This is a genomic window from Pseudomonas sp. Marseille-Q5299 (assembly GCF_943737035.1).
Classification (GTDB): Bacteria; Pseudomonadota; Gammaproteobacteria; order Pseudomonadales; family Pseudomonadaceae; genus Aquipseudomonas; species Aquipseudomonas putida_E.
Genome location: NZ_CALSFR010000002.1, coordinates 171,025 through 284,031, shown reverse-complemented (window position 1 = coordinate 284,031; position 113,007 = coordinate 171,025). Strand labels below are relative to the sequence as shown.

Here is a 113,007-nt window from a genome sequence, read left to right as displayed (position 1 = left end):
CAGCCCACCCTTTCCAACCCCAAAATCCCCCAGCCTAACGCCATCCCTTGTAGAACCCGGCTCGCCCACGATCCCCCACAAAGCTCCCCCAGCCTTATTTCCCAACACTCCATTCTTGAATTTTTTTATTAAGTCAAGAACCACCCTGTTCAAATCCCTCCGAGCGTGCTACAAACTGATTAAGCAATGATCTAGCTGCTTGATAACGAAGGGAAAAATATGACGAAGTCGGAGCTGATCGAACGTATTGTCACCCATCAAGGGCTGCTCTCGTCCAAGGATGTGGAGCTGGCCATCAAGACCATGCTTGAACAGATGTCCCAATGCCTGGCCACCGGAGATCGCATCGAGATCCGCGGTTTTGGCAGCTTCTCTTTGCACTATCGCGCTCCACGCGTAGGTCGCAACCCCAAGACCGGCCAGTCGGTGGAGCTTGAAGGCAAGTTCGTTCCGCACTTCAAGCCCGGCAAAGAGCTGCGTGATCGCGTCAATGAAGAAGAGCACGAGCACCCCTGACCGATGAAGGAGCCAGTCTGATGCGTAACCTCAAGCGCGCCCTGGCGGCGTTGTTCGTGCTGCTGCTGGCAGCGGTGGTGCTGTTCTTCGTGCTGGAGAACCAGCAGGCCGTGGCACTCGTGCTGTTTGGCTGGTCGGCGCCCGAGTTGCCTGTTGCGGTACCGGTGCTGGCGGCCCTGGTAGTAGGCCTGGCGATTGGCCCGCTGTTGGGCGCCTATGGTGTACAGCGCAGCAAACGCAAGATTCGCGCCTCGGCCAGGCAGGCAGCGCTGGAAGGTAAGTAAGGAAAATTCCCGCCTTTTTTAGGAAAGGCTCGCCTGTGCACGCGACGGTGTAAGTGAAGTAATACCCGCTTCATTATTCCGGCCCAAACGAGCGTGCAGCAGTATGGAATTTCCCACCCTTTCCCATCACGGTGGCACCCGCGGTGTAACCGGTTCTTGTCACCAGCTTCACATCGACTCAGCCACCAGCCTGCTCGTGGATTGCGGCCTGGAGCAGGGCGCCGACGCCGCCCCGGGTTCAGCCAGCGCATCACTCGGTTTTGATATCCAGGGTATACAAGCCCTGGTGATCACCCACGTACACCTCGACCATGTCGGCCGCATCCCCGCGCTGCTGGCGGCCGGCTTTCGCGGTCCGATCCTCTGCAGCGAACCCTCGGCGAAGCTGTTGCCACTGGTACTGGAAGATGCCTACAGGCTGACCATCAGCAGCGAGCCCGCACAAGTGGCGCGTTACCTCGAGCTACTCGGTAACCTGGTCGTGGCGATGTCCTTCGGCCAGTGGCACTCGGTGGTAAACAAGCCCGGCCTCAGGTGCCAGCTGCGCCTGCAACGCGCCGGGCACCTCCTTGGCTCCGCCTATGTAGAGTGCGATGTAGACGTGGCCGAGCAAAACCACCGCATCGTTTTCTCCGGCGACCTCGGCCCCGAAGGCAACCCGCTGCTACGCCCACTGCAGCCACCCGAGCGTGCAGACTTGCTGGTGCTGGAAAGTACCTACGGCGACCGCCTGCACCCCGACCGCAGCATGCGCGAGCAGCAGCTGGAGCAGGTTATTGACCGCGCACTGCAGGACCGCGGCACCATCCTGATTCCCGCGTTCAGCCTGGGCCGCACGCAAGAGTTGCTGTGCGAGCTCGAGGCCATTCTCCACCGCAAGGCGCTGCTCGGTGACCCGGCCGTGGTGCCTGGCGATGGCACGTTCGCCTGGTCGCAGCTACCGATCATTCTCGACTCACCCTTGGCTCAGCGCATTACCACCGTCTACCGCCAGTTGCATGACTACTGGAATGTCGAAGCCAAGGCGCGGATGAGCGAGGGGCGTGACCCGCTTGGGTTCAACCAGCTGGTGTGCGTCGACACCCATGCCCGCCACCAGCAGGTGGTCAATTACCTGAAAAGCACCGGGCGCCCGGCGATTGTGATTGCCGGTAATGGCATGTGCTCGGGTGGGCGGATCGTCAACTACCTCAAGGCGATGCTTGGTGATCCACGGCATGAGGTGATGTTTGTCGGGTATCAGGCCAGGGGGACACCAGGGGCTGCCATTCAGCGCGAAGCGGGGGCGGAAGGGGCTGTCCAGGTTGAGTTGGATGGGGCTGTATATGAGGTGCGGGCTAAGGTGGCGACGTTGGGCGGGTATTCAGGCCATGCGGACCAGGCCGGGTTGGTGAGGTTTGCTATGGCGTGCGCGGCGCGGAGGGTGGTGCTGGTGCATGGGGAGAGGCGGGCGAAGCAGGTGCTGGCTCAGGCCATGCGGGAAAGGTTTGCTGAGGCTGGAAATGAGGTGAGCGTCACAGTTGCGGGGTAACCATTGGGCGGTGCGCGTGATGTCTGTCGAAAAGTGAGGAACTTCTGTGGGAAGGTTCCCTCTATTACTGATTAATGCTAAGTAGGTGAGCGTGGCGGGCATGTGGGCAAAATGCCGCTACGCTTGATGCGAGGGGAGCGCCGCTTTCGCGAGCAGGGAGCGCCCCAAAGAGATGAAGCAATCAGACGGACCCAAGGAAAAAGAGACTAAATGCGCAATGAACGCGAGCGCCTGAGCGGTAGTGATGAGATTGACCTGATTGAGCTTGTGCAGGGGGTTTGGCGGCAAAAGCTTTGGGTGGGGCTGGTCGCGGTACCGATTATTGCCATAGGTTTCGCCTACATAAAGCTGGTTTTGCCAGTATACGAGGCGAAGCTCTACATTCAGCCACCCTCTCAGAATGAGATTGCTCAGCTCAACTACGGTCGTGGTGAGGGCACAGGCCTTGCTCCGCTCAGCGCCAAAGATGTGTACAGCATCTACCTCAAGGCGCTGCAGTCAGAAGCGGTACGAGATAAGTTCTTTCGCAGTGCATTTCTCCCTACGCTGACAGAGGAGGAGCGGGGCGGGTCGCGAGACGCCCTTTACGCTCAGTTCAATGGCATGCTCAAGGTGTCGCAGGCCGGCAAGGACATGCCAGATCGTTATGTGCTCACTGCTAACCTCGAGGACCCACGGCTTGCTGCGACTTGGGTGTCGAACTACGCCGAAATGGCGGCAGAGCGAGCAAAGAACGAACTGTTGAGCGGTACTCGTAGTGACATTTCTATCATGGCTGACAACCTCGAGCAGCAGATCCGTGCTTCCCGTGCCAGTGCCGGGAATCAGCGTACTGACCAGATTGCCCAGCTCAAGGAGGCTCTGCGGGTTGCACGCTCCATTGGCCTAGAAAAGCCGCCGATCATTTCCGACACGTTATCCAGTGAAGTGTCTGCCGCAATGAACGGGTCTCTCACCTACATGCGCGGAGCCAAGGCATTGGAGGCTGAAATTGCCAATCTGGAGTCGCGCTCCTCGGATGACCCATTCATACCGAGCCTGCGCGTGAAGCAAGAGAAACTCAATTTCCTTCGTAACCTGAAAATCGACCCTTCGCTGGTTGCGATGTATCAGCAGGACGGCGCGGTTGCGCAGCCCGATAAGCCGATCAAGCCGCGAAAGGCAATCATCATGCTGCTTTCGGTGGTTGCGGGCGTCGGCTTGGGCGTGCTCGTCGCTATCGGTCGTGACCTTTGGGTGAGGCGGCGTGAGGTGGCGTAAGGAACTTATCACCCCTGGGGGTGTCCGCAAGCGTTGTTGTCCGATGCTGAAGGTGCAACAATGCACCTTCGTCGCCTATGACATGGATAGCTGGAAGAGCGAGCATTAAGCGCTGATCTACCTTGCCTGTCTTGGTTAACTCCCGTTGGCAATGCAGGCAAGTAATGAACAATGTGGCACGCGTACCTTCCATGGCCGCTTCTGGCGAGATCGATATTTTCAGAGTTTTCCGTACCATTTGGCGCCGGCGCTTCTTTATTATCTCCGTTGGTGGCGCCTGTGCGTTCTTCGGTGCCGCTATTGCGTACTCAATTACACCAGTCTACGAGACGTCCACAACTTTAAAGCCTGTAGCTCTGAACCAGTTGGATGAGTTGAATCGTTCAAAGATCTACTCATTACCGCCAAGAGAAGCACTCAAGCGCGTAGGTGCGACGCTAGACTCTTATAATGCACGACTAGACTTTTTCCGTTCAAGGCCAGACCTAGTTGATGCTTTTCAGGTTGAAGGCCAAAGTGTTGAGCAGGCATTTGAAGACTTTAACAGTAGCGCACTTAGCGTAGTTCAGGCTGACCCGAAGAGAACCGATTTGCTGAGCGACTTTATTGGTTTGAAAATGCGCTATGACAAGGGCATTGACGGTGCGGGGATTCTTAACGACTTCGTTGATTTTGCGGTCGAGCGGGAGCGTGCTCAGCTGTCCAGGGATATGCAGATCATTGTGGCTAATCGGCTGAATGAAGTGAATGCTGAATTGAGCTCTGCGATGATGGAGTATCAAGCTGGAAACGAAGGTCGCATCGCACGGCTTGAAGAAGCTGATGCTATCAAGCGTGCGCAGTTGAATGATGAATTGAAGGCACTACGTGTCCAGCTTAAGCTAAGACGCGAGGCACGAGTTGCAGAGCTTGACGAGGCAATCGGTGTCGCTCGAAGCCTGGGTTTGAAGAAGCCCTCTACCCCCTCGTTGATGGCTGATGAAGCTATGGCAGGGGGCAATGTCATTCGAACTGAGGTTAACGGCAGGCCGGTGCCACTTTACTTTATGGGTACCGAGGTGCTCGAGGCGGAACGCCTTGCCTTGAGCAAGCGTACCTCCGACGACTTCGTCGAGCCGAGAATCGGGCAAATCCGCAAAGAACTGATCCTACTCACGACCAACCGCAATGTTCAGGCGATTAGGAGCCGGGATAACGAACAGGCCTTTCTGGAAGGCATTGAAGCCCTGCGTGTGGAACGTGCGCGCTTGCAGTCCGTTGATACCGAGTTGCAAGGCTTGCGCTTAGTCAGTATTGATCAGCGTGCAGTAGCATCAGGTCAGCCAGTCAAGCCTCGTAGATCTATAATTATTCTGTTAGCACTAATCGGTGGCACACTGATTGGTGCAGTTATTGCCCTGTTGCGTAGTGCTTTCAAAGATCACTTACGACAACTACGAGTGCTTGAAGGTTCTGTCCAGCGGGTTTCCGAAACTCGGTTATCCTCAATGAGTACGCTTGAAGATAAAGGTTTAAAGCAGATTTGTGATAGTTGCCAAGCTTGTTTGTCTGGTGTTGCGCAGAGTTAATGGATGGTGCTAGGTGTTATATGTGGTAAATACATAATGTCAGCAGCTGCAGATTATAAAATGACAGTGATAAAATTCGAAGGAGAGCTTGCCTTGAGTATGCCTGAGTTGTCTGGAGGTTCTATATCGATATTGTTTCGTGAGGCTGCCATTAATTTCGATAGTCAAGATATTGTGAGTGGCGCGTGTTAAGGTTTTTTGCGAGGGTCAAAGGGAAGCAGGGGCAGTTTGCCCGAAATGTGTTGACTTTGATGACCGGCACAACAATTGCGCAGGCCATACCTCTTGCGGCTATGCCGATCTTAACGCGCCTATATGAGCCGGAAGATTTCGGGGTTTTGGCCCTTTATATGTCGGTAGCAGCTATGATATCTGTTGTGGCAACAGCACGCTACGAATTAGCAGTGATGCTTCCAGAGAAGAATGATGATGCTGCCAGTCTTGTTGTATTGGCGATTAGTATCGCAGCAGTGATAAGTTTTGTATTGTTTATATTGGTTTTGGCCTTTAACGAGCCTATTCAAGGTTTTTTTGGGGTCCCAGCGATTGGCCCCTGGTTGTACTTATTGCCGGTTAGTGTATTTGTCGCAGGTCTATGGCAATCGTTGAATTACTGGAATAATCGCGCCGCTAATTTTAGACGGTTGGCGGTTAGTCGAATGGTGCAAGGGGGGGGGATGACGTCTGCTCAACTTGGATTGAGCAGTATGGCTGGCGGAGGGTTAATCCTAGGTTATATTGTCGGGCAGGCGGTAGCTGCGTCTGTATTTCTTAGCAAAAAATGGGGAGAAGATCGAGCCATCTTGCATGCTGTAACTTTAGATAAAATCAGAAAAAATGCTAAAGAATATATAAAATTTCCAAAGTATTCATGCGCTGGGGCGTTGCTCGATAATGCGGCGATTCAGATGCCTGTTCTGATCTTGAGTAAATTTAATACGGCTCACGTTGTAGGTGTTTTTAGTCTGATGTTTAGAGCGCTAAATTTACCTATGAGTTTGATTTCGGCTGCCTTGTCACAGGTTTTGTTTCAGAAGTTGGTCGGCCTGCATCGCGAAGCGCCCGAGCGACTATTTGGTTTCGTATTAAAGGTATTCATAGTACTGCTGATGCTCATGGTGCCTCTGGTGCTGGTTGTCTGGTTCTTAGGGCCGGAACTCTTCAGTTTCGTCTTTGGCGAGGCATGGCGCGATGCCGGCGGTTATGCCGCAATATTAATTTTTGCAGTAGCGATACGTTTTGCGGTAAGTCCACTAAGCATGGTGCTCGCAATGGAGCACAATGTAAGAATGGGTACCCTGTGGCAATGTATCTATTTTGTGACAATTATTTCGACTTTGTATATTTTTAAAGGGGCAGAACTTGGTACATTTATCCTTGCTTTCACTGTTCATGAAATAAGCTTATATTTTCTGTATTTTTGTTTTATTCTTTTGGGTACAAAACAACATAGTTTTAGGTAGGGTTTATGTGCGGAATTCTAGGTGGGGTTTGGAAGCAAGTAGACTCATCGCTTGAGTCACGGGTTAAATCGGCGCTAGCTACAATTCGGCACCGCGGGCCAAATGACTCAGGGTACGAAGTTGAAACTATAAATGATAGTTGCGTTGTGCTTGGTCATACGCGTCTATCTGTTATAGATCTCTCAGAGGCAGGGCATCAGCCCATGTACTCACAAGATCGTCGTTACTCCATGGTTTTCAATGGGGAAATTTATAATTACAAAGAGTTGCGTAGCGAATTGGAGTCCTTCGGGTACTTGTTTGTTTCCGACTCTGATACTGAGGTTCTTCTAGTTGCGTGGCAACACTGGCAGGAGGCGAGTTTAAAGCGATTTGTCGGGATGTTTGCGTTTGCAATATATGACCATTGGAACTCGACTATACACTGTGCGCGAGATGCATTTGGTATAAAGCCATTCTTTTATTCAATTGAAAAAAGTGGTTTGTGTTTTGCATCCGAGTTATCTGCTGTTAAAGAGCTGAAAGGTGGTCGTGCCGAGTTAAATTGGCAGCGCGCTTATGATTATCTGACTCATGGCGATTACGATACTAATGATCAGACTTTCTTCAAGGATGTTTTTCATCTTCCCCCAGGGCATATCGCATCCTTTGATATTAATAACTGTAAACTATTGCAGCTTAGGCGCTGGTACACCCCCACCTTGCAAGAGCGCAATGACTTAAGCTTTGCAGCTGCGGCAGACGAATTGCGTGAGCGCTTTTTGGACAGTATTCGGCTACACCTTCGCAGCGATGTACCGTTAGGTGCTGCCTTGTCGGGGGGGCTTGATTCCTCCGCTGTTGTTTGCGCAATGCGTTATATCGACCCTAAAATGCCTATCCATACCTTTAGCTATATCGCTCAGGGTAGTACTGTTTCTGAAGAGTATTGGGCAGACCAGATAAATGAGTATGTTGGGGCTCATGCAAACAAAGTAATTGTTTCTCCGACAGACTTGATTCGAGACTTAGATGATCTGATAAAGGTTCAAGGTGAGCCTTTTGGTAGTACTAGTATTTATGCGCAATACCGAGTCTACCAGTTAGCGAGGGACTGTGGCGTCACCGTCACTCTAGATGGCCAAGGCGCGGATGAGATGCTAGCCGGCTATACAGGTTACCCAGGTCAGCGAATTCGGAGCATGGTGGAACGAGGGGAATACGCGCGTGCAGTAAACTTCCTTAACAAATGGACCAAATGGCCGGGGCGTAGTCTTACATGGGCCGTTGGTTCGGCACTAGGGCAGTTTACCTCGGGACGAGTTAACGACTTTTTGAGGGCGCTTGATGGTAGACAAAATGTCCCGTCCTGGATTGATGGAGGAGTTTTAGCGGATGGCGGTGTTCGCTGCGAGAATACACGCCGGCACTGTGATATTCAGTTGCAGGGGCGCCGATTGACCTCTGAGTTGGCGACTTCTCTTCATTATCGAGGATTGCAGCATCTACTTAGGCATGGTGATCGAAACTCAATGCGTTTCTCTATTGAAAGCCGAGTCCCTTTCCTTACCACTGGATTAACAGAGTTTCTTTTATCGCTGCCTGAACATTATCTAATTTCTGATAGTGGTGAAACCAAACACATATTCCGTGCCGCAATGCGCGGTATTGTACCCGACCAATCGCTTGATCGGCGTGACAAAATCGGTTTTCAAACTCCTGAAAAAGATCTGTTGCTCAGTAACGCTCCAGTAATTCGTAAGTGGCTGGAGGTGGATCTAGAACTACCATTTATTAGAGGTGATCAAATCCTGAGTAGTTTTGACAGAGCTATTAATGGTAAGGCAAAATTTAGTGCGGAAGTCTGGAGATGGATTAACTTTTATCGATGGTATCAAGCTGTTCTAGCGTAGGTTTTGGGATGGTCTGCCATTGGGCTTATGCAGTGGCTCGGTTTTGGTTGGTGGCATATGCGATCGGTGGGTTTAAAGTTGAGCGCGAATAAAACTATATTTTATACGGCGCTTATTGCATTTAGGGCGGTGCTTGACTTGTCCTATGCTAATATCATATCTGAGTTTTTTGTTTCTGAGGGGTTTAGTTCAAGCATAGATTTCTCTCAATATGTTATTTCATGGGTTGTATATTTAATTAGTTTTGCTTGTGCGGTAGATCGCGTAAGGAAAGTCAGCCATTATTTTTTTGCTATGGCGATTTTATCTATTGTTGCGCCATTGACATCTCTTTACGGATTGGATTCTAGCAAGCCATTGTTTCCGGTATTAGTAACTATCGCAGCATTGTATGTAATCTATTTTATGTCCCGGGTCAATGTGTTGAGTGTTAAGAACTTGCCAGTATTAACTGGTGGTAGGGCATTGGCAATTGTAGTTTCGCTCGCTTTTGTTCTGTTCTTAATTGTTTGGTTTGCGATGTCGGGCGCTCGGCCGAATTTGGATTTGGCGGAGGTGTATCAATACCGAGAAGCGAATAGTGAATTAACTGGGGGTGGGATTTTAGCATACACCAATAACTGGACCTATCAAGTTTTTTCTATTTACCTCATAAGTTTCGCTTTGCTGTATAAGCGTTATTTCCTTGTGGTACTGTTATTGCTCGCGCAGGTTTATTTTTTTTCAATCGCTTCTCATAAGTCAATACTGTTTATCCCGCTATTGGTGTTTGGCTCGTGGATGTATTTCCGATATTCCAATTCGTTGATATTGCTGCCAGTAGCTTATATAGTCGTGATAGGTTGTACACTCCTTAGTTTTTATCTCTTCGGGGATATAGTTTTGAGTTCAATGTTTTCGCGACGAGTTTTTTTTGTGCCTGCAAATTTGTGCTTTGTTTACTTCGATTTTTTTAGTAGTCATCCACAGGTTTACTGGTCGAATTCTGTGCTTTCAAGTTTATCGGCTTATCCCTATGGGGAGCTTGGTGTTCCATACGTGGTAGGGGAGTATTTAAATCGCCCTGGCCTGGGTGCTAATAATGGATTCGTTTCTAGCGGGTTTGCCCATGCCGGCTTACTTGGTGTGTTTTTTTATGCAGTGATTATTGGGTTTATTTTGAGACTAATCAACGATATGGCAAGTGAAAGTATGCCGATTTGGATTGCGGTAGCCATATCCGTAGTTCCGTTACGGAGTGTTTTGGTCTCGTCAGATTTATTTACTGTCATGCTGACTCATGGTTTTGGTATGGCAATAATTCTTATCTATCTCTCTCGTGTGTCCCGTTCCAAAACAATCCAGATTAGCGTTGCACATGATAAGCAATGAGGAAGTCATGAAGATTGCACATTTGACATCTGTCCATCCTAGGTATGATGTTCGTATATTTTACAAAGAATGTCGTTCGTTGGTCCGTGTCGGTCATGAAGTTCATCTAGTTGTTGCTGACGGGAAGGGAAGTGAAATTAAAGAAGGTGTGTGCTTTCATGACGTAGGTTGCAGCCGAGGGCGTTTGGCTCGGATGTTAAGGACGCCTAGTAAGATTTACAAGGAAGCAGTAAAAGTTAATGCTGATATTTATCACATTCATGACCCTGAGCTTCTTCCCGTAGGATACAAGCTAAAAAGGAATGGTAAAAAGGTGGTCTTCGATTCGCACGAGGACGTACCAATGCAAATTCTGGGTAAACCCTATTTAAATAAACCTAGTAAGTGGTTAATTTCAAAGTTGTTTTCTGCGTACGAGTCCTGGGTTTGCTCTCGGTTGGATGCGGTTGTTGCTGCTACCCCGCACATACGTGATAAATTTATCTCGATTAATCCAGCAAGTGTTGCAGTTAACAATTTTCCTATGCTGGACGAACTGGCGATTATCGACGCTTCGTGGCCTGAAAAAAAAGACCAGGTTTGCTACATCGGCAGCGTTGATAAAATTCGCGGTGTCGTGGAGGTTGTCGAAGCGATCCAGTACGTCAGTGGTACAACAACATTGGCATTTGCGGGGGCATTAAAAAATGATGTTTTGGCACAAACACTAGAGAATTCTAAGGGGTGGGTGCGTACTAAGCCTTTAGGGTATTTGGATCGTGATGGGGTTAAAGCGACGCTTAAAGAGTCTAGGGGTGGGTTGGTCACTTTGCATCCTGCTCCTAACTACCTTGAGGCTCTACCAGTAAAGATGTTTGAATATATGGCTGCAGGGTTGCCGGTTGTAGCCTCAGACTTTCCACTCTGGCGAAACATCGTAGAGGAAAGTAAGTGTGGGATTTGTGTGAATCCGCTTAATCCCGAAGATATCGCACGGGCTATAGATTATCTAATCCAAAACCCTTCTGTGGCCGAAGAAATGGGGCGTAATGGTCGTCAAGCTGTAGAGGAGAAATATAACTGGCTGAATGAAGAGCGTACGCTAGTTGAGCTATACCAAAAGATGGTTTAAAAATCTCTTAAGGCGTATATAGTATGCTTAATCTATTTCGAGTTGTCTGTAATGCTTGCTCGTCGTTTGCGCTTGTCTAAAAAACAGAGTTCGGCTAGTATTAAGCAGAGGACCTGCTTTGGTGGTTTATGATTAAGCAGGCACGAATGTAACAAGATGTGTTGCTGGCCAATTTTATATGATAAGCATTTATATTATTGGCTGTTGGCTATGGTAGCGGCGGTGGTGAGCGGGGTGTTATGAAAGTTACAGTATTTGGTACTGGTTATGTAGGGTTGGTTCAGGGGGCGGTTTTGGCCGATGTTGGCCATGAAGTTGTGTGTCTTGATATTGATAAAGCTAAGGTAGAAATGCTTTCTCAAGGCCGGATACCTATTTATGAGCCTGGGTTGGAGACTATAGTTAAAACTAATCTGGAAAGCGGTAACATCCAGTTCACTACTGATTATAAAACAGCAATTAGTCACGGTGATGTCTTGTTCATTGCCGTAGGTACACCTCCGGATGAAAATGGCTCCGCAGATCTGAAATATGTTTTAGATGTTGCGACTTCCATTGCTCAGCAGATCGAAAGCTATAAAGTCGTAATTAATAAATCAACGGTACCTGTTGGTACTGCAGATAAAGTTAAAGCAAGAATTGATGAGGTTTTGGCCCAGCGGTCAAAATCCGTTCCGTATGATGTCGTATCGAATCCGGAATTTTTAAAGGAAGGATCTGCTGTCAATGACTGTTTGAGGCCTGACCGAATTATCGTTGGCACAGACAGTGAGCGAGCCGAACATATAATGCGGGAGCTTTACGCACCGTTTAACAGAAATCATGAAAAAATTATTGTAATGGATGCGCGCAGTGCAGAGCTTACTAAGTACGCTGCTAACTGTATACTCGCGACGAAAATCAGCTTTATCAATGAAATTGCTAGCCTGGCAGACAAGCTTGGTGCTGATGTGGAAAAGGTTCGTAATGGTATAGGTAGCGATCCGCGCATCGGCTATGAGTTCATCTATCCAGGCGTGGGCTATGGCGGATCCTGTTTCCCTAAAGATGTGCAAGCGTTGATCAAAACGGCTGACGACATTGGGTTCGATGCGATGGTGTTGAAGGCTGTTGAAGCGCGTAATCAGATCCAAAAAACAGTTATTTTTGATAAAATCTCAGACTATTTTTCCGGGGATTTGAAGGGGCGGGTCTTTGCGCTTTGGGGGCTGAGCTTTAAGCCAAACACCGATGACATGCGTGAAGCTCCGAGTCGTGTTCTTATGGAGGCTTTGTGGGAGGCAGGCGCTATTGTTCAGGCCTATGATCCGGCGGAAATGGATGGACCCGGTCGATTTACCCAGATGCGGATTCGCTAAAACTCTGCACAACAAAGGAATTAGCGCTCGAAGGTGCCGAGGCCCTCGTTGTTATCACTGAGTGGAAAAGTTTCCGCGCACCGAATTTTGATCTAATTAAGGCTAGTCTTCGGAATCCGTTAATTTTTGATGGTCGTAATATTTATGATCCAGCTTCCGTTGTTAGGGAAGGGTTTGAATATTTCTCCATTGGGCGCCCATAAGTATTTCGATTTAAGGTGAAACAACATGGTTAAGTTTGCATTAGTTGGATGTGGTCGTATCGCGAAGCGTCATGCTGAACTGCTTGGTGGGGGAGTCATTGGGCAGGGGGAGTTAGTAGCTGTTTGTGATAGTGATCTGCAGAAAGCGAAAGTATATGGGGAAAAATACGAGGTTCCCTATTTCGCAGATATGCATGAGATGATGAGGTCGGTTGAGATTGATGTTGTTTCTGTCTTGACGGAAAGTGGAAATCACGCAAAAAATGTTATTGCTCTCAGTGAGTATGGTAAGCATATAGTAGTGGAAAAGCCAATGGCTTTGACGCTTGCAGATGCAGATGCAATGATTTCTGCCTGTGAAGAGGCGGGTGTAAAGCTGTTTGTCGTGAAACAAAATCGCTTCAACGTTCCAGTTGTAAAACTCCGTGAAGCACTAGAGCAAGGACGTTTTGGTAAGTTAGTACTAGGAACTGTGCGTGTGCGTTGGTGCCGACCTCAAGCTTACTATAACCAGGATAGTTGGCGTGGAACTTGGGCAATGGATGGTGGAGTTCTTACTAACCAAGCTAGCCATCATGTCGACTTACTTGAGTGGATGATGGGTGAAGTCGAATCTGTCTATGCGATGGCGAATACAGCATTAGTCGATATTGAGGCAGAGGATACGGCTGTTGTAACACTGCGCTTTAAGAGTGGCGCACTTGGCGTTATTGAGGCTACTACCGCTACTCGTCCCAGGGATCTTGAGGGGTCGCTGTCTATTGTGGGTGAGCACGGTGCAGTTGAGGTAGGCGGGATTGCTGTTAATGAGATGAAAGCATGGCGCTTCGCTGAAGAAACAGAAGATGATCAGCAAGTCATGGACCGTTATTCTGTAAACCCGCCCAATGTTTACGGGTTTGGTCATCAGGCATACTATGAGCATGTTGTCGATGTTATTAAAAACGACAAGCCTCAGTTGGTAGACGGTAACGGAGCACGCAAGAGTCTTGCGCTCATCGTTGCGATTTACGAGTCAATCGAAACTGGCAAAGAAGTATTCCTGAGCAAGTCGACAGGCAAGTGTCGGTTGGGTGCATAAATGAACAATCCGATAGAGAAGTTTTCTGCCGTTCGTGACGTAGAATTCGGTCATGATGTTACTGTAGTACAGCCTGTGAATATCTATGGCTGCAGCATTGGTAGCAACACTTTTGTAGGGCCTTTTGTTGAAATCCAGAAAAGTGTCGTGATAGGCCAGCGCTGCAAAATTCAGTCACATAGCTTTATCTGCGAGTTGGTCAGTATCGGCGATGATTGTTTTATCGGCCATGGAGTAATGTTTGTTAACGATCTATTTTCCGCGGGCGGTCCGGCTCGAGGGGATAAAACGCTCTGGAAAGAAACGCTGATCGGTGACAATGTATCTATAGGAAGTAATGCAACTATATTGCCAGTCAGTATCTGTTCCAATGTCGTGATCGGCGCGGGTGCAGTAGTAACAAAAAATATCGAAAAGCCAGGTGTCTATGCTGGCAACCCTGCTAAGAAAATTAGGTGAGATCAATGGTAAAGTTTTTGGATCTGCACTCGCAATACCTTTCTATTCGCGAAGATATTGATGCTGCAATCGCTGGAGTACTTGCTAACTCAAGTTTCATTGGCGGGCAAGGAGTGGCCGCTTTCGAGCAGGAGTTTGCGAGTTATTGTGATGCAAAGTTCTGCCTCGGTGTAGGTAACGGGACCGATGCACTTGAAATTGCTTTAGAGGCTCTTGCATTACCTGCTGGTAGCGAAGTGCTCGTGCCTGGTAATAGCTTCATCGCGAGTTCTGAAGCCGTGACTCGTTGTGGACATAAAGTAGTGTTTGTAGATAATCACGAAGCGAGCTATGTTCTTGATATTGAGGACGTCCTTCGGAAAATTACGCCGAACACAAAGGCTATCATTGCTGTACACCTCTACGGTCACCCTTGTGACATGAAACGTCTTAAGGAAATAACGGCGGAAAAGGGCATCTTCATCATAGAGGATTGTGCTCAGGCACATGGCGCTGAATTTGAGGGTAAGCGAGTCGGTGGACTTGGTGATATTGCCGCTTTCAGTTTTTATCCAGGTAAAAACCTCGGAGCCTACGGTGATGGCGGTGCTATTGTAACTAACAATGAAGCGCTAGCCATTAAGTGTCGTCAGATTGCAAATCATGGCCGTATTGCTAAGTACGATCACGCTTTCGAAGGGCGTAACTCACGCTTAGACGGACTTCAAGCCGCAATTTTGAGTGTTAAGCTTAAGCATCTCAATGCTTGGACCTCTAAGCGTATAGATATCGCTGATCGTTATATGCAAGCGCTTTCGGGTATAGCAGGATTAACGCTTCCTGTCCGTCAAGACTGGGCTAAGCAGGTATATCATCTCTTTGTAGTCCGCACGCAGCAGCGTGACGAACTGAAGGCGTTCTTGGAAAGGGCTGGGATTGAAACAGGTGTTCATTACCCTAAAGCTTTGCCCAAACTTCAGGCGTATAGTTATTTGGAACAGGTAGATAGCACAGCAAACTATTATGCTCAAGATAGCACCCTGCTGAGTCTTCCGATTGGCGAGCATCTATCTTTCGAGCAGGTAGATGTGGTCATCAGAGCGGTTAGAAGTTTCTTTGATGGCGGAGATGCAGGGAGCGGCATCAACGGTTGAACACTTTTTTTATTGAGTGTTCATGCTGCTCAGTAGTTTTATGACCGACGCTTATGGGGGGAGCCCCATAGGCGTTGTTTGCTTCGTAATGGTTCTTTTTTTATTCTTCTTTGCGTTAAATAATATCGTTTCCTTTCGAAGTCGGGTTTTACAGAGGTTTTTGAGGTTGTTCGTCTTTACTGTCGACGAGTAATTTGATGAAATTGCAATATGTGCGTGACTTTATTGATGCGTTGATTGAGATTATAAAGATAATTCCAGGGTGGCATGATGAATATTTGGTTGATCAAGCTCGAGGAGCCGGTACCGCAAGACGCTGATTACAGGCCTTACCGCATGGGTATGCTCGAGCGCGAATTGGTGGCCAATGGGCATAGCGTTGTAAGATGGTGCTCAGATCTAAATCACTTGACTGGTCTCCATCGTTATGGGGTTACCTGCTCCGTAAAATATTCCGATAGGCAACAGTACGAATTCATAAATAGCGGAGTTAAGTATAAGTCTGCTATTTCAGTAGGTCGTATAATCGACAATTTTTTAATCAAGCTCAAAATTCGAAAGCGAGCGAAAGAGCTTAGGGCTCCCGACCTAATTGTTTGTAGTATGCCGACTCCCGCGCTTTGCAAGTTGGCTGCGGTATTGGCGCGTGAGTATGGCATTCCTCTCGTTTTGGATTGTCGTGATTATTGGCCTGAAGTAATATTGGCTGAAGCAAAAGGTTGGAAAACCCTCGCCGCTAGGTTGCTGGCTTTCAAAATGCGTCGCGATCTTATATTTGCTTGCAAGCAGTCGCATTCCTTTATTGGAATTACTGATTTTTTTACTCGTCATTTATTAAAACATGCCGGTCGTCATCCTACACGCTTTGATGTGGTGTTTCCTTTGGGTTTCGATTCTACGGCGATAATTTGTTCGGAACAAAATCGTCAAGCAGCACTCGGTTTTTGGGCTGCCCATGGGATTGCTTTGGGTAAGGGTCAAAGGGTCGTGTACTTTGCCGGGCGGTTGAATCGTACAGTCTATGACGCCATTGATCCTGTTGTTCAGGCAGCGCAGCAGCTTGCAGAAGTTAATCCAGATATTGTTTTTGTTTTATGCGGGTCTGGAAGCTACCAAGAAGCTATTAAGGAAAGGTTTTCGTGCTTGTCTAATGTTATTCTTCCAGGTGAGGTAGATGCGACGTTTCTCAAGGTGTTGAGGGACTATTCGGTCGCTGCACTGCAACCAATAGATCGGCGGATTGATTATCAGAATTCTTATTCAAATAAATTTTTCGAATACCAGAGCTCAGGGTTGCCAATCTTTTCTTGGCTGGACGGGATTTCAGGTCAAAAGTTGGTGGCCGAAAAGTGTGGCTATATCTATAACAGCTCTGCTGAGTTGATTGAGAAGATGTCTATGTTTTTTGATGATGATGATCTTCAAGTCGAAATGTCTAGTCGCGCTAAGAAGTTGTTTGCTCGAGAGTTTGAAGCCAAGACTGTGTACAGTGGTTATGCCCGTCATTTGGATGCGGTGGTTGAAGAAAGTTTATCCAGAACTTCTAATTGATGTTGTTAGGAAGCATAATGATTAAGCGTATTTTTGATATAGTGGCTTCTTTTTTTGGTATCTTGTTTTTATTGCCAGTATTACTGGTCGTGGCTTGGGCGGTAAAAAGAAAGTTAGGATCTCCAATCTTATTTCGTCAAGTGCGCCCAGGTGCGCGTGGTGTACCTTTCGAAATGATAAAATTCAGAACTATGCTGGACGCTCACGATTCAAAAGGTGAGCCACTTGCAGACGCAGATAGAATGACTGTCTTTGGCAAGTTTCTTCGTTCTACCAGTTTAGATGAACTACCCGAGCTATGGAACGTATTAAAGGGCGAAATGAGTGTTGTTGGGCCGCGTCCTTTGTTGATGGAATATCTTCCTCTTTACAATGAGAGGCAAAATCTACGGCATAAAGTTCGTCCAGGGATAACTGGATGGGCGCAAATTAACGGTCGTAACGCTCTGAGTTGGCAAGAAAAATTTGAACTCGATGCTTGGTATGTTGAAAATCGTACTTTTTTGTTGGACCTTAAAATAATTGCACTGACGATAGTTAAGGTATTTAAAAGAGATGGTGTTTCCGCGAATGGAGAGGTTACCATGCCTAAATTTCAAGGTAACAAAAAATGAGTCGGCTGGCTATACTAGGTGCCAGTGGGCATGGGAAAGTAGTCGCTGATACCGCTGAGCTTTGTGGGTGGTCCGATATTTCATTCTTCGATGACATTTGGCCTAAACGGTTGTCGACCGGTAGTTGGGAAGTTGTCGGTACCGGAGACGATCTTCTCAAGCGATTGAGTGAGTTTGATGGTGTGGTCGTTGCTATCGGGAATAACAAAATACGCGAGCGCAAGATATCTGAACTTTTTAGTCATAATGCCGCATTGGCCACTCTTATCCATCCATCTGCTAGTGTTAGTCGCTACGCCGATGTTGGAGTGGGTACTGTCATATTTGCTGGTGCGGTATTGCATGCGGGCGCTACAGTGGGGGTCGGCTGTATACTAAATACGGGCTGCAGTGTTGATCACGACTGCTGTCTTGCTAACGCAGTTCATATCAGCCCTGGTGCTCGACTTGCTGGCGATGTGAGAGTTGGAGCTCGCTCATGGGTGGGCATAGGTTCTAGCGTCAGGCAAATGATTACTTTGGGCGAGGACGTCGTTGTCGGCGTCGGTGCGGCCGTTGTCGCTGATGTTATGGCGGGGATTACAGTCATCGGCGTACCCGCTCGTCCACTAAATTAGTCCCACAAATCTCTGCGTGTGGTTGTAGACTGTGTCATAACCCCTTCGCGCTCTTGCGAATTTGATGAATCAGGACCTGTTCATGCTGAATACCCCTTTCTCTCCTTGGCCATCTTTTTCTGAAGAAGAGGCGGACCGCGTACGGGATATTATCTTGTCTAACAAGGTGAATTACTGGACTGGGCAGGAATGCCGTCAGTTTGAGCATGAATTTGCAGACTGGGCTGGAGCGAAGCATGCCGTGGCCGTCGCAAATGGTACGGTAGCGCTCGATCTGGCGTTGCATGCGTTGGGCATTGGTAAGGGTGACGAAGTGATCGTCACCTCTCGTACATTTCTCGCTTCGGTATCAAGTATCGTCAACGCTGGCGCTTGTCCAGTGTTCGCGGATGTGAATGTCGATTCCCAGAATATCGACGCTTACACCATCAAGGCGGTGATTACTCCTCGCACAAAAGCCATTGTATGTGTTCACCTCGCAGGATGGCCTTGTGATATGGATCCGATCATGGCGTTGGCGCAAGAGCACGGTATACGTATTATCGAAGATTGTGCACAAGCGCACGGTGCCCGCTACAAAGGTAGGCCTGTCGGTTCTATTGGCGATATCGGGGCTTGGTCGTTCTGTCAGGATAAGATTATGACCACCGGCGGCGAGGGTGGCATGGTCACCACCAATGATAAAGAATTATGGTCAACAATGTGGTCGTTCAAAGATCATGGTAAGAGCTGGGAAGCGGTCTACGAACGTCAGCATGCCCCCGGATTCCGCTGGCTGCATGAAAGTTTTGGTACCAATTGGAGGATGCTTGAGGTCCAAGGTGGGATCGGTCGGATTCAATTGAAGCGAATGCCAGAGTGGCATCAGTCGCGATTAGAAAATGCTCAGCGCATCTGGGAGTGCGCCAAAGGCCTACCCGGACTTCGGGTTCCTGTTATCCCGGAAGATAATGTACATGCGGCCTATAAATGCTACGTGTTTGTTGAGCCAGGACAGCTTGCTTCAGGTTGGGATAGAGATCGACTACTAAATGAAATAAATTCCCTTGGCGTGCCTTGTTTCTCGGGTTCCTGTTCAGAGGTATATCTTGAGAAAGCATTCGATGGCACAGGCTTTAGGCCAGAGAAAAGTCTGCCTGTTGCAAGTCAACTGGGAGAAACTAGCCTCATGTTCTTGGTCCATCCAACGCTGACAGATGCTGAAATCGCGAAGACGTGTGAGGTGTTGACAAGAGTCATGCGCCAAGCAGCAGGCAAATGAAATGCATTACGACTCGTACGCTGGCGCGCGAGTCGTACTCTTTTATGCCTGGTGTTGGTGTGTCAAGTTGCCTTAAGCGGGCACGTATGAAAATGAAACAGGAAGGGATCTGGTTTGGTTCGGAATCAGGAGTGTAAACGGATGACGGATAAGCTGCGCGCGGGAATGCTACTTTTGCCGCGACGCTACAAACGCGCGCTCCAAGTCGTAACCGACGTGTTGTTGGTATGGTTCGCCCTTTGGTTGGCGTTTTTGGTACGTCTTGGCATTGATGAGATTTATCAGCCACTGCGCACACACTATTGGCTTTTTTTAGCCGCGCCAGTCGTCGCCATACCTATCTTTATCCGTTTTGGCATGTACCGTGCTGTCATGCGGTATTTCGGTAATGACGCATTAATTGCTATTGTTAAAGCTGTTTCTTTATCTTCACTGATACTTTCGCTAATCGTTTATTGGCATAGCAATCATACTGCAGTAGTTCCGCGCTCTATCGTTTTCAATTACTGGTGGCTAAGCCTGGTGCTGATCGGTGGTCTTAGATTGATCATGCGGCAGTATTTTTTGGGTGATTGGTTTGCAGCCCGGCAGCATGTACCTTTCACCAATCGCGATAATGGTTTACCGAAAGTTGCGATCTATGGCGCTGGTGCTGCAGGAAATCAGTTAATCGCTGCATTGAGAATTGGTCGCGTTATGCGACCGGTTGCTTTCATTGATGATGATGAAAGTGTTGCGGATCGCGTCATTTCTGGGCTTCAAGTATTTCGTGGAAAAGATATTCAGCGAATGATTGATGTTACCGGTGCTGAAGAGATCTTGCTGGCTATTCCTTCTGCCAGTCGTGCGCGTCGAAGAGAAATACTTGGGCTATTAGAGCACTTCCCACTCCACGTCCGTAGTATCCCTGGGTTCATGGATTTGGCCAGTGGCCGGGTAAAAGTCGATGATATTCAAGAGGTTGATATTGCCGACCTATTGGGCCGTGATGCCGTACCCGCGCAGACTGACTTGCTTGCTCGTTGCGTATCTGGCCAAGTCGTAATGGTAACAGGCGCCGGTGGCTCCATTGGTTCGGAACTATGCCGGCAGATACTCATGCTCGAGCCTAAAACCCTCCTTTTATTCGAGCATAGTGAATTTAATCTTTATAGCATTCATGGGGAACTAGAGCAGCGTATTCGGCGCGAGTCCTTGCCAGTCACGCTGGTCCCATTCCTAGGCTCCATTCGTAATCAGAAGCATTTGGCAGACACCATGAAGATGTGGGGGTAGACACCGTTTACCACGCTGCCGCCTACAAACATGTCCCAATGGTTGAGCACAACATTGCCGAAGGTGTCCTGAATAACGTGATTGGTACGCTGAATACAGCGCAGGCAGCTCTGCAATCCAATGTGGCCAATTTCGTACTTATTTCGACCGACAAAGCTGTGCGACCAACCAATGTCATGGGTAGCACAAAAAGGTTGGCTGAACTAGTTCTTCAGGCGTTGAGTAGAGAAGCTGCGCCTGTTTTGTTTGGGGACAGTAGCAAAGTTGCGAGAGTTAATAAAACTCGCTTTACGATGGTACGCTTTGGCAATGTTCTTGGATCTTCAGGGTCGGTGATCCCATTGTTTCACAAGCAGATCAAGATGGGCGGGCCATTGACGGTAACTCATCCCAAGATTACCAGATACTTCATGACCATTCCTGAGGCTGCTCAGCTTGTTATTCAGGCTGGCTCGATGGGGCAGGGCGGAGACGTATTCGTATTGGACATGGGCGAGCCTGTAAAAATTGCTTCATTGGCTGAGAAGATGATTCACCTTTCGGGGTTGAGCGTAAGATCTGAAAAAAATCCTCATGGTGACATTGCAATTGAATTTACAGGACTACGACCTGGCGAAAAGCTTTACGAAGAACTTTTGATTGGTGATAACGTTCTGCCAACCCAGCACCCGATGATCATGACAGCCAGCGAGGATTTCTTAGCGTGGGATGCGCTTAGAGATAGCTTGTCTTTGTTGGTTAAAGCAGTTGAAACTGAGGACTTTTCGCGCGTCCGCCAGCTACTTAGAGAGTTGGTCAGTGGTTACACACCCGAAGGGGAGATTGTGGACTGGGTGTATCAGCAGCGGATGAAAGAAATTTAGTTTCTTTCACAGTTCGTCGGCAGTTTTCGAACTGCCGACTGCTTGCCGGTAGAGTAGTATTTTCAATTCGATAGGCTAAGAGTTATAGGCTAGAGTTTTTAGTTGCTGGGGATGTTTGATTTTGGCCTACTTCAGTTCCAATGCTCGAACTTGAGAAAGTTACTGAATAACGGCCTAGATCTCCGGGGTCTCGTGCGAAATTAATAGCGCCGCCCTCTGTATTCCACTTATAGGCGTCAGCCTCATACGAAGCACCTGACTGTAGTTTTACCCATTGGGTTGCACTAGTGGCAGGATTGCCGAGCTTGTCCGTGAGCATCTCTTTAACTAGATACAAGTTACTAGCATTACCGGTCAACACTAGCTGAATGACAGTGCCATCATTCACCGTAGCGAACAATTTATAGCCCGGTGAAATTGGCAAATATGGCAGCCCTCGCACCTCAAACTCACCCGCTTTGTTGGTAGCGACACGGCAAGGCTCGTCGGGGCGTTCATCTTCCGCTGAACATTCTGGCACCTCAGCCATGAAATTGCCCTGCAGGTCAACACCCAAGAACGCGCTCGGCGCGATCACTTGGTCAGCCACCTGCGTGGATTGCGCCCAGACAGGCGCGGAAGCAAACGCGGCCGCAAGAACGACCGACTGAGAAATTTTAGGCATGGACGATCCCTGTGAGCCAAGATGGCTTTTCCTGAGAGGAATTCGTATTTTGCCCCGCCGGCGATGACAGAACAACTGCCAAAAGCGTGAACGGCGTCTTACCGGCACACTCCTGCATCATTCCCGTCTAGAATTGCGCCATCAATCGTCAACCATCAGCCACGAGAAGCGTTCAACCCTATGACAATCCTGGTAACCGGCGGCGCCGGCTTCATTGGTGCGAATTTTGTGCTGGATTGGGTAAGCCAGTGCGGCGAAACCATCGTCAACCTGGACAAGCTGACCTACGCCGGCAACCTGCAGAGCCTGGCCAGCCTGGAGGGCAACCCGCAGCATGTTTTTGTGCACGGTGATATCGGTGACGGCCCGCTTGTGCAGCGCCTGCTGGCAGAGCACCGCCCGCGTGCAGTGCTCAACTTCGCCGCCGAGTCGCACGTCGACCGCTCCATTCATGGCCCCCAGGCGTTCGTTGAAACCAACGTTGTAGGCACGTTCCAGCTGCTGGAGGCGGTGCGTGCTTACTGGCAGGGTATGGACGAGGAAGCACGCGCGGCCTTCCGCTTCCTTCATGTTTCAACCGATGAGGTCTATGGCTCGCTGAAAGCCGGTGAGCCTGCCTTTACCGAAACCCATCAGTACCAGCCAAACAGCCCGTACTCCGCAAGCAAGGCCGCCAGCGACCACCTGGTGCGCTCCTATCACCACACCTACGGGCTGCCGGTGCTGACCACCAATTGCTCGAACAATTACGGCCCACTGCATTTCCCCGAGAAGCTGATCCCGCTGATCATCGTCAACGCCCTGGCCGGGAAGGCGCTGCCTGTATACGGCGATGGGCAGCAGATTCGCGACTGGCTTTACGTCAAGGACCACTGCAGCGCTATCCGCCGTGTGCTGGCAGCAGGGCAGGTGGGTGAGGTGTACAACGTCGGTGGCTGGAACGAGATGCCCAACCTGGACATCGTCCATCGCGTTTGTGCGCTACTCGATGAGCTGCGCCCGCGTACCGATGGGCAGCCGTATGCCAGCCAGATCAGCTTTGTCACCGACCGCCCTGGCCACGACCGCCGCTACGCTATCGATGCCCGCAAGCTGGAGCGTGAGCTGGGTTGGAAGCCGGCCGAAACCTTCGAAACGGGCATTCGTAAAACCGTGCAGTGGTACCTGGATAACCAGGCCTGGGTCGAAGGTGTGCAATCGGGCAGCTATCGCGAATGGGTCGAGAAGAATTACACCGGGCGTTCGGTGTAAAGGCGCTGAAACTGGGTGGCTACCCTATAATGGCAAAAAGATGGCTGGCAACTAGCCATGGACGCCTGACAGAGATTTACAACCTATGAGCACTATCAACCGCAAAGGCATCATTCTGGCTGGTGGCTCGGGCACGCGCCTGCACCCTGCAACGCTGGCGATTTCCAAGCAGTTGCTGCCGGTTTACGACAAGCCGATGATCTATTACCCGCTGACCACGCTGATGCTGGCGGGCATTCGCGACATCCTGATCATCTCTACCCCGCAAGACACGCCGCGTTTCGAGCAGTTGCTGGGGGATGGTCACCAGTGGGGCATCAACATTACCTATGCGGTGCAGCCTTCGCCGGACGGGCTGGCACAGGCCTTCATCATTGGCGAAGGCTTCATTGGCAACGACCTTTCGGCGCTGGTACTGGGAGATAACATCTTCTACGGCCACGACTTCCAGGCCTTGTTGCTCGAAGCCATGGGCCGCCGCGAAGGCGCCAGCGTATTCGCCTACCACGTAACCGACCCCGAACGGTATGGCGTGGTGGAGTTCGACAGCCAGGGCAAGGCCCTGAGCCTAGAAGAAAAGCCGACCCAGCCGAAGTCCAACTACGCCGTGACGGGCCTGTACTTCTACGATCAGGATGTGATCGAGATGGCCAAAGGGCTCAAGCCCTCACCGCGAGGCGAGCTGGAGATTACCGACCTCAACCGCTTGTACCTTGAGCGTGAGCAGTTGTCGGTGGAAGTGATGGGGCGTGGGTATGCATGGCTCGATACCGGCACCCATGATTCCCTGCTTGAAGCCAGCGGTTACATTGCCACCATCGAGCGCCGCCAGGGCTTGAAGGTCGCCTGCCCAGAAGAAGTGGCTTACCGCCAGCGCTGGATTGATGCAGAGCAGCTGGCCAGGCTGGCCGCGCCGCTTACCAAGAACGGCTACGGGCAGTACCTGCAACGGGTGCTGCGCGACACGATCTTCTGACAGTGAAAGTTCTGTGCACGCCTGCTGTGGGAGCTTTTACCCGGCAGGTGTGCAACATGCTGTGACGTCTAATCTGGTAACCATTCCCTGGCGGCAACCGCTGGGCGAATGGCCTGCGAGCCGCTAGTTTGAGGGGGCAGCCAAGGAGCTTGCTGCATTCAAACTCAACTCACAGGAGTGACCTTCATGCGCAATACCGTTCTCAATTATCTGCTGCTGCCACTGTTTGCCGGCCTGTCGTTTTCGATCAGCGCGGCGCCTGCTACGGCCACTGTACCGAAGGAACCGGTACCGATGGTAAGCCAGTTGCCGGCCACCCCAGCCAAGCTCAATCTCAATACCGCCGATGCATTGACCTTGCAGAAGGAGCTGAATGGGATAGGCAAGGCCAAGGCCGAGGCCATCGTGGCTTACCGGGAGGCCCACGGTGCGTTCGCTTCAGTGGATGAACTGCTGGAGATCAAAGGGATTGGCAGCGCGCTTATGGAGCGCAATCGGGACAAGTTGGCGGTCGAGTAGGGGAGTAGGCCGGGGCGGCGTGTTGCCTGCCCCCGGCGTCATCGGCTGCAACCTAGCGGTCCTGCGCATCCTTGGCATCTGCCTCGGCATTGCGCTCATGTACCTTCTTCAATTGCTCATCGGTCAAGGGCAGTTTCTTCGCCGTATCGCGCAACATCATCAACCCGCCCACGATCGAGCCAAGGGCTAAGATGAGTATCAGCCAGGCATACCAGGGCATTGTCGTTCTCCTATGGGCTGTGAGGCTTCGCTTGTACTCATTTTGAGCGACCGCGTTGCCCGTTGGTTCAATTATAGGAGGGGTGCCCCGCCGGGCCAATTCTAATGGCCTCTGGCCCCCAAGGCGTGGCGACTTCGTTTACAATGCGCGCCGTTTATGAATTACCAAGAGACCCCGACCATGTCCGCCTGCCAGACGCCCCTGATCGTCGCCCTGGATTTCCCCACCCGTGACGCCGCCCTGAAGCTGGCTGACCAGCTCGACCCAGCACTGTGCCGGGTGAAGGTTGGCAAGGAGCTGTTCACCAGCAGCGCTTCGGGCATTGTCGAAACCCTCTGCGCGAAAGGCTTCGAGGTGTTCCTCGACCTTAAATTCCATGACATCCCCAACACCACCGCCATGGCTGTGAAGGCTGCGGCCGAAATGGGCGTTTGGATGGTCAACGTGCACTGTTCCGGTGGCCTGCGCATGATGTCGGCCTGCCGCGAAGTGCTGGCCAAGCGCAGCGGCCCTCAGCCATTGCTGATTGGCGTGACCGTGCTGACCAGCATGGAGCGTGAAGACCTGGCCGGTATCGGCCTGGATGTAGACCCGCAAGAGCAGGTGCTGCGCCTGGCTGCGCTGGCCGAGAAGGCTGGCATGGACGGTTTGGTGTGCTCGGCCTTGGAAGCGCCGGCGTTGAAAACCGCGCACCCATCGCTGCAACTGGTGACACCAGGCATTCGCCCAGCAGGCAGTGCTCAGGATGACCAGCGTCGCATTCTTACCCCGCGCCAGGCACTGGATGCAGGTTCGGACTACCTCGTGATCGGGCGGCCCATCAGCCAGGCGGCAGACCCGGCAGCAGCATTGGCTGCGGTCGTCGCCGAAATTCGCGGCTGAGATATGAACGAGGGCAGCAATGCTGCTCTCGCTCAAATAACGGCGATTTGTCACGGTTGCAGTCATTAAGCAACTGAAATCGCGTAGGACATAGGGAATGAGCCCTCCGCATGAGTATGTTAGATGTCAGTTGATGTTTCGGATCAGAGCCCGGTTCAGCGCTTTGGAAGCCTGATTGGTACTTACCTGCTGCCCGTAGGCTGGTTCATCATTCTTACGGGGATGTTCTGGGTCTGGGACCGCTCTGCTTACCACAAGCTCTTTTATATTTTTCTTGCGGCGCCCACGCTTGTGATGCTGATCAAGCACCGGCATCTGCTGAAACCTCTGGTTTGCAATCCGCTGTTCTTGGCGTTCCTGGTTTTCAGTGGCTACACCCTTCTGAGCATCGCGTGGTCCGACACTGAAAACTCCACCAGCAGCTTGCTGAAACGCCCGCTTTATATTGCGATGTTGCTACTGGCCGCAGGTATCATCAGCCTGCGCACACCCGGGCAACTGGATCAATGGACGCGCCTGGCCGCTATAGTGGTTGCGGTGGCGGCTGGTTTGTCATTGGCGGTTTTTCTCTACCAGAACCCCGTATTGGCAGGCAGGCGCCTGAATGGTTACGGTGCGTTGTATAACCCGTTGCTGACTGCGCATGTATTTGGCGCCTTCGCTGCATTCTGGCTCGCATCCTGGTTCCAGGCTCGTAGTGCGCTCAGCCCATTGCCTTTGGTTTGCCTCGCTGTTCTGGGAATGGCAATCCTGGCGACGGGTTCCCGCACGCCGTTGATCGGCCTGGCAGCAGCCTTGGGTTGGTTGTTGATCGTCGGTGATCGCCGACGCACCGGGCTGGCATTGACTGTCATCGGTCTTGCAGCGGTCAGTGTGGTACTGCTCTACCCTGAAGCCATTACCCAGCGTGGCGTCTCGCACCGCCCGGCCATCTGGCTGGACTCACTGCGCCAGATCAGCGAACACCCATGGCTGGGCCGCGGCTTCGATTCGCCGATGACAATCATTATCCCAGGCTTGGGCAAGACGCTTGCCGACCCTCATAACATTGAGCTTGGAGTGCTTTATGCGGGTGGAGTCGTGGGCTTGGTGATGTGGATGGCGCTTTACGGCTTGGCCATGTACTTCTGCTGGGTGTACCGCAAGCACCCAGGCGTGATGATAGCGGCAACCTGGCTGATCTTCGGCTTCGCTTCGGGCCTGACCGAAGGCAGTGCCTTCATGTCGCGCCCGAAGGAGCATTGGTTCCTGATATGGATCCCGATGGCCCTGGTGTACGGCCAATCACTGATCCACTGGAAGCGCAGCCGGTCTGCTTAAGAGCAGACCATCCGCCATATACCGCGCAAGGTCTTGCGGTTCCAGTACTTGAGCGGGATTTGCGAAAGTATTTCCCGGCTCAATGCCTTGTCGCGGTTGGCGTACTTCAGCACCATAGAGTTACGGAACCGCATGCACACCTGCTCATATTGCGGGTGGTCGCTGAACACCGCAAAGGTGCGCAGCACGTTGTCCACCATGAAGCGGCCGTTCTTGAAGGTGTTGGTCGGGTGGTCACGGTACTGCGCCAGTACCTCGCCCAGTACGTCGATGAAATAACCGGCCCGTGCGATCGACAGTTCGATATAAACGTCTTCCAGGCGGATATCGGCATTGAACCCCCCCACTTTTTCCAGCGCCTCACGGCGCAGCATCAGTGTGGCGGCCATTGGGCCTGGCTTGCGGTCGAGGAACAGGTCGTCGAAGTCCAGGCGGCGGAAGGGCAGGTTGCGGTTGCGTTGCTCGCGTGCGCCCATCACGTTGCCATCCTGGTCGATGGTTTCGATGTTGGCCGAGCAGATGCCCACTTCAGGCTTGCCGTTCATGTACTCCACCTGGGTGGCAATACGGTGGGGCATCATGATGTCATCAGACCCGAAAGGCACGATCAGGTCGCCCCTGGCGCGTGCTATCGCGTCGTTGAGGGTGCGTGCCAGGCCCTGGTTGGCCTGGAAGCGCAGATCGAAGCCATGCTGTTCCTGAAGCCGCTTGAGCACTGCTGGGCTTTCGTCCTTGGAGCCGTCGTCCACCACCAGAAGCTCGATGTTCTTGTAGGTCTGGTTGATGACGCTGTTGATGCTAGCCTCGATGTAGCGCGCGTGGTTGTAAGACGCGATGATCACTGTCACCAACGGTGTGTCAGCAACGCCGTGATTCTGAGAACACATGTGAAACCCCTAGCTTTGACCCGTTTCTTTTGAAGCCTCTAAGCAGGCTACCCGCTGGTTTTTCTAAAGTGATGGCAATTCAGCATCTTATGCAGGTATAGGCCATTCTAAAGGAAGGGCCACATTAGGGATATGGTAGGCATGTTGCGGGCTAATACGTAGTGAGGATCCCGCAATGAGTTCAGAAATTTCCTACGACTCAGGACTGGTGATGCCTAGCTTGAGGAAATACCCTACATGTTCTGTCGACACGCGTCTGATTGTTCCTGGAAACACTGCCCTTTAGGCTTCCTGGGTCGCTGATGTTCAGCGATGCGGGTGTGGAAACCCGGACAATCTTCAAGTGCCTGTCGTAATGGCAGCTGTATACGGGAGGCCGTCAGGCCTACCGGGGTTCCTTGAAGACTCGGTTTTCCACCCCGTGTACAGTTGCCGCCCTTCGTGTGGAAACGGCGGTGGCAACTCCTTTAATCTTCAAGGAATTGCTATGAAAAAAATCGTCCCCGATCCACCCCATAATTTCGACCTTCCCTCCGACAAGACCCTCTCCAGCGCCATCAGCGAGCGCATCGTGCCGATCGATCACGTGGTCATGAACGTCACCCATTACCTGATGCTGGCCTACAACCACTGCCACATGGCCCTCTACGCAATCGAGGATGAGGCCACCCGTGAGTTGATGGTAAACGGGCTGCGGGCCATGCAGATTGCCTGGGGGCAGTCGGATGCGCTGTCGCTGGCCTTGGAACGTACTAACGGCCTGCATTGAGGGGAATACGGCAATGACTACAGACGTTACCCATGTCACAGCAGGTGTGACCACGTTTTTTCAGGGTGAGCACCAGAGCCATCCCTTGTTCCGCATCGAGCCGGGTATACCTTGCCAGGATGCCCGTGAGCAGGCTTCGGAGTTGATGGGGTATGTGCGCGAGCTGACCATCGTTGGGCTGATGGATGAGAAGCCGATGATGATCTGGGCTTCGCATTACCTGAGCGCGATGGCCAAGGCGCTGATGGATGATGCTGAGTTGGGGATGAGGGGCTGAGGCTGCCTGTCACAGAATCTTCGGGCACTCGGTTTCCGTTACGCCGCAATACCCCAGCCAAACCCTGAATGCCAACAAAAAGGGCCGGTACACTCGCGCGTACCGGCCCATTCAAATCACGCAAAAACGACTCAACCAATCACCAGCGGCGGGAACGATTTCACCAGGTCATCCAGCGCCTTGATCTGCGCCAGGAACGGCTCCAGCTTGTCCAGCGGCAGGGCGCTTGGGCCGTCGCACTTGGCCTGGTCCGGGTTCGGGTGAGCTTCCAGGAACAGGCCAGCCAGGCCAACGCCCATGCCGGCACGGGCCAGGTCAACCACTTGCTCACGGCGGCCACCAGAAGCAGCACCCGAAGGGTCACGGTTCTGCAGAGCGTGGGTCACGTCGAAAATGATCGGCAGGTCATCGCAGGTGCGCTTCATCACACCAAAGCCCAGCATGTCCACAACCAGGTTGTCGTAGCCCATGCAGGTACCGCGGTCGCACAGGATCAACTGGTCGTTACCTGCTTCCTTGAACTTCTGCACGATGTTCTGCATCTGCGAAGGGCTCAGGAACTGCGGCTTCTTGATGTTGACCGGTTTGCCAGTCTTGGCCAGTGCCACCACCAGGTCGGTCTGGCGGGCCAGGAAGGCAGGCAGCTGCAGCACGTCGACCACTTCGGCCACCGGGGCGCACTGGTAGATCTCGTGCACGTCGGTGATGATCGGTACACCGAACTCGGCTTTTACTTTCTCGAAGATGCGCAGGCCTTCTTCCATGCCCGGGCCACGGTAGGAGTGGATCGAGGAACGGTTGGCCTTGTCGAAGCTTGCCTTGAACACATAAGGAATGCCCAGCTTCTCGGTTACCCGCACGTATTCGGCGCAGGCAGTCAGGGCCAGGTCCTCGGACTCAAGGACGTTGATGCCGCCAAACAGCACGAACGGGGCGGCATTGGAACATTCGATGTTCTGGGTGATCTTGATCATTTTCTACTCTATGAAGTCTGGGGTAGCCATGGCGCTCTACCAACGACTTTCGAGTACACCGCTGGTGAAGATTTCGCGGCGCTCCAGGCGCCCGATTTCCTCATGTTTGGCAAGCGCGTACACCCGGTTGAAGGCTGCGCGTTGCACATCAGGGAAGTACTCGGCCAGTGCGTATTCTACCGCAGCATCATAGTCCGCTTCGGTTATATAGCGGTAAATTTCTCGGTAGTAGAAAAAGCCGAACTGAAAACCCAAGGTTTCGCTCATGTAGGCCGTGGGCCCGGAGAAGCTGTTCTCCAGGTCGATGGCCTGCGCTTGTCCTTCTTCCGGGAGCATGACGTTGGCCGCCCACAGGTCCATGTGCGTGACGCCTTGGCAGTGCAGGGCATGCAGCAGTTCGAACGCTGCCGCGATCACCCCGTGCACGGCCTCTGGCTTTTTGCGCACCTTTGCCAGCCCGTCCTCGTGCCCGCTCAGTAATTCTGTGATGAGGAAAAAGTCCTGCATCAGGCCGAACCGGGAGCGGCTGTAGCCGTAGCCGACCAGCTTGGGCACCCGCGCACCCCGCCGGGCTGCTTCGCGGGTGTTGATCAGTTCTTCCAGGGACCAGTCGTACATGCCGTTGCGCTTGGGCCGGCCACGCTGCATGCGCAGCTTCTTTTTCAGCGAATCGAGCTTTTCACGTTTGGTGAACAGCAGGCTTCGGGAGCATTCAAGAGGGGCGCTGACCCGTTTGGCACTGGCGCTCTGCTCGATCAGTCGTTCGAAGGCTTGCCGGGTATGCTGGGCAATAGGGGCTTGAAGGTGCAAGGTGGTGTCGCGATGGCGCAGAGTGTGGGGGTATTCGTTTTGCCAGATCTGTGAATCGCCAACCACACCTTCATTCCTTGTAGTATCAAATAGCCATGAATAATGGATCCAATACTACAGTTTTTTCACATTTTTCGTACAGGTTCTTAACGATACTTAACATTGAAATGTGCTAAGGGGCCGCGTGAGCGGCCCCTGTATTTCAAACCTTCAACACCAGCTTGCCGAAGTTTTCCCCGCTGAACAGCTTGAGCAGGGTTTCTGGGAACGTCTCAAGCCCCTCCACCACATCCTCCTTGCTCTTGACCTTGCCACTGGCCAGCCAGCCGGCGATTTCCTGCGCGGCCTTGCCGTACTCCTTGGCGTGGTCCATCACCACGAACCCTTCCATGCGCGCACGGTTTACCAGCAGCGCCAGGTAGTTGGCCGGGCCTTTGACTGCTTCCTTGTTGTTGTACTGGCTGATCGCGCCGCAGATGACGATGCGGGCCTTGAAGTTGATGCGGGTGAGCACGGCGTCGAGGATCTCGCCACCGACGTTGTCGAAGTACACGTCAACGCCCTTGGGGCATTCGCGCTTCAGGCCGGCCAGCACGTCCTCGGCCTTGTAGTCGATGACGCCGTCGAACCCCAGTTCATCCTTGAGGTACTGGCATTTCTGCGCGCCGCCGGCAATGCCGACGACGCGGCAGCCTTTGATCTTGGCAATCTGGCCGACGATGCTGCCCACGGCGCCGGCAGCACCGGAGATGACCACGGTGTCACCCTCTTTTGGCTGGCCGACGTCGAGCAGGGCGAAGTAGGCGGTCATGCCGGTCATGCCCAGGGCTGAGAGGTAGCGGGGCAGGGGGGCAAGGTTGGGGTCGATCTTGTGCAGGCCCTGGGGCTCGCCGGTGAAATAGTCCTGCACGCCGAGCGCGCCGCTGACATGGTCGCCGGGTTTGAAGTCGGGGTGGTTGGAGGCCACCACTTCGCCTACACCCAGGGCGCGCATTACCTGGCCGAGTGCCACGGGCGGGATGTACGACTTGCCTTCATTCATCCAGCCGCGCATGGCCGGGTCCAGCGACAGGTACAGGTTGCGTACCTGGATCTGGCCTTCGGCGGGGGCATCGGCGGGCACCGTCTCGAAGGTGAAGTCGTCGCGGCGCACGGCGCCGGTCGGGCGTTTGGCCAGCAGGAAGCGGCGGTTGGTCTGGGTCATGGCGGGGTCCTTGTGGGCAGGAGCAGAAGGGTCAATTTAACGTGGTGATGACAACAGGTCTGCAAAATCACTGGTAGGCATGATAGCCCAACCGCTGGCTTGATGATGCTGCCCAGTGGGTTGGCAGGCTGACTAGACTCTGAGCGCAGAAGCCAAAGGCTGCTGCAACCATTTGTGGGGGCCGCTTGCCGGCGATGGGCTGTGGAGTGGCCTCTTGTTTCGGGCGTTGAGAAATGCCTGCAGGCCGGGGCGAGCGCTGCGCGCTCGATCGCCGGCAAGCGCGGCTCCCACATTAAAAAATTGCGCTTTGCTGCAACCATGATTGGAGCATTCGATGAGCATGACCTTTTCCGGCCAGGTAGCACTGGTCACTGGCGGTGCGGCGGGTATCGGCCGGGCGACGGCTCTGGCGTTTGCCCGTGAGGGGCTCAAGGTGGTGGTGGCCGACCTCGATCCGGTCGGTGGTGAGGGCACCGTGGCGTTGATCAACGAGGCCGGTGGCCAGGCGCTGTTCGTGGCCTGTGACGTGACCCGTGACGCTGATGTGCGCCGGCTGCATGAGCAGGTCATTCAGGCCTACGGTCGCCTGGACTATGCCTACAACAATGCCGGTATCGAAATCGAGCAGGGCCGCCTGGCCGAGGGCAGCGAGGCAGAGTTCGACGCCATCATGGGCGTCAACGTCAAAGGGGTGTGGCTGTGCATGAAGTACCAGCTGCCGCTGTTGCTGGCCCAGGGCGGCGGGGCTATCGTCAACACCGCCTCGGTGGCAGGCTTGGGCGCGGCGCCTAAGATGAGCATCTACAGCGCGTCCAAGCACGCGGTGATCGGCCTGACCAAATCGGCGGCCATCGAATATGCCAAAAAGCGCATCCGGGTGAATGCGGTGTGCCCGGCGGTGATCGATACCGACATGTTCCGCCGCGCCTACGAGGCCGACCCACGCAAGGCCGAGTTCGCCGCCGCGATGCACCCGGTCGGGCGCATCGGCAAGGTCGAGGAAGTCGCCAGTGCGGTGGTGTACCTGTGCAGTGATGGGGCTGCGTTCACTACCGGGCACAGCCTTACGGTGGACGGTGGGGCCACGGCTATTTGAAAAGGGGCCCTGCGCCGACGGGGCGATGGTACGGAGTTTGATTTCTCTGTGATAGGGTTGGGGCAAGAACTGGATCGTTGGTGACCGGTCTTACGATGAAGTCACTTCATCTAAGGACAGCAATGAAGCATTTAGTTTTGTTCTTGGCCATCGTGGCGATCGCAGGGTGCGCGGCAACTGCCAAGACCGAGATGAGAAAAGGCCGCAAGGGCTTGCATATCAATTGCTCGGGCCTCTCGTCATCGTGGGACAAGTGCTATAGCAAGGCGGCGCAGTCCTGTGGGGCCCGTGGTTACAAAGTTGTCGCCCGCTCGACCAGTGACGATGAGGAGGAAGGGGACTTCCTGTTCGGCATAAACCCTGCGGGTTATACCAGCCGTACCATGATCGTCGTCTGCAAATGATGCCTGGGCGGGTCATTTTCCGGTGACGTGCTTACCGGCCCCGGCCAGTTTGCGCATCAATGTCGCTCATGGGCAGGGTTCCCGTGCTCTGGCCTTTCTTTCACATACAGGGCGACCTTCAGCAAGCTGATTACGACACGCTCATAGCTATTTGACACTATTGCGCCCTCAAGCCCTTGTGAGTTCAACGCAATCGTTGCCACGCTTGGCCTTTGCAAACTCTGAGAGCAAGGGGGCGGCGTATGGAGGCGAGCAGGCAGGGTTTTCTGGCCAACCTGGGCATGGCCCGCAAGCTGGGCCTGGGCTTTGCCCTGGTATTGCTGCTGACCCTGGCGGTGGCAGCCATCGGCATTGCCGCGCTGTACAGCGTCGGCCAGCATTTCGGTGGCCTGCGCCAGCTGGGCCAGTTCAATACCGACCTGCTCAAGCTGCGCCAGCACGAACAGGCCTTTGCCCTGCGCTCCGATATCAAGGAGGCCGAGGCTTTGCGCAGCGGCCTGCACAACCTCAGCGAACGCGCCCGGAGCCTGCCGGCACTGGCGGCGGCCGAAGCGGACCTGGCGGCGTATGGCCAGGCCTTCGAAGCCTTTGTCGAAGCGGTGCAGGCCAAGGAGCTGGCGCTGGACATGGCCTGTTGGTCGGTCTCCAGCGTGGCCAACAACCTCGATGTACTGCAGGCCGGCCTGGCCGATGACGGCACCTACACGCTCAAGCAGTCACAAGGCCAGCAAGGCGGGGAGTTTTTGGAGCAGGCTGCGCAGGTGGCCCAGGTATCCCGCTTGATGCTGCAGGCCATGGACGAGGCGCGCGTGCGCCTGGACCAGAGCCGCAAAGGCGAGGAGGGCGCAGCCGCAGGGCGCATCGCCCAGACAGTTGAGGCGGCAGGGCTGGTCGAGCAGCTCAAGGCGGCGGTCGGCGATGCGGGCTACCAGAGCGTGCTGGGCGAGGTGCAGGGGCATATCGCCAGCTTCTCCGACAAACTCAACGAATACACCGACCTGCTCGGCAAAGAGCACGGTATCAAGGCGCAACTGCAGGCGCGTGCCGAGCAGGCTACGCAGCGGGTCGATCAGGCCTATGCGGCGGACGAGCAAGCGATGCAGGCTGAGCTGACGCGCAATGCCGTGGCCATCGCCCTGGCAACCGGCCTGGCGCTGCTGGTGGGCGTGCTGGCGGGGTGGCTGATCACGCGGGCGGTGGTCGGCCCGCTCAAACGGGTGATTGGCCGTGCCCAGCGCATCGCTGCCGGGGAGTTGAGCCTGGACGCGGAAGCTGCGCGCAACGATGAGGTGGGGCAGTTGATGCAGGCCATGCAGCAGATGGCTGCCGGGCTGTCGGGCATCGTCAGCGGCCTGCAGCAGGGTATCGAGCAACTGGCTGGCAGTGCCCAGGCGCTGTCAGCGGTAACCGAGCAGACCAACCGCGAAGTGGGCAGCCAGAAGGAAGAGACCGAGCAAGTGGCGACCGCCATGCAGCAGATGACCGCCACCGTGCACGATGTGGCGCGCAATGCCGAAGAGGCGGCACTGGCGGCCCAGGCCGCTGACGAGAAGGTCGATTCGGGCCAGGTGGTGGTGCGCCAGAGCATGCAGCGTATCGAGCAATTGGCGGCGGCGGCGGATGCGGCCAGCGCCGGTATCGACAGCCTGAGCGCCGAGATCCACACCATTGGCGATGTGCTGGAAGTGATCAAGAGCGTTGCCGAGCAGACCAACCTGCTGGCGCTCAATGCCGCCATCGAAGCGGCGCGGGCGGGCGAGCAGGGGCGTGGTTTTGCCGTGGTGGCCGATGAGGTGCGGGCGCTGGCCCGGCGTACCCGCCAGTCTACCGAGGAGATCGAGCGGTTGGTTGCCAGCCTGCGCGGCAATGCCCAGCAGTCGGTGGCGCAGATCCGTGGCAGTACCGACCTGGTACGCCTGGCGGTGGCCGATGCGCTGCAAACCGAAAGCGCCCTGGGCAGTATTGCGGCGGCGGTGTCGTTGATTCAGCAGATGAACCAGCAGATTGCTGCGGCGGCAGAGCAGCAGAGTTCGGTGGCTGAAGAGATCAGCCGCAGTGTCACGCAGATTCGGGGCAGTGCCGATCAGGCGGCGTTGGCAATGCAGGGTAATGCGCAGTCAAGTATCGAGCTGGCGCAGTTGGGCAGTGACCTTAAGGGGATGGTGGGGCATTTTCGTTTGTGATCGTTTGTACCGGCCCCATCGCCGGCAAGCCGGCTCCCACAGGAACCCCACTGATTTCAAGGCATGTGGTGTAACTGTAGGAGCCGGCTTGCCGGCGATGGGGCCGGTACGGCACCCCTTCGGTCAGGCCCTGCGCGGGTTGAGAATCAGCAGGGTCACCACCCCCGCTACAATCCCCCAGAATGCAGACCCGATCGAAAACAGGGTCAAGCCCGACGCCGTCACCATGAAGGTAATCAGCGCTGCCTCCCGCTCGCGCGCCTCGCTCATGGCCACCGTCAGGCCATTCATGATCGAGCCGAACAGCGCCAATGCCGCAATAGAAAGCACCAGCTCCTTGGGCAACGCAGCGAACAACGCCGCCAGCGTGGCGCCGAACACCCCGGCAATGCCGTAGAAAATCCCGCACCACACTGCCGCCGTATAGCGCTTGCTTGGGTCTTCATGGGCATGCGGCCCGGTGCAGATCGCTGCGCTGATGGCCGCCAGGTTGACGCCGTGCGAGCCGAACGGGGCCAGCAGCAGTGAGGCAAAGCCGGTGGTTGAGATCAATGGCGAAGCCGGTACCTGATAACCGTCGGCGCGCAACACGGCAACGCCCGGCATGTTTTGCGAGGTCATGGCCACCACGAACAGTGGAATGCCGATGCTGATGGTCGCGGCCAGCGAGAAGCTGGGCGTAGTCCACACCGGTGTGGCCACTTCCAGCCTGAAGCTGCTGAAGTCCAGCAAACCCAGTGCGCCGGACAGCGCCGTGCCCACCAGTAACGCTGCCAGCACGCAGTAGCGCGGCGACAGGCGTTTGACCAGCAGGTAACTGAAGAACATGCCCAGCACCAGCAGCGTGCGGTGCTGCGCTGCGACGAAGATTTCGCTGCCGATCTTGAACAGGATGCCGGCCAGCAATGCCGAGGCCAGTGATGCCGGGATGCGTTTGACCAGGCGTTCGAAGCTGCCGGTCAGGCCGCAGATGAGTACCAGCACGGCACAGGTGATGTAGGCACCGATCGCTTCGCCGTAGCTGACCCCGCCCAGGCTGGTGATCAACAGCGCAGCCCCGGGCGTCGACCAGGCCACGGTGATCGGCGTGCGGTAGCGCAGCGACAGGCCGATGCTGCAGACCGCCATGCCGATGGACAGGGCCCAGATCCACGACGAGATCTGCGCCGTGGAAAGGCCGGCGGCCTGGCCAGCCTGGAACATCAGCACCAGCGAGCTGGTGTAGCCGGTGAGCATGGCGATGAAGCCGGCGACGACGGCCGACGTTGAGCTGTCTGCCAGGGGCCGCAGGCGTGCGGAGGTGGCATCGGTCATGGGGTAAGTCCTTGTCCATGTGTAAGCAGTTTTTTCAGACTAACGCGCGTCGGGTTGATCCTTGCCATACAGCGGGCATTGCTTTTAGCCGTACAGTCGCCAACTATTGGGCACGAATGCGCAACTGCATGGGAGGGAGGGGCGATGTACAAAGTCTATGGCGACTACCAGTCGGGCAACTGTTACAAGGTCAAGCTGATGCTCAGCCTGCTGGACCGCCCTTATGAATGGCATCCGGTGGATATCCTCAAGGGGGGGACCGAAACGCCGGAATTTCTGGCGATGAACCCCAATGGCAAGGTGCCGGTGCTAAAGCTCGAGGACGGCACCTGCCTGTGGGAGTCCAACGCCATTCTCAATTTCCTGGCCGATGGCAGCGAGTACCTGCCCAGCGAGCCGCGTTTGCGTACCCAGGTGCTGCAGTGGCAGTTCTTCGAGCAGTACAGCCATGAGCCGTACATCGCCGTGGCGCGGTTCATCCAGTTTTACCTGGGTTTGCCTGACGAGCGCGTGGACGAATACCGCAAGCTGCACAAGGGCGGCTACAAGGCATTGAGGGTGATGGAGCGGCAGTTGCAGATGACGCCGTACCTGGTGGGCGAGCAATATTCGATTGCCGATGTGGCGTTGTATGCCTACACCCATGTGGCGCATCAGGGTGGGTTCGACCTGGCCGAGTACCCGGGTGTGCGAGCCTGGCTGGCCCGGGTGGCCGCGCATCCTCGGCATGTGCCGATGGTGGGCTGAGCAGGCCTCACAGGTTCCGTAGGAGCGGCCTCGTGTCGCGAAAGGGCTGCGAAGCGGCCCCAGGATATCGGTGGCGCCGCTGATATCCTGGGGCCGCTTTGCGGCCCTTCGCGACACAAGGCCGCTCCTACAGGCGTGAACAGCGACCTTGAGCGCTTCCAGTGTCATCACCACCTGGCTTTGTTCAGCGCGGCCATTTGCACCTTGCTGCGGGTAGGAGCGGCCTTGTGTCGCGAAAGGGCTGCGCAGCAGCCCCAGGATATCGGTGGCGCCGCTGATCTCCTGGGGCCGCTTTGCGGCCCTTCGCGACACAAGGCCGCTCCTACAAAAAACCGCCTCAGATACTCGCGAAGCGTTTGTCCAGGTAGGCAATGATTGCCTTGGACTCATACATCCAGGTCACGTTGCCTTGCTCTTCGATGCGCAAGCACGGCACTTTCACCCGGCCGCCACCTTCGAGCAGCGCCTGGCGGTGCTCTGGGTCGTTCTTGGCATCGCGCAATGCCACTGGCACGTTGAGGCGGTGCAGGGTGCGGCGGGTTTTCACGCAGAACGGGCACGCATGGAACTGGTACAGCGCAAGGCCCTTGGCCTGCTGCTCGACATGCGCCTGGGCCGCGGCATCGCGCTTGCGCTTGGCCGGGCGGCTGATCAGGTCGCCGATCACGATGAGCTGGCCGAGGCCGACCCGCAAGGCTTTGACGATCATCTGCAACTCCTGAAAATAAAAAGCCGACCCTCAGGGCCGGCTCGGGTCACGCGCCGATCATTTGATCAGGCCGAGGAACTCCATGCGCGTGGCCGGGTTGTCGCGGAATTCACCGAGCATCACCGAGGTGAGCATGGTCGAGTTCTGCTTCTCCACACCGCGCATCATCATGCACATGTGCTTGGCTTCGATAACCACCGCCACACCCGCAGCGCCGGTCACCTGTTGCACGGCCTCGGCGATCTGGCGGCTGAGGTTTTCCTGGATCTGCAGGCGGCGGGCGAACATGTCGACGATCCGCGCGACCTTGGACAGGCCCAGTACCTTGCCTTTGGGCAGGTAGGCCACGTGCGCCTTGCCGATAAACGGCAGCATGTGGTGTTCGCACATCGAATACAGCTCGATGTCCCGGACCAGCACCATTTCGCTGTTGTCGGAGGTGAACAGCGCGCCGTTGGTCACTTCTTCCAGCGTCTGCTCGTAACCGCGGCAAAGGTATTTCATGGCCTTTGCAGCCCGCTTGGGCGTGTCGAGCAGGCCCTCACGGGAGACGTCCTCGCCGATCTGGCTGAGGATCTCGGTGTAGTTCTGTTCCAGGGACATGTATCTACCTGTGGGAAAAAATCGCAAAAACGAAGGTTACGGCGGCAAAGCCTGCGCTGCAAGCGCGGCGTTACTCGTCGCGGCCTTCCATCATGGTTCGTTTGAGCATTACGTACACGGCACCGGTACCGCCGTGGCGGGCCTGGCAGGAGGCGAAACCGAGCACCTGCGGGTGCTGGCGCAGCCAGGTGTTGACGTGGCTCTTGATCATTGGCCGCTTGCCATCCAGGCGCGCGGCTTTGCCGTGGGTCACGCGCACGCAGCGTACTTCCAGCTTGTTGGCCTCGGCAATGAAGGCCCACAGGGTTTCGCGGGCCTTCTCGACAGTCATGCCGTGCAGGTCGAGGCTGCCCTCGAAGGCGATCTGGCCGAGCTTGAGCTTGCGCAGCTGGGTTTCCTGCACGCCGTCGCGGCGCCACATCAACTCGTCTTCGGCACCCACGTCGATGACGAACTGGTCGGACAGGCCGTCGATCACCAAGGTCTGGTCACTGCGCACGGTCGCCGCCTGGCGCAGGCCGGCCAGCTGCTTGCGGTCAGCCTTGGGTTTGCCGACCTCGGCACGGTCGTGCTTGATCGGCTTGACGCCGCGCACCTCGGCGCTGAACAGGGAAAAATCGTCGTCTTGCATGGTGCCTCCACGTGGGCGGCGTAGTTTACGCGATCAACCCTGTGGCGTCAGCAATGGCCCTGCCGCCGGCAGGGCCAAGGGGCTTCAGCACAGCCTTCAGTCGTGCTTTTTCATCAGGTGCGGCGACATGTTCAGCTCCCGACCGCGGCGCAGGCGAATGCGGCTGCGCCGCCAGAAGCGCACGCCCAGGTACAGGAGCACCAGCCCGACCACGCTCAGGGTAATCGAAAGCGGGCGGTTTGCATTGAGCTCGGCAAAGGCCGGGTAATTACCGAGCAGCCCGGCGACGCCGGCCATGGCCAGCAGCACACCGAACGTGGCCAGCAGCGCCGACAGGCCGGCGGCCAGGCGGGCGCCCCAGTTGCGTGGCTCGCGCTGGCGCAGGCGCTTGGCGTCGAAACTGCCTTTGAGCTTCATTCCGATTTCCTCTGTGGGCATCAGAAATTCGACCGGCAACCGGCCCCCGGGTTCCGCCCGGCTGCCGGGCGGTGGTCAGCTCGCCAGGCTCAGATCAGGCTGGCGGTGGGGGCGACGCAGGCGAAGTTGTCGGCCATTACGGCCATTTCGCACTCGTGAATCTGCGCAGCGGGAATCACGCGGTCTTTCAAGGCCAGGTCGCGGGTCGCCGAAGCGTCTTGCACCAGGGTGCAACGATAACCATAGTCCTTGGCCCGGCGCACGGTGGTGCTGACGCTGGAATGGCTCATGAAACCGCAGACGATCAGGTCCAGGTGCCCCAGCTCCTGCAGGGTTTCGTGCAGCTTGGTGTTCTTGAACGCGTTGGGCATGCGTTTTTCGATGATTATTTCACCGTCGTGTGGCTCCAGCCCCGGGATGAATTCACCGGCAGGGCCTTGCGGGTCGAAGCGACCGCCGACGGTACCGAGGTGGCGGACGTGGATGATCGGACGGCCGGCCTTGCGGGCGGCGTCGAGCAACCTGGCGATGTTGGCCACGGCCTCGTCCATGCCCGACAGCGCGAGCGGACCACTGAGGTACTCTTTTTGCGCATCGATGACGATCAGGCTGGCTTGGCTCAGCTTGGCCGGCGGGTAATCGCGGCCAGTGAGGCGGAACATCGTGGTTGGAACGGACATCAAGGGCTCCTTGGAAGGGCTTTTGTATACCTATTCTCCCTTGCCTTGGCGCCAATGGGAATGGTTGACATCGAAACCGGCGCAGTTACTGGCCTGTGGCTACCCGCTGGGCGATCCGCAGGAACATTTGTGCGGTGCGGGCTGTTAGACTTTTGTCCAGATCTGAATAGGAGTACCCCGTGATCACATCTCGTCTGCGCACCTTGCGCGACCACATCCGCTGGGCGGTCAGCCGCTTCCACGAGCACGAGCTGTTTTTCGGCCACGGTGCCGACAATGCCTGGGATGAAGCCCGCCTGCTGGTGCTGGGCGCCGTGCACCTGCCGTGGGAAATCGCCGACAGCTACCTGGATTGCCAGCTCGAGGACGACGAGCGTGTACGCCTGCAGCACCTGCTCAAGCGCCGTATCGAAGACCGTGTACCCACTGCCTACCTGCTGGGTGAGGCGTGGTTCTGCGGCATGTCGTTCATCGTTGACGAGCGTGTGCTGGTACCGCGTTCGCCAATCGGCGAGCTGATCGAAAAACGCTTCGAGCCATGGCTGGCCAACGAGCCTGCGCGCATTCTCGACCTGTGCACGGGCTCCGGTTGCATCGGTATCGTGGCGGCCGAGGTGTTCCCCGAGGCCGAGGTGGTATTGGCCGACCTGTCCTTCGAAGCGCTCGAAGTGGCCAACCAGAACATCGAACGCCATGGCCTGGACGAGCGGGTATTCACGGTACAGGGTGACGGCTTCGCGGGCCTGCCGGGGCAGCGCTTCGACCTGATCCTGTCCAACCCGCCGTATGTCGATGCCGAGGACTTCGGCGACATGCCGGCCGAGTATCACCATGAGCCGGAGATGGGCCTGGCCTGCGGCAGCGATGGCCTGGACCTGGTGCGGCGCATGCTGGCCGAGGCGGCCGAGCACCTGACCGAGAAGGGCCTGCTGATTGTCGAGGTGGGCAATAGCCAGGTGCATGTCGAGGCGCTGTACCCGGAGGTCGACTTCGCCTGGCTGGACTTCGAGCGCGGTGGGCATGGGGTGTTCATGCTGACGGCGGAGCAGTGCCGGCAACATCATGAGCTGTTCAAGGCCCGCGTTTGACCGGGGCTTGATGGGGTGGGGCATGCCTTGCGTTGCACGGTCTCAAAGCCGCTGTAGCACCCATGGCATGCGCCCACTTGCTCTAGCGGGTGGCAATCCAGATCAACAACCCAGCCTGGAACACCGCAAACGCCACCAGGCAGGTAATGGTAAAGCGCAGCCCGCTGTCCTCGCGCTGGTACTTGGCCACCCGCTCATCGCGCTCGCGCAGTTGCGCCTCCTTCTCCAGAAGGTTCTGCTCGGCCTGCTGCAGCATCCCGGCCGCCTCGAGCATGGCCACCCGCTGCACCTTCTCACTGTTCCAGCCGCCCTTGAGCTGGCCCACCGTGGCTTCGACCGTGCGGCCTTTGAGGTGCTGCCCGTCGGCGTACTCCACCTCGATGCCGGTCGCGCTCAGGAAGCGGTCGCGGCGCAGGCGCGTGTCTTCGTTCAGGGCATCCTTGTTTGGCAGCGCCATGCCTTCGATGTGGTAGTGCGACCATTTGCGCTGCAGCCACTGCACGGCCTGGGCCAGCATGAAACGCCCCAGGCCGCGGTTCAGTGGCTCCAGCTGCAGGCCGCTGTCGCTGCCGATGCTCACCCGCCGCTCAAGGTGGTCAACCCGCACATCCAACTGGTTCTGCTCTTTGCGCACCTTCTGCCCGGGCAGGCGGATTTCCATGCGCAGCAGGCTGTGCGCCTTGTCGTGGCGCTCGGCATGGCCGAACTCGACGAAACGCAGCGGCCGCGCGCCGCTGTTGCGGTCGGTGGGCAGCGGCGCCAGGCGCAGCAACTGAAAGTGTTCTACTGCCAGGTCAGCCCAGGGCAGCGCTGGGCTGTCCGGGGCTTGCGGCTCTTCGGCCGGCTCTACGGCGGCGGGGGCGTCGGTCATCAGGGCGTTCTCACATACAAGCCAATACCGAGCTTATCGGCCGTATCGCCCAGGACCTGAGGCCATTGTGCGGCGATCTCCTCAGGCTGAGGGCAATTGATGAATGAACGTCACCACCCGCTCACCCAGCTCACGGGCCAGCGGCAGTTCAGGGTTCAGGTAGCTGTCGCGCTGCTCGCTCATGGCCTTGGGGCTGATGCGCAGCATGTGGTTCATGCCGTCGATCAGTACCAGTTGGGCATCGGGTTTGGCCGCCTTCAGGCGCTGGGCATCGGCCACATCCACCTGCACGTCGTTGCGGCCCTGGATGATCAGCGCAGGCATCGGCAGGCGGGCGAAGGCCTTGGCCGGGTCCTGACGGAACAGTGAGATCAGGTAGGGCTGCACGCTGGGGCGGAATACCTGGCGCAGAGGGGCGGGGACATCCAGGCTGGTCTGCCCGGCCTGCAGGCGGTCGAGCAGGGCGCTGCTGCGGGCCAGTTGCGCGGGCGGCATGCGTTGCGCCAGTTGTTCGCGCAGCACATCGGCGATGGGCCGGCCGCTGCCGGCGAGGGTGATGACGGCGCTGGCGCCGGCCTGCTCGGCGGCCAGGCTGGCAATCAGTGCCCCTTCGCTGTGGCCGACCAGTATCAGCGGGCCGAAGCGCGGGTCGGCCTTGAGCTTGCGGCTCCAGGCCACCACGTCGGCGACGTAGCGCTCGACACTGAGGTCGCGCTCATCGGGTGTGGCCGGCAGGCTGGCGGCCACGCCGCGCTTGTCGTAGCGCACGCTGGCAATGCGCTCATTGGCCAGCAGCAGCGCCAGGCGTTTGAGGTTGTCGATACGCCCCGAGGCCGGGTTGTTGCCATCGCGGTCGGTAGGGCCGGAGCCGGCGATGATCAACACCACAGGGGGCGGGGTGGCCTGTTGCGGCAACAGCAGGCTGCCATGCAGCACACCCTGGCCGGTGTCCAGGTCGATAGGGCGTTGCAGGACGGTGGGTGAGGCTGCCTGGGCAAGGCCGGTGCACAGCAGGAGGAAGAAAGCGACGAAGCGCGGCATCAGGCGGTACTACATGGGGAGATGAGCGTTTGACCCAATGTTCATGGGAAGGTTCTGCAGCCCCCCGGAGCGGGCAAGCATTCCTTGTGAAATTTTCCGTATACTGCTCCCCTCGTTCACTTCAGGCAGACTCGCGGAGCGTCCATGTCCGGCAATACCTACGGCAAGCTGTTCACTGTCACCACCGCTGGCGAAAGCCATGGCCCGGCGTTGGTCGCCATTGTCGATGGCTGCCCTCCGGGCCTGGAAATCTCCCTCGCCGACCTGCAACACGACCTCGACCGGCGCAAGCCCGGCACCAGCCGGCACACCACTCAGCGCCAGGAACCGGACGAGGTGGAAATCCTCTCCGGTGTGTTCGAAGGCCGTACCACCGGCTGCTCGATCGGCCTGCTGATCCGCAACACCGACCAGAAGTCCAAGGACTACTCGGCGATCAAGGACCTGTTCCGCCCGGCCCACGCCGACTACACCTACCACCACAAGTACGGCATCCGCGACTACCGCGGCGGTGGCCGCAGCTCGGCCCGCGAAACCGCCATGCGCGTGGCGGCCGGCGCCATCGCCAAGAAGTACCTGGCCACCCAGGGCATCCAGGTGCGCGGCTACATGAGCCAGCTGGGGCCGATCGAAATCCCCTTCAAGACCTGGGATTCGGTGCAGGACAACGCCTTCTTCAGCCCCGACCCGGCCAAGGTGCCGGAGCTTGAGGCCTACATGGACCAGCTGCGCCGCGACCAGGACTCGGTCGGGGCGAAGATCACCGTGGTGGCCGAGGGCGTGATGCCGGGCCTGGGCGAGCCGATCTTCGACCGCCTGGACGCGGAACTGGCCCATGCGCTGATGAGCATCAACGCGGTCAAGGGTGTTGAAATCGGTGCCGGCTTCGCCAGCATCGCCCAGCGCGGCACCGAGCACCGCGACGAGCTGACCCCCGAAGGCTTCCTCAGCAATAACGCGGGCGGGATCCTGGGCGGTATCAGCTCTGGCCAGCCGATCGTCGCCCACCTGGCGCTCAAGCCGACCTCCAGCATCACCGTGCCGGGCCGCTCCATCGACGTGGACGGCAACCCGGTCGACGTCATCACCAAGGGCCGTCACGACCCGTGCGTTGGCATTCGCGCCACGCCGATCGCCGAAGCGATGATGGCCATCGTGCTGATGGATCACCTGTTGCGTCACCGGGCGCAGAATGCCGAGGTGAAGGTCGCAACGCCGGTTCTGGGCCAGCTCTGATTCGTCTGTACCGGCCCTATCGCCGGCAAGCCGGCTCCCACACGGGCAGCATGGGCGCCGGCTTGAACCGGCTCCACAGGTGCAGTGTAGGAGCCGGCTTGCCGGCGATAGGGCCGGTACTGGCAATACCCCATTCTGGCTGAGCCCTGATGAACCCAATCCCCTACTGGCGACTGTCCAGCTTCTACCTTTTCTACTTCGCTCTGCTGGGTTCGACAGCCCCGTTCCTGGCCCTTTACTTCGACCACCTCGGCTTCCCCCCGGCGCGTATTGGCGAGCTGGTAGCCATCCCCATGCTGATGCGCTGCATCGCCCCCAACCTGTGGGGCTGGCTGGGTGACCGCAGCGGCCAGCGGCTGCTGATCGTGCGCCTCGGCGCGCTGTGTACCCTGGCCACCTTTTCGCTGATCTTCTTCGGCAAGAGCTACGCCTGGCTGGCGCTGGTAATGGCCCTGCACGCGTTCTTCTGGCATGCGGTACTGCCGCAGTTCGAGGTCATCACCCTGGCCCACCTGCACGGGCAGACGGCGCGCTACAGCCAGGTGCGCCTGTGGGGCTCGATCGGTTTCATCCTCACCGTGGTCGGCCTTGGGCGGTTGTTCGAATGGCTGAGCCTGGATATCTACCCGGTCGCCCTGGTGACCATCATGGCGAGCATCGTCGCGGCCAGCCTGTGGGTGCCCAATGCCCAGCCGGTGGAGCAGGGCGAGCGGCGCGACGCGGGCGGCTTCCTGCGCCAGTTGCGGGCGCCCGGGGTGGTTGCCTTCTACCTGTGCGTGGCCTTGATGCAGCTCAGCCACGGGCCTTACTACACCTTCCTCACGTTGCACCTGGAGCACCTGGGCTACAGCCGCGGCGCCATCGGCCTGCTGTGGGCGCTGGGGGTGGTGGCCGAAGTGCTGATCTTCATGGCCATGAGCCGCATCTTCACGCGCTTCAGCGTGCAGCAGGTGCTGCTGGCCAGCTTCCTGCTGGCCGCCCTGCGCTGGCTGCTGCTGGGCAACCTGGCGGGCGAGCCGGGCGTGCTGATCTTCGCCCAGGTGCTGCACGCCGCCACGTTCGGCTGCTTCCATGCTGCCTCCATCGCGTTCGTCCAGGCCAGTTTCGGCGCCCGTCAGCAAGGCCAGGGCCAGGCATTGTATGCGGCGCTGTCGGGCACCGGCGGTGCGCTGGGGGCGTTGTATTCGGGCTACAGCTGGAAGCTGCTGGGCCCCACCTTCACCTTTGGTATGGCCAGCGCCGCAGCGCTCGCGGCAGCCGTTATCATTGCCACTCGTTTGAAATCGACCAGGACCTGCCGCTGATGAGCATCCTCTGTGTATTCCACCCGTCCAGCCCGGCCTTGCCGAACAAGGTACTGACCCACCACGACGACATCGCCGCAACGCTGGCAGAGCAGGGCGTGCGTTTTGACCACGCTGCGCTGGCGCTGCGCATACGGCCAGGCAGCAGCCAGGATGAGGTCATGAGCGCCTGCCGCGAACACCTTGACCGGTTGATGACTGCCCAAGGCTGCGCAGCGTTCAGTGTGCTCAACCGCGACGGTGCCGACCCGGCACAAGTCGACCTGCGTGATGAGCATGTGCATGACGTTGATGAAGTGTTTGCCGTGGTCACAGGTCGCGCCCAGGTCGGGCTTCGCCTGGGTGACTATGTGTATGCGCTGGTGTGTGAAAAAGGCGACCAGCTGGTGATCCCGGCAGGGTGCCGGCGCTGGGTGGAGCTGGGGGACAACCCGTTCTGCCTGGCGCTGCGACTCTATGCCAGTGAGCAGGGTATGCAGCCGCGCTTTACCGGGGACGATACGGCGCGTGCGTACGCTGGGATCGACGAGTTCTAGTGTCCGCTCCGGCCCCTCGCGGGCAAGCCTGAGCCTACAGGTACCCCGCCATCCCTAAGGGCAATGCAGTACCTGTGGGCGCAGGTTTACCCGCGAAGCGGCCGGTGCAGACAAAACTCAACGGTAGGTCGGCAGCGCGAATCGTTGCTGGCTCTGCAGCATCGAGATCACCGGCAGTTCACTGGCTTGCTCGGCCAGGTCGCGGCGAATGGCGCTGATCGCCCAGGACAGCTGTTCGGCGCTGTGCAGTTGCCCGTAGGTCAGCACACGGCGGGTAACCCTGCCATCGGTGGCACGCAGCGTCAGCAGGATGCCGCCATCGGGGCGAGGCTGGGTGGTGACCTGGTAGGCCGAGAACACCGAGACGAACTTTTCCTGAATGAGGTCCATATCAACTCCTGACTGATTTGGTGGGCAGACGTGAGTTGATAGGTGCAGTGAACGTGCCAAAACTTGATTCTGATAAAAATCCTTTAATTTCAAGGCCTTGAGGTTGCTTCGGGGAGGGTGGTGCCGTGCAGGCTGCATGGTCGTGCATTTTGCACAGTGCATTTTGCACGAGCCGGCCGGTGGCTATCGGCGCTATAGATTCTGAACCTTTGACCTGCCGGGCTTGCCTGACAAACACTTGGGCAATCTTTTCTGCCAGGAGGTTCCAGATGTCTGAACAACAAGCACCCGCCGCCATGACCGATGATGAGACCGCGGCATTTGCCGAGCAGGTCTTCGAGTGCGCCCGCCAGGGGGATGCCAAGATGCTCGAGCGTCTTTTGGCCAGTGGCTTGCCAGCCAATCTGCGCAACCACAAAGGCGACACGCTGCTGATGCTGGCCAGCTACCACGGCCACCATGATGCGGTCCGCGTATTGCTGAGCCAGGGTGCTGACCCGCTGGTTGCCAACGACAACGGCCAGCTTCCGATCGCGGGTGCGGCGTTCAAGGGTGACCTGGCGATGATCCGGCTGTTGCTGGAAAACGGCGTGCCGGTCGACGCTGCTGCGCAGGACGGGCGTACTGCACTGATGCTGGCGGCGATGTTCAACCGTGTAGAGATTCTCGACTACCTGCTGGCCCAAGGCGCCGACCCGGCACACCAGGATGCGCGCGGCGCCACCGCGCTGATGGCGGCGCACACCATGGGCGCAGCCGATACCGCAGCGCGCCTGCAGGCGCTGGCCGGCTAACTGCCTGGGGGCATTTGCGGCTATCCTTGGCGACTTTTCACCCGTCGCAGGCCCCCTTCATGAAAAACCAGTTGCTCGAATTCATCAGCCTCATCGGCGCCGGCTGCATGCGCGATGAAGACATCGAGCGCATCGCCGACGAGGCCGCGCAGGCCTACGCCGACCCCGCCGCCTTCCTCGCCGCCAACCCGGACATCAACTACGACGACAGCTTCCCGATCCCGCTGGGCGAGTGGGTGGTGCTTGGCAGCCTGCCGGACACCGTGGTGTTCCAGGCCGACAGCTATCAGGAGTTGTTCCAGCACATCAGCGATTCGTTCGACAAGAGCGTGCCGTTCACCCTCAAGCCCAAGCAGCTGGCGCGTACCGAGCCGTTGACGGCGCTCAACCGCATCCAGGTGCAGATGGCCGCGCTGAACAAAGAGGCCGGTGGTTATGTGCTGCTCAACTTCAGCCAGTTGCTCGATGATGAGTTGCAGGTGGTGATGGTTGGCAAAAACGACCTGGCGCGTGTGCTGGAGCTGGGTGCTGAACTGGGTATCAAGGTAGAGCCGGCCTTAGAGGCGCTCAAGGTGGCCGTTCACAGCTGAATCGCCTGTAGGAGCGGCCTTGTGTCGCGAATGGGCCGCAAAGCGGCCCCAAGATTCAGCAGCGCAACACAAATTGTTGGGTCTGCTGCGCAGCCCCTTCGCGACACGAGGCCGCTCCTACAAGAGCGGCGTCGGTAAGTCGTTTCAACCCAGCGCAGTATCCAGAAACATCATCACCGCAAACCCGCCCATCACCCCCAGCGTCGCTGCCGTCTGGTGCCCATTGCGGTGGGTTTCGGGTATCACCTCGTGGGACACCACGAACAGCATCGCCCCCGCCGCCAGCCCCATGCTGATGGGGTAGGCGAGGGCGAAACCAGTGGAAATCCCCAGCCCGATCACCGCGCCCAACGGCTCCATCAGGCCCGAGCCAATCGCCACCAGCGCGGCCTTGAAGTTGGACAACCCGGTTGCGCGCAAGGCCAGCGCCACGGCCAGGCCCTCGGGGATGTCCTGAATGGCGATGGCGCTGGTCAGCGGCAGGCCGACATTCATGTCGCCATTGGCAAAGCTCACGCCAATAGCCATGCCCTCTGGCAGGTTGTGCAGGGTGATCGCCAGCACGAACAGCCATACCCGGCTGATGCGCTCGGCCTCAGGGCCGCAGGGGCCGGTGCTTTCGTGTTCGTGCGGGGTGAAGCGGTCGAGCCCGAGCATCAGCAGCACACCCAGGCCCATGCCCAGCACCACGGTAAAAGCGGCGGCCGGGCCGTTGCCGGTAATTTCGCGGGCAGCCTCAAGGCCGGGCAATATCAATGAAAACGAACTGGCGGCCAGCATCATGCCGGCCGCAAAGCCCAGCATCACATCCTGGCTGCGGGCACTGACATCGCGCAGCACCACGGCCAGTACTGCGCCCAAGGCCGTGGCGCCGAAGCCGGACAGGCCACCGAGCAGCGCCAGGTGCAGGCTGTCGGCATGCTCGCCGTTGACGGCGTTCCAGAAACTCGCCGCCAGCAGCACGATGACCGCCAGCAAGCTCACGCCCAGCCCCGCGCTGAGCCACGGGGTATTGACTGCCTGCTGGCGCCAGGCACTCAACAACGAGGGCGAGGCGGGGGTTTGAGTCTGGGCTGGGGGCATGCGAACCTCGGATCTGTGAATGCTTGCAGTCTACCCAGTGACCAGCAGGGCAGGCCAAGGATTCCCTTCTATCGACCTGATAGCTGATTATGCTCAGCCACACTGACTGTCAACGGGGGTTTTGCCATGGGTTCGACGTTCAACGGGCTGGTTGGCCTGATCATTCTGGCGCTGGATATCTGGGCAATCCTCAATGTGATCAAGAGTGGCCGGGAGGTGGGGGTCAAGGTGCTGTGGATACTGCTGATCGCCCTGCTGCCGGTGATCGGCCTGGTGATCTGGGCCATTGCCGGTCCCAGGGGCAATGTGCGGCTTGGATAGGGGCATTTTGCTGGCGCAGACAAAACCAGCAACAGCCCCGTGACAAAATTTTCACATTGGTTTAAACAGAATCCGCACCCGCACAATGCTGCGTTGGTCTAGCGCCGGCGCCATCCCGCAAACACGCAATCCTAGGACCTTCCCATTCATGGCTAACACGGATGCCTTGAAGCAACAGGGCGCGCGAGCCTTCTCGCCGACCTTGAAATCGCACTTGGCCTATACGCTGCTCAGTGCCCTGGTGATCATGCTGATGCTCAGCCTGGTGCGCCTCGCGCTGCTGGTCTACAACAGTGACATGATCGGCGACACCCCTTATTCCACCGTTGCCGAAGGCTTGTTCAACGGTTTGCGCTTCGACCTGCGCGTGGTGGTGTACCTGAGCATCCCGTTGCTGCTGGCAACGCTGAGCCCATGGGCCATGGCCCGGCGTGGCCTGTTCCGCTTCTGGCTGACCATCACCGCGAGCGTGGTGATGTTCCTCGGCCTGATGGAGCTGGACTTCTACCGCGAGTTCCACCAGCGCCTCAACGGCCTGGTCTTCCAGTACATCAAGGAAGACCCGAAGACCGTGATGAGCATGCTCTGGTACGGCTTCCCGGTGGTCCGCTACCTGCTGGCCTGGCTGTTCGGCACCTGGCTGCTGAGCCTGCTGTTCAAGGGCATCGACCGCCTGACCCGTGGTGTAGGTGGCAATGGCGTTACCGTGCAGCGCAGTGTTGCGCCGTGGTATCACCGCCTGGCCGTGTTCATGGTGATCCTGCTGGTGGCTGTGGTTGCCGCCCGTGGCACCCTGCGCCAGGGCCCGCCCATGCGCTGGGGCGATGCCTTCACCACTGATTCCAACTTCGTCAACCAGCTGGGCCTCAACGGTACCCTGACGCTGATCGACGCTGCCAAGAGCCGTTTCGGCGAGGACCGTGCCAACATCTGGAAGCCGGTGCTGGAGCAGAACCTGGCCACGCAGACCGTGCGTGAACATCTCCTGACCCCTTACGACACGCTGGTCGATGCCGACGAGGCCGCCGTGCGCCGTGACTTCGTGCCGCCGGCCGAAGGTACCTTGCCGGTCAAGAACGTCGTGGTGATCCTCATGGAGAGCTTCGCCGGCCATTCGGTAGGCGCCCTGGGCAGCCCGAACAACATCACCCCGTACTTCGACAAGCTGGCCAAGGAGGGGCTGTTGTTCGACCGCTTCTTCTCCAACGGCACCCATACCCACCAGGGCATGTTCGCTACCATGGCCTGCTTCCCGAACCTGCCGGGCTTCGAATACCTGATGCAGACCCCGGAAGGCGGCCACAAGCTGTCGGGCCTGCCGGCGCTGTTGAGCGCCCGTGACTACGACGATGTGTACGTCTACAACGGTGATTTCGCCTGGGACAACCAGTCCGGTTTCTTCGGCAACCAGGGCATGACCACCTTCATCGGCCGCAACGACTTCGTCGACCCGGTGTTCTCCGACCCGACCTGGGGCGTTTCCGACCAGGACATGTTCGACCGTGGCAACGAGGAGCTGGCCAAGCACGATGGCAAGAAGCCGATCTACGCGCTGCTGCAGACGCTGTCCAACCACACCCCGTATGCCTTGCCCAAGGACCTGCCGGTCGAGAAGGTCACCGGCCAGGGCCGCCTGGACGAGCACCTGACCGCCATGCGCTACTCCGACTGGGCGCTGGGCCAGTTCTTCGAGAAGGCGCGCAAGGAGCCGTACTTCAAGGACACCCTGTTCGTCATCGTTGGCGACCATGGTTTTGGCAACCACCAGCAGATCACCGAACTGGACCTGGGCCGCTTCAACGTGCCGCTGCTGCTGATCGCGCCGGGCATCCAGGAGAAGTTCGGTGCGCTCAACCACACCGTGGGCACCCAGGTCGACATCGTGCCGACCATCATGGGCCGCCTGGGTGGCCAGGCACGGCACCAGTGCTGGGGCCGCGACCTGCTCAACCTGCCTGAGGGCGACCAGGGCATCGGTATGATCAAGCCGTCGGGCAGCGAGCAGATCGTTGGCCTGGTGCAGGGTGACCGCATCCTCATCGAGTCCAAGGACATGACCCCGCGCCTGTACCGCTACCAGCTGGGCAGCGAGTTCAAGGCCGAGCTGATCGAAAGCCCCGACCAGCCGCAAATGCTCAAGCAGCTTGAAGCGTATATCCAGACCGCGACCAAGAGCCTGCTCGACAACACGGCCGGTGTGGTGCACGGTACACCGAAGTAACTTGCAAACAGGGCCGCCTGGCGGCCCATCGCCGGCAAGCCGGCTCCCACAAGATGGCGCCGGCCTGCGGTCACCAGTGGCTGCAACTGACTGAACAAATCGCCCGGCCCACGGTCAAGCATTAACAGGCATCACCCCCGGTGTTCTCTGCTTGAGAGGGCTATTCAATGAAAGAGTGGGAAGTCATCTTTGCCGACCAGAAAGGCGAGCCAACCACGCTGCTGATGCACGGTGAACTGTGCCCCAGCGAGGAAGAGGCGGCCAAGGCCATTCGTTCGCATCTTTTCCCGGTCATGGATGAGCTGGACCTCAACGACTTCCAGGACCGTGCCCTATCCCCCACGGCACGTTGGCTCAAGGAGCAGAACGGCGTAGTCATCACCCGTATCCAGGAATCTTCCTGACCCGCACGGTTGGCGTGGTGCCGCGCAAGGCACTACGCTAGTGGGAGGTGTTGGCCTGTTCTGCGGGGCTGCACCTGTAAATTCGCGTCTTGCATCAGCTCGAACTGCACGGCAATGCCGGCAGGTGCGTAGTGCACGGAAAGTCTATCCATTGCTTTATTCAGGAGGACGATTCATGAGCAGCCAGAACGACGATATCAGCAGCAATGTCCTGCGTCAGATGAAAGCTGGCGGTTTCGACTTCACCCGTATCCACCCCATCGAGTTCTACGCGGTATTTCCAGATGAAGCCGGCGCGCGACGCGCGGCCGGGCAGTTTCGCGGTGAGTCTCTCAATGCTCAGGTGCGAGAACGGGATGATGGTGTGTGGCACCTGGAACTGAGCAAGATCATGTATGCCACCTATGGTGGTATCGGGGACTTCGAAGAGGCCTTCGAGCAGGTCGTGTCACCCTATGGCGGCGAGGTAGAGGGGTGGGGCGTCAAGCAGGAACGGCCGACAGCCTGAACCCCCCTGGGGTTGCCTTGCAGCCCGATCCAATCGCCGGCCACCCGGCGATTGGCCTTCAAGGCCTACGCTTGGCCATATGCCCCAGGTAAGCCAGCAAGGCATCCAGTTCTTCTTCACTCAAAACACTTTCGGCAAACCCCGGCATGCGCGCCTGTGGCCACTGCCTCAGGCTTTGCGGGTCACGAATGTACTGGCGCAGGAACCCCGGCTGGAAATACTCGGTCGGGTTGTGCGGCATGTTCAGGTCCGGGCCGAACTGGGCATCCCCCGCACCGTTGAGCCGGTGACAGGCCAGGCAGTTCTGCTGGAACAGGGCAAAGCCCTGGCGCACCGGGCCTTCGGCCGGCAGCTTCGGGTCAGGGAGCAGCGCCGGGAAGCGTTGTTCCACCGCCGCCAGGCGGCGGATGGTGGCAATCTGGAACGGCCATTGCTCGGGGCGGATGCCGCTTGCCTGGGGGGCGGTCCACACCAGGTAGAACGGCCCGGCGCTTGGCTTGCCGTTGCCCAGTGCCGGCCACGGTGCGGCGGGGTCCTCGATGGCCAGCCAGGCGCGCGCCGGGCCCTCCTGCAGCAACGGCGCAGCCGGCATTTCGGCAGCGAAACCGTCCAGCGCCACGGCCTGCAGGTGGTCATCTGCCTTTATGCCTTGTAACAGCGTGGCCAAGGGCACCGCGCGGTAACGCATGGGCCGTTTATAGGACACGTCCTGCTCGATGTTTATTTCGCGTGCTTGCGGCATGCGCAGCAAATCGGCGCTGTCCAGAGTGCGCGACGAGCCGTCGAGTTCCAGGTGCAGTTGGGCCGCCGAAAGGGGCAGGCTCAGAAGAAGGGCTAGCAGGGCAAAACCTAGGCGCATGAGCATTCTCCGACCGTCATGGCCGGCAGGTTACCTGTGCGTTGCCCCTTGAGGCCACTGCCATCGTCATCCGAACAAACGTGTCAGGTTCGGCAAGATCAACAGCAACGTCGTGGCGAATAAAATGAGCCCAGCTTGGCGAAGTTTCGATTGTCTGAACATGGCGGACCGCCTTCTTGTTGTTATTCCTGAATACCCGTTGGCTTCCCTGTCGCACTTCGGGTCGATCACCGCAGCGTGCCTGCACGCCTTACCACTTACCTCTTTGTATCGATATACAACCAACAGTAGGGTGAACGTCATCCATGTTTAAGAACCCTTTGTTCTATTAAAGCTGATAATCGGTGGCTTGATGATATGAGGCAAAAAGCCAGCCATCTGGCACGCTCTGGCTAGACAGTGGCGCCACCCCCTGCGTGTACCCGACAAAATGTGACCGTTCGTCAGTGCAGCCTACTTGCTTGTACGTGCCTTTCACGGCAGTCTCTACAGCTGATTCCCACTCATGTCGTTCAGGACTATCCCTATGTCGTTACGCATCTGCATCCTTGAGACCGATGTCCTGCGACCGGAGTTGACCGCGCAGTATCAGGGCTACGGCAGGATGTTCGAGCAGCTCTTCTCGCGGCAGCCGATCGCAGCCGAGTTTCGTGTGTACAACGTGATGAACGGCGACTACCCCGCCGACGATGAACGTTTCGATGCCTACCTTGTGACAGGCAGCAAGGCGGACTCGTTCGGTGCCGATCCATGGATCCAGACCCTCAAGGCGTATTTGCTCAAGCTATACCAGCGCGGCGAAAAGCTGCTGGGTGTGTGCTTCGGCCATCAGTTGCTGGCGTTGACGCTGGGTGGCAAGGCCGAGCGGGCCGACAAGGGGTGGGGCGTGGGTATCCATCGCTACTCGCTGGCGGCGCATGCGCCGTGGATGGACCCTGAGGTTTCCGAGCTGACCCTGCTGATCAGCCACCAGGACCAGGTGACCGAGCTGCCTGAAGGCGCCACGGTGATCGCGTCGAGTGATTTCTGCCCGAATGCGGCGTATCACATTCGCGATCAGGTGCTGTGCTTCCAGGGGCATCCGGAGTTTGTCCACGACTATTCGCGGGCCTTGCTCGATGCGCGTCAGGAATACCTTGGGGACGAGGTTTACCACAAGGCGGTGGCGAGCCTTGCCACTGAACACCAGGGCGACCTGGTCGGCGAGTGGATGATGCGCTTCATCCAGCAGCCAGCCAAAGCCAGCGACAGCGCTGCCTGAACCACAGGGGCTGCAAAAGCAGCCCCGACACGCTAAAGCCAGCCGGAGCGCTTGAAACTGGCGAACAGGCCGGTGCATCCCAGCCCGATCACCGCCAGTACCCCGAAATATCCGTAATGCCAGCCAAGCTCCGGCATGTTCTGGAAGTTCATCCCGTAGATCCCGGCAATCGCCGTGGGGAAAGCCAGAATCGCCGCCCACGCTGCGAACTTGCGCTGCACGATGCTTTGCCGCCGTGACTCCAGCAGCATGCCAATCTCGATGGTCTGGCTGGCGATGTCGCGGATCCCGACCAAATCTTCCATTTGCCGCGTCACGTGGATCTGCACGTCGCGAAAGTAGGGGCGCATGTTCTTGTCGATGAAGGGGAAACTCAGGCGCTGCAGCTCCTCGCTTATCTCCACCATCGGTGCCACATAGCGGCGCAGGCGCAAGATGTCACGGCGCAGGCTGTGCAGGCGGCGAATGTCGTCTTCGAGCAACGAGCCGGTGAGCACGCTCTGCTCCAGCTCTTCGATCTCGCCATGGATGGCTTCGCTGACCGGTTGGTAGTTTTCGGTAACGAAGTCCAGCAGTGCGTAAAGCACGAAATCTTCGCCGTGCTCCAACAGCAAAGGGCGCGCCTCGCAGCGTTGGCGCACCAGGGCATAGGATTTGGAGTGGCCATTGCGGCAGGTAATGATGTAGCCGTTGCCGGCGAAGATGTGGGTTTCGATGAACTCCAGCTTGCCCTCATGGCGCACGGGTGAATAGGTGACGATGAACAGCGCGTCGCCGAAGGTTTCGAGCTTGGGCCGGCTGTGTTTCTCCAGTGCGTCTTCAATGGCCAGTTCGTGCAGGTTGAACTGGCACTGCAGGTTGGCCAGTTCTTCGGCATTGGGCTCTTCCAGGCCGATCCAGACGAAATGCCCGGGCTTGCGCGCCCACTCGCTGCCCTCGTCGATGCTGATGTTGGTGACTTTTCTGCCGGCGCTGTACACCGCCGATGCCACGACTCGACCCATGGTTATCCACTTGTCCGGTTGCACACGGGTTACAGCTTGGGCTGTATGGGCCTTGAGGGCAACCTAGCGTTTGGCCAACTCGCCTTCCATGTGGTCGATGCACTGCTGCATCTGCCTGCGGCACTGCTCGATCAACGTTGGAATGTCTTGCTGGGTCAACCCTTCAGTGTTGATCGGCGGCAGTGAGCGCACGATCACTGTGCGGCGTCGCCAGCTGTTCAGGCCCAGGCGCCGCGCATAGCGGCTTACGCACACCGGCACGATTGGCACGCCCGCTTCGAGGGCCATGTGGAAGGCGCCTTTCTTGAACGCCAGCAATTGGTCTTCGGGGTTGCGCGTGCCTTCCGGGAAAATCCAGATCGAGGTGTCGTCACGCAGGATGCGCGTGGTCACCTGCATGGCCTTGCGGGCCTGGTAAGCGTTCTTGCGGTCCACCAGTACGTTGCCGCCCAGCCAGAACAACTGCCCGAACAGCGGTATCCAGCCGAGGCTTTTCTTGCCGATGGCGACCGTGCGCCGGGGCACCACGTGGCCGAGGATGAACAGGTCGAAGTTGGACTGGTGGTTGGCAATGATCACGCAGCCGGGTGGCTGGTCCCACAGCGGGCCGACTTCGGCCTTGACCTTGATGCGCAGCAGCCAGGTGGCCGGCAGGCTGTATAAGCGGGCGAAGATGCGGCTGTTGTCGCGGTTGAAGGGGCGCAGCAGGCCGATCAGCAGGCCTAAAACCCCGACCAGCAGGAAGTGCAGCGCCAGCAGGAGCATGCGAAGGCAGTAAAGCATGGTACGACTCACACCAGACAGTCGCGGTGCAGTGTACGGCTGTGCACTGGGTTGGGCAAACCTTGGGTTCGCCGTAATGGCCCTCCGGGCGGCGTACCGGCCAGAGGGCCTGCAGGGTCAACCGATCGGGTTCTGGTCCAGCGCGATTGCCTCATCCAGGGCATCGAGCAGGCCCTTGCGCACCTTCAGCTTGGTGTTCTTGTGCGCCAGCATGTTCAGCTTCTTCAATTCACGCGCAGCGGCCAGCGCGGTGTCGAGCAACTGCTCGGCCGGCACCACCTTGTCGAGGAAGCCCGCTTGCATCGCGCCATGTGGGTCGAAGATTTCGGCATTGTTCACCGAGCGCTGGAATGCTGCGCGGCTCAGGCGGTCGCGGGCCAGCTCGATGCCGGCGTGGTGCATGGTCATGCCGATCTGCACTTCGTTCAGGCAGATCTTGTAAGGCCCCTCGACGCCGATGCGGTAGTCGGCGGACAACAACAGGAAGGCGCCCTTGGCCACGGCGTTGCCGGGGCAGGCGACAATCACCGGGAACGGGTGAGAGAGCAGGCGCCGGGCCAGGGTGGAGCCGGCGGTGACCAGGCTGATGGCTTCCTTGGGGCCTGCGGTCATCACTTTAAGGTCATAGCCGCCGGACAGGATGCCCGGCTGGCCGGTGATGATGACCACGGCGCGGTCTTCCTTGGCGCGGTCCAGGGCGGCGTTGAAGGCAGTGATGACATCCGGCGAGATGGCGTTGACCTTGCCGTTGTTCAGGGTCAGGGTGGCGATGCCGTCTTCGGCGTGGTAGGTAATCAGCTCGCTCATGACAGAGTCCTTTAGGTGGCGTGGCGATGACGTTACCCAGCGCCGCGGGCCAGGTAAAGCAGCAAGGCTGACCAGCCAGTCAGCGACTGGCCCTCATGCCTTGCGCAATCAGGGCAGGGCGGCCGGGTGCGGTAAAAGCGCTGGCGAGATTGGCGGCTTTGCCTTGGCAGCCTCGGCTTTTCGGTGGTTTGGCTTAAATGCATGAAAAAACTGAAAAAATGCTTGCCAAAGAAAAGGTCTTCTACTAAATTAGCGCGCCTCGACAGGCTGAATGGCTTGAAGAGAAAACGGTGAAGTGTCCGAGTGGTCGAAGGAGCACGCCTGGAAAGTGTGTATACGAGAAATCGTATCAAGGGTTCAAATCCCTTCTTCACCGCCACATTCTACGAAGAGCCCCCAAGCTGAAAGGTTTGGGGGCTTTTTGTTTTTTACGGGCGCTTGGTGGGCGTGGCCTGTAATTGATCGACTACCTGAGCCCAGTCAAAAGGCAGAAGGTCGGCATATACAAGCCCTGCGTTACGGATTGCTTGTGCAAACGCGCGCTGTGTTGCGGCAGTCGCCAAGCTCATATGCGCATCCACGCCAACGTCAGATACCGTTCGCGCTACTTCCTCCATCTCTTCTGCGCGTCTGAAGCCATGTTCGGCGACCCGGCTGATGAGATAGTGCGCAAGTGTTCCGTCCCAGCCTGAGCCAGGAAAGCTTTCATGCAGTGAAGCGAGTACGAAATCCTCGGCGCCATATTGCCGCGCAGTGGCCATGCATTCTGTTGTCAACGCTTCAAGCCCTTTGATCATTATGCTGCGGCACATCTTGATGGAAGACGCCACACCAATGGTGTTTGCTACGGTTTGAACCTTCAAGCCGAGCCCCTTTAGCGCAGTTTCGAGTTCAAGTGCCCGAGGGCCGCCCAGTAGCATGGGGGTTTTCAAGCGCTGTGGCGGCAGCGGTGCCATGACTGCCGCATCGACATAGTCCACACCATGGTGCGTTGCGGCTTGGTGCGCTGCTTTTTTTGTTGCTGGCGCCACAGAATTCAGATCCATGAAAACTTGCCCGGACCTGAGCTGTGGCATGAGGTGCAGGGCGACCTCAAGGGCGGCACCGGCGGTCACTGCAGACATGACCAGGTCGGCGCCGTCACTGGCATCGATAGCCGAAGCACAAAGCCTGACGCCACACGCCTGTGCCTTGGTCAACAGGGCGCCGCGACACGCTTCATCTTGCTGAAGCTTGTCGTATACCTGCACATGGACACCCTGGCGGGCGATATCTTGGGCGAGTATCGCACCGGCCTCGCCAAAACCAATCAACCCCAGCGTTTTGATGTACATCACGGGCTCCTCGTAATCGGTTGCCTGAAAAACGGCAACGTTCTGTTCGCAACGTTTCAGGAGAGAAAGGGGCTGTTTACTTGAATGCAAGCGAGTAGTTGAGGATCAAGCGGTTCTCGTCGATGCCACGGTTGATATCGCTTCGGTAAAGGGCGTTACGCCAGCGAATCGAAAAGCCTTTGAAGTGTGGAATCTCGTAGGTCACATCCACGTCCCGCTCCCACTCGCCGCCGCCGCCTCGCTTGTCCAGATGTGCCCCCTGGATGTAGCTGGTATAAAAGCTCAGCCCGTGCACACCCAGGTGACTGAAGTCATAGCCGTAGCGCAACTGCCAACTGCGCTCACCTGCTTCTGCGAAGTCGTGGTATTGAACGTAGTTGGGCAAATACGGGTTATTGATGTAGGGGAAGCCAGTGTCACCTTCCATATGCTGATAGGTGGCAAGCATGCTGTGGCCATTGTCGAGTGTGTAACTGACCAGGGCGGTGTAAGCCTCGTTGTCAACACGACCGGCCTTGGCATTGCCTGCTTCATGGCTGAAGAAAGCCCGCAGGTCCAACTCGAGCCACCCACGGCCAAGCTTTCGGCGCTGGGTCGCGCCGAGAAAGTGCTGCGCGTAAACGTCCTCGAGGCCACCGTGGTAGTAACTGAACGTCAGTGTTGGGTCGGGTTTGTAGCTCGCGCCAGCGTACCGGAAGTGATCACCCACGCCGGCGGTTGAGTAACGGCCGTTTTTTGCCGCCAGCATGATGTGTTGTTGGTCGGTGGAGTCGGGGCTGGTTGTGCGGTTGAATTGGGCCAGGTTGACGGTCAGCCCGTCAATTTCGCTGGAACTGATCTGCGTCCCTTGGAAGGACTGCGGGAAAAGCCGGCTACCATTGAATTGCAAAACCGGTACCTTGGGGAGCGCGATGCCGTAGCGCAGTTCAGTCCTCGATACTTTGACTTTCGCTGCTAAACCGCCCTTGGAGTACTCTTCAACCGCCTCTCCCGATGCAGTAGTTGGCAGAAGCCCGCTTCCCGTCCGATCTGCACTGGAGTCGAGACGGACGCCGAGATAGCCCAATGCATCCAGGCCAACGCCGATATCTCCTTGGGTAAATCCAGATTCATAGTTGAGCAGAAATCCCTGAGCCCATTCTTCCCGCTTTGATACACCCGTACCGTCGCGAAAGTCTGCGTTGTAATAGAAATTGCGGATATCCAGGCGTACCTTGCTGTCTTCGATAAAGCTGGCGGCCAGCAGGGGTGTGACACACGTCATCCCCGCCAGCGTTACGGCGTAGCGCAGTTTGGAATTCATTATTGTTTTCTCCAGGGCGCAGCAATCCACGGCCCTGTCGGCAGGGCCGTGGAGGTCAAGCAGTGGGGATCAGTGTTTGGTGGGGTGCAGTTGCTGGTTCAGCTTGCCGCGATCCAGTTCTTTTTCCCAGGCGGATACCACCAGTGCTGCGACACCATTCCCGACGAGGTTGGTCATCGCCAAGCCAGTGCCCATAAAGCGGTGGATGCCCAGGATCAGCACCATTCCCGCAACGGGCACAACGGGCACGACGAGCAAGGTACTGGTCAACATCACGAACGCAGCCCCCGAAACCCCGCTGGCACCTTTTGAACTCAGCATGGCAACAATGATCAAGGTCAGTTGCTGCCCCCACGTAAGTTCAATGTCGAGCGCTTGAGCAATGAACAGAACAGCCATGGTCAAATAGATGTTGGTGCCGTCCAGGTTGAAGGAATAGCCGGTGGGTATCACCAGGCCGACGACCGATTTCGAACAACCGAGTCGTTCCATCTTCTCCATGATTTGGGGGAGCACAACTTCAGATGAGCTGGTGCCCAGTACAATCAGTAGTTCATCCTTGATATACGAGACGAACCGCAGGATGCTGAACCCGCAAAGCCTTGCAACGAAGCCCAACACCAGCACGATGAAGAATATGCAAAGCACGTAGAAGCTTGCGATCAATTTGAGCAGCGGCAGCAGCGATGCGGCGCCATATGTGCCAACGGTAAACGCGATTGCACCAAAGGCGCCGACTGCTGAAAACTTGGCGATGATATGGACAATACCGAAGAACACGCCCGAAACGCCTTCGATCATGGTGTACACCGGCTTACCTTTATCCCCCATCGCGGACAAGGCACAGCCAAAAAGTACTGAAATCAGCAGAATGCACAGGATGTTGCCATCTGCCAGCGCTGAGACGAACGTATTCGGGATGATACTCATCAGGAATTCGACGATACCCAGGTGCTGCGCTTTCTCAGCAAAACCTGTCACTGCAGAGGCATCCAGTGAATCAGGGTTTACGTGAAACCCGGCGCCTGGGTTGAACAGGTGGCCGCCGAGTAACCCTATGACCAGCGAGACGGTGGAAATTATCTCGAAGTAAAGCAGTGCCTTGCCTCCCACACGACCGACCTTTTTCAGGTCTTGCATGCCCGCGATGCCGGTCACTACGGTACAGAACACCACAGGGCCGATGATCATCTTGATAAGCTTGATGAACGCATCACCCAATGGTTTTAGTGAGGCGGCGAAATCTGGCCAGAAATGTCCGACGAGCCCACCCAAGACAATCCCCAGCAAAACCTGGAAATACATCGCTTTATAGAAGGGCTGTCGTGTGCGGGCCGCGGGCTTCAGTTGCGCGGCAGGGTGCGTCGCTTCGGTCGAAGTGTTCATATCGATTCCACTACCTGATTGTTTTTGGAGTTGGTGTGGTCGAGCGCTGAAATCAGCGTCCGTAAAGCTTCAGGGGGTTGTCGATCAGTAGCTTCTGACGTGTCGCTGGGTCCGGGCAGAAGCGGTACATCAGATCGACAAGCCCCCCGTCATTGGGCATGTCCTTGCTGATGTTTGGATGAGGCCAGTCAGTACCCCAGAGCACACGCTCCGGCGCCGTCTCGATAAGCGACATGGCGAAGGGGATAGCATCATCAAAGGGTTTGCGCCCCGCTGAGACCCTTTCGGCGCCACAGACCTTCACCCATGCCAGCGGATTGTCCATCAGCTCAAGCAACGTCCGAAACGGCGCTTGATCGAGGCCGTCCTGAGCCTTGATGCGGCCCATGTGGTCTATTACGAACGGCACCTGGATACGTGCCAAGCGATCGGCATAGGTGACGATGTCCTGAGCATCCAGGTGAAGTACCACATGCCAGCCCAAGGGTTGGATACGTTCCAGTGCCTGGTCGAAAATGGCAAGGTCGGGCGCACCGCCCAGGTGAGCGACGAAATTGAACCGTACTCCCCGAACCCCGCAGGCGTCCATCCGCGCCAACGCCTCGTCAGTCTCGCTGCCGTCGATGATTGCTACGCCTCGATAGCGCCCGGCACTGCGGCCAATTGCATCTAGCATCGCGCGGTTGTCTGAGCCGTGGCAGCTGGCCTGAACAATAACGCCGCGTTCGAAGCCAAGGTGGTCATGAAGTTCGACAAGCTGCGCGAATGCGGCGTCTGGTGGGGTGTAGCTGCGGTCTTCGGCGTAGGGGAATTGCGCCGCTGGCCCAAATACATGGCAGTGAGCATCCCACGAACCAACAGGCAGGGCCTCAACAGGCTTGGTGGGGAATAGGTCGGGTGGCAGGCAGCTTTTCATGGCACGTCTCTATTGGCTGTCGTGGGTAAGTTCTCAGCCATCTTGACGCTCAAGGAGCCATGCAACAATCGACAAGCCCCACTAGCAGTTATGTGGTTTTTGCATGGCTTGATCGCGCATTTGATGTTTGACCACGGCCAAGGTCATCGAAGCCAGGCGTGTCAATGGTCTCTGATTGGTTGTGGCGACGAACAGGTGGGTATTGATAGTGGGCTCGACGATTGGGGCCGCTTGCAAGCCTGGGGGCACATAGGAGCCACTGAGTGCCATTCGTGACAGAACGGCAAAGCCGGCGCCCGCGGCGACCAGGTCTATCAAAGAGGGAATGCCGTCTATTTCCATGTGTACGTTGAGTTCTACATGATGCCGTGCAGCTTCCGATTCGATCAGCCGCCTGAGGGAGTGCGGCTGGCTGGGTATGATCAGTGGGTAGTCACCGAGGGTGGCTAGCGGCACCTCTGGCGCGAGGCTTGCCCCGGCAGCACCAATCAACCAAAGGGGTTCGGATTGAAGGGGCTCAAAATGGAGTTGCGCGTTTTGCGCGGGGTTGTACAGCAGCGCAAAATCCAGGCGGCCCAACAGCAGCCACTCCCTCATGGAGTGGGACAAGCCTTCCTTGATGCCCAGCGAGCACCCGGGAAACGCCTTTTGAAACGCTGTGACAATACCAACGGTATGGCGCCGCGCAATACTAGGGGGGAGGCCGATCACCACCTTGCCAGTCAATGAGTCACGCTGTTCTTGCAAATCCTCGCGGGCGACTTGTACTTGACGCAAGATGCCCTGGCCATGCTCGAAAAGCCGGGTGCCAGCAGGGGTAAGGGTGACGCCTCTACCGTTGCGCAGTAACAGGTGTTGCCCAAGCTCCAGCTCCAACTGGCGCACTTGACGGCTTACGACCGACTGGGACAGGTTCAGTGTCGCCGCCGCCCTGGTGAAGCCACCAAATTCAGCGACGCGTACAAAGCACTCCAGTTGCTTGAGATCCACCCGATACGCCCCCGCATCCAAAACATTATTCTGTTGGATTCATCTTGATTTGCGAAGGGCGAATCTGTTGATCACAGCCATGGGCGGGTGAGTAATGCGTGCTCACCAAGCGGAAGATCCCGCTTTCTGACATACGCCGCCAACGGTGTCTAGAAGCTCACCGAAGCCGACACCCGTGCCGTCCGCGGCGCGCCCTGGAACAGGTAGTTGTCCCCCAGGTAATCCCCCACATCCCGCCAGTAGCGTTTGTCGAACACGTTATCCACGGTCAGGCGCAGCACCGTGTCATAGCCGCCGATGCGCGTGCGATAGCGGCTACCCACGTCAAACACGGTATAGCCGCCCACCTGCACATTCCCCGCCTGGCTCGCATACTTGCTGGCGCTGTAACGTGCCCCGCCCAGCAGGGCCAGGCCCGGCACCGGCAGGCTGTAGTCGGCGTGCAGGGCTGCGCGCAGGCGCGGCACGTTGATCGCCTGATGGTCTTCGTAGGCATCGGTACCGCTGTTCTTCACGCGCGCGCGAATCGCTGCGGCGCTGGCCTGGATTTGCAGGTTCGAGGTCACCCAGCCGCTGGCGCCCAGTTCCAGGCCGATGTTCTTCTGTTGGCCCTGCTGCACGTAGGTGAAGGTGGCGTCGCCTTCAGGGCGGGCGTATTGATAGGCCTGGCGGATCTGGAACAGCGCGGCGCTGAAACTCATGCCCTGCCAGTCGCGTTTGATGCCCAGCTCAAGCTGATGCGACAGGGTAGGGGCGAGGATTTCTGCCGCGTTGCTGGCGTACCATGGCGCGGTACCCCCTGCGGACAGGCCCTTGGAGTAGCTGGCATACACGGTGGTGTCCTGGCGCGGCTTGTAGATCAGCGCGGCATTGGGCAGCAACTGGTATTGCCGGGTATGGCGCCCGGCCAGGCCGGTTTCGTCCCAGGTCTTTTCGTCCAGGCGTACTTCGCGGGCGCCGAGCACGGCCTGCCACTGCTCGCTGAAGGTGATGCGGTCGTTGACGAACAGGCCGTACTGGCGGCTGTCCAGGCGCCGCTCGCTGGCACCGACCGGCAGGTCGGAGGGCGCTACGGCGGGTGCGCCGGTGTAGATGTTGCCGCTACCGACCAGTTGGTTGTAGTAGGGGCGCTGATCCAGCGTGCGGCGTTGTGCGCTGGCACCCACCGTCAGCTCATGGCTCACGCCGAGCACGTCGAAGTGGCCGTCGAGCATCGCTTGCGCTTCATCGGTGCGGCGGGTGTCGTCAGGGCTGCGGAAGTCGTAGATGTCGTAGTCGCCCTCTGGGCTGAAGTGCGACTGCCAGCCGCCTTCGCTGCCCCAGGCGAACGAGCTGTAGTCATCGATCACCACTTTGCTGCGCGAGGCGCTGAGGGTGCCGCTCCAGGTATCGTTGAAGCGGTACTGGAAACGCCCGCCCAGGTTCAGTGAATCGGTCTGTACCGGCTTGGCCCAGTGCTGGTAGGCCAGGCGGTCATCCGGGTCGATGCCGTGCGGTACTTCGCTGCCGCCAAGCAGTTGATAGCCCGGTACCGAGCGCTGTTCGCGGTGCTGGTACTCGGCATCGAGCTGCAAGGTGGCATCGGGGTTTATCTGCCAGTCGAACGCCAGCGAGGCAAAGTCGCGCTTGCCATCGGCATGGTCGACGTACGAGCGGATATCTTCGTGGGCGAGGTTGGCGCGCAGGCCGAACTGCCGCTCACTGCCAAACCAGCCGCCCAGGTCGGTGGCCAGGTAGCGCTCGCCTTGTTCGTTGGTCGATACCGTTACGCTGCGCACATCCTCGGCGCGCTTGGTCACGTAATTGATCAGCCCGCCAGGCGCCGACACGCCACTGTGCAGGCCCGACAGGCCCTTGAGCAGTTCGACTTGCTGCTTGTTCTCCAGCGCCACGTTCTGCTCGCCGGCGATGGTCTGGCCATTGATGCGGTAGCTGCTGGCGGCATTGAGTTCGAAGCCGCGCACGTTGAAGTTTTCGTAATAGCCGATCGGGGCGTAGCTTTCGCCGACCGAGGCATCGCTTTGCAGCACTTCGCTGAGCTTGCGTACCTGGCGGTCTTCGATCAGTTGCTGGTTGAAAACACTGACTGATGCCGGGGTATCGAGCAGGGGGGCTGCCTGAAACCCGCCTGCCGAGGCTTCGGTTACCTGATAGCCGTCGTCGCCGTAGGTGTCGGAAACCTCCACCGGGGCGAGCGTGACACTGTCTTGAGCCAAACCGTGGGGGCTGTGCAGGGCAAGGCCCAGGCTGAGCAGGCTCAGGGGCAGGCGGGGGTGTGGCAGGGGCATGCTGGGGTCCTTGAGCGGTGAGCACGCACGGGCCCATTCGCGGGTAAGCCCGCGAATGGGCCCGTGCAGTCAAAAAACGCTCATGTTATCAGGCGCGTATCACCCCGTACGCCTGAAGTTGTTCAATCCCCTGCAGGCGGGTGCCGATGCTGGCGCCAGCTGTCGTCGATCTTGGACCAGGTCTTGCCATCGGTACTGGCCATCAGCTTGCGGCCGTCCTTGAACGTCGCAAGGAAGGTGGCTTCTTCCTCCTTGCCGCCGAGCCATAGCCCGGCCAGCAAGCCCACCGGGCCGGCCACCAGGGCGCCGGCCATGCCCCAGCCCAGCGCGGTACCCAGGCTGCGATTGGATTCCAGGCTGGCCAGGCGCAGGTCGCTGATGCGGGCAAGGGAAATCCGCTCGCCAGGCGAGGGGCTGCGCGGGGTCTTGAGTGTGAGCGATCCATTGCGATACTCGCCTTCACCTTGCAAGAAATCGCCGGATTGCACCGTGAGCCTTGTCATTGAGTCGTCCTGTCAGTAAAGGGGCTTTGATCAATCCCTACTGAAGCGCTGGCGCGACGGGCAAGTCAACGAGCAGGCGACGGAGGGTTGCGGTGTCATGCCGCACAGGCCTTCACGGCGCGCTTGCGCTTATGCTCGGCCCAACCCCACACCAGCAGCGCCAGCGCCCCGATCAACAGGCCGGCCGTCACGATGCCCATCCAGCCCTGGTACTGGAACAACTGTGTGCCCAGCAAGGAGCCTAGTGCCCCTCCGATGAAATAACAGGTGATGTAACCGGCATTGAGGCGGGTACGGGCTTCGGGCCGCAAGGCGATGACCGCATTCTGGTTGCTCACATGCACCAGTTGCACGGCCAGGTCCAGCACCAGTACGCCGAGCAGCAAGGCCGGTAGCGAGCTTTCGGCGAAACCCAGCGGTACCCACGACAGCAACAGCGCAACAAGGCCCACTGTGGTGCCCAGCGAGCCTCTGCCGCGGTCAGCCAGGCGGCCGGCCCAGTTGGCCGAAAGCGCACCTGCCGCGCCGGCAAGGCCGAACAGGCCGATTACCGCATCGGAGTAGTGGTAGGGCTCACGCGCCAGCAGAAACGCAAGCGGCGTCCAGAACAGCCCGAACAGGCTGAACGCCAGCAACCCCAGCAGCGAGCGCAGGCGCAGCACTGGCTCCTCGATGAACAGGCGGAATACAGAGCCGATCAGTGCCGGGTATTTCAGCCCGGCATGGCTGTGGTGTTGTGGCAGGCTGCGGTACAGGGCAAAGGCGGTGACAGCCATCAGCACCGCGGCCAACACATAGATGCTGCGCCAGCCACCCAGCTCGGCCATGAAGCCGGCAGCGGTGCGCGCCAGCAGTATGCCCAGCAGCAAGCCGCTCATCAGCGTACCCACCGCGCGCCCGCGCTGATGCGGCTCGCTCAGGGTGGCGGCCATGGGCACGAGGATCTGCGCCACCACCGAGAACAGCCCGGTGAGCGCGGTCCCCAGGATCAGCCAGGGCAGGCTGGGGGCGCAGGCGCTGATCACCAGGCCCAAGGTGGAAATGACCGACATGATCACGATCAGGCGGCGCTGCTCGAACAGGTCGCCCAAAGGCGCCAGCAGCAGAAGGCCCGCGCCGTAGCTGAGTTGCGCGGCGATGACGATGCTGCCGGCGCTGGCGGTGCTCAGGCCGAACTGTTCGGCGATGCTGTGCAGCAGTGGCTGCGCGTAGTAGTTGCTGGCCACGGCCAGGCCGGTGGCGGTGGCCATCAGCAGGATCAGGGCGCGGCTCAAGGTTGGGGTGTTCATCAATATCTCGGTGCGGGCAAGGTCAGTGGCGTTCAGTATCTGGGCGGCTCAGGCTGGACGCCAGCGTGCAAACATTTCGATCAGGCTGCAAAGCCGCCGTCGGCGGTAAGGCTCGCTCCGGTGATGTAACCCGCCTCCGGCCCCGCCAGGTACGCCACGAAGCTGGCAATTTCATCTACCTGCCCATAGCGCCCGATTGCCATCAAGGGGATCAGGCTTTCGGCAAACTCACCGCTGGCCGGGTTCATGTCGGTATCCACCGGCCCTGGCTGCACGTTGTTCACGGTGATGCCCTGTGGCCCCAAATCGCGTGCCATGCCTTTGGTAAGGCCGACCAATGCCGACTTGCTCATGGCATACGGTGCGCCGCCAGCAAACGGCATGCGCTCGGCATTGGTGCTGCCGATGTTGATGATGCGCCCGCCCTGGCCCATGTAGCGGGCGGCGGCCTGGCTGGCGACGAACACGCTGCGCACGTTGATGGCCAAGGTGCGGTCGAAGTCTGCCAGGTCGAATTCGGTTAGCGGCGCCACGGCCAGTACGCCTGCATTGTTGACCAGGATATCGAGGCGGCCGAAGGCTTTTACGGTGTCGTCCACTGCCAGTTGCACCGCGGCGGCGTCGGCGCTGTCTGCGCGCAGGGCCAATGCCTGGCCGCCGGCGGCTATGACCTGTGCCACCAGGTCGTTGGCCGGGCCTTCGGAGTTTGCGTAGGTGAAGGCAACCTGGGCGCCATCACGGGCCAGGCGGCGGACGATGGCGGCACCGATGCCGCGTGAACCGCCCTGGACCAGGGCCACTTTGCCTTCGAGGGTAAGTTGCTGGGACATGCTGATCTCCTGCTGCAAGCAAGGCCGAATGCCTTGGATGGGCGTAGTATCGACCGATGATTACCTGCTGATAAGATGGCAATCACTATTGGCAGAGTAAACCTTTGGTTGGTAATCATGGCCATGGAGTCGTTCAACGCCCTTGAATGTTTTATCCGCAGCGCCGAAGTGGGCAGCTTCGCCGAAGCGGCCCGCCGTTTGAGCATTACCCCTGCGGCGGTGGGCAAGCATGTCGCCCAGCTTGAAGCGCGCCTGGGTGTGCGGCTGTTCCAGCGTAGTACCCGCAAGCTGACCTTGACCGAAGCCGGGCAGCGTTTTTTAGGCGAAGTCAGTGACAGCTTTCGTACCATCCAGTACGCCGTGGCCAACCTGGCCAGCGCCGAAGGCCAGCCGGCCGGGCTGTTGCGGGTGAGCATGGGGACGGTATTCGGCAGGCTGTACGTATTGCCGCTGCTGGGTGAATTCTTGCGGCGCTACCCGGCGATCACCCCGGACTGGCATTTCGACAACCGTCAGGTAGACCTGATCGGCCAAGGTTTCGATGCGGCGATTGGCGGCGGGTTCGAGCTACCGCTGGGGGTGGTGGCGCGCCGGCTGACCCCTGCGCATCGGGTGTTGGTGGCAGCCCCTGGGTACTTGAGCCAGCACCCGGTCATTGAAGACCCGCAGGTGCTGGGCCACCATGCCGGCATCTTGATTCGCTCACCGCAGACCGGCCGTGTGCGGTCGTGGCCGTTGACCAGCCGTTGGCAGGCGCAGCAGCCACTGCTATTGCGCCAGGCGATGACCATGAGCGACTCTGATGCAGCGTGCGCCGTAGCCCAGCAGGGGTTGGGTATTGCATTGGTCAGCCTGCCGTTTGCCGTGCCTTACCTGCAGGCGGGCCAACTGCAAAGGGTGTTGCCGGACTGGTATGTGGATGATGGGCATATCAGCTTGTATTACGCCGAGCACAAGCTTCTGCCGGGCAAGACCCGGGCGTTCATCGAGTTCGTGCAGGAGCAGTTCGCTCATGGCGGGTTGGCGCGCAAATTCGATGCGCTTGCCGGTTAGTCGGTCGCTGGCAGGGCCGGCCTCATCGCCGGCAAGCCGGCTCCCACAGGGAACGCGGAGTTCTTGAGGCCTGCACTGTACTTGGGAGCCGGCTTGCCGGCGATGGGGCCGGTTCAGGCAACCTCGATAATGAAGAACAGCTGGGCCCCAAGGCTAACCTCGTCATCGACTTTTTTACCGATCAGTTGCTGGCCTAGCGGTGAGCGCGGGGTAATGACCGTCACCAGTGCGTCTGCCTCGCCAATCTTCAGCCCGGCCGCTTCCGGCCCCAGGAACACCTGCCGCTGAGCCCCCGCTTCATCTTCCAGAATCACCAGGCTGCCGATCTGTATCCCCCGCGCCGGGTCGTAGTCGCGCAGCACCAGTTGCTGGTAGATCAGCAGTGCCTGGCGAATCTCGGCCGTGCGCCGCGCCTGGCCGGTGGCCAGGTACGAGGCCTCCAGGCCAAGGGTGTCGTACTTGTTTTCGGCGATGTTTTCTTCGGCGGTGGCGGTTTCGTAGGCGGTTTGCGCGGCGCGGCGCAATACTTCCATGTCGGTTTCCAGGGCTTCAACGATACGCGTGAGCAGGGCGGCCTTGTTCATGATCAGTAACAGAACTCCAGCACGTTGGCCTGGCTCTTTTCGGTCGGCGCAGTGCGGTTCTGCGACAGCCAGAACTGGCACTTGGGGCTGTTGAGGTTGCGTGGGTTGCCTTGCGCGGCCTCGGCCGCCTGCTGCAGCTCCTGCTTGTGCAGGATGGCCTTGTAGCGCTCGAACATCTCGTTTTGCGCATCCGCCGGTTGCGCCGGCGGGGCCGCGGGCCGGGCAAGGGTGGGGGCGACGGCCTGGGCCACCGGCTGTACCTGCTCGGGCCACAGGTGTACGGCCAGCCACAGGCTCAGCGCAATGGCCACGGCACCGAGCCACAGGCCCAATGCCACGCACAGGGTCAGTTGCACAGGCTTGAGGGTTATTTGCAGTTCACGGTGGCGGGGCATGGTGGCCTCCTGGCAGGCGTTATGTCGGCCATTGTCGCATGGCATCGGGCGGTTTTTCAGCGTTGGTGCTTTTGTCGGCGACAATTTAACCGCAGAATTCGTGATTTTGCGCAGGGCGAGGGCAGGGCACATGAACGTCACCTGGGACATTTTCTGCAGTGTCGTGGACAACTACGGTGATATCGGCGTGACCTGGCGCCTGGCCCGGCAGCTGGTGGCCGAGCACGGGCTGGCGGTGCGGCTGTGGGTGGACGACCTGGAGGCTTTCGTGCCCCTGTGCCCAGGCGCCGACGCCGGCGCCTCGCGGCAATGGCAGCAGGGCGTCGAAGTGCGCGCCTGGCCTGGCCAGTGGCAGCCGGTCGAGCCCGCCGATGTGGTGATTGGTGCCTTTGCCTGCCAGTTGCCCGCACAGTACGTCGAAGCGATGCGTGCCCGTTCCACGCCGATCCTTTGGCTCAACCTCGACTACCTCAGTGCCGAAGACTGGGTGGAGGGCTGCCACGGCTTGCCGTCGCCGCAGCCCAATGGCCTGCGCAAGGTGTTTTTCTTCCCGGGCTTTACCGAGAAGACTGGCGGGTTGCTGCGCGAGGCTTCGTTGCTGGCGCAGCGGCAGGCTTTCGAGCAATCTGCACAGGCGCGAGCCGCCTTCCTGCAAGGGCTGGGTGTAGACGTGCAGGCCGAGGCGCAACTGGTCTCGCTGTTCGCCTATGAAAACCCGCAACTGGGCAGCTGGCTCGATGCATTGGCCACCGACACCTGCGCCACCCATCTGCTGGTGCCGCAAGGCCGTATTCTCCCGGACCTGGCCAATTGGCTGGGCGAGCCGGGGCTCAAGGTCGGCGACGTGTTCCAGCGGGGGGCGCTGAGGGTGCAGATCTTGCCGTTCGTCAGCCAGGACGACTATGACCGCCTGCTGTGGAGCTGCGATTTCAATGCCGTGCGCGGCGAAGACTCGTTCGTGCGTGCGCAGTGGGCCGGCCGGCCGATGCTCTGGCACATCTACGTGCAAGAGGAAAACGCCCACTGGGAAAAGCTCGACGCGTTCCTGCACCTTTATCGACAGGGCCTGTCGGACGCTGCCGGCGAGGCAATGGTGGCATTGTGGCGCGCCTGGAACATGAACCACGATATGCACCAGGCATGGCGAGGGGCCCGTAAACACTGGCCGGAACTGCAGCAGCATGCCCGTGAGTGGGCGGCGCGCCAAGCCGCTCGGCCGGACCTCGCCAAGGCGCTGGTACAGTTTTACCGAAATTGGCTATGATATGCGGCCTCGATTTTTATAAATCCATCCAGATTCGGATACTTCGTAATGAAAACTGGTAAAGAACTGAAACCCGGTACCGTACTGCGGATCGACAACGACCCGTGGCTGGTTCAGAAAGCCGAGTTCACCAAATCGGGTCGCAACAGCGCGATCATGAAGACCAAGCTGAAAAACCTGCTGACCGGCTACAAGACCGAAACCGTTTACGGTGCGGACGACAAGCTGGACGACGTGATCCTGGATCGCAAAGAAGCGACCCTGTCGTTCATCAGCGGTGACTCGTACACCTTCATGGACACCACCGACTACACCATGTATGAACTGAACGCCGAAGACATCGACGCCGTTCTGCCGTACATCGAAGAAGGCATGGAAGACATCTGCGAAGCCGTCTTCTTCGAAGGCCGTCTGGTATCGGTCGAGCTGCCGACCACCATCAGCCGTCAGGTTGTCTACACCGAGAACGCTGCGCGTGGCGACACCTCGGGCAAGGTCATGAAGCCTGCCAAGCTGAAGAACGGTACCGAGATCCAGGTTGCCGACTTCATCCAGATCGACGAGTGGATCGACATCGACACTCGCGACAACAGCTTCAAGGGCCGTTCCAAGAAGTAATTCTTCTTGTGATGTGCACAAAAAACCCGGCCTCGGCCGGGTTTTTTTGTGCCTGTGTTCAGACCGTTACATGCAGCCTTACATCCACATTGCCGCGGGTAGCGTTGGAATAAGGGCACACCTGGTGCGCCTTCTCCACCAGCCCTTCGGCTTCGGCCTGGGCAAGGCCCGGCAGGTTGATGTGCAGGTCGATATCCAGGCCGAAGCCACCGGGGATCTGGCCAATGCCCACCTTGGCGGTGATCGAAGCGTCGCCAGGCAGTTGCTTTTTCTCCTGGCCGGCGACGAATTTCAGTGCGCCGATGAAGCAGGCCGAATAGCCAGCCGCGAACATCTGCTCAGGGTTGGTGCCGTCACCGCCCGCGCCGCCCAGCTCCTTGGGGGTGCTCAGCTTGACTTCCAGCTTGCCGTCGCTGGAGCGGGATTTACCGTCGCGACCGCCAGTGGAGGTGGCTTCTGCGATGTACAGCGGAGTGACCTTGTGCATATTGAGCCTCGCTAGTGTGCTGTGCGCCCCGTGTGTGCCGGGTGCATCGGGTGGGTACGGGGTTTAAATTAGCGCGCAATTAGTTAGTGCGCAAGATAAATCTTCACCGCTCGTCCGAACGGGCATTGCACAGCATAGCCGTCAGAGGTTCTTTTGCAGGCTGTCGCGCAACTCCAGCAGGTCTGCCTGTAGTTGTTGCAGGCGCTCCAGGCTGCGGCCGCTGGCCTTGAGAATGCACTGTGGCACCTCTTTGGCCTGCTGCTGAAGGGCGCGCCCCTTGTCGGTCAGTTGCACCAGCACCACCCGTTCATCCTCACGGCTACGGGTTCGCTTGAGCAGGCCTTCGCTTTCCAGCCGCTTGAGCAAGGGAGTGAGGGAGCCTGGGTCGGTGAGCAGGTGCTGGCTGATCTCGCCCACGGTCAGGCCGTCCTGTTCCCACAGTACGAGCATGGCCAGGTACTGCGGGTAGGTAAGGCCCAATGCCTGAAGCAGGGGCTTGTAGACCTTGGTCATCAGCAACGAGGTGGAGTGCAGGGCAAAGCAGACCTGGTTGTCCAGCAGCAGCTCGTCGCAAGAAGCTTGGGTGTCGGCGTTCATGCAGGTCCTTGAATGTGATCAATGGAGAAATCTAGCACGCTGAAGGTTTGCGCGCTCATTGCCATCGCAGCTCACTTCGCAGTGCCATGTCCCAAGGAGGGATCGGGCTGAAGCGGCTCTTGAGGAATTCGAGCAGCAAGCGGCTGCGAGAGTTCGTTTCATGTGCCAGGCGTAGCGCATAAATACCGCTGGTCTCTGCAGCGGGCAGGCCGTTGTCGCAAAAAAGTGGTACCAGTTCGCCACGCAGCAGGTAGTCGCTGATCAGCCAGGTAGGCAGGTGCGCAACGCCCAGGCCGGCAAGCGCGCCGAACAGCAGGGTTTCAGCATTGTTGGCGGCCATGCGCATCCGCGAGGGCCGGTACAGCCGTGATTGCCCATCGACGTTGAAGCGCCAGGCGAACGGCGGTGCCAGGCCGTCCCAGTCCAGCCCGTCGTGATCGGGCAGTTCGCTGGGGCAGGCGGGTATGCCGCGGCTGGCCAGGTAGGCGGGGCTGGCGCAAGCGACGCGGACCATGTAGGCCAGCGGTGTGGCGACCAGGCGGGTATCGGCCAGAGGGCCCGCACGCAGCACCAGGTCGACCTCGCCCAGGTGGCTGCCGTGCAGGTCGACGAAGCTGTCGATCAGCCGCAGGTGCACATCAAGGCCTGGGTAGGCCACCAGGAAGTCGGCAATGGCCGGGGCCAGGTGGCGGCGGCCGAAGGCGGCAGGGGCGTCGATACGGATCAAGCCCTCCGGAGCACTGCTCAGTGATACGGCCTCGGCGCGGGCCAGGCGCAGTTCCTCGATGATGCGCCGGGCGCGCTCGGCGAAGGCGTTGCCTGCAGGCGTGGCACGCACCGCATGGGTGCTGCGGGTGAACAGGCGGCTGCCCACGGCGCTCTCGAGGCTGTCGATGCGCCGGGCGACGGCGGAGGGGGTGAGTGGATGGCGCCGGGCGGCAGCGGAAAAACTGCCAGTCTCCAGCACATCGAGGAACAGGCTCAGTTGGTCGGTCAGGGTGTCAGGGCTCATGGCTGCCTTGCTTTTGCATTAAACGCACAGCCATTGTGCGTTGCTGTGCGTTTCCCCGCCAGAGGGTAATCGTTAGCATGCTCGCATTGTTAACGCAGGCGGATGAGGCCCTGATGATCGAGTGGTTGTTGTATATCGTGCTGGGCGCAGCCTTGGGCACCATGGGTGGGTTGTTCGGCATTGGCGGCGGGTTGATCGCCATCCCGGCGCTGGGTGTGCTGTTCGGGCTCGATCAGCAATTGGCCCAAGGCACGGCCTTGGTGATGGTGGTGCCGAACGTGCTGCTGGCGCTGTGGCGTTATCACCAGCGCAACCGCATCGAGTTGCGCCATGCCTTGCCGTTGTCGGTGTGCAGCTTGGTGTTCGCCTGGTTGGGCTCGATCTGGGCAGTGGGTGTCGATGCGCAGGCCATGCGCCTGGGCTTCGTCGGCTTTCTGGTGGCGCTGGCCCTGTGGAACGTGGCGCGTCTGTTTATCAAGGCAGCTCCGGCAAGCCCGGAGCTGCGCCATCCCTGGCCCTGGCTGGGAGTGTTGGGCTGCTTCAGTGGAACCATGGGCGGTTTGTTCGGGGTGGGCGGCGCGGTGGTGGCCACGCCGATCCTGACCAGCGTGTTCGGCGCCACGCAGGTGGTGGCGCAAGGGCTGTCGCTGGCGCTGGCGGCGCCGAGCACCATGGTGACCTTGCTGACCTATGGCGTGCACCACAGTGTCGACTGGGGTGTGGGGATACCGTTGGCGGTAGGCGGCCTGCTGAGTATCAGCTGGGGAGTGCGGCTGGCCCATGCGCTGCCGGAAAAGGTGCTGCGCGGCATGTTTTGTGTGTTTTTGGTGGTGTGCGCGGTGATGCTGGGCTTTGAGCTTTAGGGTGTGGCGTATGGCACAGCCATTACTGGAAGCCTTCGATGATGTAGTCAGCCATGCAATCGGTGATCGGTGACTGGCTTTGTGCATTGCGCAGCAGCATCACATTGGCCACCGGCAGCTCTGGCAAGCCGTCCTGCTCGCCCAGGATGCGGATATTGCCGCCAATCAGGCTCTGCAACTGCGCCGTCACTGCCAGCCCCGCCGTGACGATGGCGAAGATCGCCGCCAGGCTCGGGCTGGTGTAGGCGATGCGGTAGTCGATGCCTTGGGCCTCCAGGGCATTGCAGGTCCAGGCGCGGCAGAAGCAGTCGGTGTTGAACAGTGCGAGCGGCATGGGCCGTTGCTCCTGTGGGCAAAAGCTTTCGGCGGCGGCCCACACCAGGCGTTCCTGGCGCAGCAACTGGCCAACCTCGTTGCCGGGCTCGCGGGTGACGATGGTCAGGTCCAGGTCCTGGCGCAGCATCAGGTGTTTCGACGAATCACAGTGCACCTCCACCTGCACCAGCGGGTAGGCCTGGGCGAAACTCGACAGGATGGTCGGCAAGAACCGCATGGCGTAGTCGTCCGGTGTGCCGATGCGCACCAGGCCGACCATGTGCGGCATGCGCAAGGTGTTGAACACTTCGCCATGCAGCTTGAGGATGCGCCGTGCGTAGCCCAGCAGTACCTGGCCCTCGGCGGTCAGGCGCACCTGGCGGCCGTCGCGCTCGAACAGTTGGCGCTGCAGGACGTCTTCCTCCAGGCGTTTCATCTGCATGCTGACGGCCGACTGGGTGCGGTTGACCACTTCGCCGGCGCGGGTGAAGCCACCTTGCTCGGCAATGGCGACAAAGGTGCGCAGCACGTCGGCATCGAGGCTTTGGTAGTGGGACATTGCATCAATCTCCTAGATGCATGGCATAAGAAACATTCGTTGGATTGATCTTAAGGCCGGCGCGAGACTGAAGCCATCAACACGGAGGGCTTCACGATGAAAGGTCATGTCAGCAGCATTCAGCACCCAGCCTTTTCCCTTAGCCACCTGTGGCATGCGGCCTTGCAGCGCCCGGCTCGCTGGTTGGAGCTGTACCGCCAGCGTCGGGACCTGGCCAGTCTCAGCGATGCGACGTTGCAGGATCTGGGGTTGAGCCGGGCAGATATCCAGCAGGAGGCAGAGCGGCCATTCTGGGATGATCCGCTGCGTAAATGAGGGGGGCCGTGATGCGCCGCGGGGGCGGCGCTCGGTCTTGAGAACGCTGAAGGGCTGCGACAGGCAGTTACCTCAACGCCGCACCTGCTTGAGCGTTTCGGCAATCAAAAACGCCAGCTCCAGCGACTGGTCGGCGTTCATGCGGGGGTCGCAGTGAGTATGGTAGCGATCCGACAGCCCATCTTCGGTGATCGGCCGTGCGCCACCGATGCACTCGGTAACGTTCTGCCCGGTCATCTCGATGTGAATGCCGCCCGCATGGCTGCCTTCGGCCTGGTGCACCTGGAAGAACTGCTTCACCTCATCGAGAATCTGCGCGAAGTCACGGGTCTTGTAGCCGCTGCTGGCCTTGATGGTATTGCCGTGCATCGGGTCCGAGCTCCACAGCACCTTGCGCCCCTCGCGCTCGACGGTGCGGATCAGCCCTGGCAGGTGCTCACCGACCTTGCCGGCGCCCATGCGCACGATGAGGTTGAGGCGCCCGGGGTCGTTGGCCGGGTTGAGCGTATCGATCAGGCGGATCAGCTCTTCAGGGTTCATGCTCGGGCCGACCTTGACCCCGATCGGGTTGTGCACCCCGCGCAGGAACTCCACATGTGCGCCATCGAGCTGGCGGGTGCGGTCGCCGATCCACAGCATGTGTGCCGAGCAGTCGTAGTAGTCGCCGGTCAGGCTGTCCTGGCGCACGAAGGCTTCTTCGTAGTTCAGCAGCAGTGCCTCGTGGGCGGTGAAAAAGCTGGTTTCGCGCAATTGCGGGGCGCTGTCCAGGCCGCAGGCGCGCATGAAGGCCAGGGTCTCGTCGATGCGGTTGGCCAACTGGTGGTATTTGTCGGCCAGCGCCGAATTGGCGATGAAGTCCAGGTTCCACTTGTGCACCTGGTGCAGGTCGGCGAAACCGCCCTGGGCGAAGGCGCGCAGCAGGTTGAGGCTGGCGGTGGCCTGGTGGTAGGCCTGCAGCAGGCGGTCCGGGTCCGGTACGCGGCTTTTTTCGTCGAAGCCGATCCCGTTGACGATGTCGCCGCGGTAGGCCGGCAACGTGACGTTGCCGATGGTTTCGTCACCCGATGAGCGTGGCTTGGCGAACTGGCCGGCCATGCGCCCGACCTTGACTACCGGGCAGCCGGCGGCGAAGGTCATGACGATGGCCATCTGCAGCAACACCTTGAAGGTGTCGCGGATCTTCGCCGCCGAGAACTCGGCGAAGCTTTCGGCGCAGTCGCCGCCCTGCAGCAGGAAGGCGCGGCCTTCGGTGACCTCGGCGAACTGCCGGCGCAGCTCGCGCGCTTCCCCGGCGAACACCAGCGGCGGGTAGCTGGCCAAGGTCTGCTCGACCTTGAGCAGATGCGCGGCATCGGGGTAGGTCGGTTGCTGCTGGATCGGCAGGGCACGCCAGCTGTCAGGGCTCCACGGTTGGTTCATCACAGGCTCGGTCTTGTCGGTTATAGGCTGTCTGCCATGGTAACAGTTGGCGCTGAGCTTGTTGCATCGGGGACGTTGGCGGACAATGCGCGTTTTTGCGCGGGCGGGTGGCAGGTTCATGGCGACGGAGCGGGAAGAACGGCTGTTGGCTCGGGTCGAGGATGCCTTTGGGGTCATCAGCGTGTATGAAGTGGATGATTACCGCTTCCTCGAATTTGGCGATGCCATCGAGCAGAGCTGCGTGTTCACGGCCGACCCCAGCTGGCTGGAGTACGACTATACCCGCGCCATGCTGGTCGGTGCGCTGTGCCACGAACAGCCTGAAAGCGCACTGTTTCTTGGCTTGGGCGCCGGCACCCTGACCCAGGCCTGCATGAAGTTCCTGGCGCTGGAAGACATCGAGGCTATCGAGCTGCGCCCGGATGTACCGCGCCTGGCCATGGAGTACCTGGGCCTGGACGACGACCCGCGCCTGTATGTGCGGGTTGGCGATGCCCTTGAGCTGCTGCCCACGGCGGAGAAAACCGACCTGTTGTTCGTCGACCTGTATACCGACCACGGCCCGGGTGTCGGGCATCTGGCCTGGACCTTTCTGGAAAATTGCCAGAAGCAGCTCAACCCCGGTGGCTGGCTGGTGATCAACCAGTGGGCCGGTGATGACGGCAGGCCGCTGGGCGCGGCGCTGTTGCGCGGGTTGTACCACCGGCATTACTGGGAGCTGCCGGTGAAGGAGGGCAATGTGATCCTGCTGGTGCCGGCGGACCTGGAGCAAACGCTGGACCTGGGTGGGCTCAAGTGCAGGGCTGAAGCCTTGGCGCCACAGCTGGGGTACAGCCTGGAGGGGTTGATCAAGGAAATCCGCCCCGCAACGTGAAGGCCTGGCGCGGTCCCCCCCGTAGGAGCGGCCTTGTGTCGCGAAAGGGTGCGAAGCGCCCTCGGGATTTTAGCGTCGCCGCATACATTGCCGGGGCCGCTTTGCGGCCCTTTCGCGACGCAAGGCCGCTCCTACCGGGGCCGTGCCAGGCTTTGAGAGATAATCGTTTCAGCTATCGGCCATTGATGGCCTGCTACTGGCCCCAGGCCCGTGAAAATTTTCCACACTTCCCGCTATTAATTCGGGTATAGTACGCGCCGGTCTTTTAGCGGACCTCAAAATCAGGTGGTGCAAATCCTCCGAGTCCAGCTTCGGCTGCACGTCCGCTAGGCGGACCTTCCCAAGTTTTTCTTTTTCAATCGTTTTCGCAAATCCCCGCCGCCAGAGCTGCCTGGGTGACCATTTGGTCTTTCAAGGCATGTGCAGCTTTGGAGCATGGGTCTTTGCGGATGCACATAGAGGCAGACCCATGACCCAGGAAACCGGCGGATTCGCCGCTCTCGATCTCAATCCGAATATCGTTGCTGCTGTTCTGGCCACCGGCTACGAAGAGCCTTCGGCTATTCAGCATCAATCGATCCCGATCATCCTCGCCGGTCACGACATGATCGGCCAGGCGCAGACTGGCACCGGCAAGACCGCTGCCTTCGCCCTGCCGATCCTCAACAAGATCGACGTGAGCAAGCGCGAACCGCAAGCCCTGATCCTGGCGCCAACCCGTGAGTTGGCGCTGCAAGTAGCCACCGCTTTCGAAACCTACGCCAAGCAGATGCCGGGCGTTAACGTGGTGGCTGTATACGGTGGTGCCCCGATGGGCCCACAGCTGCGTGCCATTCGCAACGGCGCGCAAATCGTCGTGGCCACCCCGGGCCGTCTGTGCGACCACCTGCGTCGCGACGAGAAAGTCCTGTCCACCGTGCAGTACCTGGTGCTGGACGAAGCCGACGAAATGCTGAAGCTGGGCTTCATGGATGACCTCGAAGTGATCTTCGATGCCATCCCGGCCAGCCGTCAGACCGTACTGTTCTCCGCTACCCTGCCGTCGTCGATCCGCTCGATCGCCGAACGTCACCTGCGTGAACCCAAGCACGTCAAGATCCAGAGCAAGACCCAGACCGTCACCGCGATCGACCAGGCTCACCTGATGGTGCACGCCGACCAGAAGATCCCGGCTGTTCTGCGTTTGCTGGAAGTGGAAGAGTTCGACGCGCTGATCGCCTTCGTGCGTACCAAGCAAGCCACCCTGGACCTGGCCGCCGCCCTGGAAGCCAAAGGCTACAAGGCTGCTGCGCTGAACGGCGACATCGCCCAGAACCAGCGTGAGCGCGTCATCGACTCGCTCAAGGATGGCCGCCTGGACATCGTCGTCGCCACTGACGTCGCTGCCCGTGGTCTGGACGTACCGCGCATCACCCACGTGTTCAACGTGGACATGCCGTACGACCCGGAGTCCTACGTGCACCGTATCGGCCGTACCGGCCGTGCCGGTCGCGAAGGCCGTGCACTGCTGCTGGTCACCCCGCGTGAGCGCCGCATGCTGCAGGTCATCGAGCGCGTTACCGGGCAGAAGGTTGCCGAAGCGCGCCTGCCGAACGCTCAGGCCGTGCTGGATGCGCGCATCAAGAAGCTGACCTCGAGCCTGGCGCCGCTGGTGGCCGAAGCAGAAGCCACCCACGGTGAACTGTTCGACCGCCTGACCGACGCCCTGGGTTGCAGCCCGCGTGCCCTGTCTGCAGCACTGCTGCGCAAGGCCACCAATGGCCAGGCGCTGGACCTGGCAGCGGTAGAGCGCGAGCAGCCGCTGGTACCAAGCTTCGCACCGCGCGGTGAGCGCCCGGAGCGTGGTGACCGTGCCGAGCGTAGCGACCGTGGTGAGCGCGAGCGTCGTGCGCCACTGCCGCTGGCCGAAGGCCGCGTGCGTTGCCGTACCGCGCTGGGTGCCCGTGATGGTATCGCCGCCAAGAACCTGCTGGGTGCGATCCTCAACGAAGGTGGCCTGGCCCGTGATGCGATCGGTCGCATCCAGGTGCGTGACAGCTTCAGCCTGGTCGAGCTGCCGGAAGACGGCCTCGAGCGCCTGCTGACCAAGCTCAAGGACACCCGCGTGGCTGGCAAGCAGCTGAAGCTGCGTCGCTACCGCGAAGATTGATCCTGGTGTAATGAAAAAATCCCCGGCTTAGGTCGGGGATTTTTTTTGCCTGCAGTTTTTGGGGCTGCCATGCAGCCCTTCGCGACGCAAGGCCGCTCCTACGGGCGATTCTTCAGTCGAAGCGATAGATGTCCATACCCAGCGCCCCCAGGGTAAACCCTTGGTGCACGATGCCAAATCTGCCCCCGGCCCCAAGGGCAAAGAACAACGGCAAGAAATGCTCATCACTGGGATGGTTACGCAGCGCAAACGGCGCTTGTTGCTTGAAGTCCAGCAGCGCGGCCTGGTCGTCCTCGCTCAGCTTCTCCACCACCCAGTCACGAAACGCCAGTGCCCAGGGCTCGATCACGTCCGGCCCGGCATGCCAGTCCAGCTCGCCCAGGTTATGGGTGATGCTCCCGGACCCTACCAGCAGCACACCCTCGCTGCGCAGCCCGGCCAATGCCTGGCCGACCTTGATTTGCAGCGCCGGCCCCATGTGGCTCGGTAGCGACACCTGAATCAGCGCAATGTTTGCGTCGGGATACATCAACGACATCGGCACCCAGGCCCCATGGTCGAATGGCCGCTGGGCATCCAGGCGAGCCGGCAGGCCGGCGGCGTTCAGCCGCTCGCTGACGTTCGCGGCCAGTTGCGCATGGCCAGGCGCAGGGTATTGGACGGCATACAGCGCTGCAGGAAAGCCGTAGAAGTCATGCCAGGTTTCTGGGTGCGGGTTGCCGGTAACCAGCAGCTCTTGGCTTTCCCAGTGCGCCGAAACCACCACGACCGCCTTCGGGCGTGGCAGGGCATTGGCCAGCCGGGCCAGCGCCGGCCCGCTGGCGCCGGGCTGCAGGGCGAGCATGGGGGAGCCGTGGGAAATGAACAGGCTGGGCAGCATGGTAGGGTCCTGAGGGGTAAGATGCAGTCATCTTCGATCAGTCACCGATCGATATCCAATATAAGATTTTTGCGCAACCGATCTAAAAACCAGGAGGAACTATGGAGCCGGCGTTCTGGCACCGAAAGTGGGCCGATAACCAGATCGGTTTTCACCAGGCTCAAGCCAACCCCTATCTGCAACGCTATTGGCCGGGGCTCGGCCTGGCTGCCGGTAGCCGGGTGCTGGTGCCGCTGTGTGGCAAGAGCCTGGACCTGGCCTGGCTGGCGGGGCAGGGCTATCGCGTGCGGGGTATCGAACTGTCGCGCCGGGCGGTGGAGGACTTTTTCCAGGAGCAGGGGCTGCAGGCGCAGGTCCGGCAACAGGGGGCGTTCGAGGTCTGGTGCAGTGGTGAGGTGGAGCTGTGGTGTGGCGATTTCTTCGCCTTGCGCGCCGAGGATGTGGCCGATTGCGTGGGGCTGTATGACCGGGCTGCCTTGATTGCCCTGCCACCGCAAATGCGTGAGCGTTACATGGGCTTGCTTTCGCGAATGCTGCCTGGGGGTAGTGGGCTTCTGGTGACACTGGACTACGAGCAGAAACTGTTGGAGGGGCCGCCGTTTTCGGTCGCCGACGAGGAAGTGCGGCGTGGGTTTGCCGGGTGGCAGGTGGAGGAGGTGGAGGCGCGAGACGTGATAGGGGAAAGCCCTAAGTTCTTGCAGGCGGGGGTCAAGCGCCTGGTGGAGCGGGTGTATCGCATACGGTTCTGATTTGGGTTTGCCTGTGCCGGCCCTATCGCCGGCAAGCCGGCCACAGATACCCCCGCAGTTCTGAGGATTTGTGGCTTACATGTGCGGGCCGGCTGCATGAGAAAGGGCGACCGAAGTCGCCCTTGCTTGTTGGCAGTGAATCAGCCGCGGCGGCGCAATGCCTCGATGCGCTCTTCCAGCGGCGGGTGGCTCATCAGCAGGCCGGCCAGGCCGTGCTTGAGGCCGCCATTGATGCCGAAGGCCTTCATGGTGTCGGGCATGTGCACCGGCAGGCCCTGCTCGACGCGCAGGCGCTGCAGGGCGCCGATCATCGCGGCGGTGCCGGCCAGTTGCGCACCGGCTTCGTCGGCGCGGTATTCGCGGCGGCGCGAGAACCACATGACGATCATGCTGGCGAGGATGCCCAGGACCAGCTCGGCGACGATGGTCGCCACGTAGTAGGCAATACCCTGGCCTTCTTCGTTCTTGAAGATCACCTTGTCGACGAAGTTGCCGATGATGCGGGCGAAGAACATCACGAAGGTGTTCACCACGCCCTGCACCAGCGCCAGGGTGACCATGTCACCGTTGGCCACGTGGCCGATCTCGTGGGCCAGCACGGCGCGCACTTCATCAGGCGAGAAGCGCTCCAGCAGGCCCTGGGACACGGCTACCAATGCGTCGTTGCGGTTCCAGCCGGTGGCGAAGGCGTTGGCCTCGTAGGCCGGGAAGATACCCACTTCGGGCATCTTGATGCCGGCTTCGCGGGACAGCTCTTCGACCGTCTGCAGCAGCCACTGCTCGTGGCGGGTACGCGGCTGGGAGATGATCTGGGTGCCGGTGCTCATCTTCGCCATCCACTTGGAGATGAACAGCGAAACGAGGGAGCCGGCGAAGCCGAACACGGCGCAGAAGACCAGCAGGCTGCTGAGGTTGAGGTCAACCCCGTTGGCGGCCATGAACCCGTCGAAGCCGAACAGGCTCAGGGTAATGCTTGCAACCAGCACCACCGCAAGGTTGGTGGCTACAAACAACAGAATGCGCATCATGGTTGTTACGTTCTCCTGACGGATGAGTGTGTTGCGTATGCGGGGTATATAAGGGGCCGGACGCGCTGATTCAATCGGGGGACTATTTCAAACTGTGTACGGCGGAGTATGGCAGAGGATCTGGCGGGGGCTGTGAGCTAGAGCGTTGCAGGATGTAAGAAAGGTTATGTGGGGTTGTAGGGGGCTGCTTTGCAGCCCAATCGCCGGCAAGCCCCCCACAGGTACACCACAGTTCTGAGGACCTGTGCTGTTTTTGTGGGAGCCGGCTTGCCGGCGATGAGGCCGGTACTTACTGCGAATACGTGCGCAGGAAGTTGCCAATCCGGCCAATCGCCGCTTCCAGGTCATCCACCCGCGGCAAGGTCACCACGCGGAAGTGGTCCGGCCACGGCCAGTTGAACGCCGTGCCCTGGACGATCAGCAGTTTTTCCGACAGCAGCAGGTCCAGCGCGAACTTCTCGTCGTTGAGGATCGGGCAGACTTTAGGGTCGATCCGCGGGAAGGCATACAGCGCACCCATCGGCTTGACGCAGCTCACCCCTGGGATGTCATTGAGCAGCTCATAGGTGCGGTTGCGCTGCTCCAGCAGCCGGCCCGGCGGCAGCACCAGGTCATTGATGCTCTGATAGCCGCCCAGCGCAGTCTGGATGGCGTGCTGGGCCGGCACGTTGGCGCACAGGCGCATGTTGGCCAGCATGTCGATGCCTTCGATGTAGCTCTGGGCGTGGTGCTTGGGCCCGGAGATGATCAGCCAGCCGGAGCGGAAGCCCGCCACCCGGTACGACTTGGACAGGCCGTTGAAGGTCAGGCACAGCAAGTCCGGGGCCAGCGACGCGGTGCTGATGTGCACGGCCTCGTCATAGAGGATCTTGTCGTAGATCTCGTCGGAGAACACCACCAGGTTGTGCTGGCGTGCCAGCTCCAGCATGCCCAGCAGCAACGCTTTGGAGTAGACGGCGCCGGTCGGGTTGTTCGGGTTGATGATGACCAGGGCCTTGGTGTTCGGGGTGATCTTGGCCTTGATGTCTTCAAGGTCAGGGAACCAGTCGGCCTGTTCGTCGCACAGGTAATGCACCGGCTTGCCGCCTGCCAGGCTCACCGCAGCAGTCCATAGCGGGTAGTCGGGGGCCGGGATCAGCACTTCGTCGCCGTTGTTGAGCAGTGCCTGCATCGACATGACGATCAGCTCGGACACACCATTGCCCAGGTAGATGTCCTCGATGGTGACGCCTTCGATTTCTTTCTGCTGGCAGTACTGCATCACCGCCTTGCGCGCGCTGAACAGGCCTTTGGAGTCGCTGTAGCCTTGGGCGGTGGGCAGGTTGCGGATCACATCCTGGAGGATTTCGTCCGGCGCTTCGAAGCCAAACGGCGCCGGGTTGCCGATGTTCAGCTTGAGGATGCGGTGGCCTTCCTCTTCCAGGCGTTTGGCGTGCTTGAGCACCGGGCCGCGAATGTCGTAGCAGACATTGGCGAGCTTGTTCGATTTGCTGAACTGCATGATGTGATCCCGATTGAGAATACGCGGTGCGCCGCCGTCGAAAGGTTTGAAAGGGCGGGGCGCGGGTGCCAGACTTGAGGCCTTGCACACGAAGCCAACTAATATACGTGCCACCCGCGCTACGGAAAAGACGGCGCGAGGTGAAATTCAGCCTGCCGAGGTCCCTACATGCAAAAGATCGACAAAACCCTTGAACAATGGCGTGCGATGCTCGACCCGGAGCAGTACCAGGTGTGCCGCCTCAAAGGTACCGAGCGGCCGTTTACCGGCAAGTACAACAGCGAAAAACGTGCGGGTACCTACCATTGCATCTGCTGCGACCTGCCGCTGTTCGATTCGAACACGAAATTCGACTCTGGCTGTGGCTGGCCGAGTTTTTACGCGCCGATCGAAGACAGCGCGATGATCGAGACGCGCGACACCTCCCACGGCATGATCCGCACCGAGGTGACCTGCGCGCAATGTGACGCCCACCTGGGCCATGTGTTCCCCGACGGCCCGCCACCGACCGGCCTGCGTTACTGCATCAACTCGGTGTGCCTGGACTTCAAACCGCGTGACGGAGCCTGACCATGGCTGAATCGATGCTGGACATCCCCTGCGTGACCTTGGCCGGTGAACGCAAGGTGCTGGGCGACTTTGCGGGCAAGGCGTTGCTGGTGGTCAATACCGCCAGCCAGTGCGGCTTCACCCCGCAGTACAAGGGGCTGGAGCACCTGTGGCAGCTTTACCGCGAGCGTGGCCTGGTGGTGCTGGGTTTCCCGTGCAACCAGTTCGGCAAGCAGGAGCCGGGGGAGGCGCGGGAGATCGCGCAGTTCTGCGAGCGCAATTTCGGCGTCAGTTTCCCGCTGTTTCGCAAGGTGGAGGTCAACGGCCCGGGGGCCCACCCGCTGTTCGTCGAGCTCAAGCAGCGTGCGCCAGGCCTGCTCGGGTCGCAGAAGATCAAGTGGAATTTCACCAAGTTTTTGTTCGAACCGGCCAGCGGCAAGGTCACGCGCTATGCGCCAACCACCAAGCCGCAGGCACTCGAGGCCGATATCGAGCGTATGCTCAGCCGCTGAGCGGCACCCAGTGGTCGATCAGCGCCAGTAGTTCTTCACGCCGGAACGGCTTGGCCAGGTAGTCGTTCATGCCCGCCGCCCGGCAGCGCTCGCGCTCTTCGGGCATGGCGTTGGCGGTCAGGGCAACGATCGGCAGTGCTGGCCAGCGGCCGCTCTGGCGGATGCGTCGGCTGGCCTCGTAGCCGTCCATCACCGGCATGTTGCAGTCCATCAACACCAGGTCGAAGTCTTCCTGCTCGAGCCATTCCAGCGCCTCGACGCCCTGGGTGGCCACTTGCACCAGGCAGCCGAGCTTGGCCAGCATGCCCTTGGCCACCAGTTGGTTCACCGGGTTGTCCTCCACCAGCAGAATGCGCGCCCGGCCGTCGGTGGCGGTGAGTGCGGGGATGGCCAGCGGGTGTTCGGGTGCATGGCCCTGCAGGGTGCGGCGCAGTGTCTGATACAAGGCATTGCGTGCCAGGGGGCGGGCCAGCTGATGCAACGGGGCCAGTTGCGCTGCCTGTTCTGGCGACAGGAAATTGCCGTAGGCCGTCACCAGCAGGATCGGTGCTGTCAGCGCAGGGCGCAGCTGGAACAAGTGGTCCAGGTCGTCGGTGATCAACAGGTCGATGGTACCGCCCGCCAGTGCCTGGGCACTGTCATGCCTTGAGTAGCTCAGGCCCCAGCGCGGCAGCACGTCCTGCAGCAGTTCGCCAAGGCCGCTGGCGGCGTTGCTCAGCGCCACCACGCGGCCCTCCAGGGGCGCAGGTGCAATGGCCTCGGTGTGGGTGGTCAGCGGTAATTCGGCGCTGAAGCAGCTGCCCAAACCTGGTTCGGAGCGGATGTGCAGGTGGCCCTGCATGGCTTTGCACAGGTTGCGGGTCAGTGCCAGGCCCAGGCCCGTGCCGCCGTATTGGCGGGTAATGCCGGCGCCGGCCTGTGTGAACGGCTGGAAGATGCGTGCCTGTGCATCTTCGGCAATGCCGATGCCGGTGTCGCGCACTGCCAGGCGCACGCCGCCGACGATGGTGGTCAGGCACACGTCGACGCGGCCGAACCGGGTGAACTTGAGGGCATTGGACAGCAAATTGCTCACTACCTGGCGTACCCGGGTCGGGTCGCCCAGTACCGAACTTGGAAAGTCACTGGCGATCAGGCAAGTCAGCTCGACGCTTTGCGCGGCGTTCTGCGATAACAGGTTGGCGGTGTCCTCCACCATCGCGCCCAGGTCGAAGGGGATGCGTTCGAGTTCAAGCTGCCCGGCATCGAACTTGGACAGGTCGAGAATATCGTTGAGCAGTTCCACCAGCACCTTGCCCGAGTCGTGGGCAATCGACAGCTGCTGGCGCTGCTCACTCTCCAGCGGGCTGTCCAGGGCCAGGGCGATCATGCCGAGCATGCCGTTGAGCGGGGTGCGAATTTCATGGCTCATGTTGGCCAGGAACGCCGCTCGGGCCTGGGCCATGTCCAGGGCGCGCTGACGGGCTTGCTCCAGCTCCTGGTTGGACTGGCTGAGGCGGCTGTTGCTGGCCTTGAGCTCTTCGGTGCGGGCCGAAACGATGTCTTCCAGCTCGTTGAGGTACTGCGTCAGGCGGTTTTCGGCGGTGCGCCGTTGCTGGATTTCTGTAGCCATGCTGACCAGTTGCTGGTTGGCGACCTTTACCAGCACGCCGATTTCATCGAGTTCGTGGCCGGGAGGGCAATCAAGGCGGGTTTGCCCGGGGTGGCGGGGGTCGCGGCCGCTGAGTGCGCCGATCACTTTCACCAAGGGTTTGGTCAGCATCATGTAGAACAGTGCCAGGAGGATGCCGGTGAGCACCAGGCTGCGGGCAAAGCCGTTGAGCAGCGTGACCCCGGCGCGGTCCAGGAAGCGGCTGCCGAAGGCGAAGGTGTCGACGTCCAGGTACAGCGTGCCGAGGTACTCTTCGGGCATATGGGTAAGGAACAGGCGCTCCTGGAACTGGCGCTGTTCGCCGAACAGAAAATCGCTCAAGGGCCGGTAGCTGTCCTGCAGCCGGACGCGTTGTACATCGGCCAGTACGGTTTCGTTGTTGTCGATCAAGCGCGCGCGGAACACGGCCGGTGACTGCAGCAGGCCCCGGGTCAGCTCCAGGGCCAGTTCCGAGTCGATGTTATAGGCGATGCGCGAGGCCGGGTTGTGGCTGATTTGCAGCAATGCTTGCACTTCACGGTTGATGGATGCGTCTTCGCTGGCATAATCGATGCCGATCTGGATGAGACTGAGCAATGTTCCCAGGATGAAGCCGACCAGGACTGTCAACCGGGCTTGCTTGTATGACAGGCGATTGGTGAACTTGATATCCATGAGCCCCGAGCCGGTTTCACGTCCCTTGCGCTGCGCAAGCATAGCCGATCAGCCACGGCTGCTGGTGGGCCTGTCGCACATTCAGCTTCAAATCTCACCTGTCTTGCTAGGAGTCGTCATGGACGCCCGCTTGAATGCTTTTCTGGAACGCGCAGAGTCCGTGCTGGCGCGCCTTGAGCCGCTGTTGCCGGCACCGCGTGCGGACATCGACTGGAACACTACGCTGGCCGCCCGCTGGCAGCGCGATGGCCGTACCGGCTATTTGATGCCGCTGCAAGTGAGCCTGGACATCCGCCTGACCGACCTGATCGGCGTCGACAAGCAACGTGACCAGCTGGGCCGCAATACCCATCAGTTCATCAATGGCCTGCCGGCCAACCATGCGCTGCTGTGGGGCTCGCGTGGTACGGGCAAATCGTCGCTGGTGCGCGCGCTGCTGGCCGAGCACGCCGCAGCCGGCCTGCGCCTGATCGAGATCGAGCGTGACCATCTGGCTGATTTGCCGCGTGTGGTCGAGCAACTGCAGAAGCTGCCGCAACGTTTTGTCCTGTTCTGCGACGACCTGTCGTTCGAAGCCGGGGAGGGCGACTACCGGGTGCTCAAGAGCGTGCTCGACGGCTCGCTGGAGCAGGCGCCGGACAACGTGTTGTTGTACGCCACCTCCAACCGCCGCCACCTGGTGCCGGAAAAAGAGAGTGACAACGAAAACTGGAAGCGCGTCGACGGCGAACTGCACCCCAGCGAGGCGGTGGAAGACAAGATCGCCTTGTCCGACCGTTTTGGCCTGTGGCTGTCGTTTTACCCCTTCACCCAGGAGCATTTCCTCGATGTGGTCGAGCACTGGATAGGCCAGCTGGCGCGCTCTGCCGGCCTGGCCTGGCAGCGTGACGAAGCACTCGACATCCTCGCCGTGCGCTGGGCCACCGGCCGCGGCAACCGTAATGGCCGTTGTGCCTACCAGTTCGCCCGTTATTGGGTGGGGCTGCAATTGTTGGAGCAGAAATAAATGATCGACCTCAATGCCAGTGGCGCCGGCCTCGACGGCTATGACCTGCTGGCTGCGCAAGTGCAGGCGCTGTTCGCCGACGAGCGTGACTTCATCGCCAATGCCGCGCAGTTTTCGGCGTTTTTGTACAACCAGGTGGACGACCTGAACTGGGCCGGGTTCTACCTCAACCGTAATGAAGAGCTGGTGCTGGGCCCGTTCCAGGGCCAGGTGGCTTGTGTGCGCATTCCGTTCAGCCGCGGCGTGTGCGGTGCGGCGGCGGCCACTCGGCAGACCCAGCGGGTGGAAGACGTGCACGCCTTCCCGGGGCATATTGCCTGTGACAGCGCATCCAATAGTGAATTGGTGATTCCGCTGGTGAAGGAGGGCAGGCTGATTGGTGTGCTCGATTTGGACAGCCCGAAGCTGGCGCGCTTCAGTGAGGCGGACCAGCGGGGGCTGGAGCGGTTGGCGGCGGTCTTCCTGGAGCTGACCGACTGCTAGCCTGCGTTATCAGGGCTGCTGCGCAGCCCCTCGCCGGCAAGCCGGCTCCTACAGGGGCTGCGCTGTATCTGTGGCTTGCCGGCGTTGTTCACATCAATCGTAGATGACCCGCTTTTTCCAGGTTTCTTCCTGGTCTGTCTTGAGCCCTTGGGTCAGTGCGTTTTCGTCATTCTCGGCCGGCTCCATCTGGTCCAGCACCTGGGCATTGGCCCGGGCCAGCAGTTTCTCCAGGTAGGTCAGCTGCTCTTCATACACCTTGGGTTCAGGCTGTTTGCGCAAATACTGCACACCGCGCTCGAACGCCAGGCGCGCCTGGCCTGGCTGCTCTTGCTGCAATGCCTGCTGGCCCAGGTTGTTGAAGAACTCGATGTGCAGCAGCACCAGCAGGTGGCGAATCTCCTTTACCCAATGCTTGCCCTCGGTCGTTTGCAGGACGTTCTCCTGGGTGGCCTTGACGATCTGCGTGTGCAAAGCCTCCAGCAAGAAGCGCACATCCTTGGCTTTGGCCTCGGTCAGGATCGGGGTGGGCGGGTTGTTCACCGGGATTCGTCGCCTTGGGCAACCAGGCCTTCCAGTTCGGCGATGCGTGCTTTGAGTTCGGCATTGTTCTTGTCCAGCGCCAGTTGCCGCTGATCGAGGTTGAGCTCCAGGCGCGTGAGCAACAGCTTGAGCGCCGGGGTCATGAACTGGCCGGGGAAGGTCTCGGTGATTTCGCCACAGCGGCGTACGCGGTCGGCGAGTTCGATCTTCAGCCGCGCGCGCTCCAGTTTGCTGTTCTCGACCACGTTGTTGAGGTAGCCGATCACGATCAGCAACGCGATACCCGCAACGATGAGCAGTGTGATCAGAAGTGGTGTCACCGTTAACGCCTCATCAGGAAGTTTTACATTGAGAGTGTAGCGAACAGGCCAGCCAGGGCGCCACGTGACTCTGTGTCGGCTCGTCGCCGGATTTCTCCAGTGATGGCACTTTGCGTTCAGCCCGCCAGAAAATCAACGCCAATCCTTGGACGCACCTTTCGAGCAGCCTATATAGAGAGCGAAGTCATTGATTTAAATAAATTTCTAGAAAAGGGTTGACGACCTTTCAAGGCATCCATAGAATGCGCGCCACTTGCAGCGTAAAGCACACAGCGGAACGCGGCAGGGAGTGAAAGCAGGCAGTAATGCTTGTAGCGTGTCCCCTTCGTCTAGTGGCCTAGGACACCGCCCTTTCACGGCGGTAACAGGGGTTCGAGTCCCCTAGGGGACGCCATTGCGGGAATAGCTCAGTTGGTAGAGCACGACCTTGCCAAGGTCGGGGTCGCGAGTTCGAGTCTCGTTTCCCGCTCCAGTTTCTCCTGCAGCGCCTCACGGCGGGGCAGGAAAAGAAAACCCAGGGTGAATCGTGAGGTTCAAATCTGGTGCACTGAAAAGTGTTGTGTGTCCCCTTCGTCTAGTGGCCTAGGACACCGCCCTTTCACGGCGGTAACAGGGGTTCGAGTCCCCTAGGGGACGCCATTTGCGGGAATAGCTCAGTTGGTAGAGCACGACCTTGCCAAGGTCGGGGTCGCGAGTTCGAGTCTCGTTTCCCGCTCCAGTTTAAATACTGTGGCGTCTATGCGGTGCAGTGGTGGTGAAGGTCGTCAAGACGCTTCGCGCCGACAGCGGTAAAGCTTCACAATGCGGGAATAGCTCAGTTGGTAGAGCACGACCTTGCCAAGGTCGGGGTCGCGAGTTCGAGTCTCGTTTCCCGCTCCAAATGTAAGACGAAAAAAGGGACCTCTGGTCCCTTTTTTTGCGTCTGGATTTTTTGCCATGGACGGCGTGAATACGCCGATGCCCCTGGAGCAGGGGCGATGCCGTGCTCAGCGGTAAGTGATGGTGAAATTCAAGGCGCCTTCGGCCACACCAGGTTTAACCGTTGGGGCGGTCTGAACGTAGCGTGCCTGAAAGTCCAGGCGGGTCAGGCCGACGTCAAGCTCTTTGACCAATTGGTCGGCCTCCAAGGGCATCGGTGAGCCGTCGCCGCGTAGAATCTGGATACCGATGCCTGCAGCATCCGAGGTGGTGGTCAGGCTGAACAGACCTTGGTCGGGGTCAATGGCGCTGGATCCTCGGACACCGTCGAGTTGCAGGTAGATATCTGCGCGTTTGGCGCCCGGCGTACTGTTGTCCTGGCAATCGTTGAGGGTGATATGGAAGGGGGTGGCCGGCGTGTGCGTGCCGACGCCCTTGAAGTCATCTACCTTGTGATCGCCCAGCAGGACAGGGTCGGCACTGACCGCATCGGCTTTGAGGGTGCACTGTGCGCGATTGACCGTCGCTGTTAGCCGATAATCCAGCACCTTGCCCAGGTCGTGGACAAAGCCATGGAACATCTCTCCACTGACCCGCTGCGGGCCTGGGTCAATATCTCCGGTCTTGATGAACAGCGCTTGGCCGTTGATCGCGCTCAGTTGCGCGGCGAACACAGTATCTTGGGTCATGGCCCCGGAGTAGGGAATGGCAGTGCCGTCGTCCGGTGTGAAGCTGTTGCTACTAGCGCCATTGTACGGGATGCCCATATCGATGTAGACACCCACGCCCGGGATGTTGGTTTGCAGCACATGGCCATCGACGTTTTTGCCGTCGACCGGTGGCAGGCTGCCGCTGAACAACGGTGCAGTGTTGAGAAGCCTGGCGGTCACCGGGGTGACGGGATTATAGAAGCATTGCAGCGTAGTGCCCTGTTCATTGCGGGCGAACAGGTTGGCTTTGCCGATGAGTGCTCCGACCGGGGCGTCGCGCGGGACCCAGAACGTGCCCAGGTCTTTTTGAAAGGTCAGGTAGGTGGGGCCGCCAGCGGCAAATGCGCAGCTGCCGTGGGCGCTGGTGGACGCCAGGCCGAGCGCCAGGTTGCACAGGATCAAGGCGAGTGGGTGCAGGTGGCTGCGGCAAGATGAGGTCATGAGGTGTGTCCCTGTGGGGCGTTGGCGGAAGCCGGGTCGGTGTCGTCAGCTGAGTGCGGTAGGCAATCGATCGTTTGCATGCGATAGCCGTCGCTGACCGGCATCGCGCGTGCATCCAGCGTCACATGGCATTTCTGGATTTCGATGTCGCCCCAGTGCACCTGCAATTGCTGCTGGCCGGGTTCGGTGGTGGCCAGCAGTGTTTGTCCGGCTTGGCCGACCACACCCAGTGCCTGGCCCTGGGTATCGCTGACCTGAGCGCCGAACGGCAGCGGCCGGCCGTCGGGCTGCTGCAGGGTAAGGACCATGCGCACCACTTTGCGTGCATCGAAACGGGCTTTGATCACTGCGCCCCGGCGAGGCACCACTTGTTGGCTGGCATTGTCGATGACCACTTCGGGTGATAGCTGGTCGGTGTCCAGCACCAGTGTATTGATCCGGTAGGGGTTCAGGTGTGAGACCAGCAGATAGCCCTGCTCATCGGTGCGTGCCGAGGACGCATTCTGCACACCGACGTTGGCGACGTTGGGAACATGGACCAGGGCAGGGTTCTCGCCCAGGTAGCTGCCCAAGGCGATGCCGTCGGCATGTACCAGCAGCGCACCGCTGGCGTTCAGCGACAGGCTGCGTTGGTCGTTTGCTTCGCTGTAACCCACGCCAAAGCTGCCTTGGCTGCCTTGATACGCGAGCGCCACAGCGCCGCTCTGGCGGTTGTTCTGGTCGCTGGCGAGCGAAGCATGGTAGCTGAGACGATCATCCAGCAGGCCGCCCTGCAGGCTCGCCCGCTCGCTGTGCTTGCCGTCGGAATGTTGCAGGCTGAACGAGGCGGTGTGTGGGCGGCGGCCGAAATCAAGCGGCAGGCTCAGGCTTACCCCGAACAAGCGGCTGTTGGTATTGCGCGCGCTAAGCGATTGAGAGGCGAACAGGTTGATCGCCAGTTTGTCCACGCGTGTGTTGTACTGCAGCTGGTACTGGCGGCGCTGATAGTCGCTGCGCCAGTAGTCTTCCTGGGACAGCGTCAGGCTCAGTGAGCTGCTGCGCCCAAGGTTCTGGTACATCGAGGCTTCGACCCGGCTGCGCCGGCTGCCTGCAAACCGAGCATCGGCATAGCGCTGCTGAACGGACTCGTCAAAGTCGCGATAGCCCTCGGTGGAATAGCGGTAGCCTGCAAAGCGCAAGCTGGTGCGGGTCTGGAAGCTCTTGCCATAGCGCAGGCTATAACTTTGCCCCTGGACGCGGCCAAGCGTGCTTCCCAAGTCTGTATTGGCTTGGGTGGCATCCAGTGACAGCGCGCCCAGCTCGCCAAAGTCACGGGCCATGCCCAGTGCTGTGGCGCGGTAATGGTCGCTGGCGAGCACGCCGCCGTAGAGGGTGGTGTTCCAGGCGCCGCCGCGGGCCAGCGTGCCCTGCCAGAAGCGCGGGTTGTCGAGGTGCTTCGCGCCATTGTAGTTGCCGGCTGTGGCGGTGTAGTGCCAGACGCCTTCACGCAACAGGCTGCCCAGCGATGAATAGGGCTGGATGAAACGGCTGACCTGGCCATCGCTTTCCGTGACCACGACTTCCAGCTCACCGTTGCCGGAGCCGACACTCAGGTCATCGATTTCATAGGGCCCGGGCGCGACGTAGGTCGAGTAGATTGCAAACCCGCTGCGCAGCACTTCGACCTTGGCCCGGCTCTGTGCGACACCGCGGATTACCGGAGCGTATTGGCGCATGGTGTCGGACAGCATGCCCTGGTCCGAGGCCAGGCGTGCACCGGAGAAGGCAAAGGTGCGAAATACCTCGCCGCTGGTAAAAGTCTCACCCAGCGTGAGGTTGGCATACAGGCCGGGCAGGTCGCGCTGTGCGTAGGTGTCGGTGCGTGTCCAGCGGCGCAGGCCTTCTTCATTCTCGCGCAAGGCCTGCTGGCTGCGTAGGCGCCAGGGCCCCAGGTTGAGCCCGCTGCTCAGGTAAAGGTCCTGGCTGCTGGAGTTGCGCCCGTCGCGTCTGGTGCTGTGCTGGGCAGACGCCTGGTAGTTGACGAAGGCAGCATTGATCCCAGTATCCCAACGCTCCTGCGGCACGTTGCCCGAGCGGTCCTGGCGCAGGGCGATCTGTGGAATGGACAGCGACAAGCGCAGTTGCGACGGGTCGAAATCGACGCTCGCTTGCGGGATCAGCGCAGGCAGGTCGACACAGCGATCGTCGTCGGGCAGGGGCGTTTCCAGTGCCTGTTCACGCAGGTTCAGAGTGCGCAACAGTTCGCTGGTCAGGCAGGCTTGCAGGCCTGTACCTTGGGTGGCCTCATGGAATTCGATCTCGCATTCTTCGACGGGCGTGAGGTTGACCAGCAGTGCCACGCGATAGCGCCCTGCTGTCAGCGGCGTCTGGGCCGCCAGTGTCTGCAGCGCGAGCGCACCGGCTTCTGCCGCCTGGCCAGGGGGTTGGCGCATGAAGCCTGCCTGGAACTGTGCAGGAAGGTCGGCGGCAAGAGAGGGGGCGCTCAGCACCAGGGTCAGGCAACCGCCCATCAATGGCGGTTGCAGGGCGAAGCGCAGGCGCGACGGCAGAGGCCTGCGCCGGTCAAATTGGAGCATGGGAGGGTCCTGAACTGCGCTACCGATCAATGCCTGGGCGCGGTCGGTGAGCGATGTGTGGTGCGTGGGTTGAGCAGCGGCGTACCGGCCGCATCAGGGCCTGGGTACAGCGTGTTCGAGGGCGCTAGGTTAGGCTGGCGCGGGGAGGTGGGATGTAGGAAAGGTCTTTGCTTTGCGGTGGAGTCGTCCACGTAATGCAATGAACTCCCGCCGCAATGCGCAGCGGGAGTTCAATCAGTTAACGCTTTTGTTAACTCTATTCGATCCTCCACTCCGTGCCGTTATTTCTCCAGGCTATTTTTTGACCTAGACCTACTAAGGTAAGGTTAGCCGGAATCGGTCTCCATGGACTGGGCGGCACTGATTCGAGAACGGTATTGGAACCGCCACCCTTTTGAGAGTTGTTCGACTGCGGATTCCTGCGAGAGCTTGGAGGGGTATGTGGGGGCGACTGATGGTTTTCATTGGCCTGCGGACCCGGCCCTTCAAAGTTGTCTGGCGAACTTGACGAATTGCGGTGCTGGGGCCCCTGGCTGGACTGCTGGGGCCCCTGGCGGGACATGGGCGGTGGATTTCGCGGCGACTGCTGCGAATTTGTGTTCTTGGGGGGTTGGAAGTCGTCGACATTCTTGAAGAAGGCCTTTTTCGCCGCCTGATAACCGGCCATCGCCTTCGCGGATTGGGCGGCCCTGGCTGTGCGCAGTGCAGCGCGGACGCTATTGATCCCCACACCCCCGACGAAGCCGCCCAGAAAGCTGAGCCCATAGGCGATGTAGCCCAAGTTGGCATTATCGTCGTTGGTCGCCGTCAAGTAGGCTTGAATGCCTAGCGCCGCTGCGTTGGCAGCTACTCCGCCTATTCCTGCAATATAACCGAGGGTGATACCGATGCTCGCCGGTGCCGTCCAAGGCATCGTGATTACTGATACGCCCAGCATCAAAGCGGCGATGCCCACCCCCAACCATGCGCTCCACGGCGTCTTCGGCTTCTCGGGCGGGTCGACATACGAGGGGGGATCGCGATGCGGCGAAACGCCCTCAGAGCGGTGCCCGGTTGGGTCGCGCCAGTTGACTGGGTTGCCCAGGGCATACAGGTAGGGGTTGACTCCCGACTCTTCGGGGCTAAACGAGTCCGGGCTGTGGAAACGCATCAGCGCGGGGTTGTAGGCGCGATAGCCGCTGCCTAACAGGTACCAGCCAAGTACCTCCTCGCGGGCTTCGCCATTGAATGCCAGGAGGCTGCGCATGCCGTTGTCTTCAGGCCGTTCGCCGTAGACGCTATAGTCTGCATGGCGGGTGCCGTCAGCATCGCATTCGCCGATGACGCTGCCGGGCAGGTCGCTTAGCAGCAGTTGCGTGGCGGCGGGATCTGTAGGGTAGCGCTGTACCCCCAAGGGTTGGTTTGCGCCATACAGGTACTGTGTGAGCACACCGTCTTGCGAGGTGCACTGCAGTTGTTGGCCCAGGAAGCGGCGGGCGTCCTGCCGGGTGCCACGGTGCAGCGAGCCCACCAGCACATTATGGCCATCGTACTGGTATTCGACCAGAGGCGTCAGCCCGTCGGCATCCAGCACTCGTTGCAGGCGGCCGAGGGCGTCGTACTCCAGCTTGCGTCCTTGCTCGTCATTGAGCATGTTGCCGAGTTCGTCGTAGTCGAAGGCTTGCTCTTCGGGGTAATCCTCAAGCAGCCGATGCTTGACTCCTGACAGTTTGAAACTGCCATCGGAGGCATAAGTAAAGTCAGCCCTGTCGGTGTTGCCATCGGCAAATACGGTTTGGCAGCGGGTGAGGTTGTCCAGCTCATCGAAGCGGAACAGCTGGCTGCTGATCGGCCGCCCCTTGGCATTGCACGGCAGTGCCTCCCCTTCACAGTAGTGCGCGACCAGGCGGTCGAGCTCATCGTATTCGAAGGTTTCCTTACGTACCTCTTTACCACCGCGTTCCAGGGTGCGGTTTTGCAGCATGTCGTTGTCCAGCCAGGTCAGGGTGATGACCTGTATTTCACTGCCGGTTGCGCTCAGGGTTCGTTTTACCTCGCGTCCCAGCGAGTCATAGTCCTGCGTGCACTGCACATGGCGCTCGGCATTGGCGCTGTCGCGGGTGGTGGTACAGGCGAGCAAACCTTGGCTATTGTATTCGAACGCCGCTTGCAGGGTGCCCTGCTCGATGCTGGTGACCCGGCCCAATGCGTCATGGCCATAGATGCTGTCGTGGACATCGGAGTGCTCGAGGGCCCTGATTTGGCCTTGCAGCGAGTAGCGGTAGTCGCTGTGATGCTTGAGCTGGCCGGCGACCTTCCAGGATTCTGCTGCCAGGTAGCCCTGATCGGAATACTGGTATTCGCGGCTCCCATTGCTGTTGCCAGCAGTGGAAATGTCTGCGCTCAGCGGTTCGTATGCAAAATTGGCTTGCAGAGTGCTGTTGGTCAGTACCTGCTCATCCATTTCGATACTGGCGTTCACGTGAGTGGGTTGCGCGGTCAACTGCGGTAAGTACTGATAGCCGATCACCCGCTTGCGCATGCCCTTGGCGGTGCTCTGGAGGGTGTAGGCGGTGCGTTTTTCCACCAGCTGGGTTGTGCCGTGGTAGGTGTATTCTTCTACCCGCGGGCCTACTTTGAGTTTGGCCAAGCGATCCAGGCCGTCGAACGCTCGCTCGCAAACCGTCTGGCTGTCGCTGGCGCCCGCCTTGCGCACCTGCAGCGAGGTGGTCAGCTCGCCGGTGCTCTGCGGGGCAAAATGACGGATCAGTGCGGTGCCGTCCGGGCGCACGGTCTCGGCCATACGCCCCCAAACGTCGTAGACGTATTCGGTGACGCGTCGTGCTGCCTGGGTGCTGCTCTCAGTGAAACTGAACGTGTCTTTGATACAGCGGCCAAGCCCGTCATACACGAAGTCCGTGCGGCCCGCCTGAATGGCTGGCTGGTCGCCCCGCTCGAGCTGGCGATACTCGAAGACCGGTTTATTGAAGGCATTGAGTTGGCTGACTTGTAGCTGTTGCTTGACCCCCGGTGCATCCGGGCTCTCGCGCCAGCGAGTGACAAGATCGCCACCGTCACCGAAAGGAGTTGCGTGCGTCACCTCCTTGATGCCATCTGGGCGAAGCACCTCGCTGCGCGCGCCCCAGCCGTCGTAACCATAGCTGTAGTTGCGGGTCACATCTGGCGCTAGCGCCTGAGTACCGACGATGTCAGGCGGGTAGTCGTAGAAGGTTTCGCCGATCAGGCGGCCCACCGAGTCATAGCGCTGTTGTGACACAGTGTACTGGAGGCGCTGTTGCGGGTTGCCCGGGGCACTGACCTCACGCTCTTCCCTGATCTGCCGGTTCTGGCCGTCGTAGACGATGCGCGTGAGCACTCCTTTGGCATCGATGACTTCTTCGCAGGTGCGTGTGCGGCCGTCTTCGCTCAGACGCGGATAGGCAAAGCGGCGGGTCGCCTTGTATGCCGGTTCGTCTGGCGCTGTGGTGTGCTCCACGACGCGATTGAGCACATCGTATTGATAGCGGTTGACCACGCCCAGGGTGTCTTGCTCTTCGACCAGTTGGCCACTGAGGATCGACTGTGCCGAACGAGTGGTGGCCTCCAGGGTGCCGCACGGCGCACTGTAGGTCTCCCGGGTCTGCATCCAGGTAGGTTGCCCTGCAGGGTCATTGATCAACTCATAGCGCCAGCGGCGGCCCGCCGAAACACCATTCATGCTGAACTGATGCTGATCGATTCGGCCGTGCAGAAGTGGCTTTTCAGGCATGTTCAAGTAAGTACGATGATTGCTGTGCAACAGCGTCTCATGTTCCTCGCCCTGCTCGGGGGTGACCGCGAAGGTGTCTTCCTGCTCGAGCGCGAGCCAGCCATCAGGCAGCGCGTTGTAAGTGCTCTGGCGCAGGCCGGGCAGCTGCACATAGCGGTAACGATTACGTTTGATCGGGGCTGCTGGCAGCGTGTCATCATCAACCGGGGCCGGGTAGACAGTCTCGCACTTGAGGTTACGCACGAAACCTTCCGGGTCTGCCGGGCAGCCGTCGCTTTGCTCCTTGGGATAGTACTCGCGCACGGTGCGCATGCCATTGGCCTGAATTTCTTCAACCAGATTGCCGCTGGCGTCATAGCGGGTTAGCTGGGTTTCATCGCGACGGTCTTGCGAGTTGCCTTCCAGGGTGAAGGTCTTGGTGACCTTGTGCGGCAACTGGAAATAATTCGGCTGGTCTGCGAATTGCCGATTGGCCAGTTCGTGATAGGTGGTGCTGACGGTTTCGATGCAGCCTTGCTGGGTGGTGACCTGTTCGGTCATCAGATGGAAACGGTTGAAACTGCGCTTGACGGTGCGCAGTACCTGGCCATCAAGGTAGTGGCTTGCCGTGGATTCGTAGCTGAAGCCGGCCTGTGTCGATTTGTAGAGGTTGTCTTCGCCGCCTTCGGTCCAGGTGACGCCCGCGCCGTTGCCCAGAAAGTTGTTGCTGCTGAAGGTGTAGGTGTTTTTCATGTGGGTTGTTTCATCCAGCGGATCGGGCTGGAGAACATGTTCGGCGGCATAGGGCAGTGTTTGTGCAACCCCGGGAAGCGCGTGGCCGTCTTCCTTGTAAGTCACTGTCTCGACACCACCTACCGGGTTGCTCAAGCGGGTCAGGTAGTACGACCCGCCGATGGCTCGATAGCTGAACTCCCATCTGGCCTGATCGGCACCGGGCAAAGTCATACTGATCAGTTGGTCGCCTTGCAGGCCCAGGCTGAACCGGGCTCGGGCGTCAGTCTCTGGTTGCAGGTCCAGCAATACCTGGTCGTTGCGGCCGTAGTCGATGTTCAGCAGGGTGCGCTGGCTGTCGTCTCGAATCGTCGCCAGGCAAGGCTGGCCATTGACCGGGGTGTAAAGCAGGTCGATACCATGCCCCGAAGGCGCCAGCACTCGAACCGGCAGGGCCACTTCAAAGTTGGGGGCCTGTGGCTCAAGGATCTCGGTGAGCCCAGACTTGTGCGCGATGCGAAAGCGTTTTTTTTCCCCCTCGCTGATATTGCGGAACTGGAAGCTTTCCAGCTTGCGCTCCGTGATAACGGCGGTTTCTCCCGGGCCATTGTCGGCGACATGGAAGCTCTCGCCGGTGTGCAAGTCAAGCATGCCGTTGGGCACGCTGAACCTGGTCAGTTTCAAGCTCCAGCCGATGCCAAAGCCGGTGTTGCGTTCGTTCAGGGGGTTGAAACCCAGTTGCAGGGGCAGGTTGGGGCCGCACAGCGCGTTGGCGTTGAGCTCCGGCAAATCGATACCGAGCGTATATTGGCCGGTGCGTGGATCGACGCTGCCTTGAACGAAACTCATGAAGTTGAACGCATTGGAATGCAAAGACATACCGTGTTCCTCGTGAAACCACTCAGCTCAGCGGGTGGGGGGGGTAGGTGAAGTTACAACGACCACTTTGCCGAGGGTGTCGCGCTTGACTGTACCCGTGCTTTTGCCCTCTACGACGATACCCAAACCCTCTTTGATAAAGTCGTTGGCAATATAGGTGTTGAAGAAATAATCAACATCCTGATTGTTCAAGCGTGCCGTATGGTGCGTGGTTTTCAAGCGCAAACTCCATTCGGGTTCACCCGCCTTCATATTTCTGGAATACAAGGTGATCAGTGATGCAGACGGTATGTCGTCCATTTGAATTTTGCGCGGTGTGCCAAGTCGAGTGTCGCCGCTTGTCAGGTCAAGTGTGAAGGTGCCGCCCTTGGTAATTACAGGGATGTTGAGTGCCCGGGAATCCTGGTCGGGATCGGTAACGATAATGACCCCTGATTGAAGCGGAGTATTTTCATGTGTCATGACAGAAACCTCATTGGTTAAGCGCTTCACTCATCTGGGTGTGAGTCGCCAATGTCAGCGCAGGTTCGCGCGCAGGGCCTGTAAAGCCTGATCAAAGGCTAGGAGAGTTGGCCTTAAGGCGCACCTAGTAGTTTTGCCAGTTGTCCGGCTTATTCAGGGCGGTTTATAACTGAGTTCAGATCAGTCGCAGGCGGTACACGGTGGGCAGGGGGTAACGCCTTCATTATTTATCAACCGTCAACGGCGTTATTCAGCCATTACCACGGTTGGGTATCCACCGTCTTTAATCCGAGGTCGTTAAACATGAGTGCGCAGCACAGAGCATTGCTCGAGGAACCAGAAGTTCCTGATTTGAATGAATATGATGAAGTTGATCTGACGGCATTGGGTGGCCGGAACCTGATGACCTACATTAAATATACCGGTATGCAAGATGGAGACTTTGTTCGGCCCCGTTGGGTGGGTGCCAGCCCGTCCGGCGAGGCGTTTGATGATGTTACAGCGCAGCTTCAAGTTGGCCCGGAGGATGTGGCCAATGGGCTTGAGGTCACTATCCGCAACGACAGGCTCCGTGCCGCCGAAGGGGGTTGGGCGTTCTACTCTTATCAGGTCAACGATGGGCAGGAGTCCCTGCGTAAGTTCTGTTACGTAGGGCTGCGCGCACGGACCGAACCGGAAACCCTTTCGGTGCTGCATGCCTTGCCGTCACATGGCTTGACACTTCAGCCAGGTGCCTTGCCCGCCGGTGGGGCAATTACGATGCTGGTTGCACCGTATCAGGCCATGCAGGTAGATGACACGATCACGCTGCAACTGGTGGGGTATGACGAGGACGGAGTGGAGGATAGCGTTTGGTCGCGTACGCTGACCGTGACAAAAGACCATTTCGACAAGATTCCATTGTCTGCCGATGTGCCCAAAAACTGGTTCGGTTTCTTGGAAAAAGGCTACATGGAAGGCTTCTACCGCATTGACCTGGTGGACGGTGGTAGTGTCGATTCGCCTCTGCAGCGCTGGGAAATCGACTCGAAGGCAACGTTGCCCGACCTGCTCGCTGCCCCGCGCATCGAGGGCCACAGCGAAGGTGACCCTCTGGACCCGACACAGTTTCGCAATGGTTTGGCCATTGCGGTGCCGGCGTATCCAGGTATGCAGGTGTCTGACCATGTTGTCCTGCATTGGCGCAGCCCGGCGGGTGATTTGGTCCAGGCGGCGCGGGTCGATCCCAGCAGCCTGGCTGCCGGCTCGCTTTTTTTTCGAGTGCCCGTCGAGAATGTGATGCAAAACGCCGGTAGCAGTGTGCGATTGAGTTACCTGTATGGACGTAAGGGAGGCAACTTGAGCTCGAGTGAGCTTCAGGTGACTGTGGCATTGATACGGTCGCTGCCTGCCGCCGATGTAAGGGGTGCCATTCCAGAAGGCCCGGCTGATGCTGGCCGCATCCCCGGCCTTGAAGCCAAGGACGGGGTTTACGTCGTAGTGCCTGCAGACACGCTGGCCCCAGGGGAGCTTGCCGAGGTGCACTGGATGGGCCAGTCAGCGCTAGGCCAGTACATAGCCAAGGAGCCGGTCAGCCCGGCCAACCCGCTTCGCTTCTTCATTCCCAAAGACTATGTGCCAGCCAATTTTGGGCGCGGCGAAAAGGACGAGTCCAGGCGCTTTCAGGTGTTTTACCGGCTGATCGGTGCTACCGGCCAAGTCGACTCGGCGCCCTACAACCTTCGGATTACGCCGGTGCCCAGCACCAGCTACCCACAGATTACCTGCACGCAGGCCGATGCAGGTGGGCTCTCTCTGGCGAAGGTACCGGCAGCGGGGGCCGACCTGGCGTTGGGCACTTGGCTGTTCGGTAAGCAGGGCCAATTGCTGACAGTTGTGGTCAGTGGCGTGACCGCGACGGGCGAGGTCGAAGAGGTGATTCTGGACAGCGCTCCTGTCACTGCCGAGCAAGCCGAGAACGGCGTAAGGGCGAAGTTGCCCAAGGCATTTCTGGAAGGGTTGACAATGGGCGAAAGTTTTACCATTTCGCCACGGCTCAGCTTTGACGGCGGCGTTTATTTCACGCCGTTTAGAAGTATCACACTGACGTTGAACCGCTAGAAACAACTGACCGACCGCCCTGTGGCCAACGCATTGCTACTGCGCCATTAAGGGCGTCTGCGGATACCCAACAACGTGCGTCGTACCTGTTTTCTTTAGGCATTTACATGGCCTGAGGACAGGTTTCGCTCGCCTGTTAATGAAGACTCGATTGTCTGGAGATACATTAAATGGCCAAGCCCACACTCGAAGAGTATTTGTCTTACCTGAGCGTCGAACCCCGCACGAAAGGGTGGGGCGCCTTGCTGGTTTATGACCGGTTTAAAACCAACATGCTGTTGGCGCAAGAACATATCGAACGGTTTGATGGCAGTCACTGGTTGAAACCGATCAGCCTGCGGGTGGAAACGGAGGGCGGCAGCTGGACGGATATTTCTGAGTTGACGCTGGACAAGCCCAGCCTGTCGTTCGTCAATTCCAGCATCAGTAGTTCGGCTGCCCGTTTAAGCATGCACGTGTCGGGGGGCAAGTTCAAACAACTGCGCAGAACGCCCGGCAGTGGTCAAACAGAACTGGTAGGGCTTTCGCGGCTCGATCCGTTGAGCGCCCCGGCTGTACGCATGAACATCAACCTCAATCAAAGTAATAACGGTACGATCACGGATGAAGGGCGAGTGACCTTGGACCTCTCCCAGGGTTCGGCTTACACCTTCGAAGTGTCGAGTTGGAAAGACTTGAACGAAAAGGTCGGCAGCGCCATTCAGCGCGCCTTCGCAGCGCTACCGGCCGAGGAGCGGGTGTGGGAGCTGAACACTCTCAAGCCTGTCGAGGGCGAACTCAAACCCACGTCTTTTGCGGTGCGTACCCATTCGTTGGCCAAGGCTGGGCAATCGATCGTCAGCAGTGATCCGGCTGAGCTGGACGAGGGCGCAGTGGTGGTCGGCGTCGCGTTCAATGGTGCACGGGGGGGCGACTTCCCAACCCGGGACGAGGACATGCCGTACTTGTTGCCGGAGTCGGGTTCCTCGGATCCGTTCACGATGAACCTGCTGGTGGGCAACGATGTCTGGAGCAAACAGGTGCTTGCCCAGATGTTCAAGAAAGTCCCGGGTTATGAAAACGAGCAACCGGAGTATGAGTCGCAGGCAGGTTTCATCACCCAGCTGACTTGGCCGGGGCTCACCGTTACAAGCCCCGAGCAGACACACCGTTTTTCAACGCCTCCTTTGTATGAAGGGTTGGACGGTGCAATTACCGCCAGGCGCATCGATGGCTTCAAAGCATGGCGGTTTGATTTGCTGAGGACCTCGGTGAACATGACGCTTGCTTCAAAGGGCGGCGTTATTGTGCTGGAGTGGAAAGGCCAATGGCCGCCGTCTGAAGATGGCCACCCGGTTCTGGAGTCTGACGAATTTGTCTGGAGAGCCAATGGGGGCAATGGCAGTCTGGCAGTCAAATATCCGGTGGTGATTGACTATACGTGTCGGCAAAACTTTGCACTTGAACTCGAGACCGCTGGCGAGCACAAAGGCCGTGTCAAAGTGGTGAAAAAAGAACAACAGATCGATGTTGCTCTGGCTCAATACGACGGTCGGCAATTCGTGTGGTTGGAAGAAGTATTCAAAACAGCCCAAGACCTTTTCAAAACTTCTTTCAAAAACGCGTTCGATCAGGTGGTTACGGCGGCTGCGTGCGGCAGGCGCGTCTATCGATGTGCTGCGGTTGAACGGTTTGCTGTTCCGTAGCGAACAAATCGCTGAGCCTCGGAACCTGCAGGTACCTGGCGACCTGTCATTGCTGGGTACTTTGGCACCGAAGCTCACCGCATTCGCCGTCGAACCGCTGGAAGCCACGCTTTCTGCGGGCACCACACAGACCTTTAGGCTGGCGCCACTTCCTGGTGCAGCTGTGGCCTGGAGCCTCGATCACCTGCCAGGTGAGTCAGGGGACAAGGGCACCATTGCCAACGGTGTTTACACCGCGCCGGCAAGCGACGCGATCACGGGGACGTCCAAGCGGGTCATCGTTACCGCAACGGCCGGTGATCAGGTCAGCCGGGCGTTGGTGACCGTCGTGCCGCAGGGCGTTTCGGTTTTCCCCTTCATGCTCAGCGGCCAATTCTCTGACCAGTCGCCTGCCAAACCATCCCGTTACGTTGTGGTCGGCGGCAGCCTGGGCGCTCCGTTGAGCTGGGCGATGAAGCCGGGCTCCAAAGGCACCCTGCGGTTACCGGGCGCTGAAGATTCGGACCTGGACATTCCGGTGGACAAGGAAACGCGTATCTACGTCGCCCCAACCAGACAGCCGGGGGCTTCCGGTACAGTCGATTTTCTGATGCAGCTGGACACGGTCACCGTGAGCTCGGGGGCACACACAGAGGCCATGGATGTGGTTATTCCGTGGACAACCACCACTGCCGAGATAAGGGTCACTGCGCAAACGGACAATACCCTCAAACTGGCCTTGTGGGTACAAAGTTGGGACGAGGGCGATGTGGAGATACCGCCTGCGGACACGCAGTGGTTTCTGGTCAAGGGCGAGGGCGATCTGTCAACGACAGGGATCTACACGCCGGGTGCGGAAGGTGACTACATCATCGTTGCCGCGTTTGACAAGACTTCCACGCGGCTCCCTCTATGGGACTACGCAGTGCTGCCCATGCCCTACGAGCAGACCCACATCGAACTGGTCGAACATGTCCAGGTGCACAGCACTCAAAGGAGGAGCTGATCATGGCTGCCAACTCCAAACAAAACCTGCTCGATGAACTGGAAAAAGGGAGTGTGTTGCATGGCTGGGGCGCAATCCTGGCCATCGGGCGTGAGCGCTTCAATCAGTTGCTCCAGACACAATTTGTCGATGCCTTCGCGACGCAGGATTTTACCTTGCCGATCAGCGGCGAGTACTTCATGGAGAATCGTACCGAGAAGGTCGTGTTCGACAACCTCATGCTCGGCCCCCCGCAACTGTCGTTCAAGCATGCCAGCGGTAGAACGGCGCACGTCACCGTCAGCATGGAGTTGATCGCCGGTACCTGCCATGCGATCGCTCAGCATTCCGGGGTGCCAGCCTGGCTGCGTCGAAGTCATGTATTGATGCAGGGCATGGGTTACCAGTTGCAGATGCAGGCGGTGTTGAGGGTGATTCCCATACCCTTTTCCAGCCAGAGCCAGTTGATCCTGGACCTGAGCACTGTCACCGAGCCTACCTGTAATCTGGCCTCGTCCGAGATCGCCAGCCGTGCGATGGGAGACTTCATCAAGCAGCAACTTGATCAGCAACGCACTGAGTGGGTACTGCCTGTGCTGACACTCGACTTGCTGGGTTATGACGCGACGGCGATAGAGAGCTTCGATGTCGTGACCCAGAAAGCACCTGAGGGCGGCGGCAGTGGCGCCTCACCCGAAGACGATGGTGCAGTGCTGCTGTTGATGCAACTGCGCGGCAGTGCTGCCCGGGGGGACGTTCCTTCTGCGCTGCCCTACCTGTTGCCCGCGCTGGATGACGGGGGCGGCAACTACAACGCTGCCTTGCTGGTAGACCGCATGCGGGCGTCACTGTTGAGCCGGCGTGCCGAAAACACGCTGGCGCGGATAATGCTGGTGCAGGCTTATCAGGTGAGCATGGCCGAAGAGCATGTTGCGCATGATGCAATTCTGTTCGGTGACATCGGGGCCACTGCGCAAAGCGCAGACCTGCAACCTGCCCTGAGCAGTGTCGCGGCCTCGCGCCAGGTCAATTACCAACTCAAGGGAACACCCGCCGGTGCATGGTCGGCGCGCAACCTGCTTCATCCGCGAGCCTGCGGTGAGGTCGTCGAAGGCCGCTATACCGCCTCAGCGCTGAACGAGTTCGTCAGCCATCAACAAGTGGTGGTGGTCACTGCACACGTTGCCGGCGAAACGGGCAACAAGACCAGTACGGCCTTGGTGGTCGAGTCCAGCGACCCCTTGGCCATATCACCCAGGGTGGTGCTTTGGGGCGAGGGAGACGCTGCGATCAAGCTGAATGCGTCCCAGAGTGAAGGGGTGCAATGGTCGCTCGAGGGGGGGGAGCATGGCATCTTGCAGCCCGACCCTGCCGACCCGCGCATCGCCCACTTTGTGCCCAAGGACCAGGCGGGGGCGGCCCAGGTCGTGCTGCAGCGTATCAAGGTCAGCTGCGGCGCCGAGAGTGGTTATGCCACTGTGGTGATACTCAACCGTGCCCCAGTGCTGAAGGTTGAACCGTTTCATGTGAGCACGATGCCACCGAGCGGGATGCAGACGTTCACTTTGGCCGACTACCCCGCTGACCGGTGGGTACTGTTCGGTGCCGGCGAGATCGACTCGGCCACCGGCGCGTACACGGCGCCTGAAAGCGACGCGGGCGAAGTCAGCGTGGTCGCCGGTATCGCTGGCATACATTCCGGTTTTGCCGTTATCGAGCACCAGCCTAACAGGCCACAACAAGTGGCCAGCCTGCGGGCGCGCTGGAAGACGCTCAACAGGTTCGAAATTTCGCTCAACAACGCCAACCGCAACCGGGTGCTGGCCAATGGGCTGCAGCAGGTCGGTATCGACATTCTGATCGAAACCAACTCGTTCGAGGGCGATGAGGGTGTGGTCTGGGACCCAGTGAGTGATCTGGAACTCTCGACGCTGGTGATCCTGCATGAGGATGGCACTGAAGTCGATTATCTGAGTCCCGGGTGCGAAGGGCTTGACCCGGACGAAACCGGTTCCCCGAGGAAATGGGCGGTCAGCAAGGTTCGCAATCGCTTCGACTACTTGCCCACCGGCAGCACCCCGGCTGCGCAGGTGCCATTGCGCACGCCCGCTGATGCCAGGCGCACGGTGACTGTCTATGTACATTGCCTGGAGGCGGAAGTCAGTAAGTTCAAGGCCAAGTTCCAGGACCATTCCAATGGCTGGCACTACTCGCAGGAAAAGGACGAAACCAAGGGGGTCGTGCAACTTGAAGGGGTGCGTGTACCGGCACCGAGCATCAGCAACTACTCGATGGTGGCAAAACGTGTGGCCAGCCGAATGGGTTCGGATCACGGCCAGCCGCTGGATACCTTCAACTATTGGCACTACACCACCGATTACTGGGTGATCAGCGCCAGGGACGTGCAGTTTGCCAGCGCTCGTTTCGATCACGCCTCGATGATCAGGTGGGAAAGCGAACTGCTCAAGGAGTCGTATTGCACGTACACCGGCTTCGCCTTCAAGCCACGCCGTTACCCGGGTGCGGTACCTGCGTCTACGGGCATCGAGTATCAGGCTGAGTTGCAGTTGTTGGCGAAAGAGTCCTTGGTGAATTTCAAGGAACTGGATTACGGCTTCAAGGGGCAGGAAGACGTCGCCGAAGGCAGCCTGCTGTTAAGCCTGGATCGGGCGCCCAACCTGAACTACTGGTACGACACAGGCGGCAAGAAATACCGTGAAGTGCTGGACAAGCCATTGTTGTTCACCCTGATCGACAACTTTGGCATTGCGCACCGGCTCAAGGCCACTTTTGGCGGCGGAGCCGATGGCCGAAACACACTGACGCTTGAACTTCAGTAAGTGTTTGTCGCCCCTTGGCGGGGCGACTTTTTTCCGCTATCAGAACGAGTGTGTTCCTATGACGACGCAATCCCTTATTCATTCCAACGCTTTCAATTTTCTCAGCTTCGTGCAGGGGAGTGTCGACCCGCGAACCGGGTTGTATTCACTACTGATAGAGCTGCCCGAGTTGCCTGCCAACCACCTCAGCGGCCCCACGCTGCCACTGCGCCTGGGCTACAACCCGCTGAACAGCCAGGACACCGGATTCGGTGTCGGCTGGAGCCTTAACCTCAGCCAGTTTGTCGTCAGTAGCGGCATGCTCAGCTTGCATACGGGTGAGAGTTTCAAGGTGGCAGACAATGGCCCTGGCGAAAAGGCCGTGATACCTGAACGCAAGATCGACAGTTTTCATTTCGACAACGTCAGCGAGGGAGGGAACAAGTGTTTTCGGATCGCCCACAAGTCCGGCTTGATCGAGCTGCTTGAGCCGCAGGCACCCACATTTGCGGTGGCTTTGCCTGTACGCGTGCTGGCAGCGAGCGGGCACGGCATCAATCTGACCTACCAGGTGGTAAACGGCGAGCCGTGCCTGGCATCCATTACCGATGACACCCAGGTCAACGGTCGCCCGCGCACCTTGCTCAAGATCGATTACAGTAGCCATTCACGGGTGCTGATCGACCTGAACCCTGATTCCGAAGCGTTCGCACGCTACACCCTGGAGCGCACGGGTGATGAGCTGGTCAAGATTGTTTTGCCAACTGCGGACCAGGCACGCTGGGCATTCACTTATCGCCGGGTGGGCGAGTTGCGCTGCCTGACTGATCTGCACACTCCCGTCGGTGCACGCGAAGTCATTGAGTACAAGGATGACGGCCATGCCTTGCCCGGCGGCCAAGGGCGAACGGTGCCGTACGTGCAGCGGCATGTCCTGAGCCCGGGCGGGGGGCAGCCGGATATCGAAACGCGGTATGCCTTCAGTAGCAACAACTTCCTTGGTAATGGCACGGGGGTGGCCTGGGAGGACAACGGGCTGGACAACCTGTACAAGTTCACCGGTTCCAGCTTTGTCTACAGTTCGACTGCGAGTCAGTATCAGGACGGCACCGCGCTGCGTATGACTGAGCGCACATTCAATCGCTTTCACTTGCTGACCTCGCAGGTCACCACCCAGCAAGGCTGCATCGAAACCGTCACAACGACCTATCACGAACGAAGTGACACTGGGTTCGCAGACCAGCCGAACAACTTCCAGTTGCCAAACACGGTGACCTCTGCCTGGTCGTTACAAGGCAACTCCAGGGATCGCCGTACTGAAGTGTCCGCCACGCAATACGACAGTCACGGCAACCTCACCCTGGAGGTGCAGGCCAATGGTGTACAGACACGCTATAGCTATTACCCGGCCGAGGCCAGCGAGGGTTGTCCGAGCGACCCGGAAGGTTTCGTGCGCACCCTTAAATCACAGGTGCTGGTGCCCGCAGCCGACGGTGAGGGGAGGGCAGAGGCGCTGAGCCGAAATTTCACCTATATCGCCTTGGGCGCACTCGATGCTCAGGCCAAGGGCCAGCTTTTGCCAGACAGCGAAACCCAGGTGCGTGTGATTGACGGCACCATCCTCTGCCATACCGGGATTGAGTACGCCGAGGCGCTGGCCGATCCGCTGCTGCATGGCCGGCGCCTGAGCGAGGTGCGGAGCATGGGCGGCAAGCCTACCCGTACCGACTACCGCTATGCCCTACGGGTGGTGAATCAGCACCCGGTAGTGGAGACACAAGCTACGGTGACCGGCTTCGACGGGGCGCAAAAGGTCAATACGCTGCAGTACTCGGAGCTGATCGGCGAGCCCCTGCTCAACTATGATGAAAACCAAGTGCAGATTGCCTACGAGTACGACCAGCTCAGGCGTGTAGTGCTGGAAACGGTGGCTCCGAACATGGAGGAGTTCAAAGCCGCGCGCGCATACAGCTACCAGTTGTCCTCCACGGGAAATCAGGCTGTGCAGGTCATGAAAGATGTCAAAGGGGTTACCACCTGGAGCTACGTAGACGGCCTCAATCGTGTGGTTCGCCAGTTGCGCCAGGACCCTGACTTCGCGCAGACAATGGCCGCCCAGGAGGCGCCACGGTTGAGCTACAGCGCTGCCTACGATGCCTTGGGCAATCTGCTTGAAGAAACCGAATATGAATGGCTGGCGCTGGACGATCTGCCGCTGCGCACCCGCTTCGAATACGACGCCTGGGGGCAGCGCAGCTGTGAAATCGGCCCCGACGGCGTGCGCACCCATGAGCAGATCGACCCGATCGGTACGCCAGAATCGAAAGGGCCGATCCTGACCCAGTGGCGCGAGTCGGCGAACGGCCTGTTGCGCACTGGCAAGACCGTCACCTGGCAGAATCTTTTCGAAAAGCCGGTACGGGTCGAACGTTTGCGCCTGGATGGTACGCGCGAGAGCTTGCACCAGTACTTTTATGACGGCCTTGGGCGCACGGCGCGAGAAATCGACGGCCGCGCCGCCCAGACTGCTTTCGCCTTTGATGAGTTCGACCGCTTGCACACGCATACCCTGGCCGATGGCTCGCAGGTGGTGCGTGAGTATGCTGGTCACAGCGATGAAGACTTGCCGGTGCTGATCAAGGTGCTGCACCCCGATGGCGCTACCCAGAGCGTGCTGGGTGAGCAGGTGTTCGACGGCCTGGGTCGCATGGTCGAATCAATTACCGGCGGTCGCCGGCGCGTGCTGCAGTATGCCGATGGCATGCGTCAGCCTGAATCGGTCATCACACCCAGTGGCCAGAAAATCCGTTACCAATACCTGCCTCAGTTGGGTGAAGAGCCTTTGCAACGGACGGTGATTGACTCGGGGGTCGAGGCTCAATACCAGTATGACAAGCAGAATGCGCGGTTGCTGTACTGCAAGGAGCAGGGCGAGGAGCTTTCGCGTACTTATTTCAGTACCGGCCAGGTACGGTCGGAGACGCGAGTTCAGCAGGGGGCTCGCTACGAGATGGCCTATGTACACAGCCTGGGCGGACGCCTGTTGAGTTACACCGATGTACTCGGGCAGGTTCAGTCTTATACCTACAATTCGCTGGGCCAACTCGAACAAACCAGCCTGGGTACGCTGACCAGTACGTTCACCTATGACTCGCTGGGGCGTAACAGGTCGATCATGACCCAGGCGCGTGATGCCGATGGCAGCGTTCGCAGTTTGCAGACCACCCTTGAGTACGATGAGTTTGAGCGTGAAACGTCGCGCCGCTTTGATTTTGACGATGCGCAACAAGTGCTGGCGCAGGCTTATGATGCGCTCGATGCGATCGTGAGCAAGACGCTCACCGAGGACGGGCGAGTGCTGCGAGAGGAGGCTTACACCTACGACGAGCGTGGCAGATTGACCGATTACATGTGTGAGGGCGAAGACGCATACCTGCCGGTCGACCCCTACGGCAAGAAAATCCAGGCCCAGCGCTTCGATTTCGATGCCTTGGACAATATCTCCCGAGTGCGCACGCGTTTTGACGGTGGCACCCTCGATGCCCGCTATCAGTTCGACAATGAACTGGATCCTGCACAGCTGACTGGTTTCGAAATTCGCGGGCTTGAGGATTCGCCGCTTATTGTCGCGCTCGAGTATGACCTGGACGGCAACCTGGTGCTTGACGAGCAAGGGCGCACGCTTGCGTACGATGCGCTGGGGCGTTTGCAAAGCGTCAACGGGGCGGC

The 113,007-nt window shown here is 59.0% G+C and carries 99 protein-coding genes, 6 tRNA genes and 4 pseudogenes (1 of these 109 only partly in view); 64 read left to right on the top strand and 45 right to left on the bottom strand.

The window, feature by feature from the left end; translation table 11 throughout:
* Positions 1-219: 219 nt before the first annotated feature.
* The 18 genes and pseudogenes from ihfB (at position 220) to NGJ21_RS05665 (ending at position 21,411) form a co-directional block, all read left to right on the top strand.
* Positions 220-516: an integration host factor subunit beta gene (ihfB, locus tag NGJ21_RS05750; RefSeq protein ID WP_012313292.1), complete on the top strand. Its 297-nt coding sequence runs from the start codon at positions 220-222 to the stop codon at positions 514-516.
* A gap of 20 nt (positions 517-536) precedes the next feature.
* Positions 537-800 (top strand): lipopolysaccharide assembly protein LapA domain-containing protein, encoded by a 264-nt coding sequence (locus NGJ21_RS05745; RefSeq protein WP_039601301.1) that lies wholly within the window; start codon positions 537-539, stop codon positions 798-800.
* Between the two features lie 103 nt (positions 801-903).
* On the top strand, positions 904-2,331 hold the full coding sequence (locus tag NGJ21_RS05740) for an MBL fold metallo-hydrolase RNA specificity domain-containing protein (RefSeq protein WP_251961937.1): 1,428 nt from the start codon (positions 904-906) through the stop codon (positions 2,329-2,331).
* Positions 2,332-2,541: 210 nt separating this feature from the next.
* Positions 2,542-3,591: an LPS O-antigen chain length determinant protein WzzB gene (locus NGJ21_RS05735; protein ID WP_251961936.1), complete on the top strand. Its 1,050-nt coding sequence runs from the start codon at positions 2,542-2,544 to the stop codon at positions 3,589-3,591.
* A gap of 164 nt (positions 3,592-3,755) precedes the next feature.
* Positions 3,756-5,159, top strand: coding sequence for a Wzz/FepE/Etk N-terminal domain-containing protein (locus NGJ21_RS05730; RefSeq protein ID WP_239539362.1), 1,404 nt, complete (start codon positions 3,756-3,758; stop codon positions 5,157-5,159).
* A 185-nt stretch (positions 5,160-5,344) separates the two neighbouring features.
* Positions 5,345-6,622, top strand: coding sequence for a lipopolysaccharide biosynthesis protein (locus NGJ21_RS05725; protein ID WP_353506380.1), 1,278 nt, complete (start codon positions 5,345-5,347; stop codon positions 6,620-6,622).
* 5 nt (positions 6,623-6,627) lie between these two features.
* Positions 6,628-8,514, top strand: coding sequence for an asparagine synthase (glutamine-hydrolyzing) (gene asnB, locus NGJ21_RS05720; protein ID WP_125924332.1), 1,887 nt, complete (start codon positions 6,628-6,630; stop codon positions 8,512-8,514).
* Positions 8,515-8,592: 78 nt separating this feature from the next.
* Entirely contained in the window at positions 8,593-9,885 is a 1,293-nt protein-coding gene (locus NGJ21_RS05715) for a hypothetical protein (protein WP_251961934.1), read from the top strand.
* A 7-nt stretch (positions 9,886-9,892) separates the two neighbouring features.
* Positions 9,893-10,996, top strand: a complete 1,104-nt coding sequence (locus NGJ21_RS05710) for a glycosyltransferase family 4 protein (RefSeq protein ID WP_251961933.1) — start codon at positions 9,893-9,895, stop codon at positions 10,994-10,996.
* Positions 10,997-11,235: 239 nt separating this feature from the next.
* Positions 11,236-12,557, top strand: a pseudogene (locus NGJ21_RS05705) (UDP-glucose dehydrogenase family protein).
* 25 nt (positions 12,558-12,582) lie between these two features.
* Positions 12,583-13,638 carry a Gfo/Idh/MocA family protein gene (locus tag NGJ21_RS05700; protein WP_125924336.1) on the top strand — a complete coding sequence of 352 codons (1,056 nt, stop codon included), beginning with the start codon at positions 12,583-12,585 and terminating at the stop codon, positions 13,636-13,638.
* A complete protein-coding gene (locus NGJ21_RS05695) occupies positions 13,639-14,097 on the top strand; it encodes an acyltransferase (RefSeq protein ID WP_125924337.1) in 459 nt (152 codons plus the stop codon).
* A 5-nt stretch (positions 14,098-14,102) separates the two neighbouring features.
* Positions 14,103-15,230, top strand: a complete 1,128-nt coding sequence (locus NGJ21_RS05690) for a DegT/DnrJ/EryC1/StrS family aminotransferase (RefSeq protein WP_125924338.1) — start codon at positions 14,103-14,105, stop codon at positions 15,228-15,230.
* Between the two features lie 270 nt (positions 15,231-15,500).
* Positions 15,501-16,781 carry a glycosyltransferase gene (locus tag NGJ21_RS05685; RefSeq protein ID WP_251961932.1) on the top strand — a complete coding sequence of 427 codons (1,281 nt, stop codon included), beginning with the start codon at positions 15,501-15,503 and terminating at the stop codon, positions 16,779-16,781.
* 17 nt (positions 16,782-16,798) lie between these two features.
* Positions 16,799-17,395 (top strand): sugar transferase, encoded by a 597-nt coding sequence (locus tag NGJ21_RS05680; RefSeq protein WP_125924340.1) that lies wholly within the window; start codon positions 16,799-16,801, stop codon positions 17,393-17,395.
* Positions 17,392-18,012, top strand: a complete 621-nt coding sequence (locus NGJ21_RS05675; RefSeq protein ID WP_125924341.1) for an acetyltransferase — start codon at positions 17,392-17,394, stop codon at positions 18,010-18,012. Before NGJ21_RS05680 ends, NGJ21_RS05675 begins: the two co-directional genes overlap by 4 nt.
* A gap of 82 nt (positions 18,013-18,094) precedes the next feature.
* Entirely contained in the window at positions 18,095-19,273 is a 1,179-nt protein-coding gene (locus tag NGJ21_RS05670; RefSeq protein ID WP_251961931.1) for a DegT/DnrJ/EryC1/StrS family aminotransferase, read from the top strand.
* 141 nt (positions 19,274-19,414) lie between these two features.
* Positions 19,415-21,411 (top strand): annotated as a pseudogene (locus tag NGJ21_RS05665) (polysaccharide biosynthesis protein).
* Between the two features lie 82 nt (positions 21,412-21,493).
* Here the strand turns inward: NGJ21_RS05665 and NGJ21_RS05660 are convergent.
* Entirely contained in the window at positions 21,494-22,075 is a 582-nt protein-coding gene (locus NGJ21_RS05660; protein ID WP_251961930.1) for a hypothetical protein, read from the bottom strand.
* Between the two features lie 180 nt (positions 22,076-22,255).
* Here NGJ21_RS05660 and rfbB point away from each other — a divergent pair, with 180 nt between their 5' ends.
* The 3 genes from rfbB (at position 22,256) to NGJ21_RS05645 (ending at position 24,821) form a co-directional block, all read left to right on the top strand.
* A complete protein-coding gene (rfbB, locus tag NGJ21_RS05655; protein ID WP_251961929.1) occupies positions 22,256-23,326 on the top strand; it encodes a dTDP-glucose 4,6-dehydratase in 1,071 nt (356 codons plus the stop codon).
* Positions 23,327-23,420: 94 nt separating this feature from the next.
* The gene (rfbA, locus tag NGJ21_RS05650; RefSeq protein WP_177433163.1) at positions 23,421-24,302 is read left to right on the top strand and encodes a glucose-1-phosphate thymidylyltransferase RfbA; all 882 of its coding nucleotides are present in this window, start codon (positions 23,421-23,423) and stop codon (positions 24,300-24,302) included.
* A gap of 186 nt (positions 24,303-24,488) precedes the next feature.
* The gene (locus NGJ21_RS05645) at positions 24,489-24,821 is read left to right on the top strand and encodes a ComEA family DNA-binding protein (protein WP_251961928.1); all 333 of its coding nucleotides are present in this window, start codon (positions 24,489-24,491) and stop codon (positions 24,819-24,821) included.
* 52 nt (positions 24,822-24,873) lie between these two features.
* Here NGJ21_RS05645 and NGJ21_RS05640 read toward each other — a convergent pair whose 3' ends face one another.
* The gene (locus NGJ21_RS05640) at positions 24,874-25,041 is read right to left on the bottom strand and encodes a DUF2897 family protein (RefSeq protein ID WP_012313328.1); all 168 of its coding nucleotides are present in this window, start codon (positions 25,039-25,041) and stop codon (positions 24,874-24,876) included.
* A 180-nt stretch (positions 25,042-25,221) separates the two neighbouring features.
* Here NGJ21_RS05640 and pyrF point away from each other — a divergent pair, with 180 nt between their 5' ends.
* Both pyrF and NGJ21_RS05630 read left to right on the top strand, forming a co-directional pair.
* Complete coding sequence (gene pyrF, locus NGJ21_RS05635) at positions 25,222-25,923, top strand: orotidine-5'-phosphate decarboxylase (protein ID WP_125924348.1); 702 nt, start codon at positions 25,222-25,224, stop codon at positions 25,921-25,923.
* A 123-nt stretch (positions 25,924-26,046) separates the two neighbouring features.
* On the top strand, positions 26,047-27,243 hold the full coding sequence (locus tag NGJ21_RS05630; RefSeq protein ID WP_251961927.1) for an O-antigen ligase family protein: 1,197 nt from the start codon (positions 26,047-26,049) through the stop codon (positions 27,241-27,243).
* Here NGJ21_RS05630 and NGJ21_RS05625 read toward each other — a convergent pair.
* Positions 27,240-28,130 (bottom strand): glycosyltransferase family 2 protein, encoded by an 891-nt coding sequence (locus tag NGJ21_RS05625; protein WP_251961926.1) that lies wholly within the window; start codon positions 28,128-28,130, stop codon positions 27,240-27,242. The two genes, NGJ21_RS05630 and NGJ21_RS05625, sit on opposite strands and share 4 nt — an antisense overlap.
* 487 nt (positions 28,131-28,617) lie before the next feature.
* On the opposite strand from NGJ21_RS05625, the gene NGJ21_RS05620 reads away from it, so the two are divergent.
* Both NGJ21_RS05620 and NGJ21_RS05615 read left to right on the top strand, forming a co-directional pair.
* Positions 28,618-28,899, top strand: coding sequence for a hypothetical protein (locus NGJ21_RS05620; protein ID WP_012313332.1), 282 nt, complete (start codon positions 28,618-28,620; stop codon positions 28,897-28,899).
* A gap of 13 nt (positions 28,900-28,912) precedes the next feature.
* Positions 28,913-29,176 carry a DUF3077 domain-containing protein gene (locus NGJ21_RS05615; RefSeq protein ID WP_012313333.1) on the top strand — a complete coding sequence of 88 codons (264 nt, stop codon included), beginning with the start codon at positions 28,913-28,915 and terminating at the stop codon, positions 29,174-29,176.
* A gap of 131 nt (positions 29,177-29,307) precedes the next feature.
* Here NGJ21_RS05615 and kdsA read toward each other — a convergent pair whose 3' ends face one another.
* The 3 genes from kdsA to NGJ21_RS05600 all read right to left on the bottom strand — a co-directional run bounded on the left by kdsA (position 29,308) and on the right by NGJ21_RS05600 (position 32,164).
* Positions 29,308-30,150, bottom strand: coding sequence for a 3-deoxy-8-phosphooctulonate synthase (kdsA, locus tag NGJ21_RS05610; protein WP_012313334.1), 843 nt, complete (start codon positions 30,148-30,150; stop codon positions 29,308-29,310).
* Positions 30,151-30,186: 36 nt separating this feature from the next.
* The gene (locus NGJ21_RS05605; RefSeq protein WP_251961925.1) at positions 30,187-31,026 is read right to left on the bottom strand and encodes a lipopolysaccharide kinase InaA family protein; all 840 of its coding nucleotides are present in this window, start codon (positions 31,024-31,026) and stop codon (positions 30,187-30,189) included.
* Between the two features lie 136 nt (positions 31,027-31,162).
* Positions 31,163-32,164 (bottom strand): NADP-dependent oxidoreductase, encoded by a 1,002-nt coding sequence (locus NGJ21_RS05600; protein WP_177010602.1) that lies wholly within the window; start codon positions 32,162-32,164, stop codon positions 31,163-31,165.
* A gap of 334 nt (positions 32,165-32,498) precedes the next feature.
* Between NGJ21_RS05600 and NGJ21_RS05595 the strand changes: the two genes are divergently transcribed.
* The 4 genes and pseudogenes from NGJ21_RS05595 (at position 32,499) to NGJ21_RS26010 (ending at position 35,847) form a co-directional block, all read left to right on the top strand.
* Positions 32,499-33,260, top strand: a complete 762-nt coding sequence (locus tag NGJ21_RS05595) for an SDR family oxidoreductase (RefSeq protein WP_125924354.1) — start codon at positions 32,499-32,501, stop codon at positions 33,258-33,260.
* A gap of 122 nt (positions 33,261-33,382) precedes the next feature.
* Complete coding sequence (locus tag NGJ21_RS05590; protein WP_196997667.1) at positions 33,383-33,664, top strand: hypothetical protein; 282 nt, start codon at positions 33,383-33,385, stop codon at positions 33,662-33,664.
* Positions 33,665-33,906: 242 nt separating this feature from the next.
* Positions 33,907-34,986, top strand: a pseudogene (locus NGJ21_RS26015) (HAMP domain-containing protein); the annotation flags it as partial.
* Positions 34,966-35,847, top strand: a complete 882-nt coding sequence (locus NGJ21_RS26010; protein WP_404601327.1) for a methyl-accepting chemotaxis protein — start codon at positions 34,966-34,968, stop codon at positions 35,845-35,847. The pseudogene NGJ21_RS26015 and the gene NGJ21_RS26010, both read left to right, overlap by 21 nt.
* 123 nt (positions 35,848-35,970) lie before the next feature.
* Here the strand turns inward: NGJ21_RS26010 and NGJ21_RS05580 are convergent, their stop codons facing one another.
* Entirely contained in the window at positions 35,971-37,161 is a 1,191-nt protein-coding gene (locus NGJ21_RS05580; protein ID WP_046786624.1) for a benzoate/H(+) symporter BenE family transporter, read from the bottom strand.
* Between the two features lie 144 nt (positions 37,162-37,305).
* Here NGJ21_RS05580 and NGJ21_RS05575 point away from each other — a divergent pair, with 144 nt between their 5' ends.
* Positions 37,306-37,908 (top strand): glutathione S-transferase family protein, encoded by a 603-nt coding sequence (locus NGJ21_RS05575; protein WP_046786623.1) that lies wholly within the window; start codon positions 37,306-37,308, stop codon positions 37,906-37,908.
* 337 nt (positions 37,909-38,245) lie between these two features.
* Here the strand turns inward: NGJ21_RS05575 and NGJ21_RS05570 are convergent, their stop codons facing one another.
* From NGJ21_RS05570 to NGJ21_RS05550, 5 genes are all read right to left on the bottom strand, one after another.
* Positions 38,246-38,617: a glutaredoxin family protein gene (locus tag NGJ21_RS05570; RefSeq protein WP_115272898.1), complete on the bottom strand. Its 372-nt coding sequence runs from the start codon at positions 38,615-38,617 to the stop codon at positions 38,246-38,248.
* A gap of 57 nt (positions 38,618-38,674) precedes the next feature.
* The gene (gene folE, locus NGJ21_RS05565) at positions 38,675-39,220 is read right to left on the bottom strand and encodes a GTP cyclohydrolase I FolE (protein ID WP_012313343.1); all 546 of its coding nucleotides are present in this window, start codon (positions 39,218-39,220) and stop codon (positions 38,675-38,677) included.
* Between the two features lie 70 nt (positions 39,221-39,290).
* Positions 39,291-39,851, bottom strand: a complete 561-nt coding sequence (locus tag NGJ21_RS05560) for a Smr/MutS family protein (protein ID WP_251961923.1) — start codon at positions 39,849-39,851, stop codon at positions 39,291-39,293.
* Between the two features lie 96 nt (positions 39,852-39,947).
* Positions 39,948-40,268 carry a hypothetical protein gene (locus NGJ21_RS05555; RefSeq protein ID WP_046786621.1) on the bottom strand — a complete coding sequence of 107 codons (321 nt, stop codon included), beginning with the start codon at positions 40,266-40,268 and terminating at the stop codon, positions 39,948-39,950.
* 89 nt (positions 40,269-40,357) lie between these two features.
* Positions 40,358-40,948, bottom strand: coding sequence for a cysteine hydrolase family protein (locus NGJ21_RS05550; RefSeq protein WP_046786620.1), 591 nt, complete (start codon positions 40,946-40,948; stop codon positions 40,358-40,360).
* 179 nt (positions 40,949-41,127) lie between these two features.
* Between NGJ21_RS05550 and prmB the strand changes: the two genes are divergently transcribed.
* The gene (gene prmB, locus NGJ21_RS05545; protein ID WP_251961922.1) at positions 41,128-42,036 is read left to right on the top strand and encodes a 50S ribosomal protein L3 N(5)-glutamine methyltransferase; all 909 of its coding nucleotides are present in this window, start codon (positions 41,128-41,130) and stop codon (positions 42,034-42,036) included.
* Between the two features lie 82 nt (positions 42,037-42,118).
* On the opposite strand, the gene NGJ21_RS05540 is transcribed toward prmB, so the two are convergent.
* Positions 42,119-42,907, bottom strand: a complete 789-nt coding sequence (locus NGJ21_RS05540) for a hypothetical protein (protein ID WP_125924360.1) — start codon at positions 42,905-42,907, stop codon at positions 42,119-42,121.
* 81 nt (positions 42,908-42,988) lie between these two features.
* Complete coding sequence (locus tag NGJ21_RS05535; RefSeq protein WP_115272895.1) at positions 42,989-43,951, bottom strand: alpha/beta hydrolase; 963 nt, start codon at positions 43,949-43,951, stop codon at positions 42,989-42,991.
* 141 nt (positions 43,952-44,092) lie between these two features.
* Between NGJ21_RS05535 and aroC the strand changes: the two genes are divergently transcribed.
* The 3 genes from aroC to NGJ21_RS05520 all read left to right on the top strand — a co-directional run bounded on the left by aroC (position 44,093) and on the right by NGJ21_RS05520 (position 47,024).
* Positions 44,093-45,184, top strand: coding sequence for a chorismate synthase (aroC, locus tag NGJ21_RS05530; RefSeq protein WP_046786616.1), 1,092 nt, complete (start codon positions 44,093-44,095; stop codon positions 45,182-45,184).
* A gap of 149 nt (positions 45,185-45,333) precedes the next feature.
* Positions 45,334-46,488 carry an MFS transporter gene (locus tag NGJ21_RS05525; RefSeq protein WP_502943489.1) on the top strand — a complete coding sequence of 385 codons (1,155 nt, stop codon included), beginning with the start codon at positions 45,334-45,336 and terminating at the stop codon, positions 46,486-46,488.
* Positions 46,488-47,024, top strand: a complete 537-nt coding sequence (locus NGJ21_RS05520) for an oxidase (RefSeq protein WP_251961921.1) — start codon at positions 46,488-46,490, stop codon at positions 47,022-47,024. The genes NGJ21_RS05525 and NGJ21_RS05520 overlap by 1 nt, the downstream gene beginning before the upstream one ends.
* Positions 47,025-47,141: 117 nt before the next feature.
* Here NGJ21_RS05520 and NGJ21_RS05515 read toward each other — a convergent pair whose 3' ends face one another.
* Positions 47,142-47,414, bottom strand: coding sequence for a DUF3509 domain-containing protein (locus NGJ21_RS05515; protein WP_012313353.1), 273 nt, complete (start codon positions 47,412-47,414; stop codon positions 47,142-47,144).
* Positions 47,415-47,683: 269 nt separating this feature from the next.
* On the opposite strand from NGJ21_RS05515, the gene NGJ21_RS05510 reads away from it, so the two are divergent.
* The gene (locus tag NGJ21_RS05510) at positions 47,684-48,208 is read left to right on the top strand and encodes an ankyrin repeat domain-containing protein (RefSeq protein ID WP_196997674.1); all 525 of its coding nucleotides are present in this window, start codon (positions 47,684-47,686) and stop codon (positions 48,206-48,208) included.
* 59 nt (positions 48,209-48,267) lie between these two features.
* Positions 48,268-48,798 (top strand): hypothetical protein, encoded by a 531-nt coding sequence (locus NGJ21_RS05505; protein WP_115272889.1) that lies wholly within the window; start codon positions 48,268-48,270, stop codon positions 48,796-48,798.
* Between the two features lie 144 nt (positions 48,799-48,942).
* Here NGJ21_RS05505 and NGJ21_RS05500 read toward each other — a convergent pair whose 3' ends face one another.
* Positions 48,943-49,881: a ZIP family metal transporter gene (locus NGJ21_RS05500; protein WP_119688487.1), complete on the bottom strand. Its 939-nt coding sequence runs from the start codon at positions 49,879-49,881 to the stop codon at positions 48,943-48,945.
* 126 nt (positions 49,882-50,007) lie between these two features.
* On the opposite strand from NGJ21_RS05500, the gene NGJ21_RS05495 reads away from it, so the two are divergent.
* The 4 genes from NGJ21_RS05495 (at position 50,008) to NGJ21_RS05480 (ending at position 53,335) form a co-directional block, all read left to right on the top strand.
* Positions 50,008-50,202 (top strand): PLDc N-terminal domain-containing protein, encoded by a 195-nt coding sequence (locus NGJ21_RS05495; RefSeq protein ID WP_039604611.1) that lies wholly within the window; start codon positions 50,008-50,010, stop codon positions 50,200-50,202.
* 148 nt (positions 50,203-50,350) lie between these two features.
* Positions 50,351-52,423, top strand: a complete 2,073-nt coding sequence (locus NGJ21_RS05490) for an LTA synthase family protein (RefSeq protein WP_237861048.1) — start codon at positions 50,351-50,353, stop codon at positions 52,421-52,423.
* Between the two features lie 167 nt (positions 52,424-52,590).
* The gene (locus NGJ21_RS05485) at positions 52,591-52,827 is read left to right on the top strand and encodes a hypothetical protein (RefSeq protein ID WP_115272887.1); all 237 of its coding nucleotides are present in this window, start codon (positions 52,591-52,593) and stop codon (positions 52,825-52,827) included.
* Between the two features lie 175 nt (positions 52,828-53,002).
* Positions 53,003-53,335: a ribonuclease E inhibitor RraB gene (locus NGJ21_RS05480; protein ID WP_115272886.1), complete on the top strand. Its 333-nt coding sequence runs from the start codon at positions 53,003-53,005 to the stop codon at positions 53,333-53,335.
* Positions 53,336-53,393: 58 nt separating this feature from the next.
* Here the strand turns inward: NGJ21_RS05480 and NGJ21_RS05475 are convergent, their stop codons facing one another.
* Positions 53,394-54,194 (bottom strand): c-type cytochrome, encoded by an 801-nt coding sequence (locus tag NGJ21_RS05475; RefSeq protein WP_115275442.1) that lies wholly within the window; start codon positions 54,192-54,194, stop codon positions 53,394-53,396.
* 526 nt (positions 54,195-54,720) lie between these two features.
* Between NGJ21_RS05475 and NGJ21_RS05470 the strand changes: the two genes are divergently transcribed.
* A complete protein-coding gene (locus tag NGJ21_RS05470) occupies positions 54,721-55,455 on the top strand; it encodes an amidotransferase (RefSeq protein ID WP_251961920.1) in 735 nt (244 codons plus the stop codon).
* A gap of 32 nt (positions 55,456-55,487) precedes the next feature.
* Here NGJ21_RS05470 and NGJ21_RS05465 read toward each other — a convergent pair whose 3' ends face one another.
* The 3 genes from NGJ21_RS05465 to NGJ21_RS05455 form a co-directional block, all read right to left on the bottom strand.
* Positions 55,488-56,459: a magnesium and cobalt transport protein CorA gene (locus NGJ21_RS05465; RefSeq protein WP_012313364.1), complete on the bottom strand. Its 972-nt coding sequence runs from the start codon at positions 56,457-56,459 to the stop codon at positions 55,488-55,490.
* 63 nt (positions 56,460-56,522) lie between these two features.
* Positions 56,523-57,242, bottom strand: coding sequence for a lysophospholipid acyltransferase family protein (locus tag NGJ21_RS05460; protein ID WP_251961919.1), 720 nt, complete (start codon positions 57,240-57,242; stop codon positions 56,523-56,525).
* Positions 57,243-57,359: 117 nt separating this feature from the next.
* A complete protein-coding gene (locus tag NGJ21_RS05455) occupies positions 57,360-58,049 on the bottom strand; it encodes a crotonase/enoyl-CoA hydratase family protein (RefSeq protein ID WP_046786608.1) in 690 nt (229 codons plus the stop codon).
* A 289-nt stretch (positions 58,050-58,338) separates the two neighbouring features.
* Between NGJ21_RS05455 and NGJ21_RS05450 the strand changes: the two genes are divergently transcribed.
* A tRNA-Ser gene (locus tag NGJ21_RS05450) sits at positions 58,339-58,428 on the top strand.
* Positions 58,429-58,477: 49 nt separating this feature from the next.
* Here the strand turns inward: NGJ21_RS05450 and NGJ21_RS05445 are convergent.
* The 9 genes from NGJ21_RS05445 to NGJ21_RS05405 form a co-directional block, all read right to left on the bottom strand.
* Positions 58,478-59,383 (bottom strand): DUF1932 domain-containing protein, encoded by a 906-nt coding sequence (locus NGJ21_RS05445; protein ID WP_115272884.1) that lies wholly within the window; start codon positions 59,381-59,383, stop codon positions 58,478-58,480.
* A gap of 76 nt (positions 59,384-59,459) precedes the next feature.
* Positions 59,460-60,686 (bottom strand): OprD family porin, encoded by a 1,227-nt coding sequence (locus NGJ21_RS05440; RefSeq protein ID WP_251961918.1) that lies wholly within the window; start codon positions 60,684-60,686, stop codon positions 59,460-59,462.
* A gap of 69 nt (positions 60,687-60,755) precedes the next feature.
* Positions 60,756-62,072, bottom strand: coding sequence for a dicarboxylate/amino acid:cation symporter (locus NGJ21_RS05435; RefSeq protein WP_012313369.1), 1,317 nt, complete (start codon positions 62,070-62,072; stop codon positions 60,756-60,758).
* Positions 62,073-62,124: 52 nt separating this feature from the next.
* A complete protein-coding gene (locus tag NGJ21_RS05430) occupies positions 62,125-62,988 on the bottom strand; it encodes an amidohydrolase family protein (protein ID WP_119688490.1) in 864 nt (287 codons plus the stop codon).
* Positions 62,989-63,069: 81 nt separating this feature from the next.
* Positions 63,070-63,978 carry a LysR family transcriptional regulator gene (locus NGJ21_RS05425; protein ID WP_119689129.1) on the bottom strand — a complete coding sequence of 303 codons (909 nt, stop codon included), beginning with the start codon at positions 63,976-63,978 and terminating at the stop codon, positions 63,070-63,072.
* 149 nt (positions 63,979-64,127) lie between these two features.
* Complete coding sequence (locus NGJ21_RS05420; RefSeq protein WP_251961917.1) at positions 64,128-66,266, bottom strand: TonB-dependent siderophore receptor; 2,139 nt, start codon at positions 66,264-66,266, stop codon at positions 64,128-64,130.
* 122 nt (positions 66,267-66,388) lie between these two features.
* Entirely contained in the window at positions 66,389-66,769 is a 381-nt protein-coding gene (locus NGJ21_RS05415) for a hypothetical protein (protein WP_046786606.1), read from the bottom strand.
* Between the two features lie 95 nt (positions 66,770-66,864).
* Entirely contained in the window at positions 66,865-68,058 is a 1,194-nt protein-coding gene (locus tag NGJ21_RS05410; RefSeq protein WP_046786605.1) for an MFS transporter, read from the bottom strand.
* An 80-nt stretch (positions 68,059-68,138) separates the two neighbouring features.
* Positions 68,139-68,888: a 3-oxoacyl-ACP reductase family protein gene (locus NGJ21_RS05405; RefSeq protein ID WP_119688492.1), complete on the bottom strand. Its 750-nt coding sequence runs from the start codon at positions 68,886-68,888 to the stop codon at positions 68,139-68,141.
* 117 nt (positions 68,889-69,005) lie between these two features.
* Here NGJ21_RS05405 and NGJ21_RS05400 point away from each other — a divergent pair, with 117 nt between their 5' ends.
* The gene (locus NGJ21_RS05400; protein ID WP_115275582.1) at positions 69,006-69,941 is read left to right on the top strand and encodes a LysR family transcriptional regulator; all 936 of its coding nucleotides are present in this window, start codon (positions 69,006-69,008) and stop codon (positions 69,939-69,941) included.
* Between the two features lie 113 nt (positions 69,942-70,054).
* Here NGJ21_RS05400 and NGJ21_RS05395 read toward each other — a convergent pair whose 3' ends face one another.
* Together NGJ21_RS05395 and NGJ21_RS05390 are read right to left on the bottom strand one after the other, a co-directional pair.
* On the bottom strand, positions 70,055-70,525 hold the full coding sequence (locus tag NGJ21_RS05395; protein ID WP_115275583.1) for a GreA/GreB family elongation factor: 471 nt from the start codon (positions 70,523-70,525) through the stop codon (positions 70,055-70,057).
* 2 nt (positions 70,526-70,527) lie between these two features.
* Positions 70,528-70,920 carry a hypothetical protein gene (locus tag NGJ21_RS05390; protein ID WP_251961916.1) on the bottom strand — a complete coding sequence of 131 codons (393 nt, stop codon included), beginning with the start codon at positions 70,918-70,920 and terminating at the stop codon, positions 70,528-70,530.
* 130 nt (positions 70,921-71,050) lie between these two features.
* On the opposite strand from NGJ21_RS05390, the gene earP reads away from it, so the two are divergent.
* Together earP and efp are read left to right on the top strand one after the other, a co-directional pair.
* On the top strand, positions 71,051-72,184 hold the full coding sequence (gene earP / locus NGJ21_RS05385; RefSeq protein ID WP_251961915.1) for an elongation factor P maturation arginine rhamnosyltransferase EarP: 1,134 nt from the start codon (positions 71,051-71,053) through the stop codon (positions 72,182-72,184).
* A gap of 48 nt (positions 72,185-72,232) precedes the next feature.
* Positions 72,233-72,802 (top strand): elongation factor P, encoded by a 570-nt coding sequence (gene efp / locus NGJ21_RS05380; RefSeq protein WP_012271109.1) that lies wholly within the window; start codon positions 72,233-72,235, stop codon positions 72,800-72,802.
* Between the two features lie 58 nt (positions 72,803-72,860).
* Here the strand turns inward: efp and NGJ21_RS05375 are convergent, their stop codons facing one another.
* From NGJ21_RS05375 to NGJ21_RS05365, 3 genes are all read right to left on the bottom strand, one after another.
* A complete protein-coding gene (locus NGJ21_RS05375; protein WP_039605055.1) occupies positions 72,861-73,289 on the bottom strand; it encodes an organic hydroperoxide resistance protein in 429 nt (142 codons plus the stop codon).
* A gap of 141 nt (positions 73,290-73,430) precedes the next feature.
* Positions 73,431-73,886 carry a MarR family winged helix-turn-helix transcriptional regulator gene (locus tag NGJ21_RS05370; RefSeq protein WP_012313381.1) on the bottom strand — a complete coding sequence of 152 codons (456 nt, stop codon included), beginning with the start codon at positions 73,884-73,886 and terminating at the stop codon, positions 73,431-73,433.
* A 55-nt stretch (positions 73,887-73,941) separates the two neighbouring features.
* Positions 73,942-74,898 (bottom strand): LysR family transcriptional regulator, encoded by a 957-nt coding sequence (locus tag NGJ21_RS05365; RefSeq protein ID WP_251961914.1) that lies wholly within the window; start codon positions 74,896-74,898, stop codon positions 73,942-73,944.
* Positions 74,899-75,011: 113 nt separating this feature from the next.
* Between NGJ21_RS05365 and NGJ21_RS05360 the strand changes: the two genes are divergently transcribed.
* Positions 75,012-75,761, top strand: a complete 750-nt coding sequence (locus NGJ21_RS05360) for a sulfite exporter TauE/SafE family protein (protein WP_115275587.1) — start codon at positions 75,012-75,014, stop codon at positions 75,759-75,761.
* Positions 75,762-75,783: 22 nt separating this feature from the next.
* Here NGJ21_RS05360 and NGJ21_RS05355 read toward each other — a convergent pair whose 3' ends face one another.
* A complete protein-coding gene (locus NGJ21_RS05355; protein ID WP_012313384.1) occupies positions 75,784-76,635 on the bottom strand; it encodes a LysR substrate-binding domain-containing protein in 852 nt (283 codons plus the stop codon).
* A 96-nt stretch (positions 76,636-76,731) separates the two neighbouring features.
* On the opposite strand from NGJ21_RS05355, the gene NGJ21_RS05350 reads away from it, so the two are divergent.
* Positions 76,732-76,950 (top strand): DUF1127 domain-containing protein, encoded by a 219-nt coding sequence (locus NGJ21_RS05350; protein ID WP_251961913.1) that lies wholly within the window; start codon positions 76,732-76,734, stop codon positions 76,948-76,950.
* Positions 76,951-77,022: 72 nt separating this feature from the next.
* Here the strand turns inward: NGJ21_RS05350 and NGJ21_RS05345 are convergent, their stop codons facing one another.
* Positions 77,023-78,369 (bottom strand): class II 3-deoxy-7-phosphoheptulonate synthase, encoded by a 1,347-nt coding sequence (locus NGJ21_RS05345; RefSeq protein WP_039603334.1) that lies wholly within the window; start codon positions 78,367-78,369, stop codon positions 77,023-77,025.
* A 118-nt stretch (positions 78,370-78,487) separates the two neighbouring features.
* Between NGJ21_RS05345 and NGJ21_RS05340 the strand changes: the two genes are divergently transcribed.
* Positions 78,488-79,243 carry a spermidine synthase gene (locus NGJ21_RS05340; protein WP_251961912.1) on the top strand — a complete coding sequence of 252 codons (756 nt, stop codon included), beginning with the start codon at positions 78,488-78,490 and terminating at the stop codon, positions 79,241-79,243.
* Between the two features lie 469 nt (positions 79,244-79,712).
* Positions 79,713-81,392, top strand: a complete 1,680-nt coding sequence (locus tag NGJ21_RS05335; RefSeq protein ID WP_039603543.1) for a DEAD/DEAH box helicase — start codon at positions 79,713-79,715, stop codon at positions 81,390-81,392.
* 112 nt (positions 81,393-81,504) lie between these two features.
* Here the strand turns inward: NGJ21_RS05335 and NGJ21_RS05330 are convergent, their stop codons facing one another.
* Positions 81,505-82,272 carry a DODA-type extradiol aromatic ring-opening family dioxygenase gene (locus NGJ21_RS05330; protein WP_119688501.1) on the bottom strand — a complete coding sequence of 256 codons (768 nt, stop codon included), beginning with the start codon at positions 82,270-82,272 and terminating at the stop codon, positions 81,505-81,507.
* A gap of 101 nt (positions 82,273-82,373) precedes the next feature.
* Here NGJ21_RS05330 and NGJ21_RS05325 point away from each other — a divergent pair, with 101 nt between their 5' ends.
* The gene (locus NGJ21_RS05325) at positions 82,374-83,021 is read left to right on the top strand and encodes a thiopurine S-methyltransferase (protein WP_174141837.1); all 648 of its coding nucleotides are present in this window, start codon (positions 82,374-82,376) and stop codon (positions 83,019-83,021) included.
* Between the two features lie 140 nt (positions 83,022-83,161).
* Here the strand turns inward: NGJ21_RS05325 and htpX are convergent, their stop codons facing one another.
* Both htpX and NGJ21_RS05315 read right to left on the bottom strand, forming a co-directional pair.
* Positions 83,162-84,049 carry a protease HtpX gene (gene htpX, locus NGJ21_RS05320; protein WP_115275592.1) on the bottom strand — a complete coding sequence of 296 codons (888 nt, stop codon included), beginning with the start codon at positions 84,047-84,049 and terminating at the stop codon, positions 83,162-83,164.
* Between the two features lie 289 nt (positions 84,050-84,338).
* Positions 84,339-85,550 carry a pyridoxal phosphate-dependent aminotransferase gene (locus NGJ21_RS05315; protein ID WP_060508805.1) on the bottom strand — a complete coding sequence of 404 codons (1,212 nt, stop codon included), beginning with the start codon at positions 85,548-85,550 and terminating at the stop codon, positions 84,339-84,341.
* A 168-nt stretch (positions 85,551-85,718) separates the two neighbouring features.
* On the opposite strand from NGJ21_RS05315, the gene msrB reads away from it, so the two are divergent.
* Both msrB and NGJ21_RS05305 read left to right on the top strand, forming a co-directional pair.
* Complete coding sequence (gene msrB / locus NGJ21_RS05310) at positions 85,719-86,120, top strand: peptide-methionine (R)-S-oxide reductase MsrB (protein WP_046786590.1); 402 nt, start codon at positions 85,719-85,721, stop codon at positions 86,118-86,120.
* Positions 86,121-86,122: 2 nt separating this feature from the next.
* Positions 86,123-86,611 carry a glutathione peroxidase gene (locus NGJ21_RS05305; protein ID WP_115275593.1) on the top strand — a complete coding sequence of 163 codons (489 nt, stop codon included), beginning with the start codon at positions 86,123-86,125 and terminating at the stop codon, positions 86,609-86,611.
* On the opposite strand, the gene NGJ21_RS05300 is transcribed toward NGJ21_RS05305, so the two are convergent.
* A complete protein-coding gene (locus NGJ21_RS05300; protein ID WP_204920380.1) occupies positions 86,601-88,958 on the bottom strand; it encodes a hybrid sensor histidine kinase/response regulator in 2,358 nt (785 codons plus the stop codon). The genes NGJ21_RS05305 and NGJ21_RS05300 overlap by 11 nt on opposite strands.
* 76 nt (positions 88,959-89,034) lie before the next feature.
* Here NGJ21_RS05300 and NGJ21_RS05295 point away from each other — a divergent pair, with 76 nt between their 5' ends.
* Both NGJ21_RS05295 and msrC read left to right on the top strand, forming a co-directional pair.
* A complete protein-coding gene (locus NGJ21_RS05295) occupies positions 89,035-89,922 on the top strand; it encodes an ATP-binding protein (protein WP_046786587.1) in 888 nt (295 codons plus the stop codon).
* Positions 89,923-90,405 carry a free L-methionine (R)-S-oxide reductase MsrC gene (msrC, locus tag NGJ21_RS05290; RefSeq protein ID WP_046786586.1) on the top strand — a complete coding sequence of 161 codons (483 nt, stop codon included), beginning with the start codon at positions 89,923-89,925 and terminating at the stop codon, positions 90,403-90,405.
* Between the two features lie 93 nt (positions 90,406-90,498).
* On the opposite strand, the pseudogene NGJ21_RS05285 reads toward msrC, so the two are convergent.
* Positions 90,499-91,265: pseudogene (locus NGJ21_RS05285) on the bottom strand (hypothetical protein).
* Positions 91,266-91,583: 318 nt separating this feature from the next.
* On the opposite strand from NGJ21_RS05285, the gene NGJ21_RS05280 reads away from it, so the two are divergent.
* From NGJ21_RS05280 to NGJ21_RS05260, 5 genes are all read left to right on the top strand, one after another.
* A tRNA-Glu gene (locus NGJ21_RS05280) sits at positions 91,584-91,659 on the top strand.
* A 2-nt stretch (positions 91,660-91,661) separates the two neighbouring features.
* Positions 91,662-91,737 (top strand) — tRNA-Gly (locus NGJ21_RS05275).
* A gap of 91 nt (positions 91,738-91,828) precedes the next feature.
* A tRNA-Glu gene (locus NGJ21_RS05270) sits at positions 91,829-91,904 on the top strand.
* Between the two features lie 3 nt (positions 91,905-91,907).
* Positions 91,908-91,983: transfer RNA gene (locus NGJ21_RS05265), tRNA-Gly, on the top strand.
* An 85-nt stretch (positions 91,984-92,068) separates the two neighbouring features.
* Positions 92,069-92,144: transfer RNA gene (locus NGJ21_RS05260), tRNA-Gly, on the top strand.
* 107 nt (positions 92,145-92,251) lie between these two features.
* Here NGJ21_RS05260 and NGJ21_RS05255 read toward each other — a convergent pair.
* The 4 genes from NGJ21_RS05255 to NGJ21_RS05240 form a co-directional block, all read right to left on the bottom strand.
* Entirely contained in the window at positions 92,252-93,334 is a 1,083-nt protein-coding gene (locus NGJ21_RS05255; RefSeq protein ID WP_119688505.1) for a fimbrial protein, read from the bottom strand.
* Positions 93,331-95,910: a fimbria/pilus outer membrane usher protein gene (locus tag NGJ21_RS05250; RefSeq protein WP_251961911.1), complete on the bottom strand. Its 2,580-nt coding sequence runs from the start codon at positions 95,908-95,910 to the stop codon at positions 93,331-93,333. The genes NGJ21_RS05255 and NGJ21_RS05250 overlap by 4 nt, the downstream gene beginning before the upstream one ends.
* 256 nt (positions 95,911-96,166) lie before the next feature.
* Positions 96,167-101,248 carry an RHS repeat-associated core domain-containing protein gene (locus NGJ21_RS05245; RefSeq protein ID WP_251961910.1) on the bottom strand — a complete coding sequence of 1,694 codons (5,082 nt, stop codon included), beginning with the start codon at positions 101,246-101,248 and terminating at the stop codon, positions 96,167-96,169.
* A 27-nt stretch (positions 101,249-101,275) separates the two neighbouring features.
* A complete protein-coding gene (locus NGJ21_RS05240) occupies positions 101,276-101,710 on the bottom strand; it encodes a hypothetical protein (protein ID WP_115275599.1) in 435 nt (144 codons plus the stop codon).
* Between the two features lie 303 nt (positions 101,711-102,013).
* Here NGJ21_RS05240 and NGJ21_RS05235 point away from each other — a divergent pair, with 303 nt between their 5' ends.
* The 5 genes from NGJ21_RS05235 to NGJ21_RS05215 form a co-directional block, all read left to right on the top strand.
* Positions 102,014-103,810 (top strand): hypothetical protein, encoded by a 1,797-nt coding sequence (locus NGJ21_RS05235; protein ID WP_196914203.1) that lies wholly within the window; start codon positions 102,014-102,016, stop codon positions 103,808-103,810.
* Between the two features lie 170 nt (positions 103,811-103,980).
* Positions 103,981-105,495 carry a hypothetical protein gene (locus NGJ21_RS05230; RefSeq protein ID WP_251961909.1) on the top strand — a complete coding sequence of 505 codons (1,515 nt, stop codon included), beginning with the start codon at positions 103,981-103,983 and terminating at the stop codon, positions 105,493-105,495.
* Positions 105,473-106,480 (top strand): hypothetical protein, encoded by a 1,008-nt coding sequence (locus NGJ21_RS05225; RefSeq protein WP_251961908.1) that lies wholly within the window; start codon positions 105,473-105,475, stop codon positions 106,478-106,480. Before NGJ21_RS05230 ends, NGJ21_RS05225 begins: the two co-directional genes overlap by 23 nt.
* Before the next feature lie 2 nt (positions 106,481-106,482).
* Positions 106,483-109,299, top strand: coding sequence for a hypothetical protein (locus NGJ21_RS05220; RefSeq protein WP_115275602.1), 2,817 nt, complete (start codon positions 106,483-106,485; stop codon positions 109,297-109,299).
* Between the two features lie 58 nt (positions 109,300-109,357).
* A protein-coding gene (locus NGJ21_RS05215; RefSeq protein WP_251961907.1) for an RHS repeat domain-containing protein crosses the window boundary here: on the top strand, positions 109,358-113,007 show its 5' portion. The gene runs 67 nt beyond the window's last position; only the first 3,650 of its 3,717 coding nucleotides appear in the window; the start codon lies at positions 109,358-109,360; its stop codon lies beyond the right edge, outside the window.

Excerpts from the sequence above, each read along its gene's own strand:
- ihfB (WP_012313292.1), top strand. The coding sequence starts at position 220 with ATGACGAAGTCGGAGCTGATCGAACGTATTGTCACCCATCAAGGGCTG.
- NGJ21_RS05745 (WP_039601301.1), top strand. The coding sequence starts at position 537 with ATGCGTAACCTCAAGCGCGCCCTGGCGGCGTTGTTCGTGCTGCTGCTG.
- NGJ21_RS05740 (WP_251961937.1), top strand. The coding sequence starts at position 904 with ATGGAATTTCCCACCCTTTCCCATCACGGTGGCACCCGCGGTGTAACC.
- NGJ21_RS05735 (WP_251961936.1), top strand. The coding sequence starts at position 2,542 with ATGCGCAATGAACGCGAGCGCCTGAGCGGTAGTGATGAGATTGACCTG.
- NGJ21_RS05730 (WP_239539362.1), top strand. The coding sequence starts at position 3,756 with ATGAACAATGTGGCACGCGTACCTTCCATGGCCGCTTCTGGCGAGATC.
- asnB (WP_125924332.1), top strand. The coding sequence starts at position 6,628 with ATGTGCGGAATTCTAGGTGGGGTTTGGAAGCAAGTAGACTCATCGCTT.
- NGJ21_RS05710 (WP_251961933.1), top strand. The coding sequence starts at position 9,893 with ATGAAGATTGCACATTTGACATCTGTCCATCCTAGGTATGATGTTCGT.
- NGJ21_RS05700 (WP_125924336.1), top strand. The coding sequence starts at position 12,583 with ATGGTTAAGTTTGCATTAGTTGGATGTGGTCGTATCGCGAAGCGTCAT.
- NGJ21_RS05695 (WP_125924337.1), top strand. The coding sequence starts at position 13,639 with ATGAACAATCCGATAGAGAAGTTTTCTGCCGTTCGTGACGTAGAATTC.
- NGJ21_RS05690 (WP_125924338.1), top strand. The coding sequence starts at position 14,103 with ATGGTAAAGTTTTTGGATCTGCACTCGCAATACCTTTCTATTCGCGAA.
- NGJ21_RS05685 (WP_251961932.1), top strand. The coding sequence starts at position 15,501 with ATGAATATTTGGTTGATCAAGCTCGAGGAGCCGGTACCGCAAGACGCT.
- NGJ21_RS05680 (WP_125924340.1), top strand. The coding sequence starts at position 16,799 with ATGATTAAGCGTATTTTTGATATAGTGGCTTCTTTTTTTGGTATCTTG.
- NGJ21_RS05675 (WP_125924341.1), top strand. The coding sequence starts at position 17,392 with ATGAGTCGGCTGGCTATACTAGGTGCCAGTGGGCATGGGAAAGTAGTC.
- NGJ21_RS05670 (WP_251961931.1), top strand. The coding sequence starts at position 18,095 with ATGCTGAATACCCCTTTCTCTCCTTGGCCATCTTTTTCTGAAGAAGAG.
- NGJ21_RS05660 (WP_251961930.1), bottom strand. The coding sequence starts at position 22,075 with ATGCCTAAAATTTCTCAGTCGGTCGTTCTTGCGGCCGCGTTTGCTTCC.
- rfbB (WP_251961929.1), top strand. The coding sequence starts at position 22,256 with ATGACAATCCTGGTAACCGGCGGCGCCGGCTTCATTGGTGCGAATTTT.
- NGJ21_RS05645 (WP_251961928.1), top strand. The coding sequence starts at position 24,489 with ATGCGCAATACCGTTCTCAATTATCTGCTGCTGCCACTGTTTGCCGGC.
- NGJ21_RS05640 (WP_012313328.1), bottom strand. The coding sequence starts at position 25,041 with ATGCCCTGGTATGCCTGGCTGATACTCATCTTAGCCCTTGGCTCGATC.
- pyrF (WP_125924348.1), top strand. The coding sequence starts at position 25,222 with ATGTCCGCCTGCCAGACGCCCCTGATCGTCGCCCTGGATTTCCCCACC.
- NGJ21_RS05630 (WP_251961927.1), top strand. The coding sequence starts at position 26,047 with ATGTCAGTTGATGTTTCGGATCAGAGCCCGGTTCAGCGCTTTGGAAGC.
- NGJ21_RS05625 (WP_251961926.1), bottom strand. The coding sequence starts at position 28,130 with ATGTGTTCTCAGAATCACGGCGTTGCTGACACACCGTTGGTGACAGTG.
- NGJ21_RS05620 (WP_012313332.1), top strand. The coding sequence starts at position 28,618 with ATGAAAAAAATCGTCCCCGATCCACCCCATAATTTCGACCTTCCCTCC.
- NGJ21_RS05615 (WP_012313333.1), top strand. The coding sequence starts at position 28,913 with ATGACTACAGACGTTACCCATGTCACAGCAGGTGTGACCACGTTTTTT.
- kdsA (WP_012313334.1), bottom strand. The coding sequence starts at position 30,150 with ATGATCAAGATCACCCAGAACATCGAATGTTCCAATGCCGCCCCGTTC.
- NGJ21_RS05600 (WP_177010602.1), bottom strand. The coding sequence starts at position 32,164 with ATGACCCAGACCAACCGCCGCTTCCTGCTGGCCAAACGCCCGACCGGC.
- NGJ21_RS05595 (WP_125924354.1), top strand. The coding sequence starts at position 32,499 with ATGAGCATGACCTTTTCCGGCCAGGTAGCACTGGTCACTGGCGGTGCG.
- NGJ21_RS05590 (WP_196997667.1), top strand. The coding sequence starts at position 33,383 with ATGAAGCATTTAGTTTTGTTCTTGGCCATCGTGGCGATCGCAGGGTGC.
- NGJ21_RS26010 (WP_404601327.1), top strand. The coding sequence starts at position 34,966 with ATGCAGGCCATGCAGCAGATGGCTGCCGGGCTGTCGGGCATCGTCAGC.
- NGJ21_RS05580 (WP_046786624.1), bottom strand. The coding sequence starts at position 37,161 with ATGACCGATGCCACCTCCGCACGCCTGCGGCCCCTGGCAGACAGCTCA.
- NGJ21_RS05575 (WP_046786623.1), top strand. The coding sequence starts at position 37,306 with ATGTACAAAGTCTATGGCGACTACCAGTCGGGCAACTGTTACAAGGTC.
- NGJ21_RS05570 (WP_115272898.1), bottom strand. The coding sequence starts at position 38,617 with ATGATCGTCAAAGCCTTGCGGGTCGGCCTCGGCCAGCTCATCGTGATC.
- folE (WP_012313343.1), bottom strand. The coding sequence starts at position 39,220 with ATGTCCCTGGAACAGAACTACACCGAGATCCTCAGCCAGATCGGCGAG.
- NGJ21_RS05560 (WP_251961923.1), bottom strand. The coding sequence starts at position 39,851 with ATGCAAGACGACGATTTTTCCCTGTTCAGCGCCGAGGTGCGCGGCGTC.
- NGJ21_RS05555 (WP_046786621.1), bottom strand. The coding sequence starts at position 40,268 with ATGAAGCTCAAAGGCAGTTTCGACGCCAAGCGCCTGCGCCAGCGCGAG.
- NGJ21_RS05550 (WP_046786620.1), bottom strand. The coding sequence starts at position 40,948 with ATGTCCGTTCCAACCACGATGTTCCGCCTCACTGGCCGCGATTACCCG.
- NGJ21_RS05540 (WP_125924360.1), bottom strand. The coding sequence starts at position 42,907 with ATGACCGACGCCCCCGCCGCCGTAGAGCCGGCCGAAGAGCCGCAAGCC.
- aroC (WP_046786616.1), top strand. The coding sequence starts at position 44,093 with ATGTCCGGCAATACCTACGGCAAGCTGTTCACTGTCACCACCGCTGGC.
- NGJ21_RS05525 (WP_502943489.1), top strand. The coding sequence starts at position 45,334 with ATGAACCCAATCCCCTACTGGCGACTGTCCAGCTTCTACCTTTTCTAC.
- NGJ21_RS05520 (WP_251961921.1), top strand. The coding sequence starts at position 46,488 with ATGAGCATCCTCTGTGTATTCCACCCGTCCAGCCCGGCCTTGCCGAAC.
- NGJ21_RS05515 (WP_012313353.1), bottom strand. The coding sequence starts at position 47,414 with ATGGACCTCATTCAGGAAAAGTTCGTCTCGGTGTTCTCGGCCTACCAG.
- NGJ21_RS05510 (WP_196997674.1), top strand. The coding sequence starts at position 47,684 with ATGTCTGAACAACAAGCACCCGCCGCCATGACCGATGATGAGACCGCG.
- NGJ21_RS05505 (WP_115272889.1), top strand. The coding sequence starts at position 48,268 with ATGAAAAACCAGTTGCTCGAATTCATCAGCCTCATCGGCGCCGGCTGC.
- NGJ21_RS05500 (WP_119688487.1), bottom strand. The coding sequence starts at position 49,881 with ATGCCCCCAGCCCAGACTCAAACCCCCGCCTCGCCCTCGTTGTTGAGT.
- NGJ21_RS05495 (WP_039604611.1), top strand. The coding sequence starts at position 50,008 with ATGGGTTCGACGTTCAACGGGCTGGTTGGCCTGATCATTCTGGCGCTG.
- NGJ21_RS05490 (WP_237861048.1), top strand. The coding sequence starts at position 50,351 with ATGGCTAACACGGATGCCTTGAAGCAACAGGGCGCGCGAGCCTTCTCG.
- NGJ21_RS05485 (WP_115272887.1), top strand. The coding sequence starts at position 52,591 with ATGAAAGAGTGGGAAGTCATCTTTGCCGACCAGAAAGGCGAGCCAACC.
- NGJ21_RS05480 (WP_115272886.1), top strand. The coding sequence starts at position 53,003 with ATGAGCAGCCAGAACGACGATATCAGCAGCAATGTCCTGCGTCAGATG.
- NGJ21_RS05475 (WP_115275442.1), bottom strand. The coding sequence starts at position 54,194 with ATGCGCCTAGGTTTTGCCCTGCTAGCCCTTCTTCTGAGCCTGCCCCTT.
- NGJ21_RS05470 (WP_251961920.1), top strand. The coding sequence starts at position 54,721 with ATGTCGTTACGCATCTGCATCCTTGAGACCGATGTCCTGCGACCGGAG.
- NGJ21_RS05465 (WP_012313364.1), bottom strand. The coding sequence starts at position 56,459 with ATGGGTCGAGTCGTGGCATCGGCGGTGTACAGCGCCGGCAGAAAAGTC.
- NGJ21_RS05460 (WP_251961919.1), bottom strand. The coding sequence starts at position 57,242 with ATGCTTTACTGCCTTCGCATGCTCCTGCTGGCGCTGCACTTCCTGCTG.
- NGJ21_RS05455 (WP_046786608.1), bottom strand. The coding sequence starts at position 58,049 with ATGAGCGAGCTGATTACCTACCACGCCGAAGACGGCATCGCCACCCTG.
- NGJ21_RS05445 (WP_115272884.1), bottom strand. The coding sequence starts at position 59,383 with ATGTACATCAAAACGCTGGGGTTGATTGGTTTTGGCGAGGCCGGTGCG.
- NGJ21_RS05440 (WP_251961918.1), bottom strand. The coding sequence starts at position 60,686 with ATGAATTCCAAACTGCGCTACGCCGTAACGCTGGCGGGGATGACGTGT.
- NGJ21_RS05435 (WP_012313369.1), bottom strand. The coding sequence starts at position 62,072 with ATGAACACTTCGACCGAAGCGACGCACCCTGCCGCGCAACTGAAGCCC.
- NGJ21_RS05430 (WP_119688490.1), bottom strand. The coding sequence starts at position 62,988 with ATGAAAAGCTGCCTGCCACCCGACCTATTCCCCACCAAGCCTGTTGAG.
- NGJ21_RS05420 (WP_251961917.1), bottom strand. The coding sequence starts at position 66,266 with ATGCCCCTGCCACACCCCCGCCTGCCCCTGAGCCTGCTCAGCCTGGGC.
- NGJ21_RS05415 (WP_046786606.1), bottom strand. The coding sequence starts at position 66,769 with ATGACAAGGCTCACGGTGCAATCCGGCGATTTCTTGCAAGGTGAAGGC.
- NGJ21_RS05410 (WP_046786605.1), bottom strand. The coding sequence starts at position 68,058 with ATGAACACCCCAACCTTGAGCCGCGCCCTGATCCTGCTGATGGCCACC.
- NGJ21_RS05405 (WP_119688492.1), bottom strand. The coding sequence starts at position 68,888 with ATGTCCCAGCAACTTACCCTCGAAGGCAAAGTGGCCCTGGTCCAGGGC.
- NGJ21_RS05400 (WP_115275582.1), top strand. The coding sequence starts at position 69,006 with ATGGCCATGGAGTCGTTCAACGCCCTTGAATGTTTTATCCGCAGCGCC.
- NGJ21_RS05395 (WP_115275583.1), bottom strand. The coding sequence starts at position 70,525 with ATGAACAAGGCCGCCCTGCTCACGCGTATCGTTGAAGCCCTGGAAACC.
- NGJ21_RS05390 (WP_251961916.1), bottom strand. The coding sequence starts at position 70,920 with ATGCCCCGCCACCGTGAACTGCAAATAACCCTCAAGCCTGTGCAACTG.
- earP (WP_251961915.1), top strand. The coding sequence starts at position 71,051 with ATGAACGTCACCTGGGACATTTTCTGCAGTGTCGTGGACAACTACGGT.
- efp (WP_012271109.1), top strand. The coding sequence starts at position 72,233 with ATGAAAACTGGTAAAGAACTGAAACCCGGTACCGTACTGCGGATCGAC.
- NGJ21_RS05375 (WP_039605055.1), bottom strand. The coding sequence starts at position 73,289 with ATGCACAAGGTCACTCCGCTGTACATCGCAGAAGCCACCTCCACTGGC.
- NGJ21_RS05370 (WP_012313381.1), bottom strand. The coding sequence starts at position 73,886 with ATGAACGCCGACACCCAAGCTTCTTGCGACGAGCTGCTGCTGGACAAC.
- NGJ21_RS05365 (WP_251961914.1), bottom strand. The coding sequence starts at position 74,898 with ATGAGCCCTGACACCCTGACCGACCAACTGAGCCTGTTCCTCGATGTG.
- NGJ21_RS05360 (WP_115275587.1), top strand. The coding sequence starts at position 75,012 with ATGATCGAGTGGTTGTTGTATATCGTGCTGGGCGCAGCCTTGGGCACC.
- NGJ21_RS05355 (WP_012313384.1), bottom strand. The coding sequence starts at position 76,635 with ATGTCCCACTACCAAAGCCTCGATGCCGACGTGCTGCGCACCTTTGTC.
- NGJ21_RS05350 (WP_251961913.1), top strand. The coding sequence starts at position 76,732 with ATGAAAGGTCATGTCAGCAGCATTCAGCACCCAGCCTTTTCCCTTAGC.
- NGJ21_RS05345 (WP_039603334.1), bottom strand. The coding sequence starts at position 78,369 with ATGAACCAACCGTGGAGCCCTGACAGCTGGCGTGCCCTGCCGATCCAG.
- NGJ21_RS05340 (WP_251961912.1), top strand. The coding sequence starts at position 78,488 with ATGGCGACGGAGCGGGAAGAACGGCTGTTGGCTCGGGTCGAGGATGCC.
- NGJ21_RS05335 (WP_039603543.1), top strand. The coding sequence starts at position 79,713 with ATGACCCAGGAAACCGGCGGATTCGCCGCTCTCGATCTCAATCCGAAT.
- NGJ21_RS05330 (WP_119688501.1), bottom strand. The coding sequence starts at position 82,272 with ATGCTGCCCAGCCTGTTCATTTCCCACGGCTCCCCCATGCTCGCCCTG.
- NGJ21_RS05325 (WP_174141837.1), top strand. The coding sequence starts at position 82,374 with ATGGAGCCGGCGTTCTGGCACCGAAAGTGGGCCGATAACCAGATCGGT.
- htpX (WP_115275592.1), bottom strand. The coding sequence starts at position 84,049 with ATGATGCGCATTCTGTTGTTTGTAGCCACCAACCTTGCGGTGGTGCTG.
- NGJ21_RS05315 (WP_060508805.1), bottom strand. The coding sequence starts at position 85,550 with ATGCAGTTCAGCAAATCGAACAAGCTCGCCAATGTCTGCTACGACATT.
- msrB (WP_046786590.1), top strand. The coding sequence starts at position 85,719 with ATGCAAAAGATCGACAAAACCCTTGAACAATGGCGTGCGATGCTCGAC.
- NGJ21_RS05305 (WP_115275593.1), top strand. The coding sequence starts at position 86,123 with ATGGCTGAATCGATGCTGGACATCCCCTGCGTGACCTTGGCCGGTGAA.
- NGJ21_RS05300 (WP_204920380.1), bottom strand. The coding sequence starts at position 88,958 with ATGCTTGCGCAGCGCAAGGGACGTGAAACCGGCTCGGGGCTCATGGAT.
- NGJ21_RS05295 (WP_046786587.1), top strand. The coding sequence starts at position 89,035 with ATGGACGCCCGCTTGAATGCTTTTCTGGAACGCGCAGAGTCCGTGCTG.
- msrC (WP_046786586.1), top strand. The coding sequence starts at position 89,923 with ATGATCGACCTCAATGCCAGTGGCGCCGGCCTCGACGGCTATGACCTG.
- NGJ21_RS05255 (WP_119688505.1), bottom strand. The coding sequence starts at position 93,334 with ATGACCTCATCTTGCCGCAGCCACCTGCACCCACTCGCCTTGATCCTG.
- NGJ21_RS05250 (WP_251961911.1), bottom strand. The coding sequence starts at position 95,910 with ATGCTCCAATTTGACCGGCGCAGGCCTCTGCCGTCGCGCCTGCGCTTC.
- NGJ21_RS05245 (WP_251961910.1), bottom strand. The coding sequence starts at position 101,248 with ATGTCTTTGCATTCCAATGCGTTCAACTTCATGAGTTTCGTTCAAGGC.
- NGJ21_RS05240 (WP_115275599.1), bottom strand. The coding sequence starts at position 101,710 with ATGACACATGAAAATACTCCGCTTCAATCAGGGGTCATTATCGTTACC.
- NGJ21_RS05235 (WP_196914203.1), top strand. The coding sequence starts at position 102,014 with ATGAGTGCGCAGCACAGAGCATTGCTCGAGGAACCAGAAGTTCCTGAT.
- NGJ21_RS05230 (WP_251961909.1), top strand. The coding sequence starts at position 103,981 with ATGGCCAAGCCCACACTCGAAGAGTATTTGTCTTACCTGAGCGTCGAA.
- NGJ21_RS05220 (WP_115275602.1), top strand. The coding sequence starts at position 106,483 with ATGGCTGCCAACTCCAAACAAAACCTGCTCGATGAACTGGAAAAAGGG.